The following is a 111,003-nucleotide window of genomic DNA, read 5'->3' on the forward strand; positions in this document are numbered from 1 at the left end:
CGGGGCGCTGGCACTCACGGTCCAGGAAGGCGGACCCGCAGACAAGGCCGGTATCAGGCCCGGTGACGTCCTCACCAGGCTCGACGGCGCCGAGCTCACATCCCCCGAGGACCTGCTCGCCGCACTGAGAAGCAAGAGTCCCGGCCAGACTGTCACCGTCGAATTCCGCAGAGGAACGACTCAACAGGAGGTCAAGGTTCCGCTGGCTGCACGCCCAGCCTCATGAGGTACACGCCCTGCCTTATTACGATGCGCCGCGGGCGACGCAGGATGACGAGGCCACCGAACCGCTCGAGGAGCTGAAAACCGGCTTCCTCGTCCACCACAAAAGCCAACTGGCCCGTGAAGAAGCGGTAAGAAGTACTGCACGGAATGTGAAGGCTGACGCACCGGGCCGGTGTGGCCCGGCCACCGGACGCACAGGCGTGACAGGTCCGTCCCGGAAGTCTTCCCCGCCTGCGCCCCTCAGTCCCCGTCCCGGGGACAGATTTTCACGGGCCCAACCCCTTGCGAGAGGTTAACCGGCGTGGTAAAAAATCTGTATCAGCGGTTATAGATTCCGCCCCGTAAACAGTGATCAAGGAGGTATGTGATGTTGATGATGAGCGATCCCTTCCGCCAGCTGGACCGGCTTGCCCAGCAGGTGTTCGGCACGGCCGCGCACCCGGCCGCCATGCCGTTGGATGCCTGGCGGGAGGACTCGGAGTTTGTGATCGCGGTCGACCTGCCCGGCGTGGATGTTGACTCGATCGACGTCGATGTCGAGCGGAACGTCCTGACCATGAAGGCTGAGCGGAAGAACACCGCCCCGGAAGGGGCCGAGCTGTTGGCCGCTGAGCGGCCACAGGGCGTCTTCAGCCGGCAACTGGTTCTCGGCGACGCGTTGGATGCCGACAACGTGAAGGCAGGGTACGACGGCGGGGTGCTGACCCTACGGATCCCGGTCGCTCCCAAGGCGCAGCCGCGGAAGATCGAGATCACCAGCGGCCAGGGCGCCCAGCAGCAGATCAGCGCTTAGCCGGCAGGGAGGGACACCGAACCCACGCTGCCTTAGGCAGTTGGCCTTCAGCGACGAAGGCCAATGCATCTTTCGCACAAGGGCAGCGCCAGTGGGCCAGGCGCCACTCCCAGACGCGGTCCCCGGTACCGGTGACCCGGGGACCGCGCCACACGAGACAACGAGGGGGCAAGACCCCCAGATCACAAGGAGGACGGGACCCACTGCAATGCCAGTCACACGCAATGTTGCCTGGGACAGGCGTTTGGAATCCTTCAAGGGCAGGGACACGACACAATACGTGCTCACGGCTGCCTCCTTGGCCAGCGCATGCGCTGCCTGCCGGGCGCCTCTTGAACCCGGTGAGCCGCTCTCACTTTTGGTCAACATCACGGAAAGCACCGCACCGGACGGAACGAGTTACGTCACCTTCACCGACTGCGTCTGCCACCGCCGCTGCAGCGGTCCCGGCCTGAGTGTCCAGCGGAGCCAGTGGGCGCCAAACGAGCTCACCCCCATGGCCGCCCGAATGGTCCTCAGCCAACAGTCCGGCGACGGCCCGGAACGATTGGTACCGACGCTGGTTTACACACTCGTCCCGGTCGTTGCTTTTCGGGAGAACGACGGCGACCTGACCTCCGCCCTCGTCTCGATCCTGCTCTTCCACGGCTTCCAGTTGGCCATGAGCCCGGATTACGGTGGCATCCTGGAAGACGCCGCCGAAACGTCAGCCAGCTGCACCTTCACGGTGACACCGCAGGGCCTGATCAATTTCAGCATCGGCGGCAGAACCCTATTTGGGGAACAGCTCCACCCAGATGAACCCGACGACGCCCTGTGGCTCGAAGCCGCCCGCGGCGGCCACGTCCTGGTCATCAGCGGGGACAACCTCAGCATCACAACCAATGGCCTCGACATCCGCCACGCCGCGGCCCAGGGAACACTCGTTATCGGCACGGTCCCCGTCCGCGCGTAGGCACGGCCCGGCGCCCGGCCCAGTGCATGCCGGACTGCAAGGACGCTAGTCCACGAGCGGAGGAGGGCCGAAGAGGAATTCGTTGGCGTGGGCCACGGCTTTGCGGAACGCATCATTCCGAAGCGCCACCAGGTGTTCAGTGTCATCCACGCCAGGCTCAAGGAAGCCGGTAAAGCCCGGGCGAAGCACCCAGATGTCCCCCGCTGGCGGCAGGTAGAACACACCGAAGGAACGGTGCTGGCTGTCGTCGTCGGACCAGATGGGCACCACAGCCAGGGCGGCACCCGTTGCGGGATTGATCCACTGTGCACGGGGCAGCGGCTCCTCATGGGTTTCGGGGTCCAGGAACGGAGCCGTGCCCTTGCCCCAACGCTGCTCGAACCGCTCATGGAAGGCCGGGATCAGGTGCGAGTCATAGCGGCGCCAGTCACTCATCGTTGTAGTTCTCCTCTGGGTCTGATTCAGGTTCGGTTAAGCCCACGGTCCGCTCTCCCACCTGACGGGAGTGACGCGCAGTGGGGGCTCCCGGTGCCGGACCACCCGGACCGGAATAGCCTGCGGACCGCCGTTGCGCCCTTTGGCGCCCTGCCGGGCGTCTTGGCCGTTCGCCTCCGGACGTTCCCGCGGCCGGTTGTGCTCGGCGGATGGAGCAGCGGGCCCGGCATGGAAGGCTTCCCGGTCGTAGGCGTGGCGGCGCTTGGGGTCACGGAGCACGGAGAAGGCCTGCATGATGAGCTCCAGCTCGGCGGGCGCGGCCCCTCCGCCGGCGGCAACATCCGGGTGGTGCCGGCGCATCAGCGCGCGATAGGCGCGCGCGATTTCCTGTGGCGAGGCGCCACGGGAAACGTGCAGGACCGCGTAGTAGTCCGGGACAGGTCTGTTCATCATGAAGCCCGTTGCTGCAGGATTGTGCTGGTAGTTGCCACTGCCGGTGGCAGCGGTCCGGGGCGGCCTCCGGCAGACGCCCGAAGGCGGGAATCCGGACACCGCCCCGTGAGGCGCATCGAACGGCTACGTCTCAATCTGGTGCTGTTGGCCTTTGCTTTCGATTTGGATCTTCCGCGCCTTAGCCTGTTCCGCCACGGGGATACGCAGTGTCAGCACGCCGACGTCGTAGCTGGCCTTGATGTTGTCGGCGTCCAGGGTGTCGCCCAGGATGAGCTGGCGGCTGAAGACGCCGCGTGGCCGCTCCGATACCACCAGCTCGACGTTGGGCTGGGTGGCGTCCCTGCGCTCTGCCCGGACGGTAAGGACGTTCCGTTCAACGTTCAGATCCACGTCGTCGGGTGAAATCCCGGGCAGGTCAAACGCCACGACAAATTCCCCGTCCTCCTGCCACGCGTCCATCGGCATGGCCGCCGGGCGGGCTGCTGTTCCGAAGACCTGCTGGGTGAGCCGGTCCAGCTCACGGAACGGGTCAGTACGGATAAGCATCATTTCCCACTCCCTTCAGCATCTTGGTTCCATGGCTACCCACCACCACGTATCTGTGACAGTGGATATAGATTTCTTATAGCACTGGTGACAAACTGGTGCAAGAGGAATATCCAATTCGATTGACGGGAAACTCATGGCAAACCAGCGCAGCAGCGGGCGGGGCCTGTACGCCATTTCGGTGGTGGCAGAACTCCTGGGGACTGGCCAGCAAAACATCCGGCTCTATGAGCGCCGCGGCCTGCTCACCCCGGAACGGACAGAGGGCGGCACCCGCCAGTACAGTGAATCCGACCTGGCGGTCCTCCGCCGGATTGGAGAACTCCTGGACGAAGGCCTAAACCTGGCCGGCGTGGCCAAGGTGCTGGAATTGGAAATGGACAACGCCCGACTGCGGCGCCAGCTGAAGCGCGCCCGCACCGCCCGGCCGGACGACGACAGCATGTAAGGCAGCCGCTACCCGTTCGTGCGCCTTAAGGCGGGCACCCAACTTCACCCCCGCGGCCCCCGGCCTCTTCCTCCTCCCTAGGACAGGCCTGCAATCCCCGGTTGCTTCCAGGACGGTTCCCGTCCGGGAATGTTCCGGCTGAGCAGATCCAGCAGGTCGCCCTGGTCCAGGCCGGTCGCCTCGCTAACCTCGGCAAGGGTGGCGTCCCCGGCCCGCAGCAGCGCCGCGGCGGATTCGCGCAGCGTCCGGTATGCCACGCTCAGGGTGGTTTCGGCGGTTGCTATGACCGCAGCCAATGCCTGAAGCCTTTCGAGTTCTGGGTTCATTTCATATCACCGCCCTTTCGTTGGGATCCCGCGCGGTCCAGGAGTCCGTCGGAATATGCCGGCGTGCACCCGGTGGGGCTCGAACCCACGACCCGAGGATTAAAAGTCCCCTGCTCTCCCGGCTGAGCTACGGGTGCCTGCTCCCTGCAGCATGCGTCCGCTTCTCTTTTCGTTCGCTTATCGTAGATCGATCTATATCAACCACCATAGGTTTTTTAGCACTGCTGAAACACGGGCGCAAGAGTCATCGCACTCGACCTGCCCGGCGTCGAGTTCTACTCCGTTGACCGTGGCATTGACAAGAACGTCCTAACCGTCCGAGGAGATTTACTTGTGATCCTCCGTTGAGCTCATACGCGACGGGCGCGGACTATCCAGCGATTTCACACTCCGCGCAGGCGAAACGCTGACCATGGTCCTGAACTGTTCAGGACGGTTGTGCTTCGGCACCGTCCTGACTCCTAGAAATTCCTCCCGGCGCTCCGGCGAAATTGTCATCGGAAAACCGTCAGGCGCGACGTCGGTGCTCAGCTCGGTGCGGGGAACTGTTCGGCAATGATGGATGTTGCTGGTATCCAGCGCAATTTTCAACGGCGTGGTGCCCTTGGCACCGGGCTCGTCCACCGGGCCTGTCTTCTTGCCCTGGTACCGCGGGAGCCGTCCAGAAGCTGCGAAATCGTAGTACCGATCAGTTCCACATGGCGGATCTCCTCGGTCCCCACACCCTGGAGAAGATCCTTGTAGGGCTTCGCCGCTGCGTCTCCACGGAAGTTCATGCCCTGGAAGAGGTGCTGCATCAGGGTGCGCATCTCATTCAGGTTCCAGAAATGCTCGATGCCAATCACACGCGGCTCTGATATATTAGTTTTGTCCTCTGATATATATTAGCCTTGTATAAGATGTGAGTCGTTTGAGGATCGATCGTCAACTCGATGAGGAGTGAAACAGTATGCAGCAACTCGCGCACCGGCTCGAACGCCTAGGCACCGAAACCGCCTTCAGCGTCGCCCAAGCAGCCGCCGCCTGGAAGGCGAAGGGGAACCTGGTCTACCCCTTCCATCTCGGCGATATCAACATCCCCACCGCCCCGAACATCGTCGAAGCGATGAACCGGGCGATCGCCGATGGCTACACGGGCTACTGCCCCGGCCCCGGCATCCCCCAACTGCGTGAAGCCCTAGCCGAAGACATTGGCTCCCGCCGCGGCATCCAGTTCTCCCCCGAAAACGTGGTCGTGATGACCGGCGGCAAGCCCGTCATCACGAAATTCCTGCAGGCGGTCATGAACCCCGGCCAGGAAGTGCTCTACCCCAACCCCGGCTTCCCGATCTATGAATCGCAGATCGAGTACCTTGGCGGCACCGCCGTGCCGTACCGCTATGTGCCCACGAGCACCGGCTTCGCGATCGACCTCGAGCAGATCCGTGCGTCGATCACCCCGAACACCGTCGCCATCATCTACAACGACCTGCAGAACCCGATCTCAGCCGAGTCGACTGCGGCCGAGCGTGAGGCCATCGCACAGCTCGCGATCGAACATGACCTGTGGGTACTCTCCGATGAGGCGTACTTCGAGACACGCTATGAGGGCGTCTCGAGCTCGATCACATCGATTCCAGGCATGGCCGAGCGTACCGTCATCCTCTACACGTTCAGCAAGAAGTTCGCCATGACCGGCTCGCGCCTTGGCTGCGCCGTCGCCCCGCGTGAGATTGCCCAGGTGCTCAGCACGCTCAACACCAACGATGAGTCCTGCACCACGCACTATGTGCAGTGGGCCGGCGTCGAAGCGCTCCGCGGACCCCAGGATTCCGTGCAGCAGATGCTTGACATCCTGCAGACGCGTCGGGACACCGCATGCGAGCTCGTGAATTCCATCCCCGGCATGCACGTCGCTGTGCCGCAGTCGACCTTCTACCTGTTCCCCGACGTCACGGAAGTCATGGAGCGCATGGGTTACACGGCTGTCGGCGACTTCGCCACTGACGCCCTGTACAAGACCGGCGTCTCCTTCTGCACCCGGGAGCACTTCGGCCGGCGGCTGCCCGGCGAGGAGCGGCAGTACATCCGGCTCGCCTACTCGGGCATCGAGGCGGCAGACATCCGCGAAGGCCTCGGACGTCTGCGTGAATGGATCGTGACGGCATGAGCCGGGTAGTCGTCACAGGGCGGGTACCTGACGCAGCGCTCGAAAAGCTTCGTGCCGAGCACGAGGTCGATGCCTGGACCGGTCAAGAGTCGATTAGCCGCGAGGAGCTCCTGCGCCGCGTAGCTGGGGCCGACGCCATCGTGAGCCTGCTCACCGAACGCATCGACGGCGAGTTGCTCGACGCCGCCGGCCCGCAGCTCAAGGTCGTCTCCAACGTAGCCGTCGGCTATGACAACATCGACGTGCCCGCCTGCACCGGACGGGGTATCGTCGCCACCAACACACCAGGGGTGCTCACCGAAGCGACCGCCGACATCGCGTTCGGTCTCATCCTCATGGCAACCCGCCGGCTCGGTGAGGGCGAACGGCTCATCCGCGCCGGCCAGCCGTGGAAGTGGGGCATGTTCTTCCTGCTCGGCAGCAGCCTGCAGGGCAAGACCCTCGGCGTCGTCGGCATGGGCGGCATCGGCCAGGCAACAGCCCGCCGGGCCAAGGCCTTCGGCATGGACATCGTCTACCAGTCGCGCAGCGAGATCGACCCCGCTATCGCCGCGGAGCTGGGCGCACGGCGGGTGGATCTCGACGAGCTGCTGACTGTTTCCGATGTCATTTCGCTGCACTGCCCATACGGACCCGCCACGCACCATCTGATCGGCGCCGAACAGCTCGCAGCGATGAAGAGCTCCACATACCTCGTCAACACCGCACGTGGACCCATCGTGGACGAGGCGGCCCTCGCCGCCGCGCTGCGCGAGGGGGTCATCGCGGGTGCCGGGCTGGACGTCTTCGAAAACGAGCCTCAAGTCCATCCCGAGTTGCTGGACCTGGAAAATGTGACACTCGTGCCGCACCTCGGCTCGGCCACCGTCGAGACGCGCACCGCCATGGCGGTCCTCGCCGCCGACAACACGCTCGCCGTACTCCGCGGCGAGCAGCCGCCCACCCCGATCTCTTAGCAACCGCAGGCACGACCTGCGCTAAAACGAGTACGAGCCCCATCCCGAAGGATGGGGCTCGTACTCGTTCTCCCCCGGGAACGGCCCGTCGATTTGGCTGACGGGCCGCTCGGGGGGTATCTACTTCGCCACGCGGGAAGACTACATGATGCCCGTGGGTACCAGAAGGGCCCATGTCAGCGCCGGCGCAACCAGCACCACGCCCCCGGCGTAGATCATCAACTGCTTGTAGACGCGCTGCCGGTCGTTCTCGCGGGCGTTGGCGACGACCAGGGCACCGTCGGTGGAGAAGGGCGAGACATCAACGACTGTGGCAGCGATGGCCAGTGCCGCGACGGTTCCGGAGGCGCTCAGCGAGGTGGTGGCCAGCAGCGGCCCGGCCAAGGGGATGAACGCGGTCAGCAAGGCTGTGGAGGAGGCGAAGGCCGACCCGACGCCGATCACGTAGCACAGGACGAGCGCGATCAGCAGAGGCGCACCGAGTGCCAGGGCTTGCTCGGCAAGGGTGTCGATGACGCCTACGTGCTGGAGAAGTGAGACATAGGTGATCATGCCGGCCACCAGCAGGACCGTGGACCAGGAGACGCCGCCGATAAACGTTTGGTGCTCCTTGATGTTGATCAGCGCCAGCAGCAGTCCGGCCGAGAGGGCAACAAAGCCGATCGGCATGTGGAAGCCCAGGGTGCACACCAGCATCACTGCGATCAGAACCAGCGTGAGGATCTGCTGGCCGTGAGGGCGTCCCGTGCTGGGGGTATCAAGGTCGGCATGCTGGACCCCTTCGCCGTCGCGCAGTTTGCCCAGGAGGGCGAACAGCACGACGGTCAGGGCCGAAAGGATGAGATTGAGGGCGAAGCTGGCGGCAAAGAGCCCGCTCTGGGAGATGGGGAAGCCATTTTTCAAGGCGATGTCATGTACCAGTACCCCGGCCACGGACAGCGGGGAGAAGCCGCCGGCGTGGGCCCCGTTGATGATGAACGCCCCCATGAGTACGGGGTGGATACGGGACTCGTAAGCGAACCCGATGGCCGCTGGCGCCAGCAGGGCGACGGCGGCGGGGGAAAAGGTGCCCAGTGAAGTCAGCGCGGCAGCCATGAGGAAAAACACCCAGGGCAGCAGCAGCGTCTTCCCCCTGACGAGGCGCACACAGGTCTGCACGATGATGTCGATGGTGCCGTTCCGCTGTGCCATGCTGAAGAAGTAGGTGACTCCAATGATCGTCAGAACGATGCTGGCCGGGAACTCCTCCAGGATCTCTTTGTCGGTCATGCCAAGCATGAAGTAGCCGACGCCGAACGATGCAACCAGCCCCATCACGCCGATGTTCAATGGCCATTTCGTAGCTACGACGAACATCACGACAAGTATGACGAGCGGGATGATCTGGATTGCGGTCATGGTGTGCTCCGAATCCGAGGCGGCCGCGGGGTTAAATATGGCACCCCCGAACACTAGGGCAATCAGACCCAGGATCGCGATACCAGCCAGCGATAGCAGCAGGATACGGCGGCGGTTGGGACGCTTGGAATGCTCGTCGCGGATTTGGCTCTCTGCCTCGGGAGCGGGTTGGTAAATGGTTTTAGTCATGATCATGGCTCCTCATTGAGTGGCTGATGCTAGTGAGGCTTCGACTACGCTGCCGAGAGCCTCCGGGAGGTGGATGATGGTGGTGGCGATCGTGCGGGCCGTGCGGTCGACGCCCACAAGCAGGTTCCCGTCGCGCTCCTCGGTCCATGTCTCGATTACCCCGGCGGGGGTGCGGAGCCGAAGCGTGGTTCCCAGCGTTGCGCCCGTGACTGTGTGCAGCACGGTGCCCGGTGTACGGGCGGCCAGGGTCAGGGCGATGCTGCCGGTGATGGCCAGGGCCGGGTGGGGCTTGCCCATGGAGAGCATCATGACGTTGGCATCGCAGCCCGCATCAGTCGCGCCGGGACCGGCCACGATCGCGAGCTTGGGGATTGCCCGGGCCGCTTCGGCCATTGTGGAGGCCAACCCCATCCGAACCGCTGCCTGCCGGCGGATCTGTTCCAGGGTTTCCAATTGCAACTCAACTCCGGGCCGCCAGCTGTCGTACCGGGCCGGGTCCAGGCCCAACTCCTCGGCACGGACCATCACAACTGGAGCTCCGGCGTCGACCATCGACACCCTCCAGCGGGTTCCCCCGGCGGTGATGGTGTCGGTAGCGGCGCCGGTGGGCAGCAGCGCACCTGTGGTCTTGCCGGCGGGATCCTGGAAGCCGAGCCCCACCGCGTAGCCGGGAAAGGGGACGCCGGGCATCTGCGCGTCCAAAACGGTGGGCAGGGCGCCTGCGGGCGTGGGTACGCGCTGGATGATGATTTGGTTGGTATTGGTATTGCGGGTGACAATCCGGGTCACGTCGCCGTGAGGGATGACCCACCCCTTTTCGATGGCGTAAAGGCCGACGACGGCGGAGCCGTTTCCGCAGTTGCTGCCCCAGTCAACGGCCGCCTCCTCGATGCCTACCTGGGCGAACGTGTACTCGACGTCAACATCGCCGTCGGCGGGCCGGTGCAGGATCACCGCCTTGCTGGTGGTCGAGGTCGCCCCACCGACGCCGTCAATCTGCCGTGGGTCCGGGCTGCCGAACAGCCGCGGCAGCAGCACGTCCAGGCTGACGCCGGCTTCGCTCAGATGCCCGGCCTCAAACACCCAGCACTTGCTCGTACCGCCACGCATCCAGTCAGCTTCGATCTTCATCGTTTTCCCGCTTCTCCTTGTGCCTCAACTTCGTTCAGGGCCTGAAACGAGATTGAGCCACATCACACTTTTAGACAATGTTGGGTTTCTCTATGGGGATGTAGAATTGCTTAAGTCACTGATACTGCGGCGCTACTGGCACCCCGCATCGTTCCTCATCGCGGAAAAACTGACCCAGTTTGTGGCGGGAACACACGCGCTCACAGGAAATGAACCGAACGTACAGAAGGGGGAGGCATTGCTTAACGACGAAAGCCAGGATTTATTCGACATTCGGCGGCTGGCACTATTGCTCGAGGTAGTGGAACAGGGATCGATCACAGCAGCAGCGGAGCTGATGATGTACACCCCGTCGGCCGTTTCCCAGCAACTGCGCAAGCTGGAACAGGAGGTCGGGCAGCCTCTGCTTAACCGCCGTTCCCGGGGGGTCGTGCCGACCGAGGCCGGCCAGGTGCTGGCCGGACACGCACGCAAGATTGTCTGGCAGATGCAGGCAGCCCGGTCCGACCTGGGTCAGATCGCCGGCCTCAAGCGCGGGTCCCTGACCGTGGGCACTTTCCCCACGCTTGCCGGGTCCTTCCTGCCCATCGCCATCCGGACGTTCAAGAAGCGCTACCCGGCCATCAGCCTCTCCCTGCGCAGTGCCCGGTTCGATGACCTCGTGGCAGACCTCCAGTCCGGAGTCACGGGTCTGTGCCTGCTTTGGGATTATCCATGGAATCGTTTCCATGACGATTCCATCCGGATAACGGAGGTCTTTCAGGAGAGCACCGTCATCCTGGTGGCCAAGGGTCACCCTCTCGCCGGCCAGGATGAGGTGAGGATGGAGGATCTGCGAAAGGAGTCGTGGATAGTCCGTGCGGAAGCCCACCCCGCAGTGGAGGTCCTGCAACGCTCAGCCCACTCCGCCGGGTTCGAGCCGACCATTGGCTTCCTGGCCAACGATTACCAAGAGGCGCAGGCCATGGTCAGCGTCGGGATGGGTGTGGCCATGGTGCCAAAGACTGCCGTGGCTCTCCAGCACCCGGACGTGAAGGTCCTGAGCTTGGGATCAGATGCTCCCCTACGGCGCGTGCTGCTCGCGCAGCGCGAGGACAAGGTCTATGCCCCGGCCGAAGTGGCCTTCCACTCCACCCTGCTGGAAATTGCCCGGGAACGTGCGGGCGACTATCTCTAGGCTGCACACAAGCACGGCGCTCCGACTCCTTTGCAGATCATGGCATGGAACGTCTCGCTTGTCTTTCTGCCCGTAAAGGCGATTCGCCTAGGCTGGCTCCATGAGTATCGAGTCTTTGACGGCCCAGTTGCGCGACTTTGCCCGGGACCGCGATTGGGAGCAGTTCCACACGCCCAAGAACCTGACCATGGCCCTGAGCGGCGAGGCAGGCGAGCTACTGTCTCTTTTCCAGTGGCTGCAGGACGCGCAGGTCGGTGAATGGCTCGACGACCCAGCCAACAGGACTGCGGTGGAGCATGAGATGGCCGATGTTTTCGGGTACCTCCTGCGGCTCGCTGACGTGCTGGACGTCGACCTCGAAACCTCACTCCGGGCCAAAATAGACGTCAACGCCAAGAAATATCCCGTCGAACTCGCCCGCGGCAACGCCCTGAAATACACGGTTCTGGCCGCAAGGCGTGCCGCGGAAAGCTAGGCACGAGGCCCTCGGCGAGAATGCCACCACGTGCTAGGATCCCCAGAATCCCCACACGACCGCATGCAAGTCGCAATCGCTCAGGAGGTTCGCGGTGCCGGACACCACTTGCCACATGTCGATCTCGCTGGACGGCTTCGTTGCCGGGCCGGACCAGAGCCGCGAGAACCCCCTGGGCGTGCGGGGGCTGGAGCTGCACGGCTGGCACATCGGCGACCCGCGAGCCAACGACGCCGACAAGGTTGCGAACGAGTGGCTCATGCGCCCGCGGGGAGCATATGTGATGGGTCGGAACATGTTCGGTCCGGTCCGCGGGGACTGGCATGAGGAATGGACCGGGTGGTGGGGCCCCGAACCGCCCTACCACGCGCCAGTGTTCGTGCTGACCCATCACGGACATGACCCGATCCAGATGGACGGCGGAACGACCTTCCACTTCGTCACCGAGGGCTTCGACGCGGCCTACTCTGCAGCACGCCAGGCCGCCGGAGACAACGGCGTGGACATCGCCGGTGGGGCCTCGACCGTCCGGCAGGCACTGATCGCAGGGGTGATCGACGAGCTCACCCTCGACATCGCACCGGTCCTGCTCGGCTCAGGCGAGCGCATCTTCGACGGGGTTGAGTCCTTCGGCTTCGAGCCCGCCGAAGTGCTTCACTCACCACTGGCCACGCACATCCGCTACCGCCGCGTCAGCTAACCCGGGGCAGGCGCTGGCTCTGGACAGTAACGCTCAGCATACTTAGCCGTGCAGGATCACCAAGTCCGCCGGCTTCCCGTCATTGACGGCCATGACCTGATCGGCATCATCAGCCAGGCAGACATTGCCAGGAACTACCCGGAGGACCGGATCAGGGAACTCGTAGAGCTTACTTCCTTCTACTGATCTGGAATGATCCGCCTGGCCCCGGCGTCAAGGGAGCGGTGCTAGCGGCTGAGCTGCCTAGCTGTGGTGGCTGCCCAGAGCTTGTCCGGGTTTCGGACCAGGTAAAGGCCGGTTACGTGGTCATTGTCGGACTCCACGAGGACTGCGAGGTCGACAATGTCTCCGCTGTAAATCAGGATGGCGGGCATCCCGTTCAGTGATGACGTCTCGACCCGCATGTCGGGTATGGGCTTCTTCGCGATACCGAGAAGGAAGCGGGCGATGTGGTCCGCACCGACGACCGGCCTGCGGGCAGCCGAAACCTTTCCGCCACCGTCCGACAGGAGCACGGCTCCGGGTGCAAGGACATCCATGAGCGACTGAAGGTCGCCGCCAAGAGTGGCTGCGATAAACCGGTCAGTGACCGCCTTCTGCCGCTGTGCATCAACGTCGAAGCGTGGTTGCCGCGCCTGCACGTGCGCCTTCGCCCTACTGGCCAGCTGGCGGACGGCCGCCGGCGACTTGCCCGTCGCCTCGGCAATCTCGGAGTACGGGAAATCGAAGACCTCGCGGAGGACGAAGACGGCCCGCTCATCCGGGGACAGGCTCTCGAGAACGACGAGCATGGCAAAGGACAGCGAATCAGCCAGCACGGCATCCTCGGCAACATCGGGGAGTGTCACCACAGGCTCCGGCAGCCAGGGGCCGATGTAGTTCTCCCGCCGCCGCTGGACGGATCGAAGGAAGTTCAGCGCCTGCCGGGTCACGGTTTTGGCCAGGTAGGCCCGCTGATTCCCGATTCCGTCGGTGTCCACTGCCGACCATCTCAGATAGCTTTCCTGGAGGACGTCTTCGGCGTCGGTGGCGGTTCCGGTGATTTCGTAGGCGATGGTGAACAGCAGGGAACGGTGCTCTTCGAAGACGGTTGCGGAGCCCACGGCCTTACCTGGCTTCCGCGGGCACTGCGATTTCGGCCGGCAGTGGGCCCTTCGGCCACGTGAACGAGCCGCTCCGGCGACGCTCACCCCTGATCCACGACAGCGTCATGCGGCATACCTGTTCTTTCACCAATCCGGCAACGCGACCCCGGACAACGAACGGCCGTGCCCGGTCATCGGCGGTGACGGTCTGGATGAGCCCGGACCTGCGGCCCAGGCTGATGCACCGGAACATGTATCCGGCCGATACCGGGGCCGGGAGCCGGTTCTGCAGCCGGGCGATGATGTTGTCCGCTGCGTGTGCGCCCAGCGGCAAGGCCGATGCGCAGCTCATGCGCAGGTGGCCGCCAACCGATTCCGGAATCCGTACGGCGTCGCCAGCCCCCAAGATGTCCGGGTGGTCCGGGCAGGACAATGCGTCGTCGACGATGAGCCTGCCCTCCGAGTCGGTTGGCAGCCCGCTGTCCCGCGCCAGGTTCGGCACGCGGAATCCGGCAGCCCAGACGGTGCAGTCGGAGGTCAGAGTGTCTCCGCTGGAGGTTGTCAGTGTCGAGTCAACGCAGCGTTGCACGTCGGTATTCTCCAGCATTTCAATGCCAAGCGCCGCAAGCCGGTTCCGCACCGCGTGCTGGCCCGAATCGGAAAGGTCGCTGCCGATGATCCCTCGGGAAATGAGGCGGACCCGCAGCTGCGGATACTGCTCGGCTATTTCCGCAGAGAGTTCGATCCCGGTCAGGCCGGCGCCGACAATGCTGACGGCAGCGCCCGCATCCAGCTGCGCAAGCCTCGCCCGCAACCGGCCCGCGGATTCTGCGTCGCCGAACCCATAGGCACCGGCCGGCACCTGGAGTGTTGCCTGGCCACTGCCGACGGCGTAGAGCAACACGTCGTAGCCAAGCGGGGCGCGGCCGCTGGAGAAGTGCACCTCGCGGTTGACCGGGTCGATCCGCGATGCGCTGTCCTCGATGAGTTCGGCCCGGCCGCTCAGGACCGATCGGAGCGGCACCGCCGCCGTGGCCCTGCTCCCGGCGGCAACCTCGTGCAGCCGGATTCGCTCAACGAAGTGGGCAACAGGGTTGACAACAGTGAGACTCAGGCCGTCCAACTGCCGGCTTCCAGCGAGCCTGTTTGCCGCCATGGCCCCGGCGTACCCGGCTCCAATAATGACGACGCGATGTGCGGACATTTTCAACTCCCATCAATAGATCCGGTGTTGAACATAGGACACCGCGGCGCTCCGGAATGTGACAGCAGGCTCTTCGCGTCATGAGCGAATCTTAGAAAGACCTGTTTATATTCACCATTTAGGGCGCGTTTTCTGCGTCACGGGCTTTTTCGGCCTCGTACGATCACAACCCATGCTTCACACCGAGGCGAATGATCCAATAGAGCAGTAGTGCGACAAATGCCGCGGGCAAGACGAACGTCGCCACGGCGATAACCGCAAGGATGTCCAAAAGCGTTTCCCCCTATGAGCTTTGAGGGAACAGCTTCTCACGGGGCTTGTATAAGGGGACATCTCCCTGCGGATCGATAGCCATTGTGTCGCCATCGCAGGCCGCTAAGAGAATGACTTGCCATTCACTGCACGGACCGTAGACTCAGCCCATGCCTGAACTTGGGGGAACCAGGACGGTCCGTTGTGGTGCGGCAATGACTCTTGCCCTGCTGCTCGTTCCCGTTGTTGCTGCCTGCACCTACGAGGGGGACGTCGATGCACAGCCGGCGCCGGCCGAGGCCAGCAGGCGGCCCTCGCCTTCCTTGCCCACGAAGGACCGTGAAATCCTAAGCACGGAGAGGAGCAACTACGCCAAACTGATCAAGCGACTTGCTGGCGCACCCGGATCGGTGCTCCTGGACGACTCCGGACCGGCTGACGGTCCGGGCGTCGGCTTCCAGAAAACCGCGGCAGTGAAGACTGCCGGTGCACACACTGTCACAGCATCCTGTGTCGGCACCGAAAGCGCCCAGATCATCCTCTACCAGGAGGCCGGACCTGGCTCCGAACTGTCACTGGAGCTCGACTGCTCCCAGGTCCTCTCACAGGCCGTCGACTTGCAAAAAGGGTACGTGGGAGCCCAGCTGACCCGGAGTGACCCGAGCGGTCCGTGGACAGGTGCAGTGGCCGGGATAAGGATCACCACCGAACGGGATTGACGATCCAGCAGCATGATGGCCGCCTGCTCAAATGCCAGCGAGTGTCAGCACTGGGCGGTGATTGTGAACGCGATTGTTGACCATGCCTGCCGGCCCCGCTTCTCTCTCGTTCCGCGGCTCATGATAGGCCCCGGCGATGCCGGGACAATGGAAGTGGGCATGACCAAAACATCGCCAGGATTCCTGCATCAAATGCATGATTCCACGGTGACGGTGTCACATCACCAACAGTCCTGAGTCGCCGGGCATCCGGATGGGTACTTGAAAACCAAATCATCAGCATGCTTATGTTGTTTATAGCCGAATGCGAACGGCTACCAACCAGAGGAGGAAACACCATGGGATTGGGCGACAAGATTGAGAATGCTGCAGAGAAGGCTGGCGGCAAGGGCAAGGAAGCGGCTGGAGCCGCCACGGGCGATGAGAGCCTGCGGACTGAAGGCCAGACCGACCAGGCCAAAGGCGATCTGAAGCAGGCTGGCGAGAAGGTCAAGGACGCTTTCAAGAAGGACTGATCAGGCCGACACGAAGGGCGCACTCAGCGAAAACGGGGTGCGCCCTTCGTTGCGCCCAACGGGGTATGGAGAGTGGCGCCGGCCTGACTCCGTCCGGCTCGTGAATATCCGTGCACCAACGGACAAATGCCCACGTCCCGCCGTCGTCAGAAGAACCACCAAATCCAGCGCATATTCTAAGAAGGCGCCGCACCACGATCCTGAAGGAGCCCCATGCCCGTCTCCACACGCCCGTTGCGCAAGCTTGGATTCCTCACCATCGGCCTGTTCGATCCCGCGAATCCCGCCCCCGGACACCAATCCACTTTGCAGATCATCGAACTTGGCGAGCAGCTCGGATTCGACAGTGCCTGGCTGCGGCACCGCCATCTGCAGTTCGGCATCTCCTCCCCCGTTGCTATGATGGCCGCCGCCAGCCAGCGCACCTCCCGGATTGAGCTGGGCACCGCCGTCACCCCGCTGGGCTGGGAAAACCCCTTGCGCCTGGCCGAGGACCTGGGCACCGTGGATCTGTTGGCCGGGGGACGAATCAATCCTGGACTGAGCGTGGGCGAACCGATGCATTACGACACAGTGAAGCACGAGCTGTACCCGGATTCCTCCGGGCTGGAGGACTTCAGCTACGGCCGTGCGGAACGCGTTGCACGCCTGATCGCAGGCGAACCGGTGCGGGACTTTTCCGGCAAGCAAGGTGTGGTCGAGGAATTCTCCAACCGCGTCGAGCCGCATTCTCCCGGGCTGCGTGGTCGCCTTTGGTATGGTGCGGCCAGCAGGAAGTCCGCCATCTGGGCCGGGGAAAGCGGCTTCAATCTGCTCTCCAGCAGCGTGGTCTTCCCCGAACCGAATCAGGCACCGGACTTTGCCCAGATTCAGCAATCGCAGATTCGCGCTTACCGTGAGGCCGCCGCAGCATCAGCACAAGCGCAGGGACCGGCCCGGGTGTCGCAGGGCCTGGTAGTGATCCCGACCGACTCGGCCTCGACACATCAGCGGGAGAAGTACCAGCGGTACGTTGATGAACGCACTCCCCGCACACGGGCGCCGCAGGGGCCAAAGGGCATGCTGTTCGCCCCGGATCTCATCGGTACCAGCGACGAACTCGCCGAGCAACTGTACGCGCATGCAGGATTCCAGGAGGTCGACGAGGTGGCATTCGCACTGCCCTTCAGCTTTGACCACGAGGATTACATCCAGATCCTCACCGACATCGCCGGCAAATTGGGTCCCGCACTGGGATGGACTCCGGCTGAGGTTGGGCAGGACCCGCAGTAATACCCATCCATAAGGTCACGGCATCTCCCATATCGGCGTTTGAAGCGTGCTCTTCCACTTTCGCGTAGCCCATTGGGCGGCGATAGAAAATCCCGTCGTTAGTTGATCTCCGCGCATGCGGTGCCGCCTGAGCGGTTACGACTTGGGTGTTCGGATCATGCTCCAGGGCCGGCCTTCCGGCCACGATGACGGTGGCGCGTTCCCATGGCCGGTCTTCTAGCAGGAAGGGAATTTCCTGTTCTTCCCACTCCCTGTGCAGGTCTGCTTCCTCCTGGCCATCTCGTTCCAGGAGGCGACAGCGGGCTTCAACGTTGTCGCATCGCACCCAGATCGAAGCGTCGACGACGTCGGAGAGCGCCCGGCGTGATGATCCACTCCCTTCCACCCACACCACGGAACGCCCGGCGGGTAGAGCTATGGCACCTGGACGTTCTCGGGCCACCCAACCCGGAGGACGGTAATGGACTGCTTCGCCTTGGAGCAGGGGTCCGAGGACACCGTCACGGAGTTCATCGGCCCAGTCAAAAAACGAAAGATGCCACGCTACATCGTCCGTGTGAACGACATCTGAGTCCGGCACTCGAGCCAGCAGACGATCGACCAGGGTGGTCTTGCCTGCCCCGCTCCTTCCATCCACCGCCACGATCCAGGGGCGGTTCGGACGTTGCCCTGCTGCCGGCAGTAACCGCCGCACCATGCCTTCCAGTGACTCGGCTTGCCAGGGTCCCGCATGGGGTTCGCCGACTTCCGGTTTCATATCCATAGTTACCTCGACTTCGATTATCGGTCCCGTCCAAAGCTGCCTGGTATGAAGTCTCGGGAGTTGCTGTGTTTGGCGCAAGCTCTTTTCGTGGCCAAGGCTAGGTGCCTGCAGCTCATGAACGATTCCGCTGGTCCTCCTCACGGTGACCGGCATTGGCACAGCCATCGGCCTGAACCTGCCATAACGCTGCGTACCCGACCCCGCTAATTGGATGGACTCCATGGTCAAGCTCACGGACGTCACACGAGCCGCTGGGGTCGGGTACGGAACAGCATCGCGGGCACTCAGCGGTAAAAGGACCGGTCGGCGGGGAGGCCCGCACCCGTGTCCTCGAAGCGGCCCGGGAACTGGGCTATACCGCTGACGCCACTGCCCGTGCCCTCCGGGAGCGCAAAAACCAGGAGCGTGGGCCTCATCGTTCCTGACATGACCAACGAGTTCTACACCGCCAGCGCCGAAGTCCTCCAGGACGTCCTCAGGACCGCAGGCCACCACTTGTTCGACGCCACCACAGGAAACCACCCCGGACGCGACCAGGGGGCATTTACAGAGATGGCCGCCAGACGCGTTGACGGCATCGTCCACGTACCCTCCGGGCCGCCGGCATGAGCAGCCGGCTCGTCATGGGCGTCCTCAGGACAGTACGGGAGGTTGGGATCAGCATTCCCGGCGACCTCGCCCTCGCCGGCTACGGCGACCCAGACTGGTTCGAAATATGGGGCCCCGGCATCACCACCTTCGCCCAGCCACTGGCCGATATGGGAGCGCAGGCAGCAGAAAAACTGCTTGAGCTTATCAGCGGCAACGATCTGCCACCCACCGCAGGCTCAACGGCAGGAGGCTTCTCCGTCGTCGAGCACTTGCTGGCACCAAAAGAGCTTGCAGCGCGGCTACACATGCACAGCCGCGAAGACGAGTTCACAGTGGTCATCAAGGGACACGCATTGGTTTCCTTCTAGGCGAGAAAGTCTTCCAGGCCGGTCCCGGCGAACTGGTCCGAAAACACAGGGACCAGTGGCATAGCTTCTGGAATGCCGGTGAGGAACCGGCACAGGTTCTGGAGGTCATGGCGGGATCAAACGTAAAGTACGGGCTGCAAATGGACTTCGAATCCCTGCCTCGGATAATTGAGCGATTCGGCCTTGCCCGCCCCACGGAAATGGACGGCGAAGCTCCGATGTAGCCATGAGACCCCCGTTGCCTGCCGTCGTCGGTCATTGCACATGGGTTCTTGATCAAACCTTTGGGGAAAGCCTGATCACTCTTGATGAACGAGAGGAAGACTGAGCAAAGAGCATTAAGCAGCGATACAACCTCAGCGATTTGAGGCCGGATGGGTGTCCGGCGGGAGCAAAGGGGACCAGCAATGACAGTCCAGACAGCGACCACCACCAGCCGTCACTTTGAAGGCGGTCCGGGGACACCATTCCAGTTCGTCGCCCTTCCTCAACACGACACCGACCCTCCGGCCGCCGCGCCCCAGGAAACGTCTGCTCCCCCACGACACGAGTACGACTTTCCCGACCTTTTCCCCATCTACCCCTTCCTCTGAAGCAGAGCAACCGCAACGGAGAGCCTGCGGCACACCTGACGCCCTACCCCTTCATCAGCAGCTGCGCACCTGGTAGGGCCCTAAGCGCGACAGGCCGACTTCGTTAGACGGCATCCCTATCACTCCGCCTTCGCTTATCGCCAGGTTATCGCCGCCCAGGACGAGCACCCTTCCAACACGCTGCTGCTTCCACCCAGGCTGCTGCATCAGGTACGGCAAGGTCGAACTGGTGGGTGAACATGGCGTCAGCCCCTACATGCAGGACCAGAAGGCCCTGCGGGGTCAGCCTGCAGAACGTTCCCGGGTCAACACGTTCGGCCTGTTCAAGAATGCTGTCCATGTCTGCTCGCGGCGCCAGCTGGAAGCCCCGTCTGAGCAGGACGCTGACGAGGAGCGAGGTGAATTCCTCGCCAAGGAAACCAAAAGCCAGGTTTGGGAGCAGGGTGAAAACGAGCGCGGGCACCGTCCAGGTTCGTCCGCTCTCTTGGCAGCGGACCCCGCAGTCAGCGGCAACCGACACCTGCAGCACGCCCTCGCCCTGCTGGCTGCCGCCTTCACGTAACCGGCGCTGTCCCCGCCCTTGAACAGTTCCAGCCGCTTGTCCCACGCGACATTGCTTGTGATCGGCATGGCGCAAGCCTAGGGAACCAAACCCGAGGGCTTAGTGGCTGCGCACTCCGCTGTCACTTTGCCGGCGGCTCCCGGACCCGAAATTTCCGCGGGCCCTAATGGCGGCAAGTCCTCCGGGTCATGGATAGCTCGCAGGTGCCGGAGGAGCGCCACTTCCGGGGAGACCGGGTTCTCGCGCACCTGCTCGAGCAGTGAGAGCCGCAAGTCAGGGTCCAGATTCTGGTCGGCAAGGATCTCGTCGAGGAGCCGCCCGAGCTGAAACCGAAGAAGACTGCCCCGGCCATCGGATTGAACCGCGGAGACCGACCCCTGTACCGCAATTCGCTCGTCTTGCCTGAATGGGTGAACCTGGCAGGCCGACCCCTTATGCAGGGCGCCGCCGGGCACCGCCGATGTGCAGTCCCTCATCATCGCTGTCATGCCGCAAGTGTCACAGCGGCTCATGGTGAATGGCTGAGGCAACCTTGGAAGCTGGGGGGTCGCTGAATGCATCAGGGGGATGGCGTGTGAACCGGATGGAAGGCGGTTCACCTTAGACTTCAGCGACGACGGCGGTGACCGAGAAGGGCGAATCGACGTCGTTCTATGCGGACCGTAAGGGATCAATTTCCCTTCATGGGGAACAGGCGATGAACACTCATGGCCCAGACCGCCGCCTTCAGAGCACGCGGGGTCAGGGCACGGGGCGGCGGTGGCGCTCGATAAGGGATTCGGCCAACTGCTGGGCCAGTTTCACTGCCTCCCGATCGCCTTCCATCGCGGAGATGATGGAGCCCTTCAGCAGGAGGTGCCATGCCCTGGCAAACAGCTCGCAGCGCTCCAGCCCGGCGTCTTCGGCCAAGGTCTGGACGTACCCCCGGATCCTGGCCAAATACTGGACGCTCGCGCGGCCCAAGGGATGGTCGGGACCCATTTCCATGAGGACCTTGATAAGCATGTTCGATTTGTAGCCGCCACTGCCGAGCCGGTCAGCGAAGACATCAAAGATGACCAACAGTTCTTCCTCGGGAGCAGCGCTGCGGCGCTTTGCCTCGGCCACGACATCGCCGAACCAAACCTGATCTCTTAGGGCCAGAACGGCAAGAACCAGGTCGTCTTTGGACGGGAAGTGCCGGTAGAACGTCGACTTAGCCACACCGGAAGACTCGATCAGTTCATTGACACCGACATCCCGGATACTGCGCCTGGAGAACAGATCATACGCAGTAGTGAGGATGCGTCTCATGATGTCAGCCGAGGCTGACGTGGGATGTCCCGGAAGTGAGTCGCCGGGACGGCGGTCCGCGGCCGTCACAGTCCGAAAGTTTCAGGATCGCAGGTCAAATCAGCCATCAGGCTCCCCCATTTTTGAAATTACTCTACTTGCTATTTCTGGCCCGCGTTGAAGTCGTAGGTCCACTCCTCCGACCGGTTCACCGATCGAGGCTGGCGACGGCTCCGGGTCTGCTTTTCCGAGTTTGAACAGAAACGCTGCAGCAGCCGGCGGCGGAAGTCGGTTCTGGTCCTTCGTCCGAGTCCATGCCAGTAAACCCGGCCGAGACCGCCTTCAGGGGAACGGGCCACCGCAGTGAGTGCCGGTCCCGACGCTGTTGGGGGGAGTACGCCGGGCCCGGCCATCCGGAGCGTCTGACTAGTGGCTAGCCAGCTCAGGATCCGTTTACTGTGCCCGAAGCACCCTATGAAAAAACGGGAATGCCCCTCAAGTGCGGGGTACTGGCGGGCGCACGTGACCAATTTGCCCTGCGTGACTTGCTTACCAGCGAATAGGACGTAGGCTGTGCCGAGCAGGCGGCAGGGGCGCGCGGCGCGGCGGCTTCGCAGCCGCCTATGACGGCGCTCCTGTGCCGGCGGCAATGCAATTCGACGGCTAGGGGGCCCAGCAAGCATGCAACCAGTTCAATTCGGCCCGGCGGCCGGCAATGTCTCCGTGGATGTCCTCAGTGAACGGCTCGTCCGGATCGCACTGAAACCGGGCGCCCGGATGACGGCGGCGGACGGGGCCTTCGCCCGCGAGAATCTGCTGGCCCTGACGGGCGGCAAGCCGTCCGTGGTGTTGCTTCAGATCACTGGAGTCGGCTCCATCAGCAGGGAGGCCATCAGCTTCTACAGTGAGTCCACTACTGTCCGGGCGTTCGCCGTCCTTGGTTCCACGCCGGTAGACAGGGTCATCGCCCACGGACTGCTTGGCCTCCCCCGACCCCACCAATGCCCGACCGAGTTCTTCACAGACACGCAGGACGCCATGCGCTGGTTATACGAGCAGGCCTCCGTGGAGGCGTAGCCCGTCCAGGTCAATCTCTCCCAGGCACGGCGCGGAGCTTCTTACGGGCAGACGCAGTGGTCCTTTCGGGGGCGGTGCTGGGCACCAGAATGCCCGACTCCCCCACGTGTACGGCACCGCGGTCGGCCTTGTCGCAGGGCCAATCGGACGCTATTTCCATGCCACGCCGCGCTCGTATCGCTGCCGGTGAGAGCACCTACAAGCCCCGTCACCTGAGCACGAAGAACGGGTGCGAGAGGCCACGGAACGCCATCCCGGCGTAAAAGTGACTTCGACTGACAAGTGGGATCCGCTGGGCGGATTCCCAACCAGGATGCCCGGTTCGAAGGTGATAAGACCTCGGGCCTAGCGTATGGCTTCCGTCCTTGGATTTGCGGGCATAACTGGGGCCGCCGGAGAATCGGTCGCTATTTCTCGGTGATCCTTGCAAGCAGCGCGTCGAGGCCGGACTGCACGGCGTCGTACGTACCTGCGGCTTCAAGGTCGCGCGCAAATTGCTCGTTGAGCCCTCCGGGCGTTGTGTGTGCCTGCGCCAGGGCCGCGAAGTCCGCGCCAGGCGAGTCGAGTTCGCCGGACAGGGCGGCGAAGGTGTCGGCGACGTAGCGGCGCGCCGCGGCTGTCGGGATGCCGGAACCGGAGAGCCAGTCTGCGATCGTTCCGAGGTAGCAAAAGTACGCCGCGACCGTGCCGGATGCCGCGGAGACCGATTCAAATGCCAGCTCGTCGGCGATCGCCATGCTCCCGCCAAGCCGGTCGAACAGCCCCGTTGCCGCCGGGGTGGCCGGGTACACCGGGGTCACGCTTCTCCGGGCCGCCACGGCGGTGAGCGGGATGGTTCGTGCGATATCCGTCGCGGGCGCGACCAGTCCGGCCAGCGGCGCGACGGGGAAGCCGGCTATCGCACTGACCACGGCCTGGTTGGCGCGGAACTGAAGCCCAGCCAGCACCTCTGCAGCGTGGTTGGGCAGCAGGCAGACGACCACCACGTCGCTGTCGTCCACGACCTGCTGGTTGCCTGTGGCTACCCGCACCGAAGGTAACCGCGCCGCGAGCTCAGTCGCACGCTCGGCATTCCTTGGGGAAAGCACGATCTCAGGCGGATCGGCCACCCCGTCGCAAAGCCCAGTGACGATAGCCGTCGCGATTGAGCCAACTCCAAGGACGCCGTAAGTGGTCACCGGACGACCCTACCTGACGACCGGCGCCTGCGGCACCGTCCGAATCTCAACCGCATCATGCCGGCGACAGCCTGCGAATCATTAACCGCACATGCGCTCCTGGAACACCTGGCCGGTTCGCTAAAGCATATTGGCGGCGCCCTCGGAGCAGACCTGGCATCCTCAACCTCGAGCTGCTCGTGCACGCATGGGACTTCGCCAGGGCCACCGGACAGGAGATCACCATCTCCGACGTCGTCACCGACTACGTCGAGGAGCTCGCCCAGCAGACCATCGCAAGAAGTACCTCGCTTCGGGACATCGCGTTAATAATCCGCAGCGCCATGTCTTCGACGCCGACGGTTTACTGCCTTTTTGTAAGCGGCGGCCCTGACGGTGAAAGGATTGAGCGACGCCAAGCCAAGAAGCTTCCAACTCGACCAACACGTGGCAGGATACAACCGATGATCACACGGGATCACGTGCTCGCCGCTGAGAGGCGAATCAGCACACATGTTCGACGCACGCCTTTGCTCCGCGGCGGCAGCTCCTCTGTTCCACTGTGGCTCAAGTGCGAATTCCTGCAACACACAGGCGTCTTCAAAGCCCGTGGAGCTTTCAACCGTCAGCTCGCCGCACTGGAGCGCGGAGAGCTCGACCCCGCCGTCGGCGTAGTCGCAGCGTCCGGCGGCAACGCCCGACTGGCGAACGCATACGCCGCAGCCGCACTTGGCGTCCCCGCTACCGTATTCGTGCCCGAAAACGCACCGCGCGTGAAGGTCGACCGTCTCCTCGCATACAACGCGACCGTCCGCCAGACCGGTGCCGAGTACAGCGAGGCCTACGAGGCAGCACAGGAGTACGTCGCCCAAAGCGGTGCACTCTTTTGCCACGCCTACGACCAGCCCGAAATCGCCGCCGGAGCCGGCACCATCGCGGAGGAAATCCTTCAGGACGAGCCCGGCATCGATACGATCGTCGTCGCCGTCGGCGGAGGTGGCCTGTATGCGGGGCTGGCTGCGGCGGCAGCCGGCAGGACGAAAATCGTCGCGGCAGAACCCTTCACGATCCCGACCCTGCACGCGGCGCTGGCGGCGGGCCGACCGGTCGACGTAACCGTTTCCGGCATCGCCGCGGATTCCCTGGGTGCGCGCCGCGTTGGCGACATCGCTTTCAGCATGGCCTCAAAGGAACCGCCCGTCTCCGTGCTGGTCAACGACGACGACATCATTGCCGCCCGGGCACGCCTGTGGAGCGATTACCGCATCCCGGCCGAGTACGGGGCTGCGACGGCTCTCGCTGCACTCACGTCCGGCGCCTACGTGCCTCAGAAAGACGAACGCGTGGCAGTAATCATCTGTGGGGCGAACACCGACCCCGCCACGCTAGGCGACCCGACCCCTGGGCAGCCCACCGCGAGGTCATGACGACGGAGCTGGACGTCTGTGGATCGTCGGCCATCCGTGGCCCGAAGAGATCGGGCCGGGCATCCTGGACAGGCGAGGTGCAACACACCGCAGGCCAACCATGCGGCATCGGCTTGCGCACTCTCATAAATCAGGCCCTCACCGTTTCAGCCGGCGTGCCACTGACGCCGTACCCGCTGCCTGAAGAAGGGGCTTACTAAGGGCCAGCAGGTGTTCTACGGTTGCGACTATGAGGCTGCACGTGACCTACCAAGGTGGAGACAGGGACGGTAAGTCTGAGCTCCGAGAATTATCGGAGTTCCCGATAGAACTTGCCGAAGGCAGGTACGAGTTGACGTTCCGGCACGCGAGCCAAGAACCCGACCCAACGGAGGCCGCAGCCAAATGGGTCTCGCAAGACCGACCGCCGAGCAATGACCGGCCGGCTGGCAAGCCGCCGATCGGTGAATCGTCGAAGTAGCCGCGGAGTTCGCATAGCTGGTTGAGGTTGCCGACGCCCGGAAGTGTTCAGCGGCTGGGGTGTGCGCACCTTGGCGAGCAACATGGGCGCCTACAACCAGGCGCCGGTTCCGAGCGGGCTGGATGGAAGTGCCGTACTACGGGCTAGCAGGTGCTTCGCTTGAGGGGCCACGACGCACGGGCGAGCGCAGGCGACGTCCTGCTATATCTTCGGGTCCATCCCAAGACGATCGGAGAACTCTGCAGCGTGTCAGGATTGGCCCGTTCGACGATTCTAACTCACCGGTGACGATTAGAAAGAGGCATCGACGCCATGGCCGATGTGTTGAACGCACTCATACTCTCCGGGCATATGACCTGCGAGCACGACAACGAGTTCCGCAGCTTTAGGGCCCACAACCAGTGGCTCACGACCATGCTTGAGGACACTGGCCGGTTCCGCGTCCGCGTCATCGAGGACCCGCGTGGGCTTGGGGCGAACGTTATCGACTGGTACGACGTCGTCATCATCGTGTTCGAGGGCCGGGACGGATACCACGAAAAAGCGGTCGGTTTCGGCGCTGAAACCGACGCGGCCTTGCTGAAGTTTGTTCACGACGAAGGGAAGGGCATCGTCTGGTTCCACGGCTCGGCCGTGCAGGAAGACGACTGGGGTTACCCCGAGGAGTACAACATCATGCGGGGTGCGAAGCTCAGCGTTCCCACCGGGCTGCGCCCACGTCCCTGGGGTGAGGCCCTGCTGCAGACCGCGCAGCCACGCCACCCCATCACGGAGGGCATCAGCGACACCTGGACTGTTACGGGTGACGACATCCTGACGGGCGTCCAGCTGTACGAAGGCGCGGAGGTGCTTCTCTCAGTGTTTGACGACTTGGAGTCGTACAGGAACGCACCCATGTGGCCGATGAGCCACTATCCGGTCGCCATTCCTGCGGAGGGCATCGAGGGCCTTCCCGGCATGAACACCCTGCAGCCTCCTGCGTGGATCAATAATTACGGCGAAGGTCGCAGCTTCACTATTACGATCGGGCACGACATCGACACCTTCCGGCGGATCGAGTTCATGCGGATGTTCCCCCGCGGGGTGGAGTGGGCTGCCAGGAGCAAAGTCACCTTGGAAGGACCCGACCGGCGCGGTGAGCGTCGTTTCCTGCCGTGGCCCTACTACAACCACGAGGCGTAGCGTGGAAAAGGTTCACCGCGTGGCTGGACCTGCCGGCGCTGCGCCGTAGAGGTCCCCGATGATGGCCTTGGCGATAGTCGACGCCGGGTCCCGTCCATCCGGTGACGGGGCAAGGTTGGTCCAGACCACCAAGGTCACATCGTTCTGCGGATCTCTGCCCATGAAGGTGTTGTAGCCGGGGAGTTCACCGGTGTGTCCGTAGAGCGGGCCGAACTGGGCCAGCGCCATGCCATACCGCGCGGCGTCTGGGCTGTCCGGGTCGATCGGCGCAAGGCTGTCCATGCGCTTCTTTTGAAGCTCCGGGTTGAGCAGTTTGCCGTCGGTGAGGCCCTCGGCCAAGGTCATGAGGTCGCCCGCCGTGGAGACGCCCTGCCCCGCGGCCCACGTCCAAGAGGGGTTGGCGTTTGTGTAGTCATTCGGTTTCAATGACCCGTCCTGTGCCTTGGCGATCAAGTCCGCCGGAAGCTTGGCGGTGGACAGGGTGAGGAGGTTGTCCATGTACATGTAACCGCGGGAGAAGGGTTTGGGCAGGTCCGAAGAGTCTGACGCCGGAAACGAGGTTTGTTTCAGGCCCAGGGGTTCCAGGATCCGATCCCGCACGATCTGCCCGAAGCCCTTGCCATCCAGTTTCTCGGCTATGAGCCCGAGCAGAACCGTGTTGGTGTTCGAATAGTGGAAGCCTTCGCCGGGGCCGAAATAAGCGGGCAGCGGCAGGGCGATGGCCACGAGTTGTTCAGGCGTCCAGACCCGATGCGGCGTGGTATCGAGGGCCTTGCTGAGCTCGTACGACTCCGAGTAGTTGTAGATTCCGCTACGCATGGTCAGGAGTTGCTCGATGGTGATGTTGTCGCCGTTCGGTACGTCAGAGCGGTACTTCGAAACGGGATCCTCAAGCTTGAGTTTGCCTTCCTGCACGAGCTGGAGGATGACGGTCCCCGTCCACGTCTTTGTGACGGAGCCGATGCGGATGTGGTCATCGAGTGAGACAGCTGTTGACCCGCCGGCGCTCGTTACGCCGTAGGTGAGGCTGACGTCGCCTTGGGTGGTGCGGAGCATCATGGCTGCTCCCGGAACGAGCAGCTCCTTGGCGAGAGTCCGGAATGTGTCCTGGACCTTGGCTTTGTCCAGTCCGCCCAGAGTCGCCGATCCTGTCTTTCCTCCTTCCGTCGTGCCGGTAGATGAAGCGGCCACCGATGGCGGTGCAGTGGAGGACGCCGGGGCCTGCGTTGGCGTGGACGTGCACCCGGAGATCGCCAATGCAGTTGCGGTTGCGATGCCGAGCCCAATGAGAAGGCGGGAGGGGACATGGCGATCGTGATTGTGCCTGGTACTGGTCACGGCTGACTCCCCGGCGACGCTGATAATTGCGCTCAACGTACCCCACCGGCGTCGCGGGATCTACCCCTTTCCCGGACCTGATGACATAAGGCAACAAACGATCACCACCTAACGCTCGGCCCCGCGCGGTCGTCGTGGCAATGGTGGCTGCCCGCCCAGAGCCCTACGTATAACTGCGTATTGGGATAAGTACACCCCTTTTATAGCCTTGGGGTAGCAGGCATAGGACCACGACAGAGGGTGGCCGCACTGGCCCTGCATTACGTTCAACTAGAGCTGACTCTCGCCGCCAAGAACGCTCCACTGCGTTCATCAGCACGACACCTATGAATGTCCCTTTCACATCGGGAAACAGCATTTGGAACAGCTCGCCAATCGGTGACAGCTACAGGCCCCACGAGGCACCCATCATGAAGACCGCAAAGCGCGTCCTCCTGGCAGTGGTTGCGGCATCAGGAAAAGCCGCAGCCCCCGCAGCACCGGCCCTCGATGGTCCCGGACCCGGAGGTCGCCGCCCCATCTAATACATCTACCTGCGAAGCGGGGTCCTGCCGTTCGTCAGGGACCTGCTCAGGGAGTGCGCGATGATCACTAAATCCCGAACCTCGTTGACTTCACTTCTCGCGGCGGCAACTCTAGGCGCCGGTGTTTTGTTCGGCGTAGGGGCCACCGGTGCCCCTCAGGCGCTTGCCGCGCCCACCGCGGTACCGCCCACAGACTCGTTCGAGTTCGCTGCTGTAGGTGACATGAACCCGGCAGGGAACACCTCCACCTCGTCGGCATCAGGCAAGAACGCTGCCAGCATCACCGCCAGCCTGAACGACGGGTCGCTGGACAACTTCATGGGTCTCGGTGACTTCCAGTACGAAAAGGGCACCTGTTCGGCTCTCGGGGCGTGGAATACCCTATGGGCTGGGGTGAAAGCCAAAGCGTTCTGGACGACCGGACCGAACCACGACGTACAACCCGGTGTCAACGATGACCTGGACAGGTACATGAATGGTGAATGTGTGTCCACGACGAAAAGCGCAACGAGCACCACTCTTGGCCGGTTCCAGGACGCCCTTGAATGGTATTCAATTGATCAGGGCAACTGGCACGTTGTGTTTGCTCCCACGGCTTCATGGCTGTACAACGCCGCAAGGGCACAGGCCATGACCGCGGAGATGGACGCCGACATGAAGGCGGCGAAAGCGGCCGGGAAGCATCTGGCTGCCGTTTACCACGATCCGTACTTCACATCGAACACATCGGTCCATACCCGCTACACTCAGGCCAAGCCGTGGATCGACATGTTCTGGGCGAACCGGGTCAAGGTACTCCTGTCAGGTTCACAGCACAATTATGAGCGGACCTGCCCCGTGAACAACGCGGACCAGTGCGTCCCGGACGGGATGCAGCAGTTCCAGGTGTCCACCGGCGGTGTCGGCTTGCGGACCTTCACCAGCAACCCTGCCTATGTGCAGAGGAAATTCAGCGACACATGGGGCCATCTGAGAATGAGCCTCAAGCCCGATGGCTCCTACACATGGGAATTCCGACCTGTCCATGGCGGGATGCAGACAGACAGCGGTTCAAGGGAGTCGGGTACCACCCCGCCCCCGGGTGATACGACGGCTCCGACGGTGACGGGTACGTCTCCGACTGCCGGTGCCACCCCTGCCAGGAGAGGGCGGGGCGGCTTTTTGGCTAGCGGGATTCTGCCGAACTAGTTCGGCCACCAGCCGATAGTTGCATGATTGGTCGACGTGGAGGACGTGGTGCTGTCCTGATCCTTGGGTGCTGCGTTTGCTGGAGCGGCAAATCCTGCTACAGCGAGAATGCCGGTCATCAGAAGCGTAGCGGCAAGCCTTTTCATCGCGATATTTCCCCCCGTTGTGGTGCTGCTGTGATACGTGTACACGTACGGGCGTCAGTATACGGCTCCCAGCTCAAGCCGTCATCGGGTAAATAAATCTCCGCAAGGTCCCGGCGAGAAGCTTGTACCCACGGAGGAGCCCGGCACAGCCCTCTGCAGGGCTCCTCGCATAAATCGGCGACCCGCAGAAACGTCGGCTTCGGACTGTAAAGGCGGGCGCTGCTCAGGTGTCCGTGGCGTAGAAGTCACGGAAAACCTGCGCGAATACGGGGCGCAGCTCTTTCGGATCTTCCCGCTCCCCGGCCTGCTCGGTGTAGCCTCTCACCGTCCTGCCGGCGTCCGACGTCGGGTGGCGGCGAAGGTTCTCTTCCCCGGCTGCGCATCCCATCAAGACTCCCCAACCGTTCTCTGGCAGCTCCGCCCATGATGCTGACTGCGGCCAGCTTCAGGTTCACGATACTGTCCGGGGCGTTCGACTATCTGGCTGGTCGTCGTCGCGATCGCCGTCCTGTACGCCAGCCTGATTCTCGGCAAAGGACCTGCTCAAAGGCGAGGATGTCGAGCCGGCGAAGGCCGCCATCACCACTAATCGCTGGCCATAGCCAGCGGCCGTGACAGACTGGTGCCATGCTGCTCGACGTGCTCGTGAGGACCTTGGAAGCCGTCGCGGGCACCCGCTCCCGGCTCGCCAAGGTCAACGAACTTGCAGACCTGCTGCTCCGGCTCGACCCCGCTGACATCCCGACGGCGGTCGGCCTGCTCACCGCTAAGCCCCGCCAGGGCCGCGTCGGGATCGGCTGGAGCAGTGTGAGGGCGGCCAAGGGCGAGTCCGCTCCTGAGCCGAATCTCACTATTGGCCACGTCGACGCTGCGTTGGACAGGCTGCAGGCAGCCACAGGCGCTGGCTCGACCGTGGAACGCGCCGCCGCCCTTCGGGCTCTGATGGCGGAAGCCACCGAACGAGAGCAGGCCTTCATCGCCGGTGTGCTGCTCGGAGAACTTCGTACCGGTGCACTCGAAGGCGTACTGACGGATGCGGTCGCCCGCGCCGCCGACCGGCCGGCCGAGGCCGTACGCCGCGCAGCGATGCTCTCCGGCGATCTCGGCGAGACCGCCCTGCTGGCGATCACGGGCACCGCGGCCCAGCTTGACGCTGTCGGCCTCGTCGTCGGGCGTCCCGTGCAGCCCATGCTCGCCGCAACCGCGGCCAGTGCTGGCGAGGCGCTGGAGGCGACGGGGGAAGCGTCGGTGGAGTATAAGCTCGACGGCGCACGCATCCAGGTTCACCGTTCCGGCGACGACGTGCGCATCTACACCCGCACCCTGGCCGAAGTGACCCACCGGCTGCCTGAGGTTGTGGAGGTGGTGCGCGGACTGCCCGTGCGCGACGTAATCCTCGACGGCGAGACTCTAGCCCTGGATGAGGACGGCGGGCCCCGGCCGTTCCAGGAGACCATGTCCCGGTTCGGGGCGAATGCGGCGAGCACCACGCTGCTGCATCCATGGTTTTTCGACGTGCTGCACATCGACGGGCGAGACCTCCTCGACGAGCCCCTGTCTACACGCATCGGCGTGCTCGATCGCATCGCCCCAGGGCACCGCATCCCGGGGAAAATTACTGCGGATGCGGCTGTTGCCGAGAGAGTGTCGCACGATGCGCTGGCCGCGGGCCATGAGGGTGTGGTCGTGAAGGCGGTCGGCTCGACCTACGCCGCCGGGCGGAGGGGTTCGAACTGGATCAAGGTGAAGCCGGTGCTCACCTACGACCTGGTGGTGCTCGCCTGCGAATGGGGGTCAGGACGGCGCACCGGGCTGCTGTCGAACCTGCACCTCGGAGCCCTAGACCCTGTTGGTGAGTTCGGCGAACCCGGAGGCTACGTGATGGTGGGCAAGACTTTCAAGGGCCTCACCGATGCGCTGCTGCAATGGCAGACCGAAAGGTTCCAGGAGTTGGAGGTGCGGCGTACGGCGGGTACGGTGTGGACCGAGCCGGTCACAGTGGTCGAGATCGCCATCGACGGCGTCCAACACTCTCCCCGCTATCCGGGTGGAATCGCCCTTCGGTTCGCACGCGTCAAGCGCTACCGCGACGACAAGACGGCCGCCGAGGCCGACACCATCCAGACGCTGCGCGCTCTGCTCCATACCCCACGGGGCAGAAAGGTATCGCCCGCGCCAGCGGAACCAGGTTCGGGAAGCGACGCCCCACTCCCGTGAAGAGTGCGCCGGCCATCACCAGGACCCCGACGATCATGTATGGGCGCCGCATATCAAACCGGGAACGGGAGCGGTCAGATAGGCGCCCGAAGTGCGAGTCCCCAGGAAGGCGCCGATCGCGCCGTAGCCCAGGACGTTTCCCCCGATGGTCGTGAGCGCAGTGTCTGTTTGTGCGATTGAGCTGGCCTTGATGGCCATGCCGATCATGATTGGCGCGAACAAAGCCACGAATAGCCCGAGCTACCGATGGCCAGGCCGGCGATGAACAGCGGGCCTTTGGAGGCGGCCGGGCTTGGTCTTCTGCGGAGACCGTAGCAGTGGGAGTGGACATCGTTGTCTCCAGTGTTATGGGGGTCATTGCCCGGGCAGTTGTTTCTAGCTAACACATCCGACCTGCGCAGCTAATCAAGCTCACCAGAGCAGAACCCCATCCGGGAATCGAGAATTCGCACACGAGTTCGGCCGACTTGGCGTCCGTACCCGACGCGGAGCAACACACATCACCTTTGATGGCAGCCTGGGCAGAACGAAGCGGTGCAAAGCTTAAGACTGGCCTGCGCGAGAACACAGCTGCGAACGACCGCCGCCCTAGGCACGCGCGGCTCATCCTCCGAGAGAAGACTAATTCACCATCAATTGGAGCTTGGAGACAAGAAACTCTTCCGCCTCGGCTGGGAGGTTTGCCCCAAGAATCACGTAGAGGGCTCGTGCTTTGTCGCCTGAGGAGATGAAGGCTTTCACTTGGATGACGTCAGAGTCCATCGTCGGCGGCCAGGCGATAACGAGTTGTCCGTTCTCGAAATCCAACTTGCCAGATACAGCCCACGCATCATTTGGTTGGAGCGAGAGCGGTCCCGGGTTATCCCAGCGAAAAACCCCGTAATGCTTGTCGCCACCAACTTCAGTCGTGTAGTGAAGTTTTCCCTTTGTGCCGGTCAAGTCGCCAGAATCCTTGGTCAGGCACCCTGCCAAATGCCAAGATCCTATTTGTGCGGGCGGCAAAACGTTGTGCCCGGGACCGGGATCGTCGACCCAACTGCCGCGCTTGTGCGCTTCCTTCGTCAGCTCGAATGAGTGCTCTGTCAGGTTGGCTATACGGATTGCCACTGTATGGTCGGTGCCAATCGCGTCATAAACAGCTTTCAACGATCTTTCGACCTCCTGTGCGGCGGAACCAACCCTCCTTGCAGTTTCTCCGACCGCAGAAGCGACGTCACCGACGTACTCGATTGCCTGAACGATAGCCATTGAGTTCCTAACGATGAGCTCGGGAAGAACCTGTTCTACGAATATGTGGGGCCGACAGACGGTCCGGGAGCGAGCCTTGCGGGCCATTGTCGCGTGTTTCCAAGTACGGGTTTTCTAATATTGAACCGCGCTCAATCGCCGGTCAAGGCACGCCAGGCGTGGACTCCGGCGGCCAGACCGGAAAGCAAAATCTCTTGGCGGTTCCCTAATGCTTTGCCGCACGGTGCGGGCAAAGCGGTGCCCCGCCTCCACCTGGGAGCGGGGCTTCGCTGTACCCGTCTCGTTTACCCGGTCTTGTCGGTCGTCACGTCTGGTGTCACCACTGGTGGGCTACGTCGATCACGAGCTTTGATCCGTTGCCGGGGCCGGCAAGGGTGTAGACCTTGAAGGGTAGCCGGGCGCGGACGCCGAGGCCCAGGGTGGTGTGACCCTCGAAGCTGCCCGCCCAGGCGACCTGCCTGAACGTCTTGTACTTAGAAACGTTGGTCACCTCGGAGCGGTTTGCAGGCACGAAGGTGGCCTTGCCCGTGGCGCTGTCATAGCTGGGCGAGTGGGCCGTGACCTGCAGGAATGCACCGCCCCTCAGCTTGATGGGCAGTCCGGACCCGTCCTGAACGACCTTTGAGACATAGCGGACGTTGTAGCCGGCCGCCTTTCCCTTGATGTCAATCACCAGGCGGTCGAAGCAGGCGTGCTGTCCGGAGCGAACATTGGTGACCGATGCGGCGCTCATGGTCTGGTTGGACTTGCCCAGCGAGCTCCAGACCAAGCCGCAGTAGGAAGTGGTTGCGGTGGCGGGCCCCGGAACCAGCAGGCCCAGCCCGAGAGCCATGATGATGGCAGTCAGCCAGGCGCTTAGTTTTTTCATGTTGGGTACCCCTTTCGGGTGCGAGTGATTTGGATGACTCCAGCGTAGGAGCACCAAAAGCCCGAGACGAGGGATGTTTCCGGTTCTTCGTGCAACCGTTAGACCGCCGGGAAACCGGTCACAAGACCGTGATTCCGGAGCGCTTTTCGGGGGGGTCGAGAGACGTTCGTAGCCCTTTCTCTACATGGCTGTTACTGCCGGTAACGGCCGATACGCGCCGGTAGGCAAAGGTGGGCCACGGCGGGTCCGCACATCGGCACTCGAGGTCCCTATCCGTTTCAGCGCTGTTAGCCTCCGAAGTGCCACGCATCGAGCACAACACGGCCGCGCGGAGATTCCAGCGTCGCGGTCAGCGGTGCGTTCTGCACAGTGTCGATCGGGCTCGTGTCAACGGCCGGAAGCTTCAGCACGTCGACCGCATGGGTCGGAACGCCGCGCAGCACCAGGGCCTGCAGCGCCACATCGGTGTGCGGCATGTGGGCACACGGATGGTGCCCTTCCCATTCGATCAAGCTGGGCAGCGCGCCTGCGCATTCTGTGCAGCCGTCGTCGCGGACTGTTATTCGCCACTTCAACACTCCGTGAGGCGTTTCCCGCTGCGCTGCAAGCAACTCGCCAGGGTTGAGGGCGAAGTTGGCAAGGTCCAGACGCAGCATCTCGATCTTGCCCGTGCGCGCCACTGCGTGCACCAAGCGAGGTGATTCGCGGACAGCCTCGCGCACCTCGGGGCGGTCGATCCCGAACCAGCGCGGCCTCCCTGGCGCCGGCGCGTCAGGATCGATCGCGATGACCTCGAGGTAGCAGTCGGGGAAACTCTCGCTGCTGATGGCAAGTACTCGGTTGTGAGTACCCATCAACGGGTGCCTGCCGCCACCGGAGGGCTGAACGCCGAACGTCGCCACGCACCAGGCCGAGCCCTGTTCCAGCGAATCGGCGGCGATGACCAGGTGATCGATGACGGCGTTCACAGCTCAACCGTACCGCTCGGGGTGTTCTGCAGATCGGCCCGGTGTCCCTGCCGGCGACTCGCCAACAGCGCCCGGTACTCCTAAAGCTGTCCCCGAGGGGCCAGTAACTGTAGGTACCTGGCTCTGATTGGTCTGGAGGAAGCCCAGAGCTCCTGGCTCTGCCATTGCCGGCAACGGCAGGTAAGCGCACGATGAGTGCATGCGAACACAAATCACTCCCAGCACATATTTTTGGAGGTGAGATGGACGCGGACAATGGCGCCCGGGCAGGGCCGCCGAGCGGAGACGCCCGATATTTCCCGTTGCCGGTGCATCAGTCATGGGCTGACGTGGTCTTCCTTCATTGGAAGGTTCCCGTAGCAGTGGCGCAGCCTTACATGCCCCCGGGTGTCGAACCTGACGTGTATGCCGGCATGACGTGGGTCGGGCTGATCGGTTTCCGGGTAACAGGCACTTGGCTGGGGCCGCGCCTGTGTTTTCCCTATGCCGGGACATTCACCGAGGTCAATGTCCGGCTGTACTCCCGTGACGCTGCGGGGCGGCACGGCGTGGTGTTCCTGTCGTTGGACGCCGACCGGCTCGCGTTCGTGCTGGCCGCCCGTGCCGCCGGAGTGCCGTATGTGTGGTCCCGCTGCCGCCCCACGTCGATGCGCGGCACCTCCCGGGGATACGGATACGAAGTGGAACGGTTCCGCGGGCAGGGGAATTCCTCGTTTGGCGCCTCTCCGGAAATGGACCACCCGGCGCTGGACGGATTGTCACTCTGGCTTACAGCCCGCTTCGGGCTCCATGCCCGCATGGGGCGGCGGGTCTTTTACCTGCCCATTGCTCACCGGCCCTGGCCGCTGTATTGCGCTACGGCCACCGCATTGGACGACGCGCTGGTCTGCGCCGCCGGGATCACGGTCCACGGGCCGCCCGACTCCGTGCTGTACTCCCCCGGTGTTCGGACGCAGTTCGGCCAGCCCCAGCAAGTTCGGGGCTGATTCCGGGACCTGATAACCGCGACCGGCGCCCGGAATTGGAGGGCGCGCAGTCGCATGCGAGCAGCGGCGCTCCCAAGCACTTAGCAGATCTGGCCCCGGATGCGGGCACAATCGCGGGACCGGATCGCCGGCCGCCCGGTTGGGCTATCCCCCCACGGGCACCTGCCTCACGGGTCACCAGGCCGGCCGACTGCAGGGCGGCGCGCAGTCTTTCCGAGAGCTCCCCGAGGGATCCCCCTATTCCGGCTCATCGGCGTCGTCCCATAGCTCCGCGAGCCCGAACTCATCTCCTGCCACCCGTTCAACCGCATTCCCGAAAGGCAAGAAGCCCCATGCGCCCATCTGTCCGCCCTTTCGGTTGCCGAATAGCTGTTGCTGAGCTTGATACGACAGGACGTTAGGCGCCGGAGGAACACGATGGCCGACGGCTAAACCACCACGTCGTCGTTCTCCGAAGGGCAGGCGACCGGCCACAGAGCCAGCTAGGCATCACCTGTGTCGGCCGACATGTCTGCACCGAATTCTCCAGACGTTCGTGCTCGGACGATTTACTTGCCGCAACACCGGACCGGCGGCGCCTAGCTCCGCGGCAGCATTGACCATACCGACACCCCCCTGGTGCTAGCCTCGGCCGGCTAGGACGGTGATCGCCTCTTCGAGCATTGTGCCGGCCTCGCTCCGGAACGCCGGCGGCTGCTTTTCAAGCTTCATCAGTGGCGGATAAAATGTTCCCTGCGGACGGTATGCAGAATCCGTCAAAGGCGTCCCAACGGACCAGGCCAGCGGGTAATCACGCGCTTCCACTGTGGTGAAGGCTGGACCCGGGATTCGTTGGTCCTTACTCCCAATGGCGGGAGAAATGGGGCTGCGGTGTCGTGTCGAGCCGCCCATTGCGAAAACTTCACCACCCTGCCGGTAATACCGTTTCCCACGGCTGGAGACCTTGAAGAGTCTCTTGATCATGTCTGCGACCGAACTGGCTGCAGGGGTGGGGGCATCAGTTGTTGCGGTGTTCGCCGGTATCCTAAGCCGCGATATCGGCGCCCCGCACGTGGTCGAGCCCCGCCAACCCGCGGTTCGCCAAAGCAATCCACAGCAGTCCAGAAGGGCTTAGCCCGTCATGCGGTGGCAGCAGGCCGGTCACGTGGCCCCGCGCACCGCCATGAACGATCGCATACGTGACAAGTACGCTCTAACAGCAAGGATGCGTGATGGGCAGCGCAGTGGTTCCCAATGGCACGCCGCATGATCATGACGGCAGTCCAGATCAGGAAGATCCAGCGGATAACCTCGCTTACGACGGCACTGTTGACTACCGCTTGGCAGAAGACTCCGACGCGACGCAGGCCATATTCTACGCCCAGGCCTCCAGTGGCTACGGCGAGGAAGCCGTCCCCAGCGAGGAAGCTGAATACGTTCAGGGCTCCAGTGGCCACAGCGAGGAAGCCGGCCACCCCGAGGGACGTGGCGCTGGCAGCTACGGTGCTGCTTTCCTGACGGGTGGCTCCGGCGCCGTAACCAGACAAGTCGTTATCGCGCGCCAAGAGGATCGGTTCGGTGGCATCAAGATCGGGTCGGCTTTCTTCGGTTGGTTGTCAGCGGTAGGCATTGCAGTTCTGCTGACCGCCTTCGCCACAGCGGGCGTCGCGGCCGGGCTGCTGACAGGCTGGGACGGAAACGTCATATCCGGTTCACCATCTTCACAGGCGATGGGAATGACCACAATCGTCCTCTTGTTGATCGTTTTCATTTCCTTCTATTCGGGCGGCTACGTGGCAGGGCGGATGGCGCGCTTCAACGGCGTCGGTCAAGGCCTGATGGTGTGGCTATGGGCAGTGCTCATGGCTGGAGTAGTGACCGCTGTGAGCATGATCATCGGCAGGAGTGTGAAAGTCGCCCCCGCTGGCAGCGGTTTTCCTGGCATTGCTTTCTTCGAGGGGCAGGTCAGCATCAGCGATCTCATCGCAGTCATAGTCGCGGCGGCCGTAGCCCTTATAGCAGCGGTTTTGGGTGGCACCGCTGGCATGCTTTACCACCGGCGCGTAGATCGTGTTGGTTTTTCTCCACCGGCGGAGGAAGAGTACCAGGCCTGAATATGGTTTCGTCCCGACATCCCCCAACGCCGATCTGCCCGGAACGGAGGTCGCCGCGGATAAGCACGAGCAGATCCTCTAATGCCCGGGAGGGACTCCTGGACACACCACAAGCTGCCTACGTTGGTTAGGTTTCAAACGCCCTCCAATCCAACGGCGCACGGGACGGCTTAGCGAGCGGAGGTCCATCCCGCACTGTGGTCCGCGCTAGCGGCAGCAGCCACTTATCAAGCGCCGGCCACGTCCCCGCGCTGCCACGGATTGGGCAGCAAACCGGTACCTGCTTGGGATGGGACTCCAGTGGATCAGGCAACCATCATCGGATATACCTTCGGCTACATGGCGACAATCGTCGTCGTCTTGATACTGCTTCTTCCTGTGCTTATCGCCCTTGGGCTGCTCCTGCTCTCCGTCGGCGCACTGCAATGCGTACTCCTCTTCCTGAAAGCAAGTGCGCGGGCCTTGTACCGGGGCGCAGCGTCGGTCGGCAGGGACGTGCGCCGACGCAGCAAGACGCTTCTGGACAGATTCCACCGTGGCGGGGGCGGGCGCCTCGCACCGCACTGAACTGTTGGCGACAGATGGCTTAGGCCGCATTGCTAGGCGGAGACGAAATGAGCGCAGCACTCGTGGGGTCGCCGGCTGAAGAACCCGGATTCACGGAATCCCCTTCAACTTGGGCTCGTCATGAAAGAGGCGGCACGTTCCCTGCGGAGTTGCCGTCTTCAGGCCTTGCCCGGCGGGGCGATGATCCTGAGGGCCACCACCGCTTTCGCGGTCCTACGGCCATTCGAGGCAGTCCGGTGCTTCTAGGCATGCAGCCAGGCACTGTGGCAGAGTGCGGCCCCCGAGGACCTTGCCCTGCCGGCGACCGTTTTTCACATTCCCTGAGCCAGAGCCCCCGGCTGAGAGGAGGTAGCGCAAGTGGGGTAGGTCAAGCCACAAATGGCGCGTTTAGGGTTTGCTGTTCCGGGATACGCCGGATGAGCAGGGCTTCGAAGTCCACCAGTTTCCGGGTCCCGCTGCCGGCGTCCAGGATCCAGAACATTCCCATGGACGGAATTGTTTGGAGCACTTTCCCGCGGTTGTAACGTCGTCCCTCATGCCAGGCTTCAATCACATCCCCCACGGTGAGATCCTCCAGATCCCGCACGATGCCTTCCGTTTGTTCTTCCGTCATGACCCCTCCTTCGTTCCCAGCCAGCAGGGCGGACCCCCGTCTATTCAGGCTATGGGCCGCAGGTTGCACCGGCGTTTCCGGGGAATGACGTCTACCGTACGATTAGGGCGGCCTGAATGCGGACTCATAGGCCACCATGCAAGGACCTGCCGATAGAGCATCTTGAAAGTTGGATGCCCAGCGCCGGAAACCCCAGCCGCGTGATGGTTAGCGGAGGGGAGCAATAGGCCGCCGCAGGGTGTCACCGACGCGATGGAAAAGTCCGGTGGGACTCGAATGCCCGTCTTCCGGGGCACTGCGGAAGCCGAGCGCAATCTGTTCATTGCGGGCGAAAGCGGCGTAAAGCTCGCCGGTCCTCGCCATTCATGGCCGACCACACTGTCATCTCCCGCGCGCATCCAGAGGATCATTCCAGCCCATTTCATAAGACTGCTTAGTATTTTTGGAGTTGTCTCACTACACTTTGTGTATGGAACCGTTGGTGTCAATCGCGCTGGTATTCGTGATGGCGTTGCTTTGGCTCGCTGTCACGGTGTTGCTGTTGTCCAGGATCAACAGGGAGGAGCGGCGCGCATTGAAGCAGCAGAGGAAAGCTTGGCGTATGAAAGGGCGCCAGAGTCCGGGGAACCACGTGCCGAAGCGCTCGGTTCAAGCCCGGAAGCGTGGACTCCGGGTCGCCAGGCGCTCCTCAAAGCCCAAGCCGCCCGCCCGTCCAGCGGCCGGCTGACGCGACCCTGACAGCGGTGGTCATTGGTTGATGGATCCGTGTTTGGCCCGCTGCTGATGCTCCGCCACCGTCGCCGCCGTAACCCTGTTACGGTTCTCGACCGCCGATCCCCGACGGCCGTGGGATGGCGTGCTCCCGTTCCAGGAGGGATGTTCACTTCGGTCTTCGCCGCCCGATTTGTCACCGTGCGGGCTCTCGCCACCCGGTGCGGACTCAACGCGGTCCTATGGCCGACTTATATGCATGATCCGGGTTGGCACCGGCATAGTTAAGCTCCTGGGCTTGCGCTTATGGGCACAGTCACCGCATGGACGCAGTACGGAAACGAACAGAGGTTTGACTTGGCAGGGAATGCAACCTTCCGGCACAGCAACACCGCGCTGCTTTCGGTAAGCAGTGTCGAAGCTCCGAGGATCGTGAGCTCCACGGAATTCGACCGCAGGTTGGCTTCAACCCTGCAGCGGCTGAAGTTCCCGCCGCGGCTGCTTGAGCGCGTTGCCGGGGTGACGCACCGCCGCTGGTGGGCGGCCGGGACGGCCTTTGACGATGCCGCCGCGGAAGCGGGCGCGAAAGCCCTGGCCGAAGCCGGCGTCGAAGCGTCCGAAATCGGCCTGCTGATCAATACTTCGGTCACGCGGCGCAACCTCGAACCGTCCGTAGCGGTAAAAATCCACCACGGACTCGGCCTGCCGTCGTCGGCCATCAATTTCGACCTGGCCAACGCCTGCCTGGGGTTCGTGAACGGCCTGACCCTGGCGGCCAACATGATCGACTCAGGCCAGATCAAGTACGCAATGATCGTCAATGCCGAGGATGCCCAGGCAACGCAGGAAGCCACGCTGGCCCGTCTCCAGCGGCCCGAGACCACGCGCGAGGACTTCAACCGCGAGTTCGCCACACTCACCCTGGGCTCCGGAGCTGCTGCCGCCGTTCTGGGCCAGGCAGACCAGCACCCCGGTGCGCACCGGGTCGTCGGCGGTGTGATGCGTGCCGGCACCGAACACCACGAGCTGTGCGTGGGCGGCATTGACGGCATGGCCACCGACACGAAAGGCCTGCTCGACGGTGGCCTGCAGCTAGTCGTCGAGGCCTGGCAGGAAGCCCGGCCGGAGTGGGATTGGACTGCCATGGACCGTTACGTCACCCACCAGGTAAGCAATGCGTACACGCAGGCAATCATCGATGCCATCGACCTGGACCCTGCCAAGGTACCCATCACGTTCCCGCACTGGGGTAATGTAGGCCCCGCCTCCCTCCCCATGACCCTCGCCGCCGAAGCGCAATCCCTGGAATCGGGGGACCGGGTCCTCTGCATGGGCGTCGGATCCGGGCTGAACACCGCCATGATGGAAATCGTTTGGTAACCCCCGACTGGCCCGGCGTGGATCCCGCATGGTCGCGCGAAATCGATGTGGTGTCCACGTCCAACGCCGATGCGCCGGGCACAGTGCGGCGCTGGCACCTATTGGACAACGGCGCCGAGCTCGCCCGCCTCGGCCTGGAACCCGCCGGGACCCTGCTGTGCGTGCACGGCAACCCCACATGGTCATACCTGTGGCGGACGCTGCTCGAGGCCGGGTCGGATCCGGCCCATCCCTGGCGCGTTATCGCGGTGGACCAGCTGGACATGGGCTTCTCGGAGCGCACCGGCACCTTCCGGCGGCTGGCCGACCGGATCAGCGACCTGGGCGATCTGACGGATGCACTGGGCATGGACGGACCCGTGGTGACGGTGGGCCACGACTGGGGCGGAGCGATCAGCCTGGGCTGGGCCCTGGCGCACCCGCAGCAACTCACCGGAGTAGTGCTCACCAACACCGCCGTCCATCAACCCTCCGATTCGGAAATCCCGCCCGCCCTGCGGCTTGCCCTGCACCCCGCAGTGCACCGGTGGGGTACGACGACGTCGGACGCCTTCCTGCGGGTGACGCACTCGCTGGCTCACCCGCCGCTGCCCGCCGACATCCGCAAGGCGTACATGGCCCCTTATCCTGGAGCCGACCGGAGGGCCGGGGTGGGGAACTTTGTGGCGGACATTCCCGTGGACGCGTCTCACCCGAGCTTTCCGGCGCTTCGCGGCGTGGCGGAAGGGCTGCGCGGGTTAAAGGTTCCGGCGCTGATGCTCTGGGGCCCGCGGGATCCGATCTTTTCTGACCGATACCTCAAGGACCTCACCAGCCGGCTTCCGCATGCCGACGTGCACCGCTTCGAAGGCGCCGGCCATCTCGTGGCGGAGGACCGGGACATCGCCGCACCGGTCTTCCAGTGGCTCGCCGCCAACCTGGGTGCCAGAAGCGAAACCCTGGAAGCGGAAGCCGCAGCTGGTAGCCAGGCGCTGAAGAATGCGGCCGAGCCGGAGCCGCTGGCCTTCCGGCCGTTGTGGGACCTGCTCGACGAGCAGGCGGCCGGACCTGCGGGAGGAAATACGGCCGTCGCTGAAATGGCACCGGACGGCACGGTGGCCCGCTCTCTCAGCTGGCAGCAGCTGGACAAGAACATCCTGGACCTCGCCGCCGGGCTGCGGGACGCCGGAGTGGGAAGCGGCAGCAGGGTAAGCCTGATGGTTCCGCCCGGGGTGGACCTGACCGTTGCCCTTTACGCCTGCCTGCGGCTGGGAGCCGTGGTGGTGGTGGCCGACGCCGGACTGGGAACCAAGGGCCTCAGCCGCGCCGTGAAAGGGGCTACCCCCGATTTCCTCATCTGCATTGACAGGGCGCTGGCGGCTGCCTCGGTGCTCGGCTGGCCCGGACGGCGGATCAGCGTGCGGGACCTCCCGGCCGCCCGCCGTCGGCTGCTGGGAGTGGAGACGTCCCTTGCCGCACTGGCCCGTTCCGGTGCGGCCCGCGGTTCTCAGTCGACGGACAGCGTGGATCCGGATGCCCCAGCCGCCGTACTCTTCACCTCCGGCTCCACCGGTCCTGCCAAGGGCGTGCTCTATACACACCGGCAGCTGGCCGCGATGCGGGATACAGTGGCCGAAACCTTCGGGATCCGTTCCGGTGCTCGACTCGTGGCGGGCTTCGCCCCGTTCGCCTTGCTGGGGCCGGCGCTCGGAGGCGTTTCGGTGACGCCGGCCATGGACGTTACTGCGCCCCGCACCTTGACGGCCCGCGCGCTGGCGGATGCCGCCGCGGCCATAGACGCTGCCGTCGTCTTTGCCTCGCCGGCGGCGTTGCGCAACGTCCTTGCCACCCGGGATGCCGTGAGTGCGGCGGGGCACAAAGCCCTGGAAAGTGTCGAGTTGGTTCTGTCTGCCGGCGCGCCCGTCCCGGAACCGCTCCTGGCAGAGGTGCAGCGGCTGCTGCCCCGGGCCTCGCTGCATACCCCCTACGGGATGACCGAGGCGCTGCCGGTCACCGACATCAGCCTCGAACAAATCCGGGCCGCCGACGCCGAAACGGCTGCCGGCACCGTGGCGGGATCAGGCAATGGCGTGTGCGTGGGCAGGCCCGTGCATGGCGCCCGCGTGGCCGTCGTCCCACTGGCCGCCGACGGCACCGCACCGGGGCGGCATCCCGTGACGGAGGCCGGAGTGACCGGCGAGATTCTGGTCAGTGCCGCGCACGTCAAGAAAGCCTACGACAGGCTCTGGTTGACCCAGCGGGAGAGCACCAGTCTGCCCGGATGGCACCGCACCGGCGACGTGGGGCACTTCGACGCCGCCGGCCGGCTCTGGGTGGAAGGACGTCTCGCCCATGTCGTGACGGCGCCCGGGGCCGTGGTGACGCCCGTGGGCGCCGAGCAGGCCATCGAACGCCTGGAGTGCGTCCGGTTGGCCGCCATCGTCGGGGTCGGACCGGCTGGTACGCAAGCCGTGGTCGCCGTCGTCGAAACCGTACCTCCCGCCCGCAAAGCCGGCCCTGCTGCGCCACAACTCGCCCGGCGTGTCCGCGGGGCGGCCCTGGATGCTGGCGTCCATGTTTCCGCTGTACTCACAGTCCGCGCACAGCCCACCGACATCCGGCACAACGCCAAGATCGACAGGACCCGACTGTCCCGCTGGGCTTCCCGGGTCCTGGCCGGCGGCCGCCCGGGAGAGCCATGAGGGTCCTCGTCACCGGCGCAAGCGGGCTGCTCGGGCGGGAAGTGGCCCGGCTCCTGGTCCTCCAGGGCCATGCCGTGACCACGTTCCAACGCCGTCCCTCAGGAGTCGACGGCGCAGTGGACTTCTGCGGATCCGTCACGGACGATGCAGCGCTCCGGGGAGCAGTCGAGGGGTCAGACGGAATCATCCACCTGGCCGCGAAAGTTTCTTTCACTGGCCGTGCCGTGGAGTTCGACGAGGTGAACGTCGAAGGGACCCGCCGCCTGCTCCATGCCGCCCGTGAGGCAGGGGTACGGGACGTGGTGTTCGTCTCCTCCCCGTCCGTGGCCAACTCCGGCGCCGCCATCGTCGGGTTGGGCGCGGAGCCGGCTGACCCGCAGCATGCGCACGGCCATTACTCCCGCACCAAGGCCGAGGCGGAATTGCTGGCGCTGGCAGCGGACGCTCCGGAATCCCGGGTCGCCGCGGTGCGCCCCCACATCGTCTGGGGCCCGGGTGACACCCAACTGGTGGAACGGGTCCTGGCACGCGCCAGCCGCAGCCGCCTGCCGCTGCTCGGCGCCGGCGCGGCCCTGATCGACACCACCTACGTGGACAACGCCGCCTCGGCCATCGTCGCCGCCCTGCACCGCATGGAACATATCCGCGGCAGCGCCCTGGTCGTGAGCAACGGCGAGCCCCGCCCCGTCGGCGAGCTGCTGGCAGGCATATGCGCTGCAGGGGGCGTCCCGGCGCCGTCGTGGACCGTCCCGGGTGGGGTGGCGCGGACAGCGGGAGCGGTGGTGGAAAAGCTTTGGACCTGGGCAGGGCGGAAAGAGGAGCCGCCGATGACCAGGTTCCTTGCTGAGCAGCTCTCCACCGCCCACTGGTTCGACCAGCGCCGGACCCGTGAACTCCTCAACTGGACGCCCGCTGTCTCGCTCGATGACGGACTGGCGAGGCTGGCCGAGCACTATAGTTCCCAGTCGAGTTCTGGCCGCGCCCGGGAGCGAGGCGCTGACGGGCTTCCTCGTCTTTGATCTTCCCACCAGATATCTATATCAACCATCATAGATTTGAAAGCATGCCGGGCGGCAGACGCAAGAGCTTTTCGGCTTTCCCCTGAGGTGGCGTGCTGGTCCGGCTGCGGCCGCGTAGCGCCTCTCGTCCAGGGCGACTGTGTGGATAACCAGAGCCCCGTAGAGGTCATCCAGAACCACGCGGTCACCTGGCATGTCGCCCTCAAGAACCGGCGGACAGTCCCGAGCGCGGCTGATGAACCATTCCGGACGGCTGGCAAGCATCCAGGTCCTGCCTTCCCCCGCCTGGATGCGGACGGCACACTCGACATACTCCGCTGCTTTGCTCAACCGCCCCTCCTCCGGGTGTGCGGTACCTGTGGCCGGACGCGCCGCCGGCCATAGTCCATTGGTCAAACTTGGAAGACGGGCATGGGACGTTCGGGGAGCGGGACCCGCCGGCGCTACCCACATTCGCCGCCGATGATGTCTGATCCCGCAGGCAGTTCCAGGCCAGCCCGCCAGGACGGAGCCCGAGTAATTACCGGTAAGAGCGGCTATCCGGCTTGGTGCCCAGAATTGGCTTACCGACAGTTGCGGCAGCAACGCCGGGGACCAACCGGAAGCATTCACTGCCTGTCATGGCTGGACGGGCGGTGAGTCTGGAGCGGTTGGGAAGGGCTCGACCTGCACGGGTTGGGCTTGCGCCGCTGTATCTTTTTGACGTTCCGCCGCCGGCCCGGCTCCACGCAGTACCCGCCATAGAGAGAACCCGGCTGACAGGGCAGCGAGCCCGGCGCCCGCGACCAACCAAGGCTTTCCGAGCAGCTTGCTGTGCCGCGGTTCTTCAGCCACCGGCAGTTCTGCCTCGGGAATGAAGCGTGCGATGCGCTCATGGAGTCGGGGGGTCACTGTTTCCACTCCCCCGGCGAGTTCGTCTGCGAGGGCTCTCAAGGAGGCCTGAAGACGGGGAGATGCCGCGTCTATACCTGCGTCAATTCGCTCCAGGGCTCGGCGCAGGGCAGCCTCGACACCGGGTGTCGCCCATTCCCTTCCCTTGGCGAGGCGGGCGATGAGGTTTTCCTGGAAATGACGGGCCTGAACCGTCCGGTCAACTTTTTCGGGCAAATGCATGGCAGCCTCCCACGGGTCAATAAGTGTGCAGATCAGCCTAGGCTCTGACCAAAGGGAAGAACAGCCTTTAATACCCTCGGGGCCGGACCCGCATGCAGGACAGGTCCCTTTGTCTAGGGATGCCGGACTGCGGTCAGTCCCGGGTGAAGGCCAGGATTCCGGCGGCCGTTTTCGCGGCGGCCCCGTGCTGGACGATGTGGGGCTGGCCGGGTATTTCCAGGAAGCGGCCGCGCGGGGCGAGGGCGGTCAGCTTGTGGCACCAGGACCGCTGAGCGACCGGATCGCGGGAGCCCCTGGCGACAAGGACGGGCTGGGTCACTTTGGCGAGCCGCGCTTCCAGGTCGTAGGACATCATGACGGGCAGCTCGGTCAGGTACCAGCGCAGTCCCGAACGCACGTAGTCGGTGAACACGATGGCATTGCCTGACGGGCTTTCCATGAGTGAGTCCAGGCCGAGCGCCAGGGACTGGCGAAGGACGTTTCGGCGGGCAGAGTCGACAACCGGGCCGATGAGCACGACGTGCGAGACGAGGTCCGGCCGCGTTATGGCGAGTTCGGTGGCGAACTGGCTGCCCATGGAATGGCCGACGACAATTACCGGCCCGGCGTCCAGGGCCTCCAGTGTGTCCGCGACGACCGCGGCATAGCCGGCGATGGAGATTTGCCGGTCCGGTGTGGCGGCGGTCCCGAAGCCGGGCAGGTCGATGGAGTGGGTGTCCCCGTGCCCGGCGAGCAGAACCTGGAGCCTGCGGTAGTAGCGGTGGGACATGCCGATCCCGTGCAGCAGCACGAAAACCGGGCTTGCCGAGACGGTCCGTGGACCGGCCATCGAGTAAACGTGCGCGCTCAGGGTTCCGGCCGCAATAACCCGGGCCGTGACTTCCTGCGTTTCCGCCGCGGGGCTCACGTTCGTGTCTCCGGCGCTCTGCCCGAGGGGATCCACGACTATCCCAGGATCGGCAGGGCGGCCGGGGCGCACTCGACCCTCACGCGTGTATTCGCGTTCACGGATTTCACTTCGCCGTCGAGCTGATAGGGCAACGGCTTCAGCGTCGTGAACGCGTAGCTGTCCACGCTGGGCTGGTCGCCCAAGCCCTGGGTCGTGGCGCGGAGGGCGGTCAGGAGCACCCGCCACTTAGCCTTGTGGGGAAAGGTGACCACTTCGAATTTCCCGTCCGAGAGCTTGTCATCGGCTTCGCTGAGGGTGGCATACTTGGCCATTTCAGCGATGTTGGCGAAGACGAGGCTGTCGAATTTGCGGCGCTTTCCGTCCGTCTGGCGGATTGCGAACGGTTTGAACTTCGAGAAAGTCCGCACCACAGTGAACATTTCCTTGAAGGCGCCTTTGCTGCCCTTTTCCAGGTCGATCGCCACCACGGGGGTGAGACCGAACCCGATGTAGGAGTGCGCGTACTCGGCCGGCACTTCACTTCCTTGGCCCGTGTGGATCCGCAACAGATCAATGTGCCGCACGTGGCCTAACGCGATGGCTTCGTCCACTGGCTTGGTGGCTGTGGTGCGGCGGTGGTCGTTGGCGTTGCCCGCCGCCATGACTGCACATACCGCCGTAGGATTGTTGGCCTGCATCACACCGTTGACGACTTCGTTGTATCCACCGTCTCCGCTGACCGAAACAATCAGCACATGTTCAGCCGCGGCGGCCGCGTCACGCGCCAGCTCCACGGCATGTCCGGCATGCTCTGTTGGCTGGAGCGTGATGGCCGGTGAGTAGGTGAGAAGGCCGGTCAGCTTGTCCCGGAGTTCTTCGGCCAATTTCGCGGCGTCCCCCGTGCTGTTGGGATTAAAAATGATGACGATTGACTCGAAAGTTCGTGCTGAATTCATGGTGTTCTCGGTTTCTTAGGTGGGACGTCCAGCTGCTGTCTGCTGGTGAGGCTACTTCTTCCGCCGCCTGTCCGGGCGCTCGGTGGTGCTGGGGGAACAGGTGGGGCGGGCGGGGAACGTGGTGCCGGACTGGAGCCGGTCACGGGGTTTGGCTTACCGGGCCAGTGCGTTTTTTTGCCGGGAGTTGATGGTTGACATCTGTCCGCAGTTCGAGCAGGTGATGCGGTAGGACCTGGACGTGGTGAAGACGGGTATGAAGAACAGTGTGAATTTGGTGGCACGTTCTTCGAGGTGATGATGTACGAATTGCCCGCAATACTGGCAGCTTGCCGTCCGTCCGGTTAGCGGGCGCAGGACGGTCTTGAGTCCAAATAGTAGAAGCATGGGGTGATGCCTTTCAGCAGGGGGTGCGGTCAGGGTAAGGAGGGGTTGTTGTCCGGGGCCAGGCTGGCTGAGAGGCCGGAGAGCAGGATGTCCAGGCCCTGGTCCAGCTCGGCCGCCCCGTCGTACTCGGCCAGAACCGGGGCCAGCGCGCGGAGCCGGGGAAACTCCCGCGCGGGAAGACGGTGCAGCCCAAGACGGAGCAGCGCCTCGTTCTCTTCCGGATCGACGATGAACTCCTGCAGCTCATTGAGGATATGCCCGTACAGGAACCCGTAATAGGCCCGGTACACATGGAGCGCATCGCCGGGTCCGAATCCGGCGTCAATCAGCAAGGACAGGATCTGCTCCAGCGGACGCAGCGTCCCGAGCGGACGCAAGCCCAACGGCGTGGAGAGCGGGCGCGTCACCAGCAGCGGCACGACATTGGGGTGCCGGAGCGCCAGGAGCCGCAAGTCATGTGCTATCCGCCGCAACTGCCCCTGCCAGTCCCGATCCTCGCCGATGATCGCCAGTTCGTCCAGGACAAGCTCGGTCACCCCGTCCAGCAGCGCGGCCCGGTTAGCAGCATACCGGTACAGGCTCATTGGATCCCGGCCGAGTTCCTGCCCAAGCCGTCGCATTGTCAGAGCGTCCAGCCCCTCGGCGTCCACCAGCTTCAGCGCAGCGGTGAGCACCACGTCCCGGCTCAGGCGCTTCTTCTTGCCAGATGTCGTGGCTGCCAACGGATTCGTGGCGGTGAACATGGGCGCTCCTCCTTGGGGGCGGTCAAGCGGGCGCCCGGAAGGTCAGCCTGCTTGCTTATTCTGTAGTCTACGCGTAAAGTCTACATCGTAGAGGATTTGTTATCACCGGTTTCAGCAGAGGGACCCTGGTTGCATGGCCGTTCCGGCCGCTCACACCACCCAGGAGAACCGATGTCATCACACACGCAGTCCACCCATGCTGAACCCACCACGCGGAACGCCAACGACATTAAGATTTCCGCCAGGACCCTTGAATTCGCCGTCTACGTGGCGGCGGTCCTTGCCACAATCATCACGTCGGCTGTCGTTGGCGATAACGCCAGTGAAAACGGCGTTGATGTCTTCAACGCCAGCGACGCCATGCAGTACATCGTCTGGCTCACCGTCGGCCTGATGATCGCCCGCGGACTGGCCAAGGCTGGCAACCGCAGTCACACCCACTCCTAAACGAGAGACCGGGCGGCGCTGAGCTGCCCGGCCCTGGAGGATTCTGGCGCAGCCGCCGCACGGCGGCAGCGCCAGAATCTTCGGCTCTACCCCGCCCGGCCGAGATCCGCGACAACTGCGGCACACCGGGCCCCGCTTCGACGCTCCCGTGCCGGGCTTCGAAGCGTAAGCCGCTGCAGCCTCACGGCGGCACCAAGGCACCCAGCGGAAAAGAGCCTCCCATGGCACATTCGCAATTCGCCCAGTTCCTCCAGGAAGCCACCACCGCCGACGACCAATCGGACGCCACACTTGGTCGCGACTGCCTCTACGGGCTCTATACCAGCTGGTGCTTCCTCCACCAGCAGACCCCCAGGCCCGAAAGCACCTTCTGGGCGGCCATGAAGAAAAAACACATCCACCCTGGAAAAAACGGACTGCGCATGACAGGCCCGGCCGCCGCGGACTACATCATGGCCAGCTACCCCGGGCTGGTATGACCGGAGTGGACACAGCCTCCAGCACATACCTGCCACGGGATGCCCACCAGCCCCGGGGAAACCGGCCCTGGTGCGAGGCCTGCGACACCGACCGGCACCTCCTCGTCGACTCCATCACCGTCATGGACCCCCGGCAGGAAACCCTCGCCGCCGCCGTCAACTGCACCAGATGCGGCAGCTCCTACGTCCTGTCCACCACCCCAGTGTTTGTCGCTGTGATTCTGGCCCGGTCGGCCACGGCCGACGACGTCATGCATTTGGGCACGGACTACATCCACTGTGGAGAGCCGATGAACCCGGCGGACCCAGAAACAACCGCGGCCCGCAAACCGATCACTACGGGACCTATGGCCGCAGACTTCCTCGGAGCCTACCTTCGAACCCGGGTGCTGCAGTGCCGGTGCGGCTTCCAAATGGAAATCCCCCACTAGCCCCACGCCGCCCCTCTGCGTACCCAAGGCCCAGCCAAGACTTGCTCCGGCCCCCATGCTCCCCAGGAGAAAAGGACCAACCATGACTACTGACACCACCCCCGCCACCAGCAGCTCCCCCGCCATTGGTCCTCCCGAACCGCAAAGCATTTACCAACTCGACCTCACACCCGCGGGGCTCGCCGACGCGCCAGCACACCAAGAAGACCTCGAGAGCCTCGTCTACCCCGGCAACAGCTGACCCGCCCAACCATCGGCCCGGACTTGATCGCGGCGTCCACGCGCTCCAGCTCGGGTCGGCCTTGGGGAAGTCATGCATCCCCAGTTCCATGGGACCGCCCACATTCGGGGACGGACTGGGTGTACTTGCCGTACCCGGACACCGTGCCCATCAGCCACACCTCCGCCACGTACGCCGCGCCCTGACCCGCCCTGGAAGATCATGGACAGCGGCGAGAACGACTGCCACAGGGAGGTGAGGGACTCGGCCACGTTCTCCGCCGCTTCCCGCCAGACTGAGGCGCGGACCCATGATCCCGGTCAGGAGCCGGTCAATCTCGGACGGTGAGGACGATTTCGAGGTCGTTCGTCAGATTCCCGATTCAAGCTTGAAGTTCAGCACGTCGCCGGCCTCCAAGATCGACCTGTGGTGCCCGCTCCTAGTTCCCACCTAACTCCTGACTCCCCGGGTTCGGGGTCTCCCGATGCCGGCCGTCTCCCGTTCTCTCGGATATGACTGCCCGCCAAGCTGCTGGGCGGGAGTGCCGCTAACGCGCCAGTTCGGGTTGCGGTGAAAGGAGTCCGGTGCACGACATTGACTGAGTGCTGCTGCGTCCGAGGCGGCTTGTGTCGCGGATACGTTAGAACGTTCCTGCGTCGATCACAAAACGGTACCGGACATCGCTGGCGATCACCCGGTCGAAGGCCTCGTTGATTTTGCTGGCCGGGATGACTTCGATCTCTGCTCCGAGGCCGCGAGCCGCGCAGAAGTTCAGCATTTCCTGCGTCTGCCGGATACCACCCATCTTGGACCCGGCCAGGTTCCGCCGGAAAGAAACAAGCGACCACGCCCGCTGCGTCAGCGGCTTGGAAGGAAGACCCACGAGGACCAAGGTGCCGTCCAACGCAAGCAGCGAAAGGTACTGGTCGACGTCGATGTCGGCTGAGACCGTGTTGATGATCAGATCGAAGCGACCCGCCAGGGCTTCGAAGGTGGCGTGATCAGACGTGGCAAAGTACGCTGCGGCCCCCAGGCGGAGCGCGTCCTCTTGTTTCTTGAGTGACTGGCTGAGTACCGTGACTTCAGCCCCCATGGCAATCGCGATCTTGACGCCAATGTGGCCCAGCCCGCCCATGCCGATGATCGCCACACGTTTCCCGGGCCCGGCATTCCAGTTCCGCAGCGGCGAGTACATAGTGATGCCGGCGCACAGCAGAGGGGCGGCCGCTTCAAGCGAAAGGCCGTCAGGAATCCGTAGCACGTAGTTCTCATCCACCACGATCGTGGTGCTGTAGCCGCCGGCAGTCGGCACACCGTCCCGGCCCACCGAGTTGTAGGTACTGACGGATCCCTCGAGACAGTGCTGTTCCTCGCCCGCACGGCAGTTGACGCAGTCGCGGCAGGAGTCCACAAAGCAGCCCACGCCCACACGGTCCCCAACGGCATAGCGGGTCACCTTGGCTCCGACCGCCTCAACGACACCGGCGATCTCGTGGCCAACGACCACCGGGTAGTTCACGCTCGCCCAATCGCCACGCGCCGCGTGAATATCGGAGTGGCAGATCCCGGTGAATTTGATGGCGATTTGCACCTCGAACTCGCCGGGCTCGCGGCGTTCAACTGTGCCGGGTTCCAAGGGGGCCTTGGGCGAAGTCGCGACGTAGGCTTTGGCAAGCGTGGGCATGGTGCCTCCTTAAGGGCTTGTAGGGACGGGCGCCGTGCGGGCTTGAGGGTTTGCCAGGTGCTCGGGGCGGAGGATCCCCTCGAGTTCATCGGCCGTGAGCAGCCCACGTTCCAGGACGAGGGACATGACGCTGCGACCCGTTGAGAGCGCCTGCCGGGCTACGGAGGTGGCCGCGTCGTAGCCGATGAGCGGGTTGAGGATGGTGACGACGCCGATGCTCGCTTCGACCTGGGAGCGGAGGTATTCCTTGTTGGCCGTGATCCCGTCGATGCAGTGGTCCGCCAGAGTCCTGCATGCCGCGGTGAGGGTGGTGAGGCTGGCGAACACGGAGCGGGCAATGATCGGCTCAAACGCATTTAGCTGCAGCTGCCCGGCTTCAGCGGCCACGGTGACGGTCAGGTCGTTGCCGATGACCTCGAATGCCACCTGATTCACCACTTCAGGAATGACCGGATTAACTTTCCCGGGCATGATGCTCGAGCCCGCCTGCCGCGGGGGAAGGTTGATCTCAGCGAGGCCTGCCCCGGGCCCGGAGGAAAGCAGCCGCAGGTCATTACAGATCTTCGACAGCTTCACCGCGACCCGTTTGAGCACCCCGGAGAACAGCACGAAAACGCCACAGTCCTGGGTTGCTTCGACGAGGTTGCCGGCAGTCACCAGCGGCAATCCCGTGATGCCCCGCAGGTGGGCGCAGGCTTTGGCGGCGTACCGCGGATGGGAATTAATGCCCGTACCGATCGCGGTCGCACCAAGGTTGATCTCGTGCAGGTGAACCAAGGCCTCGCGAACCCGCCGCTCGTCCTCGTCAACCATCACCGCGTACGTGCCGAACTCCTGGCCAAGGGTCATCGGCACGGCGTCCTGCAACTGCGTCCTGCCGACCTTCACCACATCATCAAACTCCAGTGCCTTGCGTGCGAATGCTTTGCGGAGATGCGCCATTGCCGTTAACAGCTCGGCGGCTCCCTGAATCGTGGCGATCTTGATCGCCGTCGGATAGACATCATTGGTTGACTGCCCCATGTTCACGTCCCCATTGGGATGGATCACGGAATATTCGCCCTTGGCGAGGCCCAGATGTTCCAACGCACGGTTCGCGATGACCTCGTTGGCGTTCATGTTTGTTGAGGTGCCGGCTCCGCCCTGGATGACATCAACCACAAACTGGTCGAGCAGACGGCCCTGTTCTATGTCCAGGCACGCCAGCACGATGGCCTCCTTTTTGGCCTCGTCAACAAGCCCCAGGTCGAAGTTGGCCAGCACGGCCGCATGCTTTACCTGGGCCAGCGCGCTGACGAGCCCAGGACAGGCAGAAATTGCTGTCCCGGAAATCGGGAAATTTTCTACGGCCCGCAAGGTATGGATACCCCAGTAGGCCCCGCCCGGGATCTCCCGGGTGCCCATGAAGTCGGTTTCCGTCCTGCTTCCTGTGGCTTCCAAAAGGGACGCTTGCTCTGTCATTTGCTCAATCCTTGTGCGATTGCTCTGTAAGGGGCCCTTTTCGGAGTCCTAACGGCATTTACGGAGCAATCGATGGTTTACTTGGCTGGCGAGGGCTCAGGAGTCGGGACGAATCCGAGGGCCTTATCGACGACGTTTTCGAGTGGCTGGCCTCTGCGGTACCGTTTCAGGTTGTCCACGAACAGCCTGCCGAGGTCGTCGAGATAGTCTTCACTCTCCCCGCTCATGTGGGGTGTGATGATGACGTTCTCTATGCTCCACAGGCTGTGCCCCTCCGGCAGCGGCTCGGGATGCACGACGTCAAGCGCGGCGCCGGCGATGGCTCCCGACGCCAGTGCTTCGGTCAGTGCGCCGGTATTGACGAGTTCCCCGCGGCCAATATTGATCAGATGCGCTGAGGGCTTCATGGCCGCCAGGACATCCGCGCTGACCAATCCCCTGGTGTCGCTTGTCAGGGGCGCGGCGAGAACCAGGTAGTCGTAGCCGCGGACTGCCCCGGCAAGGTCGGCCGAGGAGTGGATCCGGCCGAAGTCGGAATCCCCGGGCCGGCTGGCCCGGCCGGCGCCGTCGACGTCCATGCCGACGGCGCGGAAGAGCCGCGCGATCTCCCGGCCGATGGATCCGGTTCCCACGACCAGGGCGCTCTGGCCGTGGATCTTGCGGGTAACCCGGTGCTGCCAGCGCTGTTGCTGCTGCAGCCTGAATGACCCCTGCGCATCCTTGGCCATGTCCAGCACGAAACCGAGCGCGAACTCCGCGATCGCCCGGCTCAGCACGCCGCGGGAATTGGTGTAGACGATATCGCTCGCGACCAGTTCGTCAAACATCAGCTGGCTGACTCCCGCCGCCGTGACGTGGACCCACCGCAGGGACGAGGCAGCGCCCCAGTTCTCACGCAAGGCCGGCGAGAACGAGTGCCACTGATACAGCACGTCTGCCCCGTCCAAAGCGTCCGCGAGACCCTCGGCCTTGGTTAGTCGAACCTCCGCGAGCTCCTCGACCTCCGCAAGGCGGGGCGGCAAAGTCTCACGGTAGAGGGCCGCGACGACGGGACGCTCGCGCGCCGGGGCCGTCACCGCGCCGACGTCGCGGCTGTTCCGCCCGCGAAGTTGCCGGCAAGGGCATCGATGGCGGACAGCACTGCGGCCGTGAACTCCGACGTCGACGAGGTTCCGCCGACGTCCCGGGTCCCGTGGCCGTCCCGAAGGGCGGACTCGAACCCGGCCTGCAGGTGGGCGGCGGCCACGGGGTGGCCGAGGTGCTCCAGCATCATCGCCCCCGACCAGATCTGCCCCACCGGGTTCGCGAGGCCCTTCCCGGCGATATCGGGGGCCGAACCATGGACCGGCTCGAACAGGGACGGGAAGTCCCCCTCGGGGTTCAGGTTCGCGCTGGGCGCGAGGCCGATGGAACCTGTCACAGAGCTGCCCAGGTCCGAGAGAATGTCACCGAACAGGTTTGAAGCGACGATGACGTCGAAGGTCCAGGGCTTCAGGACGAGGTGCGCGGCGAGTGCATCCACCAGTTCGCTGGTGAGGGTGACATCGGGGTATTCGCGGACCGTTTCGGCAACCACCTCGTCCCAAAAGGGCATGGTGTGCACGATGCCGTTGCTCTTGGTGGCCGAGGTCAGTTGCCCGCGCCTGGATGCGGCCAGCCGGGCCGCATAGTGCGCTGCCCGCAACACGCCCAGACGCGTGAAGACGGTGGTCTGCATGGCGCTTTCCTCAGGCTGCCCGCGGTACATCCGCCCGCCCACCTCCGAGTACTCGCCTTCGTTGTTTTCCCGGACGATGAGGAGATCAATTGGGTTCTTCGCCGCGAGGGGCGAGGTGACGCCGTCGAGCGTTTTGACCGGGCGGAGGTTGATGTACTGCTGGAACTCCCGGCGGATCGGGATCAGCAGTCCCCACAGCGATTCGGCATCGGGCACCTCAGGGGACCCCACCGCGCCCAGGAAAATGGCGTGGTGTTTGGCCAGCTGGTCCAGCCCGTCAACGGCCATCATCCGGCCATGCCGGGCATAGTAGTCGGATCCCCAGTCGAAGTACGTGAACTCCAGATTCAGGGAATGAACTTCCGCGATGCGCTCAAGGCAGGCGACAGCCGCGGGGACAACTTCGTTGCCGATGCCGTCGCCGGGAATAACAGCGATCTTGTGGGTACTCATGACTTTTTCCGTTCCGGCACGCCGCCCGGCAGCTGCTGCCAGCGGGCGCCTGTTCCTCCAAGGTTGACGATGGTGCTTTTAGGCTCCGTCATCTCATGGACCGCATACCTGACGCCTTCCCGCCCCACGCCGGATTTCTTGAAGCCGCCGAAAGGCATGGAGTCTATGCGGACGTCGCTGGTCTCATTGATCACCACCGCGCCCACCTGCAGCTGTTCCGCGATGGCCAGGGCACGGTCAATGGACTGAGTGAAAACACCGGCCTGAAGGCCGTAATCGGAGCTGTTGGCGGCATGGACAGCATCTGAAATGCTGATGAAGGGCATGAGGCTGACGACCGGACCGAACACTTCCTCGCGGATCACCCGGCACCCGGCCGGCACATCGGTCAGGACCGTTGGCTCGTAGAACGCATTCCGACGCTTCCCCCCGGCCTTGATGCGGGCCCCGGCAGCCTTAGCCTCTTCGACCCATTCCTCGACCCGCCGGGCCTCCGCCTCGGAAATGAGCGGACCAACGTCGGTGCTGCGGTCAAGCTTCGGACCTGTCTTGAGCGCCCTTGTGCCGCTGGTTACCCGCTCCAGGACTTCCTCGAACAGCGAGATATGCACGTAGACGCGCTGAACGGAGAGGCAGTTCTGCCCCGCCACACCAAAGGCCCCGGCCACGATGGCATCCGCGGCCTGGACCGCATCCGCATCGGAGCAGACAATCGTTGCGTTGTTCCCACCCAGCTCCGAGAGGATCTTCTTGGACCCTGCGGTCGCCGCGATGCGTTCGGCCGTCTGCGGACCTCCGGTGAAGGAAATCAGGTCGATCTGGTCATCGCCCACCAGCGCCTCGGAAACTCCGGGCCCGGAAATGATCGTGGCGATGCGTCCCGTCGGGACGCCCGCTTCCAGCAGCAACTGGACAAAGGCCAGGCCGGTCAGCGGGGTGCGGCCGGAAGGCTTAAGGACGACGCCGTTGCCTCCTATCAGGGCCGGGCCCAGCTTATGTGCCACGAGGTTCAGCGGATCGTTGAAAGGGGTGATGGCTGCGATGATTCCCACTGGCTTCCGGGTGTACCAGCCGATCTTTCCGGCACCGGCCATGCTGTCCTCGAACCCCAGGGTCTCCCCCGTAAGTTCTCCGGAAGCGGCAGCTGAAAGCCGCAGGGTCTCAATGCAGCGGCGTACCTCACGCTCCGCCTCGGTGATGGTTTTGCTGCTCTCCGCGGCGATGATCCTGGCGAAGCGCCCCGCCTGATGGGCGAGAAGCTGCGCTGCGGTCTCCAACGCCTGTCTGCGGGAGCGAAGGGGCCAGTCTGCACCCTGAAGGTGACTGTGGATGTGTGCGACTGCCCGGCGGACGTCCTCGGGCGAAGAGGCGCAGACCCGGCCGAGCAGGATGCCGTCTTCAGGGTCACGTATTTCCAGGGTCATGTCAGCGGTTTGCCATTGGCCTTCGAAGAAGGCACCGCCGGGAAGGTTAGCGATTTCTGCCCGTCCGTACCCTGTTTCCGGGCGCGCTTCAGCCAGGGTTTTCGATGCCGTCATATGATCCCTTGCCTACTTGACCCGGTCGATGATTTTGGCCGCTGCGCCGATGAAAGGCAGGAACCACGGCGGGCCGAAGTGGCCCGGTACGGGCGGGTTTTTCAGGTCCTCCCATACGTTGGCACTCTTGTCGCCCGCCATGTAGTGGGCCATCCTCTTGCCCATGTGGGCGGCCATCTGTACCCCGTGTCCGCTGTAGCAGAGGGAGTAGAAGAGTCCGTCGTGGACACCCGCGTGGACCATCTGGTCCATGGAGAGATCCACCAGTCCGCCCCAGATGTAGTTCACCTTCGCGTTGGAAAGGTAGGGGAAAAGTTCGAGCATTGCCTTGCGCAGGATCTCGGCACTCTTCACGTCCGAGTCCGGGCTGGACAGCGCAAAGCGGGCGCGCCCGCCGAATAGCAGCCGGTTGTCCGGGGTGATCCGGAAGTAGTAGGTCAGCATCTTGCTGTCCGAGGCCTGCCGCCTGTTCGGCAGGATCCGGTTGACCACGTCCTCAGGAAGCGGCTCCGTGCAGATGATGAAGCTGCCCACCGGGATTACCCTGCGCTGCAGCCAGGGCGTTATCCCTCCGGTATAGCCGCTCGTGGCCACGAGGACCTGCTTGGCCCTGGTGATGCCGCGTGTGGTGTGCACATCGTGCACGGTGCCTGAGACCTTCTTCAGCTCGGTGACCGCTGCGTTCTCGCAGATATCCGCCCCGGTTGCCGCGGCCACCTTAGCCAGTCCATGTACGAACTTCCCGACATGCAGACCGGCACCCATAGGATCCATCATGGCGCCCTGGTAGAAGTCCGTTCCGATTTCGCTGTGGATCTCGGCCTTGGGGATGACCGTGACGTGGTGATCAACCAGGTTGGCCAGAAGCTCCTGCGACTTCAGGAAGCCGTCGTAGTGGGACTTGTGGAAGGCCAGCGAGAGCTTACCGAAGCGTTTGTAGTCGCAGTCGATGCCATTATCGTGTACCAGCTTCTCGATGGTGTCGATGGCATCGTTGTACTCCCGGAACATCTCCACGGCACGGGTGGCCCCGTAGCGCTTGACTGCCGTGCTGAAGCTAATGGCCAACCCGGTTGTTGCCATTCCCCCGTTCCGGCCGGATGCGCCCCACCCCACAGTGTGGCGTTCGAATACGGCAACACTGGCGCCTTGTTTGGCAAATTCCAGGGCTGCGGAGAGTCCGGTGAAGCCGGCGCCGATGATGGCGACATCAACGTTCTCCGGGACCGGGGTGCGCCGGTAATCTCCGGAGGGCTCGGCAGTGTCCAGCCAATAGGGAACAAGTTTCATGGTTGACCTTTCGCCTCGTCGTCGGTTTAGAGACCGAGGTGCTTGTTGATCTCGTCCAGGGATTTAACAGTGGTGAGGTCGTAGCCCGGGCCGATGGGGTCATAGCCACGGTCCAGCACCCAGAGGTTCCGGAAGCCCATGTCGTGCATCGGATGCATGTCGTACCGCGTGTGCGAGGAGATGTGCAGGAAGTCCTCCGGCCTGGCGTTCAAAGTGTCCAGCAAGTACTCGAACGCCTGGTAGCGCGGTTTGTAGGCCTGGGCCTGCTCAGCGGTGTACACGGCGTGGAAGTCAGCGCCGAGCTTGGGAATGCTGATGTCCAGGAAGCTGTCGTCTGCGTTGGACAGAGCCACCAGCTTGTAGTTGTCGCCCATGAGCTTCAGCGGAGCCGGCACGTCCTCGTGGGCAACCCAGCCGCGCACAGCCTCAGCGAACGCTGCGCCGGCGCCTTCGGTCGGCCCAATGCCCCAGCGCTTGCACACCCGGTCAAAGGAATCCTGAAGGATCTGCTCGTAAGGCTTGTAGTCGCCAAGGACCTCGTCGAACCGGTACCCGCGGAACTGCTTCTTGAACGTAGGCCACTGCTCTTCAGAGATGCGGCCACCAAGCAGGCGTCGCGTGGTGGGATCAATATCGAAGTTGATCAGGGTGCCGTAGACATCAAAAGAGATGTACTTTGGCCGGGAGTTCGTAGTCGCCATGATTCGTCCGTTCACTAGAAATTCTATGCGAGGGCCGGGCGGCTGGCCATCCGGTGTCCGTTGGCCGAGCTGCCGGTTTCTTCCAGGCTGGAACACTCTTCAGCCTGCTGCTCTCGACTGTAGGGGCCGAAATTGTAAATTGTCAACAGTTTCTATTGAGATTGCTTCTCAACAGGACAGGGGCGAAATCAGCAGCTTTTATTTATCGTCAATTGTTGACAATCTGCGATCAAGCGAGTTCCATTGCTGGTGGATGCGGAACGAGATCCGGATCACAAACCGCATGAAGCAACAAGCATTGCCACCTTCGCCTCTTCCAGCAGCATGGCAAGACGAGCGAAGGTCCTGGAAAGACTGCACCCGTTTCAGCAGACCAAGTTCAGCTGAAACCATTCGAAGGGAAGCACCATGAAGACCATCAGCAAAATCCAGACGGCGGCCGCGGGCCTTGCCATCCTGTTGTCAGTGAGCGCCTGTGGCGGCACTGCTGCCAGCGATACTGCGCCGGACAGCTCCAAGACCTCGAACACCTCGGACATCTCCGAGGGCATCAAGCCTGACGAGGCCGCGGTCAAGCTTTTGCCGCAGTCCTACAAGGACAAGGGCGAGCTCACGGTCGCGATGGACCTGCACTACCCGCCGACGACGTTCCTCGCGGACGATAACCAGACCCCGATCGGCCTGAACCCGGACATCGCCCGGCTCCTTGCGAAGAAGCTTGACCTGAAGCTGAAGTTCGTGGACACGAAGTTCGACACGATCGTCCCGGGCCTGGACGGTGGCCGCTTCGACTTCACCGCTACGACCATGTCCAAGACCGAAGAGCGGCTCAAGGTCCTGGACATGATCGACTACTTCAAGGCCGGCAACTCCGTGGCCGCAGCCGCCGGGAACCCGCTGAACCTCACCGTTGAGACCCTGTGCGGGAAGAACATCGCCGTCACCCAGGGCTCGACGGGCCAGCTCAAGCGCCTCCCGGCCCTGAGCGAGCAGACCTGCACCTCTAAGGGACAGCCGGCGATCAACGCCGTCACGCTGCCCAACGTCCAGGAGGCCCTGACACAGCTGCACTCCAAGCGGATCGACGGCGTCCTCTACGACGCGACCTCCCTCGCGTGGGCCCAAAAGCAGCAGCCGGGCTCCTTCACCATCCTCGGCCAGGTCAACGTCGGCAATAGCGACCTGACCGCCGTCGGCCTGAAGAAGGGCTCGCCGCTGACCCCGGCCCTGCAGGCCGCCGTGCAGTCCGTCCTCAAGAGCCCGGAGTACAAGAAGTCCCTCGAGAACTGGGGCCTGGAGTCCGGAGCCATCACCGACGCCAAGCTGAACTAGCGGGAGCCCCTTCATGGTCACAGCTATTGATAAAGGAAGCAGATCAACGATGGCTAGCACTGATGCAGCCCTGAAGCCACGTCTTCGGCTTCGGACTCCGTCCGAGTACGCCGGATGGGTCCTCAGCATCCTCGTCGGCATCGGGATCCTCGTCTCCGTCCTGACCAACCCCAACTTCAAATGGGACGTGGTCGGAAAGTACTTCTTCGCCGAGTCGATCCTGCGCGGGCTGATGCTCACGATCTTCCTGACACTGGCCAGCATGGCCCTGGGTACCCTGCTGGGTCTGTTCCTGGCGGTCATGCGCTCCTCCCACGTGAAGCCGGTTTCCATCGCAGCCGGGCTTTACATCACCCTGTTCCGCGGCACCCCGGTGCTGGTCCAGCTGATCTTCTGGTTCAACATCTCCGCGCTGTACCCGAACCTGTCCATCGGCATCCCGTTCACGAACATCAGCACGGCCGTGGACACGAATGCGATCATGGGCCCGATCACCGCAGCCCTGGTCGGGCTGACCCTGAACCAGGCCGCCTACATGGCCGAGATCATCCGCGGCGGGTTCTCCGCGGTCGGCAAGGGCCAGATCGAAGCCGCAGACTCCCTGGGCATGAGCGCGGGGATGAAAATGCGCAAGGTCATCATTCCCCAGGCGATGCCCTCGATCATCCCGGCCACCGGTAACCAGTTCATCGGTATGTTCAAGGAAACCTCTTTGGTCAGCGTGCTCGGCGTTGCGGAGCTGCTCCAAAGCGCGCAGCTCATCTACGCCCGCACCTACGAGACCATCCCCCTGCTGCTGGTCGCCAGCCTCTGGTACCTGGTGATGACCCTGCTACTGAGCTTCCCGCAGTCCAAGCTCGAACAGAAATATGCCCGTTCAACCTCCAGGCTTCCCCGAAAGGCCAAAAAGGTTGCCCTGACCGCACCGGAAGGTATTGCCCGATGAGTACCGACGGCACCATTCACGCCCGTAAAATCCGCAAGTCCTTTGGATCCAAAACAGTCCTCAAAGACATCGACCTGGACATCGCCAGCGGAGAGATCTGCTGCATCATCGGTCCCAGTGGTTCCGGCAAGTCCACCGTCCTGCGCTGCATCAATGGCCTGGAAACCGTTGACACCGGCGTCCTGAAGGTCAACGGCGAAGACTTCGGCTACTACGAGACGGACACCGCCTACCACGCCCTGCGTCCGAAGAAGCTCGCTGAACAGCGCACCCGGGTGGGCATGGTCTTCCAGCAGTTCAACCTCTTCCCCAACATGACCGCCAAGGAAAACATCATGTCCGGCCCGGTCCTGGTCAAGGGCGCGGACAAGAAGGAGTCGGCCAAACGAGCAGAGGAACTGCTGGCCAGCGTCGGCCTGGCCGGGTTCGGGGACTACTATCCCGCCCAGCTCTCCGGCGGCCAGCAGCAGCGCGTCGCGATCGCCAGGTCCCTGGCCATGGACCCCGAGATCATGCTCTTCGACGAACCCACCTCCGCCCTGGACCCCGAAAAAGTCGGCGAAGTCCTCATGGTCATGCAGGACCTGGCCAAGAAAGGCATGACCATGGTCGTCGTCACCCATGAAATGGGCTTCGCCCGCGAAGTCGCCGACTCCCTGATCTTCATGGACGACGGCTGCGTCGTCGAACGCGGCGATGCCCGCGAAGTCCTCCGAAACCCCAAGGAAGCCCGCACCAAGTCCTTCCTGGACAAGGTGATCTAGATGACCGACGGCAAGCTCGCAGTCATCGGTCTGGGCAGCATCGGATCCATGGCCCTATGGCAGGCCTCCCGCCTGACCCAGGACGTCACCGGATTCGAAGCCGCCGCGCCTGCACACGGCCGCAGCGCCGTCGGCGGGGACACCCGGCTCTTCCGCATGATCTACCGCGGCACCCCCGACTACTACCCCATTCTGGAACGCTCCCGCAGCCTCTGGGCCGAACTCGAAGCTGAAACCGGACAGGACATCCTGACCCGCTGCGGCGGACTCTCCATCGGCACCAAAGACGGCGCCTACCTCACAGCCCTGCTCGAAACCACCAGGACCAACGGGGCCGAGCACGTCATCCTCAGCCGCGAGGAAATGGCCGAACGCTACCCGCAGCACAACCTCCGTGACGACGACGTCGCCGTCTACGACCCCAACGCCGGCGCCCTGCGCACCGACCGAGCCGTCACCGCCGCCATCACCGCCGCCCAGGCCAACGGGGCCACCATCCACACCAACACACCCATCGACAGCATCACCGAAACCCACGACGGCGTGGTCATCACCTCCGGCGAGGAGTCCTGGACCTTCGAAAACGTCATCATCTCCTCCGGCGGCTGGTCCCAACGGCTCATGCCGGACTACCTGAAGGCAGCAACCCAAACAAAACGGATCTTCCTGACCTGGTTCGTCGCCAACGACGCAGCCGAATTTACGCCGGACAAATTCCCAGTTTTCAGCCGAATTTATGACGACCGGTCCATGTATGGCGCACCCGCCGTGGACGGGGTCACCGTCAAAGCCACCTTGGACGGCCGGGGCGCAGCAACGCCCAACGCGGACGCAGTGCCAAGGGAACTCACCCCGGCAGAAATCACCGAGACCACCGAAACCGTCACCGAGTTCTTCCCCGGCCTCTACCCAACCATCGTCCGCTCCGACGCCTTCCCGGACCTTTACACCCGAGACGGGCATCCGCTGCTTGGCCGGCTGGACGAAGGCAGCAGGATCTACTGCGCCACCGGCTTCTCCGGCGCCGGTTTCAAAAACGCCACCGGCTTCGGCGAGATCGCTGCTCACGAGGCCCTGGGCAAACAAACCATCGGGGGCCTGGATTTCGTCCGGCCCCAACGTTTCAGCGACTGACTATCCCCTCCGTGAACAAAAGGTGATCCTTCCCATATCGCCGATTGTTGACAATCTACATCTCCTGAGAAAGTATGAAGCCATGGCAACTCTTAGCCCCATCCTCAAGCAGGCCACCCCGGTCATCGTTGACTGCGCAGCCGGCTCCTGGATTCACGCCACCGACGGCAAAAAGTATCTCGACTTCACCACCGGCATCGGTGTCACCAGCACGGGCCACTGCCACCCAGACGTCGTCGCTGCAGCCCGCGAGCAGGTGGGCAAGATTGTCCATGCCCAATACACCACCGTGATGCACAAGCCCCTGCTTGAGCTCACAGAAAAGTTGGGAGAATTCCTGCCCACGGGTCTGGACAGCGTCTTCTACGCCACCTCGGGCTCCGAAGCCGTGGAGGCTTCAGTGCGCCTGGCCCGGATGGCAACCGGCCGGCCGAACATCATTTCCTTCCAGGGAGGCTTCCATGGGCGTACTGTCGGAGCAGCCTCCCTCACCACTGCAGGAACGAAATTCCGGTCAGGGTTCTCCCCGCTGATGGGCGGCGTGCATATCGCACCCTTCCCGCACGCCTACAGGTACGGCTGGGATGAAGAAACAGCGGTTGCCTTCGCCCTGAAGGAACTGGACCACCTCCTGGTCAGCATCAGCAGCCCCAGCGATACGGCAGGCTTCATCATCGAGCCCGTCCTCGGTGATGGCGGCTACATTCCCACCCCGGTTGCCTTCCTGCAGGGCTTGCGGGAGCGTGCTGACCGGCACGGCATCGTCCTCATCGTGGACGAAGTCCAGGCCGGCGTGGGCCGCACCGGCAAGTTCTGGGGACACGACTGGGCGGGCATCACCCCGGACGTTGTCATCACCGCCAAAGGCCTCGCCAGCGGATACCCCATTTCCGCGATTGCCGCCTCGACGGAGCTCATGGGCAAAGCATGGCCTGGCTCCCAGGGCGGCACCTACGGCGGAAACGCCGTCGCCGCCGCAGCCGGGGTTGCCACCTTGGGCGTCATTGAGCGCGAGAATCTGGTGTCGAATGCACTGGTCCGCGGCGAGGAGCTTCGCTCCGGACTTGAAGGCCTCCAGGCTCAATTTACGGCCATCGGAGATGTTCGGGGCCGTGGCCTGATGCAGTCTGTCGAATTCACCGCAGCGGATGGAACTCCGGATGCCGCCACCGCACTGGGTGTCCAGCAGGCGGCAGTCAAGGAGGAGCTCCTGCTCCTCACATGCGGCCCTTACGGCAATGTCATCCGGATCATTCCGGCCCTCAACGTCAGCAGCGACGAGATCCAGAGCGGTCTCGCCAGGTTCACCCAGGCCCTGAAAGCGGCCACCTCCTAGTCCTTCCTCCGATTCTTGAAAGCGTTGATATGAGCACATCATTCGAACCCTCAGGCCTGCACAAGGACCTGTTTATCGACGGCGCCTGGCAGCAGGCCGCCAGCGGCGCCACGTTCCCGGTGGAAAATCCGGCAACCCATGAGGTCATTGCCCGGGTGGCCGACGGCGGGCCCGACGAGGCCCGTGCAGCCATTGAGGCCGCCGGCCGGGCCCAGGCAGCGTGGGCGAAGTCCACGCCCCGGGAACGGGCCGACATCCTGCGCCGGGCCTTTGAACTGGTCATCGCCAACACGGATCGGCTGGCCGCGATCATGACCGCCGAGATGGGCAAGCCCCTGGCCGAGGCAAAGGGCGAAGTGGCCTACGGCGCCGAAATGCTCCGCTGGTTCTCGGAAGAAGCCGTCCGCATCGGCGGAGACAGCGCCACCTCCAATGACGGGAACACCCGGATCATGATCACCAAGGAACCCGTTGGTCCCTGCGTGCTGGTCACCCCGTGGAACTTCCCGCTGGCCATGGGCACCCGCAAGATCGCCCCCGCCGTGGCCGCCGGCTGCACCATGGTCTTCAAGCCCGCCGAACTGACCCCGCTGACCTCCCTTGCCCTCGTGGATATCTTCAAGCAGGCAGGCCTTCCTGACGGTGTGCTGAACGTCGTCACCACCTCCAGCGCCTCCAGCGTCGTGGGAACCTGGATGAGCAGCGGCCTCGCCCGCAAGGTCAGCTTCACCGGGTCCACCGAGGTGGGCAAGATTCTGTTGCGCCAGGCGGCGGACAACGTCATGCGCTCGTCGATGGAACTGGGCGGCAATGCCCCCTTCATCGTCCTGGCCGACGCGGACATCGAAAAGGCCGTCGACGGCGCCCTGAAGGCCAAGATGCGGAACATGGGCGAGGCCTGCACCGCCGCGAACCGTTTCTTCGTCCACCGTTCCGTCGTTGAGGAGTTCGGTGAGAAGTTCGCCAAGCGGATCTCCGAGCTGAAGGTAGGCAACGGCGCCCTGGCCGGAACCGACGTCGGACCCCTGATCGAACAGAAGGGCCTGGACAAAGTCGAAAGCCTCGTCAAGGACGCAGTCAACAAGGGTGCGCGGATCCTCACCGGCGGAACGCGTCCGGAAGGCCCGGGATACTTCTTCACCCCCACCGTCCTGACCGACGTGACCATGGATGCCGAGCTAATGAGCACCGAGATCTTCGGTCCGGTCGCGGCGATTACGGCCTTCGACAGCGAGGATGAAGTCCTCCGGCTGGCCAACGACACCGAATGGGGTCTGGTCGGCTACGTCTTTACTGAGAACATGGACAAGGCCCTGCGCTTCTCCGCAGAACTGGAAGTAGGCATGGTCGGGCTGAACACCGGCCTGGTCTCCAATCCTGCAGCACCGTTCGGAGGTGTCAAGCAGTCCGGGCTGGGACGCGAAGGCGGCAAGGTCGGAATCGAGGAATTTCTTGAGACCAAGTACAACGCAATAGCGCTCTAGAGGCCAGTAAGTCGAAGAATGAAATGAGGGGGATGTCAATGGCGGCACCAGAGGGCCTGTTCGTATTGGAGGGAAGGCCCACGGCACAGCTGATTGCAGATCAGCTGCGGGAACAAATCGTCCAGGGAACCTTCCGTCCCGGACAGCAGATCAACGAATCCCTCCTGGCCAGCCAGCTTCAAACGTCCCGGGGACCACTTCGGGAAGCGTTGCAGCGTCTGTGCCAGGAAGGCATCCTGGTCAGCCACCGCAACCGCGGAGTGTTCGTCCTTGAGCTTTCGACGGCGGACATCAAGGAGATCTACGCCGTCCGCGAGTCCGTGGAACTAGCCGCTGCGAATACACTGCTCGGCGCCGGGCAGGAGGAAGTCAGCGACACCTGCGAGGTGCTGAAGGGAATCACCGGGGACATGGCGAAGCAGGTCGCGGTCTCAGACTGGCAGGCCATCGCCCGGTTGGACATGGAGTTCCACACCGCCTTCGTTGCCGGTGCCGGCAACACACGCCTGATCAGGATCTACAAGACCCTGGCAGCGGAGTCGAGAATGTGTATTCTCAACCTGGAAGTCGCCTATCCTCGAGTCGATGTTCTGGTGCAGGAACACCAGAGCATCCTGGACCTGCTGGCAGCAGGGGACCGAAACGGACTCCAGCAGGCGATCAGAGGGCATATGCAAAAGGGTGTGGAGGACCTCACCGCATCCAGACAGGACATCGATACCACCGTTTAGAAAGTCGCTCGAAGCGCGATACCAACGAAGAGGTGGCCCGCGGTCCCCAGGACCGGGCCACCTCTTCGTTTTCGTGCAAGAGCGCTGAGAGAGAGCTGCTCGCCGGCGCGGAGGGATAGGCGGAGACATAGGTTTGGAAATTTCCTGTAAATTGTCGATGATCTGCGATTTGGATGGTTGCATTATTAGGTAGGAGGCGGCGGGAAACAGATGGAGCACAAGGCCGGCACCGCCGTTTCAAGAGGAAGCAGCGATGAGGATCACAACCAGGGTCCAGAGGGTAATTGCAGCGTCGGCTGTTGTGTTGGTACTGACCGCTTGCGGCTCTGGTGCCAACAGTGATTCGGAAGCCGACGGTTCCAAGACCTCGAACACTGCCGATATTTCCGAGGGTGTCCAGCCCGATGAGGCCGCGGTGAAGCTTTTGCCGCAGTCCTACAAGGACAAAGGCGAATTGACGGTGGCGATGGACCTGCACTACCCGCCCACCACGTTCCTCGCCGACGATAACAGCACGCCTATCGGCCTGAACCCGGACATCGCCCGGCTCGTGGCCAAGAAACTGGGCCTGAAGCTCAAGTTCGAGAACACCTCGTTCGACACCATCATTCCCGGTATTGACGGCGGCCGGTACGACTTTACTGTCACTACCATGTCCTCCACCGCCGAACGGCTGAAGGTGCTGGACATGATCGACTACTTCAACGGCGGCCTGTCCGTTGCCGTGAGCGCCGGCAATCCTTTGAGTATCAGCAATGACGACATGTGCGGCAGGAACATCGCGGTCACCAAGGGATCCAACGCCCAGTTGAAGCATCTTCCGAACATCTCGGAGTGGACCTGCACCTCCAAAGGCAAGCCGGCCATTAACGCTGTAACGCTCCCCAACGTCCAGGAAGCCCTCACGCAGCTGGCGTCCAAGCGGGTTGACGGCATCTTGTACGACACCGCTTCGCTGGTCTGGGCGGAAAAGCAACAGCCGGACACATTTACGATTCTGTCTCCGCAGGTAAATACCCGCTCGGATCACGTTGCTGCCATTGGCCTGCAGAAGGGGTCACCGCTGACTCCCGCACTGCAGAAGGCAACACAGTCCGTTCTGGACAGCCCCGAATACAAGAAATCACTCGGCAACTGGGGCCTGGAATCAGGCGCCATCACCGAAGCGAAGCTTAACTGAGGACCCGCCGTGCTGAAATTCATCAGTCGAGGAAGGCGGCCAGCAGCGGGGGCGATCAACCCTGCCCTCAAGCCAAGGCTGCGGCGCAAAAGTGTCTTTGAGTACGTCGCGTGGGTGGTCTGCATCCTGCTTGGTGTGGGCATTCTGATCTCGGTTTTGACTAATCCCAACTTCAAATGGCATGTGGTCGCCAGATACTTCACGCATGAAACGATCATCCGCGGCCTGATGCTGACCGCTTTCCTGACCCTGGCAAGCATGGCGCTCGGCACCCTGCTGGGCCTGGTGCTCGCTATCATGAGGTCCTCCAGCATTAAGCCGGTCGCCGCCACCGCGGGCGTGTACATCACGCTCTTCCGTGGCACCCCGGTCCTGGTGCAACTGATTTTTTGGTTTAACATCGCTGCCCTGTACCCCAACCTGACCATCGGAATACCCTTCACGGACATCAGCACCGCCATCGATGTCAATGCCCTGATGGCACCCATCACCGCAGCCCTCGTGGGCCTCACACTCAATGAAGCCGCCTACATGGCCGAAATCATCCGCGGCGGATTCTCCGCCGTCGGAAAGGGCCAGATCGAGGCCGCCGACTCGCTGGGGATGAGCCGGGCAATCAAGATGCGGAAGGTCATCATCCCGCAGGCCATGCCCTCGATCATCCCGGCGACCGGAAACCAGGTCATCGGCATGTTCAAGGAAACCTCCCTGGTCAGCGTCCTCGGTGTTGCGGAGCTGCTCCAGAGCGCGCAGCTCATCTACGCCCGCACCTACGAGACCGTCCCCCTGCTCATCGTGGCCAGCCTTTGGTACCTAGTGATGACCCTTCTCCTGAGCTACCCGCAGTCCAAGCTTGAGCAAAAATACTCCCGCGGAATCTCCACGCTACCCAGGAGGGCGAGAAGAGCGCCCCTGACAGAACAGGAGGGCATTGCCCGATGAGTGCCGACGGCACCATTTATGCCCGCGGAATCCGTAAGTCCTTCGGGCCCAAGACAGTCCTGCAGAATATCGACCTGGACATTGCCAGCGGTGAAGTCTGCTGCATTATTGGCCCCAGCGGCTCCGGCAAGTCAACGCTGCTGCGCTGCATCAACGGTCTGGAGACCGTCGACGCGGGAGTCCTGAAGGTCAACGGCGAAGACCTGGGGTACTACGAAACCGACACCGCGTACCACGCCCTGCCCCCGAAGGAACTAGCGCGCCAGCGCACCAGAATTGGCATGGTCTTCCAGCAGTTCAACCTCTTCCCCAACATGACCGCGCAGGAGAATGTCATGGCCGGCCCCGTCCTGGTCAAGGGCGGCGAAAGGAAGCAGGCGGCCACTCGGGCCGGTGAGCTGCTGGCCAGCGTCGGCCTCTCTGGTTTCGGCGAGCACTACCCGGCCCAGCTATCGGGCGGGCAGCAGCAGCGCGTCGCCATCGCCCGGTCCCTGGCGATGGACCCGGAGATCATGCTCTTCGATGAGCCCACGTCCGCACTGGATCCTGAAAAAGTCGGTGAGGTTCTCGCCGTCATGAAGGATCTGGCCAGCAAGGGGATGACCATGATTGTGGTTACCCACGAAATGGGCTTCGCCCGCGAAGTCGCAGACTCCCTGATTTTCATGGCCGACGGCTGCATCATCGAACGCGGCGACGCCAGGGAAACTCTCCGAAACCCCAAGGAAGCCCGCACCCAATCCTTTCTGGAAAAGGTGCTCTAGCAATGACTGAACTTCCTGCACCGTTTGGTACAGGTAATATGCCGAAGAGTGAGATGAGGAATGACATGGCGGCAACCGAAGGACTATTTGTCCTGGAAGGAAGGCCCACGGCCCAGTTGATTGCCGATCAGCTGCGGGAACAAATCGTTCAGGGGATCTTCCGTCCGGGTGAGCAGATCAATGAATCTGCCATGGCCAGCCGGCTACGTACGTCCAGGGGGCCGCTCCGGGAAGCATTACAGCGCCTGTGCCAGGAAGGCATCCTGGTCAACCACCGCAACCGCGGGGTGTTCGTCCTGGAGCTTACAACTGAGGACATTAAGGAGATCTACGCCGTCCGCGAGGCCGTGGAGTCGGCCGCAGCCAATACATTGCTGGACGGCAGGGAGGAACAGGTCACGGATACTTGCGACGTGCTGCAGGGAATCATCAGTGACATGGCGAAGCAGGTTGCTGTTTCCGACTGGCAGGCTATTGCACGGCTGGACATGCAGTTCCATACCTCCTTCGTTGCAGGGACACGAAACTCCCGCCTGATCCGCGTCTACGAAACGCTGGCCGCCGAATCCCGGATGTGTATTCTCAGCTTGGAAGTCTCCTATCCGCGGGTCGATGCCCTCGTGCAGGAGCACCAGAACATCCTGGATCTCCTGAAAGCACGGGACAGAAGGGGTCTCCAGAACGCCATCAAACGGCACATGCAAAAGGCCGTAGAGGATCTCACCTCAACGAAGTAGCTGGCACGCACACCGAGCACGTCTTCTGGGCAGGGGCGGGGCCCCGGGCGGCTGCTGCTGCCCGGGGGCCCTGCCGCTTGAGGATCACTCGGCCGTGGCCGGAAGGTCCTTAACCACCCACATCTTGCGCAGCGTCTCGTGGATAGTCCAGCTGCCCTCCCAGCCGGCGGGAGTCACGAACAGGGAACCCGGGCCGATATCGAAGCTGGTGCCATCCGGTGCGGTGATGGTGGCGGTGCCGCTCAGAATCTGGCAGATCTCGTCGTAGCCGGGTCGCGCGCTCTTGAACGTTCCCGGAGTTACCTCCCAAATGCCTGTCCTGAAGTCGTCCCTGGCCCAAAGGCGCAGGGACACCTCTGTCTGCCCTTCGGTGATCGAGGTTTCCTTGGACTTGTGCTCCCCCGGGTCGACTGTTAGCGCATTGCTCATGACGGTGGCCTTGACCATTAGATGCTCCTTCTTGGGCTGTACTGCCCTGTCCGTACGTGCCTGCCATCCTTGGAAGGCACGGGTTTCATCCTACCAATTGTCAACAATCGACGATAGGCTCGAGGTGAAAGTTACCCCCGGAGGCCGCCCCGGATGGTCTTGCGTCCTCCCGCCAGGGCTGCTGAGGGCGAAGTTCCCGGCCTCTGAGGCACTCACAGAAAGGCACATAAAATTGCGAAAGAGCCGTCGTGTATCCATGTGGACGTCCCTTCAACGCGGAGACGTCATCACTCTTTGCCGGCAGGGCGTCGAATGCTACAAGGGTTCGATTGATGAGCGGACTGAGGATGGTCGGACGATTTGGGTTACAGACCAGATCGGAGACCGTCGCCTGTTCCATGTCGAGGACGATTACGACCTGCTGGTTTCGGGCAATGTCTACTCCTACTACGCAATTTGTGGGCATACGTCGGTTCGGAAGCCTCTGCCGAACACCGGGACTAGGGGCGGCGCTGTGCTCAGTCTGATCTTGCTCGTCACAGCAGGGCTCCTAACCAGTTCAAGCGGAGTCTCGCAACTGCCGCGGCCAGCAACACGTGAATGCCGTCGGAGGAAGTTTGAAGCCAACGTCCCAGTGCAGATCTCCGCCGGAATCTTTGCCTGGGGTGCCGTGCTCCGGGTGGTTAATCTTCAACTGGGCGCGTTCCAATGACCGACCCGACACCCGGTATTCCCTTTGCTGCGGTCCGGGGCAACAGCCCCCAGCGGTTGCCGGTCGGCGCCACCTCACCGACAGCGGCGTTGGTGGTCTTCCACGACCCTCTATCGGGTTCGCTGCCCGACGGTCAAGCCGCTGAGCTCCCACCGCCCCCTCAAGCTTCTCATCGTTCGTCCCCATCCAATCGCTTGGAACCAAAACGCTTAAAGAAAAGCAGGCGGGCCACGCGGACAGATGCGGTTGAAGCTGTTGCGCGCGAACTTCAGTTCTTGGCGCAGCGCCCCGGAAAGCTGAGGCGTCCTGTCTTCAGGTGCACTGGCCTCCGGGAGCAAGCAGGAGTACCGTCGGTGGCAGAATTGGCGACGGCGGCCGCCTGCAGCACAACCCCAAGGCGCCGTGGCGTCGGTTTCGTGAAGGGGCCAGGATGGCTGGATGGAATGCGGACACGGCTGCCGGACCTGTGGGCGCAGGCACGATCACCTTGGTGGAGGGCACGTCCTTCTGCATCTCCCTGCCTAACGGGGACATTCATCCTGAGTATCCGCACGGAGTATTCTTCCAGGACACGCGCATCCTTTCCCGCTGGAGCCTGACCGTTGATGGCCAGTCACTGGAGCCGCTGGCGGCAGAGACGAAGGAACCGTACCGCGCACTGTTTGCCGGCCGTGTCACCCGTTCCGATGGGTATGCCGACAGCCCACTGATCGTGGAGCGGCTGCGCGAGGTGGGTGCAGGCATCCAGGAGCAGGTGACTATTCGCAACTACTCCCCGGATCCGGCCGAATGCACCATTTCCGTCCGGGCCGAGGCGGACTTCGCGGACCTTTTCGAGGTCAAGGAGGCGCGGATCCAGGGGCGGTGGGAAGAAACTCGGGAAGTGGACGCTGACACTCTGACCATCCGCGCTGTCTGGCAGGATGTCCGGAAGGGGCTTCTGGTCCAGGCTCCTGGAGCCGAAGTCAGCCAGGACGCCCTGACGTACCGCGTGTCGCTCGCGCCGCACAGCCAGTGGAGCACAATGCTGACTGCGTTGCCCAGCGCCGAGGCAGCGAGCCCTCCCCCGCCGTCGTTCGTCCATACTGACGGCGAGAAACTGTCCCCCCGCGACCGCCGCCGGCAGGAGTGGGTGGCCAAAATCCCCAAGCTCCACATGGCCAACCACTCCATAGAACGGACCCTACGGCGCAGCTACGACGACCTGGGGGCGCTCCGCATCGAGGACCCCAATTACCCGGAGCGGATTGTGGTGGCAGCCGGCGCGCCGTGGTTCATGACACTCTTCGGCCGCGATTCGCTCTGGGCATCGGAAATGGCAATGCCGGTGGACCCTTCCCTGGCGCTGGGCACGCTGCAAACGCTGGCCGACCGCCAGGGCAGCGTGGTGGACCAGATGAGCGAGGAGGAGCCGGGCAAGATCCTGCACGAGGTCAGGCTCGATGTCTCCAGCGGCCTGGCACTTGGCGGCAAGTCCGTCTACTACGGCAGCATCGATGCCACACCGCTTTTCGTGACAGTGCTTGGATCGGTCAGCCGTTGGGGCTTCGGCAAGGAAACCATCGCCGCGTTGCTGCCACACGCGGACCGGGCGTTGGACTGGATCCGCGACTACGGCGACAGGGACGGTGACGGGTTCGTCGAATATGAGCGCCTTAATCCGCGGGGGCTGATTAACCAGGGCTGGAAGGACTCCTGGGACGGGATCAACTTCGCCAACGGCCGCCTGGCTGAGCCCCCGATCGCGCTCTGCGAAGTGCAGGCGTACGTCTACGACGCCTACATGGCCCGGGCTTGGATTGCATACGACGCCGGCGACACGGCCTTGGGCGATGAACTCGCCGACCGCGCAAAGCAGCTGAAGAAGCGGTTCAACGAGCAGTTTTGGATCCCTGAGCGCGGTCATTACGCCATTGCTCTCGACGGCAAAAAGCGGCAGGTCGACGCGTGCGCGTCCAACATGGGCCACTGCCTGTGGGTAGGCCTCGTGGATGAGGATAAGGCGCCGCAGGTGGCTGAACACCTTATGTCCCCGGAGATGTTCAGCGGCTGGGGAGTAAGGACCCTGGCCAGCGACATGGGAGCCTACAACCCTGCGAGCTACCACAACGGCTCTGTATGGCCGCACGACAATGCCGTCATCGCCGCAGGCCTGATGCGCTATGGATTTGTGGCGGAAGCACAGCGCATCTCCACGGCGCTTTTGGAGGCCGCAGAATATTCGGACGGCCGGTTGCCGGAACTGTTTTGCGGCTTCAGCCGGGACCAGTTCGCCGAGCCCGTCCCCTACCCGACGGCGTGTTCGCCACAAGCTTGGGCAGCCACAACGCCGATCCAGCTTGTGACGACGTTGATGCGGTATGACACGCATGTTTCCCGTGGCGGCTTTTGGATGGATCCCGTCCTCCCAGAGTCCTACGGCGACCTGCATATCACCAACGCACCCATGGCTGGCGGCCGGATCACGATCGACATCGCCAATTCCGTACCCACGGTCCAAGGGCTGCCCGAGGGAATGATGTTTCACAAGGGGCACCGGCCATGGCTGACCGAACTCGTGAAAGAAGCAGAGGAGCACCGCAAAGGCTAGCCGGGGGGATCGTCAATTTTCGGCGCTGTTTAGGCTGGCAGACGGTGCAGCAGCATGTGTCAGAGCGATTATTGCGTCTCTTGGGGAGCAGTCGGCCTTCCCCTGAGCGGGCCGAACGCTTAGGCCAATTGTTGACAATTTACAAACTGCTGCGCCATGATTGTCTTCGGCTACGGAAGTGAGGGGCCACGAGATGACCGCCGAGAGCGTACTTGTGCTGGAGGGAAGGCCCACTGCGCAGTTGATCGCAGGTCATCTGCGGGAACTAATCATTCAGGGTATCTTCCGCCCTGGGCAGCAGATCAACGAATCCGTGCTGGCCGTTCAGCTGCGGACGTCGCGGGGGCCGCTCCGTGAGGCGCTCCAAAGACTCTGCCAAGAAGGGCTCCTTGTCAGTCGGCGCAACCGAGGGGTCTTTGTCCCCGAGCTTTCGGCGGATGACGTCCAAGAGATTTACTTCGCTCGAGAGGCTATTGAGCTGGCTGCTGCGCAATCGCTTTTGGACGGTAGCGATGCGCAAATAAAGAAGACTTGCCGCGTTCTCCACGGAATCGTTAAGGACTTGGCTAAGCACGTCGCTGCGTCAGACTGGCAATCCATTGCCCGCACAGACCTAGAATTCCATAAAGCCTTTGTTGCGGGCGCCGAGAACAATCGCCTGGACAAGATTTACGAGACCCTGGCGGCTGAATCAATAATGTGCATCTTGAACCTGGAGGTCTCTTACCCCCGCGCGAATGTCTTGGTCCACGAACATCAGAACATAGCGGACCTCCTGAAAGCCCGCGACAAAGAGGGGCTCATGGGCGCGATCCGGGAGCATATGGAGCGCCCCGAAGGCCCTTACGCTTAGACCGCCCGTCCAGTATTGCGCCCCAAAGGGTGCGCATCGGGGTTTATCGAACTCGAGCAACGCCAGCTCGAGGACCGCGTACTTGACCGGGTCTTCATGGAAGGCCTCCGGCAGGGACACTGCTAGGTCATAACCCATGAGCTGTTGCGGTTCGCGCGGTGGGGACACGGTCGTTGCGCACAGGATGCACCGGCTGACACGAAACCTGGATGACTTGCGTGCTCTCGTGCAGGTGGGTTTCCTGGGTCAGGTTCCCATTCCCAGGTGTGCTCCGCCTGCCACATCGAGGGATACGCCGGTGATGTAGCGGTTGTTCGGGTCGGCGAGGAAAAGGATGGCGCGGGCGACTTCGTCTGGTTCGGCGAACCGGCGCATAGGAAGTTGCGCGGCGCGCTTGGCCCGGTTGGCGGCTGCGTCCGGTCCTGAACCTTTTGCGAATTGTGCCCACATGGGGGTGTTTACTGGGCCGGGCGCGATGGCGTTGACCGAGATGCCGTTGGGGCCGAGCAGCTCGGCAAAGGACCACATGATGTGAAGTACCGCGAGTTTGCTTGCGTTGTAGGGCAAGTAGTTGAGGCGGGCTTCTTTGGCCGCAACGGAGGAGAGGATCACGATGGCACCTGGCGTTCCGGTCCCAATCATTGATTGTGCGGTTTCCCGGACCATGGAGAACGTGCCGGAGCCGTTGATCCGCATGATGGAGTCGAATTCTTCGGTGGTTGTTTTCATGATGTCCGGCGTGGTGCCCAGGATTCCAGCTGCGTGGACGAGGGCGTCGATGCGCCCGTACCTGGTTGTGATGTCACGGACGACTGTGGCGCATTGTTCTTCGGAGGTGATGTCGAGCGGGAAGAAGCCGGCCAGTTCCTGGCCCTCTTTCGGGGCGCGGTCTGCACCTATGACGAGGGCCCCTTCGGCTGTGAGTGCGTCGACGACTGCATCACCGATTCCGCCGCTGGATCCGGTTACCAGAACGACTTGGTCAATAAGGCTCATCTGACAACTCCGCTCGTCCGCCGCTGCCCTGCGGTTGGCTGGTGGGCTGCTCGTTTCATCTTTCTAGGTCCTTACTTGAGGTGGTTTGCAGGGTGTGCCATCGCTTCGCGGCGCGGCTGCTTCAGTGGGCGTCGCTCCGTGCCCTGACCTGCTGCTGCGCTGTTGAAGCTGGGTTGTCTGTCAGCCCCGGTCCAGCGTGGAGCGCATACCCGTGCTGATTAGCTGTTGTTCGCGCTGGTGGCGTGGCTTGCCCATTGCCGGCCCGGTTGTTCTTCTGCGGGCAGTCCGGAAGCAGCGAGGATCCGGTCGAGCAGGCGCTGGGTATGAACAGCTTCGCGGCCGGAGGTCAGTGGCTGCGCCCGGTCAGCGACCCGGTCCAGGAAGTGGTGGACGGCGGCGGAGAATCCGAGTGTGTCGGTCGCTGTTGCCCAGCCGAAGGCCTCGGCGCTGAGCTCGCGTGACGTGGTGACTCCCCTGACCGTGATCGACACTGTTTCGGGTGCGCGGACCTCCACGGTATTGCCGTCGCCGTAGGCGTCGAGTTTCTCGTTCCAGGCACCTGCTGTTCGGGCTGCCATGAGCACCCCTGTGTTGCCGGTGTCGAAGCGGATCATGGCTGCAACGCCGTCTTCTTCCCAGGGGTCATCACCGGCTGCGTGTGCGGCCACGTCCACGGGTTCGCCGCCGCAGTACCAGCGGAGCAGGTCGACCATGTGGATGGCGTTCTCGAACGTTGCGCGGTATTCCGATCCGGGGCGGTTCTTTTGCGCGACGCAGAAGGTAGCGCCTTTCGTGCCGAACAGCTCACGGCCGGCGGTGTAGACGGGCGCGTAGCGGCGGTTGAAGTCGACCATCAGGATGCGGCCGCGCTCGTCGGCGAGGTCCGCCAAACGCTCGGCTTCTTCCGTGGCCGGTGCCAGGGGCTTTTCGCAGAACACGTCGACGTCGTTGTTAAGGCACAGCTGGACGGCGTGGGCGTGTTCGGAGCGGGGTGTGAGGACGAAGACTGCGTCCAGGTCCTGTGCGTCCAGCATGTCCTCGACCGACTTGTATGCGGAGCCGAAGCCCCAGCGCCGGACCAGGTTGCCCGGGTCTTCGCGGCGGGAGACCAGGGCTGCCAGCTCGACATCATCGCGCTGGACGAGTGTGGGCAGTTGGGCGATGGTGGCGATGTTGCCTGCGCCGATGACGCCGACGCGGAGGCGCTGGCCGTTCATCGGGCGGTCTCCATTTCTGCGAGAGTAGTAAGCATTCCGCGCAGTGCGGCCGCGGATTCCCGGAATCCGTCCTCGGGGGTGGGGAGGTCCTGCGGGTGCCAGCGGTACTCGTACTCGATGCTCAGCAGGTCATCGTAGCCGTGGCGCAGCAGGGCCGCGAGGATCTGGGGCCAGGGAAGGACGCCGGTGCCGATCACCCGTGACCGTACGGCACGCTCGGACGCGTTAACGCGGGCTGTTTCCGTGGCGCGGAAGGCCGCCGAGGGGTCGGTGAAGACGAGGTCCTTCACGTGGACGTGGCCGAGCAGGTCGCCCTGGACGGCAAAGGCTTCCTCGAACGTCTCGTCGTGGGTGAAGGTGAGGTTGGCCTGGTCGTAGAGAACACGAACGGCCGGGTGGGCAACCTCCCGGACGAGCGCGGCAGTTTCTGCCGCGGTCTGCGTCATAGTGCCGAAGTGGTTTTCCACGCACAGCCGCACGCCGGCCTGTTCCGCTTCGGGGGCCAAGGTTTGCAGGGCCTCCAGCAGTTTCGCCCATCGCCGGTCATGATCGGCGTCACCGGGATGCCAGGACCCCGCGTACACACGCACCCGGTCGGCGCCGAGCAGATGCGCGGTCTCAATCGCGCCACGGAATTCGTCGACTCCCCCGCGCCACTCACTCTCGTCCAGGGCATTGATGGCTGTGGTGTAGGGCGTGAGGCCGATAATGGGCAACCCTTCACCCTCCGCCGCCTTCAGTGCCTCCAGGGCAGCGCGCCGGTCCCCCTGCGGCAGACCTGAGGTGTAGCCGTCCTGGTAGATGACTTCGGCGGCGTCGAGTCCCGCGGCCCGAAAAAGCTTCAGTGCCTGGGGGACCGTATGGTCCGGAGTGCCTAGTGTGTGACCTGCAAGCCTCATTGTTGATTGTCCTTCCTGAAAGTGTCTTGTGTGGCTGTCCACTCCGGTGGACCGACGAGCCGGGGTGGGGATGCGACGCGGGAGCGGTCGACGATTTCCATCAGCAGCCCCCACGGGGTTATGAAGTAGGTCCAGCGGTTGCCGGCAACGCGGGGACTGTCGCCGCCGACTTCCTTTCGCGCCCCGAGCACCCGGACTCCCGGGGTTTCCTGCAGCACCGCGATCGCTTCGTCGACGTCGTCCACAACGAAGCACAGGTGGTGCCCGCCCGCGTCGCAGTGCCGAGGCGGGGTTTCCCGCCGCTCAGCGCTGCTCCATTCGAACAGCTCGATGTTCAGGTTCGGTGGCAGGCGGAGCATGGCGAGGGTCAGCCGGGCATCGGCAGGGACGTCGAAGTTCGTGGGCATGAATTCTTCGTCGGGTCCGCGGTCGGAGCGGTACAGCTCCTCGGCGCCGAGCACCTCGACGAAGAACCTGATGGCCTCCTCGAGGTTCGGAACTGTCAGGCCGACGTGGTCGGTGTGCCGCAGCCCGGGCAGCCGCCGCAGGGTTCCTTCGTTGGCGCCGTTCATTTGCGAGGTCCTGAGGTGGAGGCGCGCACCAGAAGTTCAGGTTCCAGAACAATGTGGTCCACCGAGCCGTTCAGGTTTTGCTTTTCTGCCAGTTCGATGGCGATGTTTCCCATGTCTGCGATCGGCTGGCGCACGGTGGTCAGTGCCGGGTTGAACCGGGCCCCCAGGGCCAGCCCGTCAAAGCCCATGACCGATACGTCATCCGGTACCCGGATGCCGCTTTGGCCCAGGGCCGAGATCACCGCGAAGGCGACCATATCGTTGGCGGCGATAATCGCCGTCGGTGGATTCTCCATCTCCAGGTAGTGTTGTGCCGCGCGCGCCCCTGCGTCCGGATCGGAGCCGCTGTCGAGTACAAGGGGCGTGCTGTTGCCTTCAGCTGACAGCTCCAGGTAGGCGTCCATCCGGTCCTGGGCGGTGTGGGTGCCGGCGATACCGGAAACGTAGCCGATCGAGGTGTGCCCCAAGGAACGCAGGTGTTCCAGGGCCAGCATGATTCCGCGGCGGCTGTCGACGGTGACCGTAGGAACGGAGGCGTCGCCTTCCACACGGTCGATCACCACCACCTTGTGGCCGAAATCGAAGCTTTTCAGGGCCTCGGTGTCGACTTTCGTGGAGGGCGCGACGATGCCAAAGGGCGCGTACATGGCCTGCATCGCGGTGAAATACCCGTCCGTTTTGGCGGGGTTTCCGTTCGTGACGCACAGCAGCAGCTGGTAGCCGCGCTCATCGGCGGCCTGGGTCATGGTCTTGGCGAGTTCTGCAAAGAACGGGTTGGTGATGTCAGGGACGATCAGGGGGACGAAGGTGCTGGTCTTTCGCCGCAGAGCCTGGGCGAGCGGGCTCATGGTGTAGCCGAGCCCTTCGGCGACGCGGAGGATGTGCTCGCGGGTTTCGCTTTTCACCGCTTCCGGTCGGGAGAATGCCCGGGAAACCGTTGAGCGGTGGACACCGGCCGCCTTCGCGACAACGTCAATACTAAGATCGGCCATCTTCTTTTCCTCCGTGCTGGTCGTCATATGCCTGCCAAATCGGCCGCATCACATCTTCGAGCTGGGCCAGTGTCGGCAGCCCCCGGAATCCATCTTCCAGCGTCTGCGCGACACGGCGTACGAACGGATCATAAAGAGGGTCACTGTCCACATCGATCACGGCGGACTCCATGATCCCGTCCAACGCGGTGAACGTGGCAGAACCGTCCGAGTTGACGGAGGCGAATCCCGCCCCGCCCGCCGAGGTGTAGCTGCAGTACCGCTTCAACGGCGAACCCGGGAAGGCGTACCCCACCTCCACGATGGCTTCACGCCCGCTCGGGGTGGTGATGATGAGGCTGGCATGGTCCTCAACAGCCCCGCCGTGCAGGGCCGATGAGAGCCGCGAGTCGACACTCACCGCTGACTCGCCAGCGGCCTGCAGGAACAGGTCGACGAAATGCGGTCCCAGGTTGGCCAGGCACCCTCCCCCTGCGGTGGCAGGGTCCAGCATCCAGGGATTGCCGTTAGCCAGGTAACGCGAGGGCGGTCCGGCGATGAAGGAGATCCTCTGGTACGTCGGCCGACCGGCCTTGGCCAGCCACCGGTCGGTGGGGCCGCCCCGCTGAATGAGCGGAACCGTCGCGGGCACCCCGGCCGCGTCCGCAGCCTTCCGCACCTGGACAAGTTCTGCCAGGGACGTTCCCAGCGGCTTCTCCACCACGAAGGGAATGCCACGCTCGATCAGGGCCAGGCACTTTTCCGCCATTCCATCGTGCGGGCCGAAGACATAGGCCAGCGCCACGTCCGGCAGATCGAGCAGGCTACGCCAGTCCGCCTCCACGGGAGCGCCCCACTCCTTCGCCAGTCCCTGAACGAGCGACACGTCCTCGTCACTGACCCCGACGACCTGGTGGTCTTCGCCGATTGCCCGGGCGTACAGCGGAACGTGCCAGTGTGAAGCACCAAGAATGATCGTGCGCGTTTTGCTCACCCTGCCAGCTCCTTTGCTAAGTCTGAGATCTTGTGGCCCGCTCTTTATGAGATCGGTTGCTGAGATCGGTTGCAATAACACTATGGATGGTGGGAGAGTTTGTCAACGACACCTCAACAGCGGCCCAGGGGCGACCCGGAACACGGGATACTGCCTGGGCCAGAAGAAAGGCCAGCAATGCATAAGAAACTCCGCACCCTGAAGACCATTGACCAGTCCGGGGCCGTCCTGATCGTGCGTCTGGAAAGCGCAGCGCTTGCAGAACAGGTGGCCGAAGCGGCAATCGCCGGAGGTTTTCGGGCTCTTGAAATCACACTCTCGATCCCGGGTGCCGTGGACGTGATCCGCCAACTCTCTGCCAAGCACGGGCCCAACGGAGTCGCGATCGGAGCCGGAACGGTTCTGGACGAGCATTCAGCCTACGAGTGCATCCGGGCCGGCGCTGACTTCCTGGTCAGCCCCCAACTGAACCCGGCGATGATCCGAACAGCCAACCGGTACCAGGTACCGACCATCAGCGGCGCATACACGCCGACGGAACTTGTTGAGTCCGCCGAAGCCGGCGCTGACATCCTCAAGCTCTTCCCCACCGAAGCCGGCGGCATTCCCTACGCGAAGTCGGTCCTCGCCCCGCTGGCACACCTGCCGATCATGCCCGCCGGCGGCGTCACTCCCAGGAACGTCGCCGAATGGTTCGCTGCCGGCGTCGCCTGCGTCGGCGTCGGCAGCGCCGTGACAAAAGCATGGCAACCCGACGGCGACTTCTCCCGCGTCACCGAGGCCGCCAGGGAATTTCTCTCAGCAGTGGCAGAGGCCCGCCAATGACAGCCCCCACAGTCTTCATTGTCATCGGTCCTGCCGGATCCGGAAAGACAACCATTGCCCAACAAACAGCAAAGGAGCACAGTGCCGCATACCTGGACAAGGACCGGATATGTGGCCGCCTTGTCGAGTTCGCACTGGAGGCAACGGGACATGACCCCACCGACCGGGAGTCCAACACCTTCTACCGTGAAAATCTGCTGCCCCTGGAGTACCAGACACTCATGGATGTCGCAGGAGCGAACTTGCGGCTGGGACGATCGGTTGTACTCGACGCACCTTTCGGCGCGTACTTCGCCGTACCGGACTACCTGGCGCGCGCCGCAGAAGAATTCGATTGGCCCCCCTCCGAGACCACGGTGGTGCGGGTACAGGTCTCCCAAGACGTTCTCCGGGAACGACTTACGCGAAGGGGCCTTGAAAGAGACAGATGGAAACTTGCTCATTGGAACGAGTACTGGGCAGCGCACGGCAGCCTGGACTGCGCCTGGTCCGGCGTCCAATTCCTAGATCTCAACAACGAAAAGCCCCTGCCCCTTGAGGGATAACGGCTCAGGGCACGTTCCACGCGTTCCTGCCCGGCCGCAGACCTCCCCCCCGGGCCCGACACGGTTCAATTAATCGGTAAGCTCCCGATGGCGTCACGCACCTTGGCCCCTGAGGGTCGGCGCGGGTCATCGCATTTACGTCAACCCGACCCGGAGCATCTCCTCTTCGAGAGAGTGGCCTTCGCCGCCAAGCATCAGAGGCTGCCCTGACACAGAACGCCCGGGCGGGCCACCCGGGCACTGCCACCGTCCCCGCCCAGCCGGTCCGCGCTGGGCTCGGGCAAGGGCGTCAGCGGCTCCTCCTAGCAGCCACCGGCGCAAGATCGGGACTTCCGTCTGCGCAACGAAAAAATTCATTGACACACCCGGCGACCCTACGTATCGTTGCTTGCAACCGATCTCAGCAACCGATCTCAGAGGCGTGATCACTGCAACCGATCTCATAACAGCAAAGCAGCCGCATCGGCCCCCGGGAGCCCAGCGATAGCTTCGGGCGAGTCACAGGCGGGCACGACCGGCCCACCACGTCGCTGCGGTTGTCCCGAAAATTCCAATACCCCTCCCCAGCAAACGTGAAAATATGGAGAGTTCAATGAAGACCTCAAAAGAAGCCTTCGGCAGCCCCGACCGATCGGAGCTTCCTGAAGTGTCCGAGCGCCCTCACCGCAACATCAACATGGTGGCAGGCACCATCGGCCACTTCGTCGAATGGTATGACTGGTACATCTACGGGCTGCTGGCAGCGGTCTTCTCGTCACAGATTTTCCCCAGCGAGTCCCCGTTCGCATCCCTTGTCGCAGCACTGCTCACCTACGCGGTCGGGTTTGTTGTACGCCCACTGAGCGGCATCATCATCTCGCCACTGGCCGACCGCTTCGGCCGGCGGCTTATCCTGACCCTCTCCATCTCCGGCATGGCCCTCGGTGCTCTGATCATCGGCCTCACCCCGCCTTTTGCGGCAATCGGCTACGCGGCACCGGTTCTCTTTCTGATTGCACGCATCCTCCAAGGAATCTCGGCCGGCACTGAGCAGCAGAGCGCCATCGCGTTCATGGTCGAACACGCTCCCGCGAACCGGAGGGGCCTGTTCGGCTCGTTCTCCAACATGGCAAGCGGCCTCGCGACCCTCGCAGCGACCGGCGGCGCGGCGATGGTGACATCATCCTTTGCTCCAGACGACCTCGCCGCCTGGGGTTGGCGCATCCCCTTCCTCGTGGGCGGCGTCCTCGGCGTCGTCGGTCTCATCCTGCGGGCCCGCGCAGACGAGACCCCTGAATTTGAGGCAAGTACCCTCGTCGATCAAAAGTCCGCCTGGGCACGCCTGAAGGACCTGCTCCGCGAACACCCGAAGGCTCTGCTGCAGGCAGCGGCGCTCTCTGCCCCGGCAGTGGCCTACTACACCTGGGCCACCTTCCTCCCCACCTACGCCAAGCTGACCACCGGCCGGGACCTGTCCTCCACTCTGGCCGGGAGTGTCATCGGGTTGGCCCTGCTCGTCGTCATCGTACCGGTCTGCGGCGCTCTCTCGGACCGACTCGGCCGCCGCAAGATCTTCCCCATCATCGGCGCCATCGGCATGATCGTGCTCTTCTACCCCTTGCTCCTGCTGCTGAACCAGCCAGGCTTCGGCGTGTACGTTCTGGTGTCGGCATCCGGATGGGTGGTTCTCGGTATCTGGCAATCCGTTTACCCGACCATCCAGGCCGAGCTGTTTCCGGCCTCAGTCCGGGTGTCCGGCATCGGATTCGCACACCAGATCGTCATCGCCGTCTTCGGTGGCACCGCACCACTTATCGCCGCCGCATTCGTCGGCGCCGGACAACCCATGTACGTCGCGGTCTACATGATCGCCATCGTCGCCCTCAGTCTCATCGTCTACTTCACGCTCCCGGAGACCGGAAGCCGTGGTGGGCGCGCCACCGTGGCTCCGGCCGACCCCGAGGTACTCGAGGGCGAGCACCTGCTCTCCGAGACTGCACACGGCGGCGTAATTCAAGCGAAGGGTTCCAGGTCCTAGGCGTCCTTCTCCTGCTCCCGTGACCATGTAACGCCCCCGCACTTCGGAGATCGCCCTCGACCGAGACCCGGTCGAGGGCGACCCCATGTCCGGCCAAGGCCACCAACGGGCTGATTAACGACAAACACAAGTGAGCCCCGGACACCTTCAAAGTTCACGCATCTGGTGCATCCCAAGAAGATGTCGAGACAGGTTGGGCCAAGAGAGGCCATGCCAGGCGTGGCCTTTCGGACGTCTGCAGGCAAGTCGCCGCACCACAGCCTGACTGGTTCCCATCCGCCAAGGGTGCTTCGCCGTCTCACCCGTTCCATCATGCGGTCATTCAACAGGCTGGTAGTGAACAGTCATGAAAGACCAGCCAGCAGTGACCCATTTCGGGACATCGCGGCATAGTTCAGGGCAACCAGGAACAGCTATCGACGGCAAACCCTCGATCCACGGAAGAAGGCAGCGAACATCATGGGCTACAACGTAGGGCAAGTCGCATCCCCGTCGGGCAGTACCGGAGAGCCTGAAGGCGTCCGGCGACACCGATCTCCTTGGGCGCAAGTCATGCCGCCCTCCCCCAGACCCACCATGAAGAAGTGAACAGCCGACCAAAAACCCGAACAGGGGGAAACGAGTGAACACCCAGCGAAGCAACAACAAAACCCACATCCAAATTTTTCACAGGGTCATGTTGGCAGAGCCATGAACGTCCATGAACTGGTAACGAACGACAAACCGTCGATCCAGGTAGGCAAGGAGGCAACCGGCTTACAGCCCGCTTCGGGCTCCATGCCCGCGTGGGGCGGCGGGTCTTTTACCTGCCCATTGCTCACCGGCCTTGGCCGCTGTATTGCGCTGCGCCCACCGCATTGGACGATGCGCTGGTCTGCGACGCCGGGATCACGGTCCACTGCCCGCCCGACTCCGTGCTGTACTCCCCCGGTGTTCGAACGCAGATCGGCCAGCCCAGCAGGTTCGGGGCTGATTCAGCGGCGCCCCCAAGCACTTAGCAGATCCGGCCCCGGATGCGGGGCACAGTCGCGTGACCGGATCGCCAACTCCTGTGCCGCGCACGACGGATGGGGCGAGCGGCGGACCAGGGCCGCTGTCATGTATCAAGTCCAAATACGTGATTCGGAAGCGCTGCCCGCTGCATCGCGGGTTGCTCGCTCGAATCTAAGGCTGCCTTCGGCTCTGTCCCGGTCTGTTGGTTGTGCAGCCGCTCAAGCAAAATTAGATAGACACCAATGGCAGAACCAAGGAGCGGGCATGGAAAAGCAACTGCGCATCGGCCTATCCGCGTTGGCCCTGGCTGTGACCCTTAGCGGCTGCGGCGGCAACCCCGGGTCTACGAGTCCCACCACGGGTATTCCGCCGGCGTCGGCGACCGCTCCGGCTCCGGGTGTCTCCACTAGTGCCGCAGCGGACGTTGCACTCAAGACCGCCACTTCCGCGGCCGGTCCGATCGTCGTGGACAAGGACGGCAGGAGCATTTATTTCTTTACCAAGGATGTCAAGGATTCACAGGCAAGCGCCTGCAAGGACGCCTGTGCGACCGCATGGCCCGCGGTCACGACAAGCTCCGATGCGCCTGCAGTGGAAGGCGTCAGCGGCACTATCGGCACCATCAGCACGGCCAGCGGTTCAAAACAGATCACGATCAACGGCATGCCGGTCTACTACTATGCCAAGGACAAGAAGGCCGGGGACATATTGGGCCAGGGCGTCAACAACGCCTGGTACCTGGTCAGCCCGTCCGGTCAAATGTTGAAGTAAGTTTGTCCCCCGAAGAGAGCCGGCCGCCGGCGACAGTCCTCCACGTGCCCTGACGCCGCGCGCCCCGCAATTTCACACTCTGTACCGCAGCAGCCTGACGCCAGAACGGGCCCGCCCAGAGAACAACGCACCCGTCGCGTTGCGCGGCCAGGCCATACCCCGCAATTGCGACCGCTCCTCGGGTCTGCCCCATGGCGCCAAAACGTGTGCAGTGCAAGCGACTACTCGGCCGCCGAGATGCCTTGCTTCCCAAAGGAGATGAGACTGTCCCAGCGGCTGAACATTGCGCACTACTCCATCGGTCCCCGATGGCACGAGCTCAACCACGCTGCCGGGCTCAACTGCGAAGAGGCGGGGCTGAACCGCAGACCGTGCTAGATGCCTGCTCTGAGACGGCGCCGGGGTATTTGTCGTGCAAAGCCGAAGACCGGGTCTCGTAGTCACTGACATGGCCAGTGAGGTCGGCGGGACCAGTGAATACGTCCTCATGTGCATGGCATCCCCATACCGGGACCACCCCGATTACCAAGAAGGCTGGAGAATAGAGCCCTGAGAGAGATTACGCGTGCCACCGATTGCCCATCCACCCGCTCGGGTGTCAGTTTGTCCCTGCGGCCTGTTGCATACCCCCTGCGTTGCCTTGGCGGGACTGCGCTTTCGCCTTGGGATGGTAGCGCCAGACAGGAATGTTAGTGACCATGGAAACGCGGCGGGGTCAGCTTTGAGGTACCAGGTTCGCTGGTGGTGACGCCACAACGCGAGCGTAAGGCTAGGCCTTTAGCTGAAGCTCCGGGCAAATCACTCTGTTGGATTCCAGCCAGAACAGCAACAGATCCGTGTCCTTGGCTTTTGGCTCCAGTTTTTTCGCTCCTTCCAGGAATTTCGTTGAATCAGCATTTGAGTCCATATACATGCAGGAAAGCAGTCCGAGCCGAGCGACCCGGTCATCCGGCAGTTTCCCTGAGCCGCCCTTGCCGAGCACTCCAAGCCGGTCCGAGTTGGCGAATCCTTCCAGTTTGTCTCCCCATTTATCAAAGGCGTCCGTAACTCCCTGATCGCAGGCATTCTCGGATAGGTCAGAGCACCTGTACTTCTTGCCGTTGATTTGAATGGTCTTCGGACCAGAGTTCGGCTGGGTCGCTACGGGAGAGTCGGTAGGCGTTCCTGTGTCGGTTTCCGTACTGCTCGGGGACTCTGTTCCCGTGGCCGCTGCTGACCCTGCCGGGGTGGACGTTCCCGTAGCGGTGGATGTTTCCGTAGGGGTGCTGGTACCGGACGCCGTGGCTGCATCCGAGACCGGTGTTGTGGGCACGAGCCCTGGCTCGGTCTGCGTCTGGGTGGGAGTTACCGCCACCGTTTGGGTGATAGTGGTCGCGGGAGCGGAGGGATCCCCGCCAGCGCAGGCTGAGAAGACAGGAATAAGGCAAAGCCCGATAAACAGGGGTGATCGTTTTTTCTGCATGGGGGATCATTCCGATGATTGCTTCAGCCCATTGGGCGAGCGGCTAAATTGAGCAGCAGAACCGCAATGCGGTTCCGTGATGAGACGACAAGCTAAAAAGCACACTGAACAGGATTTCAGGCAGCCGACACCTCCTCGTACCAGCAACCTCATGACCCTCACAGGACCTTCCCAGCCAGCGCCGGAAATAGCCCGGTGAGCAATCAAAGTACGCCTGGGCACCAGAGGTGTCAAGAACAGACGCCCGCCTCCTAACGAGGCGTCATGAGATAGACCACGAGAAGTGATTGGTACCCGGCCATAGCTAACTATAAAAATCGTAAAGGCCGTCCATTATCTGACAATCTTCCTGTTTATTGACAGTAAGTTGACAAACTATAGAACGTTCATATGTCTCCTATGAATGCCGGGCAAAAGATGTTTCATCCACCTCAGTCCTACCTTGCACGGTCTCCCAAGCCGCCGGGTTGCGCTTAGTCGGCTGGGAGCGGAGGAGATCCGTAATCGTCTGCGGCTACCGCCCGGGACATGATTCAGGGTACGGTGCCTTTGCGGTCTGCACCCGGGTCATCCGGGGTATGTACAGACCCGGGCAGCGTGGGATAGATTCGATGCTTGGTCCCTGCATGCCAGCATCTTCCAGGTAAGGGGGCTCTTCCCGCGGCTGGTGTCCCGCGGGGAGGTAACGCCGCTGTAGCCGCATGGCGGCACCCACACACACCCTGAGGAAAGAGCCTGCCATGGCCACCTCGCATTTCCGGCAGTTCCTGCAGGACGCCACGTCCCCCGCCCCTGACACGGACATACCGTTGGGACCGGACTGCCTCTACGGGCTGTACACGAGCTGGTGCCTGCTTCACGGTGTAGCACCTAAATCCGGGCAGTTTTTCCGGGTGGGTATACGCCTGTGCCGCATCAGCGTCCACAACGGCAGGCTCAGGATGATGGGCCGGGCTGCGGCAGACTACATCCTGGCCAGCTACCCCCACCCGGCCTGATCATGTCGCTCGGATTTCCCGGCTTCCGCCCCGGCGGCGCCGGCCGGCCGCCCCGCGTGCAGCCGGTGATGTGCGAGCACTGCGGCACGCACCACCACCTCACTATCAGGTCCATGACCGATCTTCCGCAGTACCCGGCCGGCGTCGTCCTGGTGGCCTACACCTGCAGCCGGTGCGGGCGGTTCGGAGAACATCCGGCCCGGACCGCTGACGTGTCCATGGTTCTGGCCAGCACGGAGCCCTCCGGTGACGTGCTGATGTTCGGTGGCCACTACATGCACTGCGGACAGCCGATGGGAACGGCAGGTTCGGAGCTCCGCCGGGTCTCCGCGCCCCTGTCCACCGAAGGCACAGGCGATGACGGCTTGGACGTATACCTCTCCACCAGGGTCCTCAGATGCGTCTGCGGCTTCCAGCTGGAACTCCCCGAGTAGGGGTCGGACCCGCACACGGCGTTCCAGCCCTGGAGTGATTCCCAGAACTTAGCAATCAAGAAGGAACGACGAGATGGCTATCGATTACGACTCCCCACGACAGGCACCCGAAGACGATGTGACCGGGACGCCTGAGCACGTCGGCCTGGACAAAACCGCTGCCCGCGGGGCGGCCATCGACGCAGACGAAAGCGACATCGCCGAAAGCTTCGAACTGCCCGGGGCAGATCTGTCCAAAGAGGAATTGCTCATCCCCATCGTCCCACTCCAGCCCGACGAATTCGCCTGCACGTCGTGCTTCCTCGTTCACCATCGCAGCCAGTTGGCGAGCGAAAAGAACGGCAAGAAATACTGCACCGAATGTGGAAGCTAACCGCCCCACTTAGAGGACTTCACACAGCCCGCAGCCCGGGCCAGCGGCTGGCCCAAGGGAACCAAAGCCGTGGAACCCACACGACCAGCCATCATGGAAGCGGACTCGGTTACGACCTGCGCCTGGGGTCCGGGTCGTCTGGTCGCGGTTCCGGCTCCGGTAAAGGGCCGGGGGCCGGAGCAGGAAGTGGTTCCGGCTCCGGCGGTGTCGGGTCCGGAGATCCAGGATCCGGCGAGCCAGGCCCGGCAGGCTCTGGGGATGTAGGAAACGGCTCCGGTTCTGGCAGCGGTGGGATGGTCACAGCTTCCCCCTTTTCTGATACGAACGAACGCTCATCTGCTTCTGGGCGTCGGACGATCGGTTCAGTAGAAGGAGATGAGCTCGACGAGCTCCCCGACCCTGTCCTCGGGGTAGTTTCGTGCGATGTCTGCCTGGCTGAGGATGCCTATCAGGTCGTGGCCGTCAATGACCGGCAGCCTGCGCACCTGGTGCTCCCCCATGGTCCTGATCGCGTCTTCTATGGAGTCGTCGGCACCTATGGTCACCGGTTTGCCCTGGCCGTAATCCCCGGCCTTGGAGGTGCGGGGGTCTCCTCCTTCAGCGAAGCATTTGATGACGATGTCACGGTCGGTGATCATGCCCTTGAGGCGATTGTCCTCTCCGCATATTGGCAGGGCACCGACGTCCAGCTCCTTCATTTTCCGGGCCGCGGCTTCCAGCGTGTCGTTCTCGCCGATGCATTCAACGCCGCCGGTCATGATTTCACGTGCAGTTGTCATCGCATTCTCCTCAAGACGATCCGAAGGGGATTCCAGCGTCAGGGGCCGCCGTCTTGTCAGCCCGGCAACCACCAACCCCTGAACGGTAAGTCCGCCGCCTGACTGTGTCCAGACCTTGTTTCCACTTAAGCGGGATGAGAACCGCAGCCTCTGAGCGGGACGTTGGACCCTGCAGCCGACGCCTGTGGCGCCGTCCCTCGTTGAAGAGGGCGGCTGTGACGGTCTCCCATACAAACGCCTATGTATCACTCCGTGGTTAAGCAGTTTCTGTAGTGCCTAGATCCGCCCCGTTTCCTGGCATTTGTGAGTCCGGCTCTCGGGAGGAGTACGCCCGAGCAAGTCCCATAAAACTACCCACTTTGTTGCGGAAAAGCGTGGGTTTTCATGCCTATACGAGCATCGCCGTCGGCTGGGCCGCCGCTGTCGCTCTCCCCGACCACCACTGATCCCGATGCGGCCTCCCGCCGGATCGAAGAACTGCCCCACACAGGAGCCGAAGGGCTCAGCATCAAAATAGCAACGAGCGTGCGCCCCGGGAGCCCGCTCCTGGTTGAAGCTCAAACACAGGGAAATCGTAGACGTCATCTGCGGCGCAGTGATCGAGGGTGAACTGCGGCCCGCAGCCTGGCAGAGCCCTTTCACGAACCCTGCAATTACATCTTTCTCAAATGGGTAACGTTTGCCGGCGTGGGACCTCGTAGCCAGCGTTTTCAGGTCCCGGACGGCTCTTTTTCTGGCCTGCACGGGATCGCGCATGCGGTAGTAGTCAGCGCCGGATCGCGTAGATCTCCCCATTGGTGCGCATGTTCCATGACGCCGTGAAAATGACGCTGAGCCAGCAGCCTACGGCTCATCCCCCCTTTGGCCATGACTCCCCACATCGGCCTGTCACCACTGCACGAGACAGAACGGATGCCCCGCCGGGTCCAAATACACGCGGAACGCATCAGTGCCCCGGGCGAGTGGCGTGGCTCCAATCTCAAGAACCTGCCGCTCTGCCTCGTCGAGGTCCTTCACACGTACGTCGAGGTGCGCCTGCTGTGGAACGTCCTGCCCAGGCCATTGCGGCGGCCGGTAGCCCTCCACTTGTTGGAACGCCAGCGCAGGTCGATCCTCGGCATCACCGATCGTGATCCAGCCAGAATCATCCTGAACGCGGATCATGCCCAGTAATTGCTGGTAAAAAGTCGCCAGCGGATCCGGATCCGCGCAGTCGAAGACAGTGGTATGCCAGGAACCAATCATGGCCCCAATTATGGTGCTCTTGCATTCACTCGCACCATGGCAGGATGAGCGATTTCAACTCCTGAAAACGGATTATCGACGGATAATCCAATAACCGGCGTGGTTATGGTTAGGCGACATCGGCGACATAGTTAGGAGAATCGCCGGTTGTCATCCAGCCTGCGCTGTCGCGCCCAGAATGGACGGGTGCCGTCGAAGCGATTACTGGGTCAGTGAGACTTCCCGTATCCCAAGGGTTACGAGATGGTGAGCAGTGGAGCTTCCCATTGTCCGAATTAGAGCGTTCCGTTCCGAGGTCGCGGACCGGTTTCGGTACGGCCTATTTCTCTGGTGCTTTCCACCGTAGGCTATGGGCATCCATCGCACACAGGAGGCACCCATGCGCACGGCAGAACATCTGGCTGAAACCGAGCACGTCCACCGTCTTTCTGAAAACCTCGCGTCCCAATTGGCCAAGGGAAGGGAATGGGCCACCCCGGGGGTGCAGGCCGCACTACAAAAAGCGGTTGCCGGGCTGGATACCGGCATTGAAAGCGCCTCACCGCGCATTCAAACGCTTTTGCGGCGGCTGGCTGACGAGCTTGCCGGCGGTGTCGAGACACTCACTCCTCAAGTCCAGGAACGTATACGCAGGATGGGGACAAAAGCCGCTGCCGATGTGACGGCTCCCGTTCCGGCTGTGCACCGGGCTTCGCGGACGCTGTGGTGGATCGGCGGACTGCTGCTAATGGTCGCTGCCGGCCTAGGCGTGCGGCGCTCCCTTAAGACATCTGATGGAGGGACAGAATCGTCGCTGACTGCCCAGGATACCGGCACCGTGAATCCCGAGGCTGACGCAGACCTGACCGCCGGACAGATATAGGAGCACACCCTGGAGAGGCAGCACGAAGGCGTCACCCCAGGAAAGTGGCAACAGCCAGCGATGACGGACGCGCAACTTCTTAGGATTCTCAGTGATCCCAGGGGGCCGGAAGAGGCCACGGCCAGCATGTCGGATGACGATTTAGCCGGACTCCTGGACGCCCTTTATCGGAACCTGGATACTCACGCGCCAGAACCGTCCGTCATCCTTTGGTACGAAATAGGAGTCGAAGAGAGCAATCACAGGGCCCGCTGAAGCTGCGCCGCGCAAGGCCAAGGGCCCGCGCCAGTACCGGCGCTTGGAGCACAGTTTGGTTAACGGCGCCTGTCGTTGGTTCGCTCGGTGTCGAAGTTTTCCATGCGGACTTCCTCGTTGACGGTGACGTTCACGGCCATCCTAGGTTTGCTCCGATCCCGCCGCCCGGGTAATTCAGAGGATCGGGGTTGGCGTCGGCAGGGGAGTGCGTGCCGGGCCCTGCGGCCTGGCCCGGAGGGCGGCGCCTCGGGCCAGATATAGAGAGTCTTTCGCGGGCGCCTTGGAGAAACCCGGCGAATATTATGAAAGGATACCCTTACCCCAGAAAACGGCACTCCTCCAGGCGGGGGCTCGTCCAGGCCCCACCAGAATAGGGTGGGAATCCTCACTGCTGTTGACTTGTCCACAGGGTATTCACCATGAAGTGGTGGGAGAGTACGGCTGGCAGGACAGGCGAAGGGAGGTGATTCCCGTGGAAGTCGGGATGCCCGGCAGCGCCGCCGGTGCGGACGGTGGAACCGCCGGCACTCGGGTGCAGGCGGAAGGGCCGGAACTGATGGTCCTTCCCGAACTCCTCTCAACGGCTGACCACGGGCACCCTCTCGCCACTTCCTCTGCCGAACCAGTCCTCTGGTCCCAGCCTGGCAAGGCCGGACCGGGCAGGCTTCTCCAATTCCAGCTCAACGGCCTGATCGGCCGAATCCTGGCCCAGCCCAACCTAGAGCCTGACCTGCGTCTGGCCCTGCTCCGGCATCTGGCCGAGAACCCGGGGCGCCCGGAGCAGGCTTTGCTCGCTCACCTCCGCGACGTTCACGATCCGGAGGACCTGCCACCGTACAGGGGCGGCAAGAAGCCTTCGAGGCAGCCGTCCGGTTCATAGTCTGGCCCTTTCCGGTTGAACTGCCTCCGGGCACGCCCAACAGACGACGGCGGCTCGGGGAACCTTCTCTGGGGCGCTTTTCAGCCGTTCAGGTGGGCGCTGTTGGTTAGCCGTGGGCGGTCAGGGGTCCTACAGGTCAGCGCCTGTTCACTGCCTCGGTGAGTTGCCTGGGCCGGAAGGGTTTGATCAGGAGGCCGAGGCTCCGGAGGTCAGGCCGGCCATTTCATCGTCGGCCTCGGCCCGGGCGGTGACCAACAGCATCGGCGCTTAGGACCGTGACCGGATATAGCGGGCGACGTCCAGACCGTCCAGGTCCGGCAAGTTCAGATCCCCGGTTACCAGGACCGGGTGGTGTTCCCAGGCCGCAACCACCCCGTGGACGCCATTACGGCATGAACCTCGAAGCTAATGCGTGTCAGGATCAGCGTGAGCAGGTCCCGGATGTCCCGGTCATCCTCGATGACCAGTCAAAGCCCGCGTGAAACAACAAATGCCCCCGGCCTGTAGTACTGCAGATCAGTGTAGGGCGATCACCTCAAGCCCGATAGCAGAGCAGCACAAAACCGGTTCAGTCCGGACGGGCGTAGCCTAAAATCAGGCCGGCGGCGGACGAGCCCGACCGTTTCCCCCAATGCACGGGGCTCACCCCAGCCCGTCGCCGGTCCCGACCCTTTTACGCCGACCAGGCAGCCGGGCAGGCCGAAGCTCCGTCCGGCAGTACCTGAGGAGTCACCTCAGAGCTATCGCACGCGGACGTTCTGCGCGACAGGGCCCTTGGCTCCTTGCCCGACCTCGTACTGGACTTTCTGGTTTTCCTCCAGGGAGCGGTATCCGTTGCCGGCGATCCCTGTGTAGTGGGCGAAGAGATCCCCGGACCCGTCGTCCGGGGAGATGAAACCGAAACCCTTTTCAGTGTTGAACCACTTGACCGTGCCTGTTGCCATGCCTGATCCCCCTTCTGCTCCTGCGCCGGGCCCACGGCCTGCGCAGCGGACACCGTCGTCCGCATGCCACAACCTACGGCCACCACCACCGGGAGGGCAAGGGGGTTCAACGCCTGAGCTAGGCATCCGGGCCCAGGTGAAGTGCCCAGTCCGGCCCAGTCCGAGGCCGGTACAGCCGAATCCGAAGCGCAGGGTGTGGAGACTGTCCACACCCTCTTTTGTGAGCATTTTTGAGCCCCAACCCATCCGAGTGTGACGATCCTTGCGCGGCGATGGGAATCCTTCTCCACGACCAGCCGCCGTGCCAGGCCAACTGCGGCGAGACGACGTTCCCGGCTCAGCCGGAATCCGGGTCACGAAATGGGCCGCGCAGTGATGTGCGGAGCAAACCGAGGACCGGCATTCATTGAACGTCCTAGCGTTGCGACCTCCCTTCGACCATCTCATGGCCGTAGACAGGAGAAGAGAGCATGACCAGAACTTCGCTCTATGAGCCGGGACCTCCATAAGGCCCGCGCCTTCCAGCACGATGGAATCTGGGTCATCGGCGTTCAAAGCACGGGACTAGAAGTAGCGGCGAGAACTCCCGGTCGGGCACCTTCAACATCGCTGCGGAGTACTCCCCGGCCTGACACATCGCGGGAGGCCGGTTCGAGGTACCGTCCGCCTCGCCGGCCGCCCGCCTGAGCCCGATGTCCTCAGTCCACGAGCGCGGTGGCCTCGACCTCCACAAGCACGTCCTCCTCGAACAGGGCCTCGACGCCGATGAGCGACGTGGGCGGCATCGGGAGCTCGAGGCCGATCTCGTCCGCGACGGCTTCCACGCCGGCCATGAAGTCGCCGATCCGCTCGGCCCGCCACTGCGTGACGTAAAACGTTAGCCGCAGCACGTCCGCAAATGTCGCGCCCGCGCCGGACAGGCCTGTGGCTGTGTTCCGCAGGGCATGCGCGACCTGCCCCGCCAGATCGCCCGGCGCGACGGGAGCGCCGTCGGCCTGGCGCGCGACCTGCCCGCTGATGTGTACGTGCCGCGCACCCGTACCGACGGTGACGTGGTGATACGGGACGGGCTGAAGCATGCCCTCAGGGGTAAAGCGCTGGACCGTCATATCGAAACTCCTCTTCTTGTCCTATGTGTATCGCCAAGGTACTTATGCCTAGGTATCATCAAGGTACTTAGGCGCCAGAGGACACTTCAACGAGACCAGGTTTCACCATGGATACCCCCACCGAGCTCCGCATCGCCACAGCGCACCGTGACCTCCTCGACCAGGTGCTCGACAAGTGGTCGCTCAGCGTCCTGAACGAGCTGTGCGAACGGCCTTCCCGCTTCAACGAGCTCCGCCGCGCCGTCCCGGAGGTCACGCAGAAATCGCTCACCGGGACGCTCCGGCGGCTGGAACGCAACGGCATCGTCGAACGCGAGGTGACCTCGACGCGTCCGGTCGCCGTCACCTACCGAATTACCCCGCTCGGCAAGACGCTCCGCCGCCCGGTTGACGTGCTGCTGGAGTGGGCAGAGCAGAACATGCCGCACATCGAGGCGGCACGCGACCGCTTCGACGAGGAGCTCGACCGCGTCTGATGCTGCCCGGAGAGATTCCACCTAGAACCACACCTCCTAAGTCAACAATCACTGGCGCGGAAACTGCCAGACTGGATCAGGGACTACGGGGACAGGGACGGCGACGGGTTGGTCGAGTATGAGCGCCTCAACGACCAAGGGCTGATCAACCAGGGCTGAAAGGATTCATGGGACGGCATCAACTTCGCCGACGGCAAGAAACGGCAGATCGACGCGTGCGCCTCCAACATGGGGCACTGCCTCGTATACGGCCTGGTGGATGAGGACAAAGCCTCACCGGTGGCCAAAAGGCTGATGTCCCCCGAGATGTTCAGCGGCTGGGGCGTGCGCACCCTCGCCAGCGACATGGGCGCGTACAACCCCGCCAGCTATCACAACGGTTCCGTCTGGCCCCACGACAACGCCATCATCGCGGCTGGTCTATTGCGCTACGGCTTCGTGGCCGAGGCTCAGCGGATTTGCATAGGGATACTGGAGGCAGCCGAGTACTCCGAGGGCCGCCCCCGGAGCTGTTCTGCGGATTCAGCCGAGATCAGCTCCCCGCCCGGTTATTATCCGACTGCGTGCTCACCCAGGCCTGGGCAGCGACCACACTCATCCAGCTGATAAGCCTCCCAATTCAGGTGGCAGTCGGAACTACACCTCAACCTGGCGTCGGGCATCGGTCACGCTGAAGGGCGGGGCTTGCGGACATCTGCGGGAAAGTCGTCTAAAAAAGGCGCTGCACCCCACCCTGACGTATGGGTCCTCATCCGTTTGGCACCTCAGCCGCCAAGCGTGATTCGACGTCCCACCCTTCCATCATGCAGTCATTCAACAGGCTGGCAATGAACAAATATGAAAGACCAGCCAGGCAGCAGATACCTTGTTTCGGATATCGCAGTAAAAATCCACAACGCGTCATGCAGTCGACGACGTCGGCACACATGAGCAACTATCGGCTGAGAAGATCCGGACCTGGGAAACCAATGGCAGTGAGCATCAGGGGCTATCGGCCAGGATCAGACGGCCAATGAGGGTCCGGGACCTGTCGAGGCAAGCAAAAGGCCTCGACAATTCCAACCGCCCGGAGCACCATGAAACCTGTATTTACAGTGTCAGGCCGATCGGACTCTGACCGGGCCTGCGTCGGCTATGAATCAGGACTCCGCATGCTCGCAGAACCACCAGTTTCCGATTCGGCGGACCGAAAGAGCGTTGTCATCGCCCCGTCCGGGGAGGGTCCCGGTTCCAACGTCTTCTCGCTCGCTGGGCTGGGCTACCGGAGAACAGAAGAGTCCCGAGAGGCGCCGCCGTTCGGGCACCGCTCCAGCGCCGAACCCCACCGCCGAAATCATTCGCGGAGGTCCCTGCGGGAACCCCGCCCAGAGTAGAAGGCATACACGTCGCATGTCTCCCCGACCGATTACCCAGCCGACAACGTGCCTGGTGCGCGGCCTCATCGCATCCATAGCGGCGCTGGTCCTGCCACTGTCCCTGAGCAGCTTCGCCGTGGCCGACGTTGAGCAATCATCCCCCGAGAGCTGGACCGCGGCAGCCAGTTTGGAGTCACCCGACCAGACCATCCAGGGCAAGCCCTTCAGCCCGCCTGCCGCAACCGCCCCCTTACCGAAGCCATCGGCTGACCCACCATCGTTAACCGCGGTCCCATCGCCGACGTCGTCAGCAACGCCCGCAGTGCGCGCCCGGACCAAGGCCACTGCGAAGACGCCGGCGGCTCCGGAGGCCACTCCCGCTCCCGCTCCAGCTGAATCACTCATTCAGGCCGCACCACCCTACGGTGCTCTCCGGAAACAGCTCAACGCCATCATCAGCACCTACCCCCAGTACCAGCTCGGCGTCGCCGTGATCGACATGTCGGACGGCGTCATCCACACCTACGGCGTCCAGGGAAAGTTCGTAGCTGCCAGCACAGGGAAGATCCTGGCGGCGGCCGCGTACTACCACTACGCCGAACGGGGCCTCCTGTCCCTCACGGCACCGATGGGCGGCCATACAGCGGCCTACCAGATCCACCAAATGATCCAGCAGAGCAACAACCAATCCTGGGCAATGATTCTTGGCGCCATCGGCAACCAAAGGATCCACGATTACGCCGCCGCCCTCGGGATTACCTATTACAGAACCCTCAACGAGCTGTCCCCCGCGGAGACTGCCACACTGCTCTACCTGCTGTACACGGGGCGCCTGATCAGCACGGGCCACGCGAACCAGTTGCTCTCCTACATGCAACACACGAACTACGAGACCCTCATCCCAGCGGCCGTTCCACCCACCATCACAGTGTTCCACAAGTATGGGCTGCTAAATGGGTACCTGCACGACGCCAGCATCCTGGTCCAGGGCGGCCGCGCCTACGCCTTCGTGGTGTACACCCTGGGCAGGAGCACGGCGGACATCCCGGCGCGAACCGGGGTCATCCACGAACTCACCCACGCAGTTGTGGAGAAGCTGTTCTAACACCAGCCGATCCCGGCGCTTCTGCGGGGGCTCTGGCAGGACCACGCATTCACGTACCATGCCCCGAGGAAACTGTCCGATTTTCGGTGGATGCACGGTTGGCATGTAGTTGATTCTTCCGTCAAAGCTGATGGCGAAGGCGTTCAGGGCCAACTTCCATCGTGTGGCCCATCGTGCCCTGTTTTTGCCTGTGAGGTCCAGTGCCCGGGTGGCGAGTAGAGGCATTTCAGGGCCGCCTGCTCGGAGGGGAAATGGCCCCGTGCCCTGACCGCGCGCCGGTAGCGGGCGTTGACGGATTCGATGGCGTTGGTGCTGCAGATGACCCGACGAATTTCGACGTCGTAGTCCAGGAACGGTACGAACTCGTTCCAGCCGTTCTCCCACAGCCGCGTGATCGGCGGGTACTGCCGGCCCCATTTGCCCGAGAACTCCACGAAGCGCTCCTTCGCTGCGGCCGGGTGAAGTCTCCGGGCCGAGGTCTGGACGAGACTGTGCCATATCGAGTCTTGGTCTGCTCGGCGGAGACTTCAGGGACGCACGGGGTGAAGGTCGCCGATCTGTCAACCGCCTCGTATCTGGCGTAAACGCAACTCAACCCGGGCAGAAGGCAACCGCGCCACGCTACTCCCCTGAGATCTGCCAACACCCCGGACTGGCACAATGAATGCCCGGAATACCGCTGCCGGGTGGGCTCGCGACCCCCCGGTTCGCGTCTTGCTAGGATCAAAACAAGGATGCCGGCTTGCTGCGGGCGGCGAATGAGTAATTGTCCGGGGACCAGGCCGAATAGTTGAGTTGAGGTTCATTTATGGTCCTTCAGGATCGTGCGAAGGCCACCCGTGAGGCGATAGTCATCGGGGCGGCAGCGGTTTTTCAGGAGCACGGCTACGGCGGGGCCAGTCTGAGCCAGGTTTCCAAGGCGGCCAGGGTGACTAAAGGGTCGCTCTACTTTCACTTCCAGTCCAAGGAGGATCTGGCCAGGGCGGTCATCGAGGAGCAGCACCGGATCGTCGTGGCAGAGAGCGCATCCCTCCTCGCCGAGGACCGACCGGCCCTGAAAACAATGATCCTCATGTGCCGCGTGTTCGGGCTCAAGCTAGTGCATGAGCCTGTTGTTAGGGCCGGCATTCGTCTCACGCTGGAGGCAACCGCATTTGGCCAGCCGGTGCAAGGACCCTACAAGGACTGGATCGCCGTCATGGAGCAGCTCACTGACCGGGCCAAGAGAGAAAAGCAGGTACGGTCCTCCGTCGGATCCGAGGCATTTGCCAGATACCTTGTTGCGTCGTTTACCGGGGTTCAGATGGTCTCCGGCGTCCTGACCGGTCGCGCTGATGTCATGCAACGGATTGAGGAGATGTGGGCCCTCTTGCTGCCCGGGATCATGCATGAAGATTTTCACGAGGACCCGCAGGCCCTCTCCGGTCTGGTGGCCGTTGAAGGCCCTGGACCACGGTAGGTCAGGCTTCGTCGGCAGAATGACAGGCGCGCGCGATCTCTTGGCGCGTTTCCCTGACTCGGAAACGCTCCTATAACCGCAGACCCAAACGTTCACGGCCCGCGCAGCGCTAAACCGGACGACCGCCTTGTTTTGTTTACACTGGTCATTTATTCTTGTCTCGGATCTGTTGAAAGCTCCGCTGGAAAAGACGAAGCTGTGTCGGCGTGCATGTTGGGGGGCGTCGGCACAGCTTGAGTTTCAACTCGGGACGCGGTGACGCACCTCCACCCGCGACAGTATTCAACAACTGGGCCACGACCCGCGGATCGTTCTCGGATAAACGACAGTGGCCGCCAGCCACGGTCGACTGTGCCTGGAGCCAGGCACCGTCGGCGGAGTCATGGAGGTCGAGCTGCACTGAGTAAAACTGCCGCCCTGGTCCTTCCCGTGGCGGTAGAGTCGGCCCCTTCATCGAGCCAGTGGAGCAGGAGCTGGCCGCGTCGGCGGGAAGCTTACATCCGCGCGAATTTGGCCTTCACCATCAGGTAGAGCCCGTAACAGATCAGACCGGCGCCCACGGCGGTCAGCATGTAAACCCCGTACGGCTGCTCGCGCAGCGCTCTCAGCCCGCCATCCAAACCGGTGGACTCCCTAGGGTTGGCGTTAACGGTGGAAATGATGAACAGCAACCCCACCAGAAAGAGGGCGACGCCCTCGGTTACATAGCCGACCACCCCCAGCCCCGTCACGACGGACCGGGCGGTGCCCGAGGGTGGCAGCTGCAGCTCCTTCTTGAAGGATCCTTTGACTCCGAGGACCACGAAGACAAGGCCGGCGATCGCGATCGCGGCCCCGATGGCGATCAGCAGGACCGCACCCCCGGGCGCTTTAATGATGGACACGGTGAAATCGCTGGTGGTCTTTCCGCTGTTCTTGCTGTTTCCGCTGGCGGAGGCAGCGAACGTCAGGGCGATGACTGCGAACACCACTGCTTTGCCGGCTGCGGAAAGCTTCTTTCCGACCTTCTTCCTGGCCTCCAGCTGACCGTAATCGAACACGGCGTTACTGGTTTGCCAGAGAGCCAGAGCAACGCAGGCGGCGAATCCCGCCCACAGCAGCAGCAGACCCTGCGGCTGGGAGGCGAGTTGAGCGACGGCACCGGCCTGATCCGCCGGTCCCGCCTTTCCCACCGTCCCTAAAGCCAACTGAATGGCGACGAACCCGATCAGCAGGTGCAACAAGCCGCTGACGGCAAACCCTGCCCTCGCGGCAATCACGAGAGCCCTCGAGTTCGATGCATCCTCGACCGCGTTCGCGGCGTCCTTCAGCTCTCTCTTCATTTCCGATCCTTAGCGCAAGCGCAAACGCAGATACGGTGGTGCGTAACGCCTATTTTGTCACGGGACTACACCCCCAGACAGGTTTGGTCGGAACCAGCGAAGGCAGCATCCGCGGGAGCCTGTTCTGTCAGGAAGCCGTGCGCCGCGCCCTCCGCACCATATGGAATCACGGCGACGCCGCAATGCCGGCACCGACCAGCGTCCGGGAAACGACCGAAATTCGGCGGACGCTGGCGTACCGGCGGCAGTGCCTTACGACACAGCAGGGCGTCCAGGGTGCCGGCGCTGAAGTGAGCGTGTCAGATCAGCTGTTTCCGGGATCGACGAGACTGTGTTCGTTCTCGTCCTGCGCAGGAGCATCCTTGAGTCCCAGGGGCGAAAGATCCATGTCCCCCACTGGGGCGCCAGGTTCGCTCCCCTCAGCGTCCTCGTCCGCAGCCCCACTTTCCGGTGCCTCTCCCTTATTCATTGCCGGTGATTCGGACGCTCCATTTGTGTCAGCGCCGGGACTTACAGACTTGCCAACGGTTTCTTCCTCACCGGCAGCTGTATCGGGGGCTTCTGCGGCGGGGATGGGATTCTCTGTCATGAAGTGTCCTCATCTTTCCGGTGTAGTAATAATTTGGTCGGGTGTTGCTGACGATGGCGGTGTGACGTGGGCGGTCTCGCACGTCCCCGAGGGCACGGACTGGAGCGGTCCGGCGCACACCCTGCAAGATACCCGTGCGCTGCGGCGACCACTACCGCGATGACAAGATACGCCACCCGACCAGACTCGCCCTACGTTCGCCCATTCCGGTGCCTGCCAATTCCCCGTATCATCACTGTTCTTCCGTCGTGGGGTGGACAAACAAATTACAGCAGCGCCAAGGCATCCGAGGAGCCCAAGGCACCTTCCCATTCTAGTCTTTGGAGGGCCGGGCGTGATCCGATTTTCTCGGGCATCGCCGGGTCAGAATGACGGTGTATACACATCCGGGGCCAATCCGCCCCGCATGTCCTGGGCATGCTCGCCGCGGCACTTGACCCGGCCCCCTCCAGCCGTTCTGTGGGCGCGCAGATCCGTCTCGATCCGGTCCTCGGTGCCAGCCCACAAGCGAGTCTTCATGCTTTATGGACGGTGCGAAGCGAAATCCGTCCCTGATACACGCCGAGGCAGGGGACCCTCGAAGCGCGCGCCCGGTGTTGTGGTCAGTAAACGTTGCCGTTGGTTCGCAAGTCCCGCCAGACGTTCTCAAAAAATTCGTCGTCTTCCGGGATCGGTCGGCGGGGCCGCCAGTGGAACGCGACTTTGGAGGGCAGAGACTCTGCGTCAAGCAGCTCGTCGAGTGGATCAATCGGTTCAAGGAAGAAGACCTCAACGAAATAGGCGCCCGCGGCCTCGGCATCAGCCGGAAAGCAAAGCAGTCCGAGCAGGCAGCAGTGGTTCATCCGTAGCACCAGCCCAGACTGAGCATTCAGGGAAATTCAGGGCGTCCATGGACCGAAAACGGGGTGTTGTCGTTACAAGACATCACTTCTGTCGTTTCTCAGTCTCACTTACAACTGATGTCCCCTACGGATCGATCCACGAGCGGGACCAGGCACACCTTGCCGCATAGGTGTCGGACCGGAGGGACCGGTCAGGAAAGCTTGCACGCGCTTAAGAAGAGAGCTATCGATGGAATTGGCAACCTCGCACGAAATTGGTCTCACGTCATGGTGGCACAGCCATAAACGTCCATGAACTGGTAGCGAAAAACAACCCGTCCATCCAGGAAGGCAAGGAGGCCAGCGTCCACACCCCCGGTCAGCAATGAAACCCGGCATCTTCCAAACGACGAAAGGTCAAATATCGGCGCTCACTATGGAAGTAGGAGCGCATGCAATGATCCCGGCAGCAAGGCATGGCTGAAATGCCGGACTCAGACACACGTTGCGCGCCCCCAGGTTATGTCAGAGGACGACGGCGGGAGATACCGCCGTCGTCCTCTGTCCGGTTGTTGTTCTTATTGCTCGGATGCCGGATCCGTACCGGCCGCTGACACAAGCGGTCCCAGCATCAGACTTCCAGGGGTGAACTCCTCACCGCATTCCGCACACGACACCACCGCTTTCAGGTCGGCCCCGCAACTGTGCCGGTAGGAGGCACGGGGTGTCTCGTCGCGCATCCATGTACTGCTCCACGCTGCGAGTGAAATGAGGATGGGTGCGACTTCGGCCCCGGAAGTTGTGAGGTGGTATTCGTAGCGCGGGGGGCGCTGGGAGTACTGGACGCGCTCGATCACGCCGCGGCTTTCGAGTGTGCGCAGCCGGCCCGTCAGGATGTCGCGGGACGCGCCGGTATTGCGGGCGATCTGGTCGAACCGGTGAACGCCTAACGACATTTCGCGAAGCGCCAGCAGCGCCCACCGTTCCCCGAGCACGTCGAGCCCCGCCGCTATGAAACACGCCCTGGGCGCATCAACTGCCTTGCCGGTTGGCCGATCCATGTTCACCTGCTTTCGGTCCATTCCTCAAGTATACAAGTCAGTTGGAAAACCCAACGCACTCGGCTATTCTGATGCTCAGAGGTCACGACAACCGCGTCGCCGCCTTATGAGATCAGGAGAATCCATGCCACTGCTATCTGGCGCCGTCGTCCTCGTTACCGGCGCAAATGGAGGCCTGGGCCGCGAGCTCGTGGAACAGGCCCTCGCCCGGGGTGCTGCGAAGGTGTACGCGACGGCCCGCCGCCCGCAAGAGTGGAACGACTCCCGGATCATCCCCCTCGCTCTCGATGTCACCAACCCTGACTCGATCCGGGCCGCCGTTACCCAGGCCCAGGACGTCACCGTTCTGATCAACAACGCCGGCATGAGCGTCGAATCGGACACCTTCCTGGCACTCCCCGACGAGAAGATCCGTGAGGTCATGGAAACCAACTTCTTCGGACCGGTCGCCCTGACCAGGGCATTCGCCCCGGTGCTCGCCGCCAGCGGGACATCAGCAGTCCTCAACATCCACTCCGTGCTCAGCTGGATCGCACTCACCGGCGCCTACAGTGCATCAAAGGCCGGGCTGTGGTCGGCGACCAACTCCTTCCGCGTGGAACTGGCCCCCCAAGGCACGCAGGTCACGGGTGTTCACGTCGGCTACATGGACACAGCCATGGCCAAGGGCGTGAATGCCCCGAAGACCTCCCCCGAGGAAGTCGCGCGGAAGTCGTTCGATGGGCTCGAACAGGGCAATTACGAGGTCATCGTGGACGACATCAGCGCCGGAGTGAAGCGCGGCCTGTCTGGCTCGATCTCGGATCTGTACCCTGTACTGGCAGCCAACACCCCGGTATGACCGCGACAAACCCTGAAGACCTGCAGAGCTCTGAGGAGGAAACCCCGGTGTCAACCAACACCTCGGCGCAACGCTCGGAAACCTTCACCTGGATTGATCCGGCAATCGCGCTCGAACAACTGCCACGGCTGTCGGGTCTGGACTACTTTTCCGCCCTCCGCGACGGCAGCATTGCGCCGCCGCCGATCGCTTCCCTCATGAATTTCGATCTCGTCGATGCGAGGTACGGACACGTCGAGTTCCAATGCTGGCCGGGAGAAGCGCACTACAACCCCCTCGGAATGGTGCACGGCGGCCTGGCCTGCACGCTCCTCGACACGGTGCTCGGCTGCGCAGCACACAGTACCTTGGAAGCAGGGATCGGCTACACCTCTATCGACCTGGCGGTGAAGTACCTGCGACCCATCACGCTTCAGAAGGGTGCTCTGCGCGCAGAGGGGTCAGTCGTAAAAACCGGCCCGCGGGTGATCTTCACCGAAGGACGCCTCAGCACCGCCGACGGACAACTCCTCGCCACCGCCACGAGCACGCTTCTCATCTTCCCCCATCAACCGGAAGCTCTGACAACATGACTGATACCGGCACCGCGCTGCCGTGACGCCTGCCGCTCAGGATCGCGCCTTGCCCCCGCCACCCCTTCGGGAATGCCCGCGTTAGCCGCTCCGGCATGCCCTTGGGGCTTGCCCGCCATGGCGGCGGCTGGTCCGCCGCGAGGAGCTCTCTCTGGTCCCCGATGTGGCCGGAGGAAATCCTCTACGGGGTAGCGTGCCGGACGGCGAAAGGATCATGGGCACGTCCCGTCTGGGCACCCGTTTCCAGGGAACACGCTTGCTGGCGAGCACCTTCCCGAGGGACACGTCACCGGACCGCCAATCTCGACGGCGTCTCGAACAGCCCATCTGCTCAGGAAGTTGGTCGCCGTCCTTCGATAGGTTGGTTCGGTAAGGCCGGACAGGGGTAACCGACTCATTGGAGAAGACGTGAAAGCGATTGTGTACGAAGAGACAGGTTTGTCCTCGGTGCTGAAGCTTCAGGACAAGCCGCTGGCCGACCCCGGCCCGGGTGAGGTCCGGGTGCGCGTGGTCGTCTCCGGGGTGAACCCCACCGATTGGAAGTCCCGGGCAGGCGGAGGAGGAAGCACCCCGCTCGAAGAACCAAAAGTCCCCAACCAGGACGGCGCCGGCGTGATCGACGAAGTCGGCTCCGGAGTGACAGGACTCAGCATCGGAGACCGCGTCTGGCTCTGGGACGTCGCCTGGGGCAGCAATGGGGGCACCGCACAGGAGTACGCGGTAATGCCGGCGGCCAAAGCAGTGGCGCTGCCGGACGCCGAATCCTTCGACACCGGCGCATCCATCGGCATCCCCGCCCTGACCGCGCACCGGGCACTGACCTCGAACGAGGACGGCCCTGCCAGGCTCTCCCCCGGAGCCCTGGCGGGACGCACGGTACTGGTCACCGGCGGCGCAGGCGCAGTGGGACACGCTGCCATTCAACTGGCAAACTGGGCGGGAGCAACCGTCATTACCACCGTCAGCGGAGACCGGAAAGCCGAACTTGCACGCCTCGCCGGAGCCCACACAGTCATCAACTACCGCACCGACGACGTCGTGACCGCCGTCCGCCAGGCAGCCCCCGGCGGAGTCGACACCATCGTCGACGTCAACGCCCCAGCCAACATCGACTCCGACGTACAGGTGCTCAAACCAAGCGGAACCATAGCCATCTACGCGGCCAACCCCGGAGAATCAGTAACCGTTCCCATCCGTGAAAGCATGACCAAGAACGTCCGCTACCAGTTCATCCTCACCTACACCGTCACCGAGGAACAGAAACAGCACGCCGTGGCCGCGGTCTCCGAAGCACTGCAGGCCGGCGCGCTGCGCGTCGGCGAAGAACACGGCCTGCCGCTGACCCGCTTCCCGCTCGAAGCGACAGCCGCGGCACATGACGCCGTGGAGCAGGGCACCATCGGGAAAGTACTCATCGACGTCACACCATCAACCTGACCTATGGCCTCCCGACCCGCCACGGTCCAACCAGAACGAACGGCACTTCAACCGACGCCGGCGCTGTACACCAGTCACCCTGCGGCCTGCCTGGGCCAAATCGCCCGCCCCGCAGTTGGCGGAATCCATCGTTATGGGCATTGGGAACTGCGTTCCATCTCGTGCGGTAAGGAATAAGAACCGGTTTGCTCAAAAACCAGGAAGCCTGTCAGCTAATGCCGACAGGCTTCCTGGGAGTCTACTACCCGACCGGCAAGCGTACCCACAACCGAGTTGATGGGCCGATGGCGGGTCATGGCGCATTACCCCATTTCAGCCTGGCCAGCCCTCTGCCGACGTACGGGTATTTTCTGCTGCTTTCTTATGCAACCGGAACGTCTAACGGCAAGTCCGCCGCGGCCCTAAGGACACCGGTGGAGATGATCTGCCCGTCCTTGATGACGGTACGCGCTTTGCTTTCGTCCCAGAGGATCGAGGGTTCATGGAAGGGATTCCCGTCTAGCACCACCAAGTCCGCGCAGGACCCGCGGGTGATGCGTCCAAGGTCACCGCGGCGAAGCAGGGCGGCGTTGGTTGATGTTGCCGACCGGAGTGCGCCGTACACGCCAAGCGCTTCACACTGCAGGCGGAGTCCGGCCAGTTGCTCATCTTCAAGTTCACCCATGAGGTCTGTTCCGAACCCAATCCGGACCCCGGCATCTCGGGCCAGTGCCACGGCATTCTTTCCCGCCGCTAGCACTTCCCGGTTCTTGGCTGCTCCCACTTTGGTGAGGCCAACTTCCTCTCCGCGTCGTTCCATGGCCTCATAGGTCACCAAGGTGGGGACTAGATAGACGTCCTTTTCAGCCATTAGCTGGGCGGTTTCGGCATCCAGCAGATTGCCGTGTTCGATGCAGCGAACCCCGTTAAGTACTGAATGGCGAATGGCCTCGGGCGAATATGCGTGAGCCGTGGCGTAGCTGCCCCTGCGGGAAGCCTCCTCCGTTACTACGCGGATTTCCTCCGCGCTGTACTGCGGAACCCGAATCGGGTCGACCGGTGAAACGACCCCTCCGGAAGTCATTATCTTTATGGCGGAGGCGCCTGTGCGGAATCGGTGACGCACGGCCCGCAGCAGATCCTCGGCGCCGTCCACCACTTCGCACATGTGCCCGCCATGGAAGCATCCTCCGTCGTTCGCGGCCCGGATGTCGCCGTGGCCGCCTGTCTGGCTTAGCGCGGGGCCGGTGAAGAAGTAGCGTGGACCGGGGTACAGGCCTTCCTCGAGGGCGTTGGCAAGGCCAATGTCACCACCGGCTACGTCACGAACCGCGGTGAACCCGCGGAGCAGTGCAGCCGCGAGGCGCCTTGCCCCGGCAAGTGCGGAGTAGCTCAGTGGCCCCGTTTCGTTTCTGGCGGACGTCAGGCTGAGGGCGTAGGCATGAAAATGGGCATCGATGAGTCCTGGAATCACGGTTCGGCCGCCGGCGTCAAGGACGACCCCGGTCTCTTCCACCTCCCGACCTGTGGCGGTGATCCGGCCATCCTGGATGCTGATAGAGCCCTCAATCAGGTCAGGAGAATCACCGTCGAAGATTAGGGCGTTCCGTATTGTCAGGCTTTCTGGAGTGGTCACGTGCGGTTCCTTCGTACTGCCCCCGCGGGCGGGCCCCCCAATTGGTGCCCGCCCGCGGAGGAACTAGTCGGCGGTGGTAAGGGCTTCTTCGAGCAGATGGACGGACCGCCGTGCGACGTCCACGGCTGCGTCCACCGAACTCTGGTCGTAGCTGCCCTCAGGTGCGAGGAAGTTCATGGATCCGATTGTCTGGCCGTTGCTCACGACCGGAACGTTGACGATGGCCCCGCAGTCCAGTGACTCGATGGTTGCCGAATCAAAGAAGAATGCGCGGACCGCTTCCTTATCCGCCCCCAGGAACGGCTGCTGTCCATTGAGCACCTGCTTCAGCCACACCGGGTTCGTGTCCCCGGTGAGGGTCTTCTTTCCGCCCACTGGATAGACATCGGGATGGGTGGTGTAGACGCGGGCCATACTGGCGCCATAATCGGCAATGACGGAGGCGGTAAAGAGCGTGACACCGACGGCTTCCTGGGCGTGGGCGTACGCGTCGTCGAAGGATTCAAATTGGGAACTCATGGAGTCCTTTCTTTTCTTGATGGGAACCCATCCGATGGCGGTGCTTAGTAGCCGTAGTGCGTCCTGGCGAAGTCCTCGGTGATGAAACCGTTGACGATGTCGTATGTGATGTCCTCGCGGGAGCGCTTGGAGACCTCTCCGAAGCCGCCGCCTCCTCCCACGGCGAGGCGGACGACATCGCCGGCCTTGACCTTGTGGGCGTTCGCCTTTAACGTGCGGACCTCGTCAGCGCGGCCGGGGTTGATCACAACTTCGGGGCCCTGGGCGTCTGATCCGCCGAAGAGCCCCCAGGCGGGGGTCTTTGACCGTTCGAACCAGAGCCCGACGACGCAGTCGGCCAGGAATTCGTATTCGCGCACCACGCCGTTGCCGCCGCGGTACTGCCCGGGGCCGCCTGAGTTGGGGCGGATGGAGTACTCGTTGATCCGGAACGGGTAGCGGGTCTCCAGCATCTCGATGGGCAGGTCCTTGAGTGAGCCGTTGACGTTGTTGATCATGGCTGATTCACCATCCGTGCCCTGCCAGGCACCCCAGCCGCCCAGGGTTGCTTCCATGGTGACGAAGTTCCGGCCGAAGCGGGTGTCGAAACCGGCGGCGGTGATGATCATTGAGTCACCGTGGCTGGCGCTGGCGACGCGTTCGGGCATGGCCGGGGCCATTGCCTTGGAGACGAGGTCGATCAGCAGCCCAAGGTGGGAGAAGTACCACTGGCACGGGGCCGGCGTCACGGCGCCGAGCACTGAGCCGGACCGTACCTGAGTGGTCATTGGCCGGAATGAACCGCCGTTGGAGTTGGACTCCGGGCTGATGAGGAGCTTGTAGCCAACGCGCAGTGCCGAGACGGCCTGGGCGGCACCACAGTTGACCGGTCCCATGGTCTGGTCCGCCGATCCGGTGACATCGAAGTCAACCGTGTCGCCGGCTACGGTGATCCTTAGCTTGATCGCAATAGGAGTGTCCAGATTGATACCGTCGTTGTCCAGGAACCCCTCGGCTTCGTAGACCCCGTCCGGGATGTTGCGTACGGTCGCGCGCTCGATTTCCTCAGTTTGGCGGAAGATCTCATCACGGGCGGCGTCCAGCTGCTCCATCCCGTACCTGCCAACGAGCTCCTTCATCCGGGTGGTCCCCATCCGGATGGCTGCGATCATCGCGTGCATGTCACCAATGGTCTGGTAGGGGAAGCGCACGTTGGTCCGGATCAGGTCCACAACAGAAGTCTCGACGCCAGCTTCGACCAGCTTGACCGGCCCCATCCTGAAGCCCTCTTGAAAAATGTCCGTCGAGTCCATCGAGCCGCCGACATCTTTGGACCCCATGTCCATCCAGTGTGCACGGGTGGCCGCGAATCCGACCACCGCGCCGTCGTCGAAGATGGGAGCAAAAATAGTCACATCGTTCAGGTGGGTGCCGCCGAGGTAAGAGTCGTTGAGGATCCAAATGTCTCCTTCCTGCCAGACCCCCCGGCCGTACATCTCCTCCACCGCGATGGAACAAGTTTCCAGGTTGCCGAGGAACAGCGGCAGGCCGGCGGACTGTCCGAGCACGCGGTGCTCAGTGTCTAGGAGAGCCACGACGCAGTCCCCGCCCTCGTAGAGGATCGGTGAGTAAGCGGAACGGATCAGCGTGGCGTTCATGTCATCCGCGGCACTGGTGAGCGCGTTGCGGATGATTTCCACGGTGACGGGATCCAGGGTTTTAACTGCTGCAATTGTCATTTTTGGTACCTCAGTTTCCTTCAACATCTTCAGAGCGGATGACCAGGGAGCCGATCTCGTCGACCGTGACGTTGAATCCGGGGGGAACCACTGTGGTGGCGGTCTGCTCCACGATGATGGCGGGTCCTTC

General features: G+C 63.2%; 108 protein-coding genes, 1 tRNA gene and 7 pseudogenes (1 of these 116 only partly in view). 66 read left to right on the forward strand and 50 right to left on the reverse strand.

Annotation, left to right across the window (positions count from 1 at the left end; genetic code table 11):
* From AC5RWD_RS07940 to AC5RWD_RS07950, 3 genes are all read left to right on the forward strand, one after another.
* A partial coding sequence (locus tag AC5RWD_RS07940) for a PDZ domain-containing protein (protein ID WP_494019496.1) occupies positions 1-226 on the forward strand: 226 nt, incomplete at its 5' end.
* Between the two features lie 366 nt (positions 227-592).
* The gene (locus tag AC5RWD_RS07945; RefSeq protein WP_494019497.1) at positions 593-1,018 is read left to right on the forward strand and encodes an Hsp20/alpha crystallin family protein; all 426 of its coding nucleotides are present in this window, start codon (positions 593-595) and stop codon (positions 1,016-1,018) included.
* Between the two features lie 208 nt (positions 1,019-1,226).
* Positions 1,227-1,973, forward strand: a complete 747-nt coding sequence (locus tag AC5RWD_RS07950) for a hypothetical protein (protein WP_494019498.1) — start codon at positions 1,227-1,229, stop codon at positions 1,971-1,973.
* A gap of 45 nt (positions 1,974-2,018) precedes the next feature.
* Here AC5RWD_RS07950 and AC5RWD_RS07955 read toward each other — a convergent pair whose 3' ends face one another.
* The 3 genes from AC5RWD_RS07955 to AC5RWD_RS07965 all read right to left on the reverse strand — a co-directional run bounded on the left by AC5RWD_RS07955 (position 2,019) and on the right by AC5RWD_RS07965 (position 3,407).
* Positions 2,019-2,408 carry a hypothetical protein gene (locus AC5RWD_RS07955; protein WP_494019499.1) on the reverse strand — a complete coding sequence of 130 codons (390 nt, stop codon included), beginning with the start codon at positions 2,406-2,408 and terminating at the stop codon, positions 2,019-2,021.
* Positions 2,409-2,444: 36 nt separating this feature from the next.
* Positions 2,445-2,861 (reverse strand): J domain-containing protein, encoded by a 417-nt coding sequence (locus tag AC5RWD_RS07960; RefSeq protein ID WP_494019500.1) that lies wholly within the window; start codon positions 2,859-2,861, stop codon positions 2,445-2,447.
* A gap of 123 nt (positions 2,862-2,984) precedes the next feature.
* Entirely contained in the window at positions 2,985-3,407 is a 423-nt protein-coding gene (locus AC5RWD_RS07965; RefSeq protein ID WP_494019647.1) for an Hsp20/alpha crystallin family protein, read from the reverse strand.
* 136 nt (positions 3,408-3,543) lie between these two features.
* Between AC5RWD_RS07965 and AC5RWD_RS07970 the strand changes: the two genes are divergently transcribed.
* Positions 3,544-3,855: a MerR family transcriptional regulator gene (locus AC5RWD_RS07970; protein WP_494019501.1), complete on the forward strand. Its 312-nt coding sequence runs from the start codon at positions 3,544-3,546 to the stop codon at positions 3,853-3,855.
* Between the two features lie 77 nt (positions 3,856-3,932).
* Here AC5RWD_RS07970 and AC5RWD_RS07975 read toward each other — a convergent pair whose 3' ends face one another.
* From AC5RWD_RS07975 to AC5RWD_RS07985, 3 genes and pseudogenes are all read right to left on the reverse strand, one after another.
* Positions 3,933-4,181 (reverse strand): hypothetical protein, encoded by a 249-nt coding sequence (locus AC5RWD_RS07975; protein ID WP_494019502.1) that lies wholly within the window; start codon positions 4,179-4,181, stop codon positions 3,933-3,935.
* A 64-nt stretch (positions 4,182-4,245) separates the two neighbouring features.
* Positions 4,246-4,318: transfer RNA gene (locus AC5RWD_RS07980), tRNA-Lys, on the reverse strand.
* Between the two features lie 376 nt (positions 4,319-4,694).
* A pseudogene (locus tag AC5RWD_RS07985) lies at positions 4,695-4,993 on the reverse strand (manganese catalase family protein); the annotation flags it as partial.
* Between the two features lie 137 nt (positions 4,994-5,130).
* Between AC5RWD_RS07985 and AC5RWD_RS07990 the strand changes: the two are divergent.
* Together AC5RWD_RS07990 and AC5RWD_RS07995 are read left to right on the forward strand one after the other, a co-directional pair.
* Positions 5,131-6,330 carry a pyridoxal phosphate-dependent aminotransferase gene (locus AC5RWD_RS07990; protein WP_494019503.1) on the forward strand — a complete coding sequence of 400 codons (1,200 nt, stop codon included), beginning with the start codon at positions 5,131-5,133 and terminating at the stop codon, positions 6,328-6,330.
* Positions 6,327-7,286: a 2-hydroxyacid dehydrogenase gene (locus AC5RWD_RS07995; protein WP_494019504.1), complete on the forward strand. Its 960-nt coding sequence runs from the start codon at positions 6,327-6,329 to the stop codon at positions 7,284-7,286. The genes AC5RWD_RS07990 and AC5RWD_RS07995 overlap by 4 nt, the downstream gene beginning before the upstream one ends.
* 141 nt (positions 7,287-7,427) lie before the next feature.
* Here the strand turns inward: AC5RWD_RS07995 and AC5RWD_RS08000 are convergent, their stop codons facing one another.
* Entirely contained in the window at positions 7,428-8,873 is a 1,446-nt protein-coding gene (locus AC5RWD_RS08000) for an SLC13 family permease (protein WP_494019505.1), read from the reverse strand.
* A 12-nt stretch (positions 8,874-8,885) separates the two neighbouring features.
* A complete protein-coding gene (locus tag AC5RWD_RS08005; RefSeq protein ID WP_494019506.1) occupies positions 8,886-10,004 on the reverse strand; it encodes a PrpF domain-containing protein in 1,119 nt (372 codons plus the stop codon).
* Positions 10,005-10,242: 238 nt separating this feature from the next.
* Between AC5RWD_RS08005 and AC5RWD_RS08010 the strand changes: the two genes are divergently transcribed.
* The 4 genes and pseudogenes from AC5RWD_RS08010 to AC5RWD_RS08025 form a co-directional block, all read left to right on the forward strand.
* Positions 10,243-11,181, forward strand: coding sequence for a LysR family transcriptional regulator (locus AC5RWD_RS08010; protein ID WP_494019648.1), 939 nt, complete (start codon positions 10,243-10,245; stop codon positions 11,179-11,181).
* A 100-nt stretch (positions 11,182-11,281) separates the two neighbouring features.
* The gene (locus AC5RWD_RS08015; protein ID WP_494019507.1) at positions 11,282-11,656 is read left to right on the forward strand and encodes a nucleotide pyrophosphohydrolase; all 375 of its coding nucleotides are present in this window, start codon (positions 11,282-11,284) and stop codon (positions 11,654-11,656) included.
* Positions 11,657-11,771: 115 nt separating this feature from the next.
* Positions 11,772-12,356: a dihydrofolate reductase family protein gene (locus AC5RWD_RS08020; RefSeq protein WP_494019508.1), complete on the forward strand. Its 585-nt coding sequence runs from the start codon at positions 11,772-11,774 to the stop codon at positions 12,354-12,356.
* A gap of 54 nt (positions 12,357-12,410) precedes the next feature.
* A pseudogene (locus AC5RWD_RS08025) lies at positions 12,411-12,542 on the forward strand (CBS domain-containing protein); the annotation flags it as partial.
* A gap of 41 nt (positions 12,543-12,583) precedes the next feature.
* Here AC5RWD_RS08025 and AC5RWD_RS08030 read toward each other — a convergent pair.
* Positions 12,584-13,459, reverse strand: coding sequence for an RNA polymerase sigma-70 factor (locus AC5RWD_RS08030; protein WP_494019509.1), 876 nt, complete (start codon positions 13,457-13,459; stop codon positions 12,584-12,586).
* Positions 13,460-13,463: 4 nt separating this feature from the next.
* Positions 13,464-14,645 (reverse strand): NAD(P)/FAD-dependent oxidoreductase, encoded by a 1,182-nt coding sequence (locus tag AC5RWD_RS08035; RefSeq protein ID WP_494019510.1) that lies wholly within the window; start codon positions 14,643-14,645, stop codon positions 13,464-13,466.
* A 422-nt stretch (positions 14,646-15,067) separates the two neighbouring features.
* Here AC5RWD_RS08035 and AC5RWD_RS08040 point away from each other — a divergent pair, with 422 nt between their 5' ends.
* The 3 genes from AC5RWD_RS08040 (at position 15,068) to AC5RWD_RS08050 (ending at position 17,403) form a co-directional block, all read left to right on the forward strand.
* Positions 15,068-15,616, forward strand: a complete 549-nt coding sequence (locus AC5RWD_RS08040) for a hypothetical protein (protein ID WP_494019511.1) — start codon at positions 15,068-15,070, stop codon at positions 15,614-15,616.
* A 338-nt stretch (positions 15,617-15,954) separates the two neighbouring features.
* Positions 15,955-16,131: a CsbD family protein gene (locus AC5RWD_RS08045; protein ID WP_493956243.1), complete on the forward strand. Its 177-nt coding sequence runs from the start codon at positions 15,955-15,957 to the stop codon at positions 16,129-16,131.
* A 213-nt stretch (positions 16,132-16,344) separates the two neighbouring features.
* On the forward strand, positions 16,345-17,403 hold the full coding sequence (locus AC5RWD_RS08050; RefSeq protein ID WP_494019512.1) for an LLM class flavin-dependent oxidoreductase: 1,059 nt from the start codon (positions 16,345-16,347) through the stop codon (positions 17,401-17,403).
* Between the two features lie 1,047 nt (positions 17,404-18,450).
* Here the strand turns inward: AC5RWD_RS08050 and AC5RWD_RS08055 are convergent.
* Positions 18,451-18,582: a hypothetical protein gene (locus AC5RWD_RS08055; RefSeq protein ID WP_494019513.1), complete on the reverse strand. Its 132-nt coding sequence runs from the start codon at positions 18,580-18,582 to the stop codon at positions 18,451-18,453.
* A gap of 10 nt (positions 18,583-18,592) precedes the next feature.
* On the opposite strand from AC5RWD_RS08055, the gene AC5RWD_RS08060 reads away from it, so the two are divergent.
* From AC5RWD_RS08060 to AC5RWD_RS08075, 4 genes are all read left to right on the forward strand, one after another.
* Positions 18,593-18,775, forward strand: coding sequence for a hypothetical protein (locus AC5RWD_RS08060; protein WP_494019514.1), 183 nt, complete (start codon positions 18,593-18,595; stop codon positions 18,773-18,775).
* On the forward strand, positions 18,772-19,125 hold the full coding sequence (locus AC5RWD_RS08065; RefSeq protein WP_494019515.1) for a substrate-binding domain-containing protein: 354 nt from the start codon (positions 18,772-18,774) through the stop codon (positions 19,123-19,125). Before AC5RWD_RS08060 ends, AC5RWD_RS08065 begins: the two co-directional genes overlap by 4 nt.
* 407 nt (positions 19,126-19,532) lie before the next feature.
* Entirely contained in the window at positions 19,533-19,718 is a 186-nt protein-coding gene (locus tag AC5RWD_RS08070) for a hypothetical protein (RefSeq protein ID WP_494019516.1), read from the forward strand.
* A 229-nt stretch (positions 19,719-19,947) separates the two neighbouring features.
* Positions 19,948-20,280: a hypothetical protein gene (locus AC5RWD_RS08075; protein WP_494019517.1), complete on the forward strand. Its 333-nt coding sequence runs from the start codon at positions 19,948-19,950 to the stop codon at positions 20,278-20,280.
* 741 nt (positions 20,281-21,021) lie between these two features.
* Here the strand turns inward: AC5RWD_RS08075 and AC5RWD_RS08080 are convergent.
* Complete coding sequence (locus tag AC5RWD_RS08080) at positions 21,022-21,573, reverse strand: TetR/AcrR family transcriptional regulator (RefSeq protein WP_494019518.1); 552 nt, start codon at positions 21,571-21,573, stop codon at positions 21,022-21,024.
* 660 nt (positions 21,574-22,233) lie between these two features.
* Between AC5RWD_RS08080 and AC5RWD_RS08085 the strand changes: the two genes are divergently transcribed.
* Positions 22,234-22,629, forward strand: a complete 396-nt coding sequence (locus AC5RWD_RS08085) for a DUF7793 family protein (protein ID WP_494019519.1) — start codon at positions 22,234-22,236, stop codon at positions 22,627-22,629.
* Between the two features lie 407 nt (positions 22,630-23,036).
* On the opposite strand, the gene AC5RWD_RS08090 is transcribed toward AC5RWD_RS08085, so the two are convergent.
* Positions 23,037-23,807: an NAD(P)-binding domain-containing protein gene (locus tag AC5RWD_RS08090; RefSeq protein ID WP_494019520.1), complete on the reverse strand. Its 771-nt coding sequence runs from the start codon at positions 23,805-23,807 to the stop codon at positions 23,037-23,039.
* A gap of 443 nt (positions 23,808-24,250) precedes the next feature.
* Here AC5RWD_RS08090 and AC5RWD_RS08095 point away from each other — a divergent pair, with 443 nt between their 5' ends.
* Both AC5RWD_RS08095 and AC5RWD_RS08100 read left to right on the forward strand, forming a co-directional pair.
* Entirely contained in the window at positions 24,251-25,213 is a 963-nt protein-coding gene (locus AC5RWD_RS08095; protein ID WP_494019521.1) for a threonine/serine dehydratase, read from the forward strand.
* Positions 25,214-25,985: 772 nt separating this feature from the next.
* Positions 25,986-26,855: a ThuA domain-containing protein gene (locus tag AC5RWD_RS08100; RefSeq protein WP_494019522.1), complete on the forward strand. Its 870-nt coding sequence runs from the start codon at positions 25,986-25,988 to the stop codon at positions 26,853-26,855.
* A gap of 12 nt (positions 26,856-26,867) precedes the next feature.
* Here AC5RWD_RS08100 and AC5RWD_RS08105 read toward each other — a convergent pair whose 3' ends face one another.
* The gene (locus tag AC5RWD_RS08105; protein WP_494019523.1) at positions 26,868-28,193 is read right to left on the reverse strand and encodes a serine hydrolase domain-containing protein; all 1,326 of its coding nucleotides are present in this window, start codon (positions 28,191-28,193) and stop codon (positions 26,868-26,870) included.
* A gap of 584 nt (positions 28,194-28,777) precedes the next feature.
* On the opposite strand from AC5RWD_RS08105, the gene AC5RWD_RS08110 reads away from it, so the two are divergent.
* Positions 28,778-29,905: a metallophosphoesterase family protein gene (locus tag AC5RWD_RS08110; RefSeq protein ID WP_494019524.1), complete on the forward strand. Its 1,128-nt coding sequence runs from the start codon at positions 28,778-28,780 to the stop codon at positions 29,903-29,905.
* Positions 29,906-30,274: 369 nt separating this feature from the next.
* On the opposite strand, the pseudogene AC5RWD_RS08115 reads toward AC5RWD_RS08110, so the two are convergent.
* A pseudogene (locus AC5RWD_RS08115) lies at positions 30,275-30,472 on the reverse strand (DUF5956 family protein); the annotation flags it as partial.
* 206 nt (positions 30,473-30,678) lie between these two features.
* Here AC5RWD_RS08115 and AC5RWD_RS08120 point away from each other — a divergent pair.
* A complete protein-coding gene (locus tag AC5RWD_RS08120; RefSeq protein WP_494019525.1) occupies positions 30,679-32,268 on the forward strand; it encodes an ATP-dependent DNA ligase in 1,590 nt (529 codons plus the stop codon).
* Positions 32,269-32,889: 621 nt separating this feature from the next.
* On the opposite strand, the gene AC5RWD_RS08125 is transcribed toward AC5RWD_RS08120, so the two are convergent.
* From AC5RWD_RS08125 to AC5RWD_RS08135, 3 genes are all read right to left on the reverse strand, one after another.
* Positions 32,890-33,516: a hypothetical protein gene (locus AC5RWD_RS08125; RefSeq protein WP_494019526.1), complete on the reverse strand. Its 627-nt coding sequence runs from the start codon at positions 33,514-33,516 to the stop codon at positions 32,890-32,892.
* A 316-nt stretch (positions 33,517-33,832) separates the two neighbouring features.
* The gene (locus tag AC5RWD_RS08130) at positions 33,833-34,384 is read right to left on the reverse strand and encodes an AMIN-like domain-containing (lipo)protein (protein ID WP_494019527.1); all 552 of its coding nucleotides are present in this window, start codon (positions 34,382-34,384) and stop codon (positions 33,833-33,835) included.
* A 287-nt stretch (positions 34,385-34,671) separates the two neighbouring features.
* The gene (locus AC5RWD_RS08135; protein WP_494019528.1) at positions 34,672-35,352 is read right to left on the reverse strand and encodes a VOC family protein; all 681 of its coding nucleotides are present in this window, start codon (positions 35,350-35,352) and stop codon (positions 34,672-34,674) included.
* A 242-nt stretch (positions 35,353-35,594) separates the two neighbouring features.
* Here AC5RWD_RS08135 and AC5RWD_RS08140 point away from each other — a divergent pair, with 242 nt between their 5' ends.
* The 3 genes from AC5RWD_RS08140 (at position 35,595) to AC5RWD_RS08150 (ending at position 38,998) form a co-directional block, all read left to right on the forward strand.
* Entirely contained in the window at positions 35,595-36,338 is a 744-nt protein-coding gene (locus tag AC5RWD_RS08140) for a YqjF family protein (protein ID WP_494019529.1), read from the forward strand.
* Between the two features lie 1,211 nt (positions 36,339-37,549).
* Entirely contained in the window at positions 37,550-38,431 is an 882-nt protein-coding gene (locus tag AC5RWD_RS08145; RefSeq protein ID WP_494019530.1) for a hypothetical protein, read from the forward strand.
* A gap of 300 nt (positions 38,432-38,731) precedes the next feature.
* Positions 38,732-38,998 (forward strand): hypothetical protein, encoded by a 267-nt coding sequence (locus tag AC5RWD_RS08150; protein WP_494019531.1) that lies wholly within the window; start codon positions 38,732-38,734, stop codon positions 38,996-38,998.
* Between the two features lie 367 nt (positions 38,999-39,365).
* Here AC5RWD_RS08150 and AC5RWD_RS08155 read toward each other — a convergent pair whose 3' ends face one another.
* Positions 39,366-39,611: a hypothetical protein gene (locus AC5RWD_RS08155; protein ID WP_494019532.1), complete on the reverse strand. Its 246-nt coding sequence runs from the start codon at positions 39,609-39,611 to the stop codon at positions 39,366-39,368.
* Positions 39,612-40,679: 1,068 nt separating this feature from the next.
* Between AC5RWD_RS08155 and AC5RWD_RS08160 the strand changes: the two genes are divergently transcribed.
* The 3 genes from AC5RWD_RS08160 to AC5RWD_RS08170 are packed head-to-tail and all read left to right on the forward strand — an operon-like array spanning position 40,680 to position 45,402.
* The gene (locus AC5RWD_RS08160) at positions 40,680-41,702 is read left to right on the forward strand and encodes a 3-oxoacyl-ACP synthase III (RefSeq protein WP_494019533.1); all 1,023 of its coding nucleotides are present in this window, start codon (positions 40,680-40,682) and stop codon (positions 41,700-41,702) included.
* Entirely contained in the window at positions 41,696-44,383 is a 2,688-nt protein-coding gene (locus AC5RWD_RS08165; protein ID WP_494019534.1) for an alpha/beta fold hydrolase, read from the forward strand. The genes AC5RWD_RS08160 and AC5RWD_RS08165 overlap by 7 nt, the downstream gene beginning before the upstream one ends.
* Positions 44,380-45,402, forward strand: coding sequence for an NAD-dependent epimerase/dehydratase family protein (locus AC5RWD_RS08170; RefSeq protein WP_494019535.1), 1,023 nt, complete (start codon positions 44,380-44,382; stop codon positions 45,400-45,402). Before AC5RWD_RS08165 ends, AC5RWD_RS08170 begins: the two co-directional genes overlap by 4 nt.
* A gap of 1,246 nt (positions 45,403-46,648) precedes the next feature.
* On the opposite strand, the gene AC5RWD_RS08175 is transcribed toward AC5RWD_RS08170, so the two are convergent.
* The 4 genes from AC5RWD_RS08175 to AC5RWD_RS08190 form a co-directional block, all read right to left on the reverse strand.
* Positions 46,649-47,458 carry an alpha/beta fold hydrolase gene (locus AC5RWD_RS08175; RefSeq protein ID WP_494019536.1) on the reverse strand — a complete coding sequence of 270 codons (810 nt, stop codon included), beginning with the start codon at positions 47,456-47,458 and terminating at the stop codon, positions 46,649-46,651.
* A 2-nt stretch (positions 47,459-47,460) separates the two neighbouring features.
* Complete coding sequence (locus AC5RWD_RS08180; protein WP_494019537.1) at positions 47,461-48,360, reverse strand: diacylglycerol/lipid kinase family protein; 900 nt, start codon at positions 48,358-48,360, stop codon at positions 47,461-47,463.
* 153 nt (positions 48,361-48,513) lie between these two features.
* A complete protein-coding gene (locus tag AC5RWD_RS08185; protein ID WP_494019538.1) occupies positions 48,514-48,744 on the reverse strand; it encodes a zinc-ribbon domain-containing protein in 231 nt (76 codons plus the stop codon).
* A gap of 29 nt (positions 48,745-48,773) precedes the next feature.
* A complete protein-coding gene (locus AC5RWD_RS08190; RefSeq protein WP_494019539.1) occupies positions 48,774-49,487 on the reverse strand; it encodes a TetR/AcrR family transcriptional regulator C-terminal domain-containing protein in 714 nt (237 codons plus the stop codon).
* A gap of 171 nt (positions 49,488-49,658) precedes the next feature.
* Here AC5RWD_RS08190 and AC5RWD_RS08195 point away from each other — a divergent pair, with 171 nt between their 5' ends.
* The 4 genes from AC5RWD_RS08195 to AC5RWD_RS08210 all read left to right on the forward strand — a co-directional run bounded on the left by AC5RWD_RS08195 (position 49,659) and on the right by AC5RWD_RS08210 (position 51,085).
* Entirely contained in the window at positions 49,659-49,934 is a 276-nt protein-coding gene (locus tag AC5RWD_RS08195; RefSeq protein WP_494019540.1) for a hypothetical protein, read from the forward strand.
* A gap of 221 nt (positions 49,935-50,155) precedes the next feature.
* Positions 50,156-50,413 carry a hypothetical protein gene (locus tag AC5RWD_RS08200; RefSeq protein ID WP_494019541.1) on the forward strand — a complete coding sequence of 86 codons (258 nt, stop codon included), beginning with the start codon at positions 50,156-50,158 and terminating at the stop codon, positions 50,411-50,413.
* Positions 50,410-50,844, forward strand: a complete 435-nt coding sequence (locus AC5RWD_RS08205; RefSeq protein ID WP_494019542.1) for a hypothetical protein — start codon at positions 50,410-50,412, stop codon at positions 50,842-50,844. Before AC5RWD_RS08200 ends, AC5RWD_RS08205 begins: the two co-directional genes overlap by 4 nt.
* Positions 50,845-50,926: 82 nt before the next feature.
* Positions 50,927-51,085, forward strand: coding sequence for a hypothetical protein (locus tag AC5RWD_RS08210; protein WP_494019543.1), 159 nt, complete (start codon positions 50,927-50,929; stop codon positions 51,083-51,085).
* 619 nt (positions 51,086-51,704) lie between these two features.
* Here the strand turns inward: AC5RWD_RS08210 and AC5RWD_RS08215 are convergent.
* From AC5RWD_RS08215 to AC5RWD_RS08245, 7 genes are all read right to left on the reverse strand, one after another.
* Complete coding sequence (locus tag AC5RWD_RS08215; RefSeq protein ID WP_494019544.1) at positions 51,705-52,748, reverse strand: NAD(P)-dependent alcohol dehydrogenase; 1,044 nt, start codon at positions 52,746-52,748, stop codon at positions 51,705-51,707.
* A gap of 9 nt (positions 52,749-52,757) precedes the next feature.
* Entirely contained in the window at positions 52,758-54,209 is a 1,452-nt protein-coding gene (gene aspA / locus AC5RWD_RS08220) for an aspartate ammonia-lyase (RefSeq protein ID WP_494019545.1), read from the reverse strand.
* A 77-nt stretch (positions 54,210-54,286) separates the two neighbouring features.
* Positions 54,287-55,285 carry a D-2-hydroxyacid dehydrogenase gene (locus tag AC5RWD_RS08225; protein WP_494019546.1) on the reverse strand — a complete coding sequence of 333 codons (999 nt, stop codon included), beginning with the start codon at positions 55,283-55,285 and terminating at the stop codon, positions 54,287-54,289.
* On the reverse strand, positions 55,282-56,379 hold the full coding sequence (locus AC5RWD_RS08230) for a tartrate dehydrogenase (RefSeq protein WP_494019547.1): 1,098 nt from the start codon (positions 56,377-56,379) through the stop codon (positions 55,282-55,284). The genes AC5RWD_RS08225 and AC5RWD_RS08230 overlap by 4 nt, the downstream gene beginning before the upstream one ends.
* Positions 56,376-57,917, reverse strand: a complete 1,542-nt coding sequence (locus AC5RWD_RS08235) for an aldehyde dehydrogenase family protein (RefSeq protein WP_494019548.1) — start codon at positions 57,915-57,917, stop codon at positions 56,376-56,378. Before AC5RWD_RS08235 ends, AC5RWD_RS08230 begins: the two co-directional genes overlap by 4 nt.
* A gap of 12 nt (positions 57,918-57,929) precedes the next feature.
* The gene (locus AC5RWD_RS08240) at positions 57,930-59,207 is read right to left on the reverse strand and encodes an NAD(P)/FAD-dependent oxidoreductase (RefSeq protein WP_494019549.1); all 1,278 of its coding nucleotides are present in this window, start codon (positions 59,205-59,207) and stop codon (positions 57,930-57,932) included.
* A gap of 26 nt (positions 59,208-59,233) precedes the next feature.
* On the reverse strand, positions 59,234-59,908 hold the full coding sequence (locus AC5RWD_RS08245; RefSeq protein WP_494019550.1) for a haloacid dehalogenase type II: 675 nt from the start codon (positions 59,906-59,908) through the stop codon (positions 59,234-59,236).
* A 408-nt stretch (positions 59,909-60,316) separates the two neighbouring features.
* Here AC5RWD_RS08245 and AC5RWD_RS08250 point away from each other — a divergent pair, with 408 nt between their 5' ends.
* The 11 genes from AC5RWD_RS08250 to AC5RWD_RS08300 all read left to right on the forward strand — a co-directional run bounded on the left by AC5RWD_RS08250 (position 60,317) and on the right by AC5RWD_RS08300 (position 71,258).
* The gene (locus tag AC5RWD_RS08250) at positions 60,317-61,240 is read left to right on the forward strand and encodes a transporter substrate-binding domain-containing protein (protein WP_494019551.1); all 924 of its coding nucleotides are present in this window, start codon (positions 60,317-60,319) and stop codon (positions 61,238-61,240) included.
* A gap of 49 nt (positions 61,241-61,289) precedes the next feature.
* Complete coding sequence (locus AC5RWD_RS08255) at positions 61,290-62,186, forward strand: amino acid ABC transporter permease (protein WP_494019552.1); 897 nt, start codon at positions 61,290-61,292, stop codon at positions 62,184-62,186.
* Positions 62,183-62,950 (forward strand): amino acid ABC transporter ATP-binding protein, encoded by a 768-nt coding sequence (locus tag AC5RWD_RS08260; RefSeq protein WP_494019553.1) that lies wholly within the window; start codon positions 62,183-62,185, stop codon positions 62,948-62,950. Before AC5RWD_RS08255 ends, AC5RWD_RS08260 begins: the two co-directional genes overlap by 4 nt.
* Positions 62,951-64,084 (forward strand): N-methyl-L-tryptophan oxidase, encoded by a 1,134-nt coding sequence (gene solA, locus AC5RWD_RS08265; protein WP_494019554.1) that lies wholly within the window; start codon positions 62,951-62,953, stop codon positions 64,082-64,084.
* An 82-nt stretch (positions 64,085-64,166) separates the two neighbouring features.
* A complete protein-coding gene (locus AC5RWD_RS08270) occupies positions 64,167-65,420 on the forward strand; it encodes an aspartate aminotransferase family protein (protein WP_494019555.1) in 1,254 nt (417 codons plus the stop codon).
* Between the two features lie 29 nt (positions 65,421-65,449).
* Positions 65,450-66,904 (forward strand): NAD-dependent succinate-semialdehyde dehydrogenase, encoded by a 1,455-nt coding sequence (locus tag AC5RWD_RS08275; protein WP_494019556.1) that lies wholly within the window; start codon positions 65,450-65,452, stop codon positions 66,902-66,904.
* A 38-nt stretch (positions 66,905-66,942) separates the two neighbouring features.
* Positions 66,943-67,635, forward strand: coding sequence for a GntR family transcriptional regulator (locus AC5RWD_RS08280; RefSeq protein ID WP_494019557.1), 693 nt, complete (start codon positions 66,943-66,945; stop codon positions 67,633-67,635).
* Positions 67,636-67,888: 253 nt separating this feature from the next.
* On the forward strand, positions 67,889-68,815 hold the full coding sequence (locus AC5RWD_RS08285) for an ABC transporter substrate-binding protein (protein WP_494019558.1): 927 nt from the start codon (positions 67,889-67,891) through the stop codon (positions 68,813-68,815).
* A gap of 9 nt (positions 68,816-68,824) precedes the next feature.
* Complete coding sequence (locus AC5RWD_RS08290) at positions 68,825-69,757, forward strand: amino acid ABC transporter permease (RefSeq protein WP_494019559.1); 933 nt, start codon at positions 68,825-68,827, stop codon at positions 69,755-69,757.
* Entirely contained in the window at positions 69,754-70,521 is a 768-nt protein-coding gene (locus AC5RWD_RS08295) for an amino acid ABC transporter ATP-binding protein (RefSeq protein ID WP_494019560.1), read from the forward strand. Before AC5RWD_RS08290 ends, AC5RWD_RS08295 begins: the two co-directional genes overlap by 4 nt.
* 65 nt (positions 70,522-70,586) lie before the next feature.
* Positions 70,587-71,258: a GntR family transcriptional regulator gene (locus AC5RWD_RS08300; RefSeq protein ID WP_494019561.1), complete on the forward strand. Its 672-nt coding sequence runs from the start codon at positions 70,587-70,589 to the stop codon at positions 71,256-71,258.
* An 84-nt stretch (positions 71,259-71,342) separates the two neighbouring features.
* Here the strand turns inward: AC5RWD_RS08300 and AC5RWD_RS08305 are convergent, their stop codons facing one another.
* Positions 71,343-71,705 (reverse strand): cupin domain-containing protein, encoded by a 363-nt coding sequence (locus AC5RWD_RS08305; protein ID WP_494019562.1) that lies wholly within the window; start codon positions 71,703-71,705, stop codon positions 71,343-71,345.
* 1,124 nt (positions 71,706-72,829) lie between these two features.
* On the opposite strand from AC5RWD_RS08305, the gene AC5RWD_RS08310 reads away from it, so the two are divergent.
* The 3 genes and pseudogenes from AC5RWD_RS08310 to AC5RWD_RS08320 all read left to right on the forward strand — a co-directional run.
* Entirely contained in the window at positions 72,830-74,989 is a 2,160-nt protein-coding gene (locus tag AC5RWD_RS08310) for an amylo-alpha-1,6-glucosidase (RefSeq protein ID WP_494019563.1), read from the forward strand.
* A 193-nt stretch (positions 74,990-75,182) separates the two neighbouring features.
* Entirely contained in the window at positions 75,183-75,842 is a 660-nt protein-coding gene (locus tag AC5RWD_RS08315) for a GntR family transcriptional regulator (protein WP_494019564.1), read from the forward strand.
* 15 nt (positions 75,843-75,857) lie between these two features.
* Positions 75,858-76,074: pseudogene (locus tag AC5RWD_RS08320) on the forward strand (recombinase family protein); the annotation flags it as partial.
* A 14-nt stretch (positions 76,075-76,088) separates the two neighbouring features.
* On the opposite strand, the gene AC5RWD_RS08325 reads toward AC5RWD_RS08320, so the two are convergent.
* The 6 genes from AC5RWD_RS08325 to AC5RWD_RS08350 form a co-directional block, all read right to left on the reverse strand.
* Positions 76,089-76,838 (reverse strand): SDR family NAD(P)-dependent oxidoreductase, encoded by a 750-nt coding sequence (locus AC5RWD_RS08325; protein ID WP_494019565.1) that lies wholly within the window; start codon positions 76,836-76,838, stop codon positions 76,089-76,091.
* Positions 76,839-77,056: 218 nt separating this feature from the next.
* Positions 77,057-78,055 (reverse strand): Gfo/Idh/MocA family protein, encoded by a 999-nt coding sequence (locus AC5RWD_RS08330; RefSeq protein ID WP_494019566.1) that lies wholly within the window; start codon positions 78,053-78,055, stop codon positions 77,057-77,059.
* Positions 78,052-78,954: a sugar phosphate isomerase/epimerase family protein gene (locus AC5RWD_RS08335; RefSeq protein WP_494019567.1), complete on the reverse strand. Its 903-nt coding sequence runs from the start codon at positions 78,952-78,954 to the stop codon at positions 78,052-78,054. Before AC5RWD_RS08335 ends, AC5RWD_RS08330 begins: the two co-directional genes overlap by 4 nt.
* Positions 78,951-79,526 carry a VOC family protein gene (locus AC5RWD_RS08340; RefSeq protein ID WP_494019568.1) on the reverse strand — a complete coding sequence of 192 codons (576 nt, stop codon included), beginning with the start codon at positions 79,524-79,526 and terminating at the stop codon, positions 78,951-78,953. The genes AC5RWD_RS08335 and AC5RWD_RS08340 overlap by 4 nt, the downstream gene beginning before the upstream one ends.
* Positions 79,523-80,518 carry a LacI family DNA-binding transcriptional regulator gene (locus AC5RWD_RS08345; protein ID WP_494019569.1) on the reverse strand — a complete coding sequence of 332 codons (996 nt, stop codon included), beginning with the start codon at positions 80,516-80,518 and terminating at the stop codon, positions 79,523-79,525. Before AC5RWD_RS08345 ends, AC5RWD_RS08340 begins: the two co-directional genes overlap by 4 nt.
* Entirely contained in the window at positions 80,505-81,491 is a 987-nt protein-coding gene (locus AC5RWD_RS08350) for a Gfo/Idh/MocA family protein (RefSeq protein WP_494019570.1), read from the reverse strand. Before AC5RWD_RS08350 ends, AC5RWD_RS08345 begins: the two co-directional genes overlap by 14 nt.
* Positions 81,492-81,668: 177 nt before the next feature.
* Here AC5RWD_RS08350 and AC5RWD_RS08355 point away from each other — a divergent pair, with 177 nt between their 5' ends.
* From AC5RWD_RS08355 to AC5RWD_RS08380, 6 genes and pseudogenes are all read left to right on the forward strand, one after another.
* Positions 81,669-82,316: a bifunctional 4-hydroxy-2-oxoglutarate aldolase/2-dehydro-3-deoxy-phosphogluconate aldolase gene (locus AC5RWD_RS08355; RefSeq protein ID WP_494019571.1), complete on the forward strand. Its 648-nt coding sequence runs from the start codon at positions 81,669-81,671 to the stop codon at positions 82,314-82,316.
* Positions 82,313-82,861 (forward strand): P-loop nucleotide/nucleoside kinase family protein, encoded by a 549-nt coding sequence (locus tag AC5RWD_RS08360; protein WP_494019572.1) that lies wholly within the window; start codon positions 82,313-82,315, stop codon positions 82,859-82,861. The genes AC5RWD_RS08355 and AC5RWD_RS08360 overlap by 4 nt, the downstream gene beginning before the upstream one ends.
* Before the next feature lie 592 nt (positions 82,862-83,453).
* Positions 83,454-84,878 carry an MFS transporter gene (locus AC5RWD_RS08365; RefSeq protein WP_494019573.1) on the forward strand — a complete coding sequence of 475 codons (1,425 nt, stop codon included), beginning with the start codon at positions 83,454-83,456 and terminating at the stop codon, positions 84,876-84,878.
* A gap of 761 nt (positions 84,879-85,639) precedes the next feature.
* A pseudogene (locus tag AC5RWD_RS08370) lies at positions 85,640-85,876 on the forward strand (DUF2071 domain-containing protein); the annotation flags it as partial.
* A 259-nt stretch (positions 85,877-86,135) separates the two neighbouring features.
* Entirely contained in the window at positions 86,136-86,642 is a 507-nt protein-coding gene (locus AC5RWD_RS08375; RefSeq protein WP_494019574.1) for a COG4315 family predicted lipoprotein, read from the forward strand.
* A 448-nt stretch (positions 86,643-87,090) separates the two neighbouring features.
* Positions 87,091-87,195 carry a DUF6221 family protein gene (locus AC5RWD_RS08380; RefSeq protein WP_494019575.1) on the forward strand — a complete coding sequence of 35 codons (105 nt, stop codon included), beginning with the start codon at positions 87,091-87,093 and terminating at the stop codon, positions 87,193-87,195.
* Between the two features lie 216 nt (positions 87,196-87,411).
* Here AC5RWD_RS08380 and AC5RWD_RS08385 read toward each other — a convergent pair whose 3' ends face one another.
* A complete protein-coding gene (locus AC5RWD_RS08385; protein WP_494019576.1) occupies positions 87,412-88,104 on the reverse strand; it encodes a hypothetical protein in 693 nt (230 codons plus the stop codon).
* A 740-nt stretch (positions 88,105-88,844) separates the two neighbouring features.
* On the opposite strand from AC5RWD_RS08385, the gene AC5RWD_RS08390 reads away from it, so the two are divergent.
* The 4 genes from AC5RWD_RS08390 (at position 88,845) to AC5RWD_RS08405 (ending at position 90,173) form a co-directional block, all read left to right on the forward strand.
* On the forward strand, positions 88,845-89,102 hold the full coding sequence (locus tag AC5RWD_RS08390; protein WP_494019577.1) for a hypothetical protein: 258 nt from the start codon (positions 88,845-88,847) through the stop codon (positions 89,100-89,102).
* A 2-nt stretch (positions 89,103-89,104) separates the two neighbouring features.
* On the forward strand, positions 89,105-89,536 hold the full coding sequence (locus AC5RWD_RS08395) for a hypothetical protein (RefSeq protein WP_494019578.1): 432 nt from the start codon (positions 89,105-89,107) through the stop codon (positions 89,534-89,536).
* A 73-nt stretch (positions 89,537-89,609) separates the two neighbouring features.
* A complete protein-coding gene (locus tag AC5RWD_RS08400; protein ID WP_494019579.1) occupies positions 89,610-89,909 on the forward strand; it encodes a DUF4193 domain-containing protein in 300 nt (99 codons plus the stop codon).
* Positions 89,910-89,978: 69 nt separating this feature from the next.
* Positions 89,979-90,173: a hypothetical protein gene (locus AC5RWD_RS08405; RefSeq protein ID WP_494019580.1), complete on the forward strand. Its 195-nt coding sequence runs from the start codon at positions 89,979-89,981 to the stop codon at positions 90,171-90,173.
* Positions 90,174-90,271: 98 nt separating this feature from the next.
* Here AC5RWD_RS08405 and AC5RWD_RS08410 read toward each other — a convergent pair whose 3' ends face one another.
* Entirely contained in the window at positions 90,272-90,688 is a 417-nt protein-coding gene (locus tag AC5RWD_RS08410; RefSeq protein WP_494019581.1) for a CBS domain-containing protein, read from the reverse strand.
* Positions 90,689-91,576: 888 nt separating this feature from the next.
* Positions 91,577-91,933 (reverse strand): VOC family protein, encoded by a 357-nt coding sequence (locus AC5RWD_RS08415; protein ID WP_494019582.1) that lies wholly within the window; start codon positions 91,931-91,933, stop codon positions 91,577-91,579.
* 379 nt (positions 91,934-92,312) lie between these two features.
* Between AC5RWD_RS08415 and AC5RWD_RS08420 the strand changes: the two genes are divergently transcribed.
* Both AC5RWD_RS08420 and AC5RWD_RS08425 read left to right on the forward strand, forming a co-directional pair.
* Positions 92,313-92,795, forward strand: coding sequence for a hypothetical protein (locus AC5RWD_RS08420; protein ID WP_494019583.1), 483 nt, complete (start codon positions 92,313-92,315; stop codon positions 92,793-92,795).
* Positions 92,796-93,522: 727 nt separating this feature from the next.
* On the forward strand, positions 93,523-93,930 hold the full coding sequence (locus AC5RWD_RS08425; protein ID WP_494019584.1) for a hypothetical protein: 408 nt from the start codon (positions 93,523-93,525) through the stop codon (positions 93,928-93,930).
* Between the two features lie 740 nt (positions 93,931-94,670).
* On the opposite strand, the gene AC5RWD_RS08430 is transcribed toward AC5RWD_RS08425, so the two are convergent.
* Together AC5RWD_RS08430 and AC5RWD_RS08435 are read right to left on the reverse strand one after the other, a co-directional pair.
* Positions 94,671-94,874 carry a cold-shock protein gene (locus AC5RWD_RS08430; RefSeq protein WP_494019585.1) on the reverse strand — a complete coding sequence of 68 codons (204 nt, stop codon included), beginning with the start codon at positions 94,872-94,874 and terminating at the stop codon, positions 94,671-94,673.
* 698 nt (positions 94,875-95,572) lie between these two features.
* A complete protein-coding gene (locus AC5RWD_RS08435; protein ID WP_494019586.1) occupies positions 95,573-95,983 on the reverse strand; it encodes a RidA family protein in 411 nt (136 codons plus the stop codon).
* A 107-nt stretch (positions 95,984-96,090) separates the two neighbouring features.
* On the opposite strand from AC5RWD_RS08435, the gene AC5RWD_RS08440 reads away from it, so the two are divergent.
* The 3 genes and pseudogenes from AC5RWD_RS08440 to AC5RWD_RS08450 all read left to right on the forward strand — a co-directional run bounded on the left by AC5RWD_RS08440 (position 96,091) and on the right by AC5RWD_RS08450 (position 98,919).
* Positions 96,091-96,459 (forward strand): winged helix-turn-helix transcriptional regulator, encoded by a 369-nt coding sequence (locus AC5RWD_RS08440; protein WP_494019587.1) that lies wholly within the window; start codon positions 96,091-96,093, stop codon positions 96,457-96,459.
* Between the two features lie 69 nt (positions 96,460-96,528).
* Positions 96,529-97,070: pseudogene (locus AC5RWD_RS08445) on the forward strand (amylo-alpha-1,6-glucosidase); the annotation flags it as partial.
* Between the two features lie 778 nt (positions 97,071-97,848).
* Positions 97,849-98,919 carry a serine hydrolase gene (locus tag AC5RWD_RS08450; protein WP_494019588.1) on the forward strand — a complete coding sequence of 357 codons (1,071 nt, stop codon included), beginning with the start codon at positions 97,849-97,851 and terminating at the stop codon, positions 98,917-98,919.
* Positions 98,920-99,033: 114 nt separating this feature from the next.
* Here the strand turns inward: AC5RWD_RS08450 and AC5RWD_RS08455 are convergent.
* Positions 99,034-99,341: pseudogene (locus AC5RWD_RS08455) on the reverse strand (transposase); the annotation flags it as partial.
* Positions 99,342-99,727: 386 nt separating this feature from the next.
* Here AC5RWD_RS08455 and AC5RWD_RS08460 point away from each other — a divergent pair.
* A complete protein-coding gene (locus AC5RWD_RS08460; RefSeq protein WP_494019589.1) occupies positions 99,728-100,378 on the forward strand; it encodes a ScbR family autoregulator-binding transcription factor in 651 nt (216 codons plus the stop codon).
* A 494-nt stretch (positions 100,379-100,872) separates the two neighbouring features.
* On the opposite strand, the gene AC5RWD_RS08465 is transcribed toward AC5RWD_RS08460, so the two are convergent.
* Together AC5RWD_RS08465 and AC5RWD_RS08470 are read right to left on the reverse strand one after the other, a co-directional pair.
* The gene (locus AC5RWD_RS08465) at positions 100,873-101,700 is read right to left on the reverse strand and encodes a DUF1206 domain-containing protein (protein WP_494019590.1); all 828 of its coding nucleotides are present in this window, start codon (positions 101,698-101,700) and stop codon (positions 100,873-100,875) included.
* A gap of 304 nt (positions 101,701-102,004) precedes the next feature.
* The gene (locus AC5RWD_RS08470) at positions 102,005-102,289 is read right to left on the reverse strand and encodes a hypothetical protein (protein WP_494019591.1); all 285 of its coding nucleotides are present in this window, start codon (positions 102,287-102,289) and stop codon (positions 102,005-102,007) included.
* A gap of 689 nt (positions 102,290-102,978) precedes the next feature.
* Between AC5RWD_RS08470 and AC5RWD_RS08475 the strand changes: the two genes are divergently transcribed.
* On the forward strand, positions 102,979-103,137 hold the full coding sequence (locus tag AC5RWD_RS08475; RefSeq protein ID WP_494019592.1) for a hypothetical protein: 159 nt from the start codon (positions 102,979-102,981) through the stop codon (positions 103,135-103,137).
* Positions 103,138-103,688: 551 nt separating this feature from the next.
* On the opposite strand, the gene AC5RWD_RS08480 is transcribed toward AC5RWD_RS08475, so the two are convergent.
* A complete protein-coding gene (locus AC5RWD_RS08480; protein WP_494019593.1) occupies positions 103,689-104,171 on the reverse strand; it encodes a winged helix-turn-helix transcriptional regulator in 483 nt (160 codons plus the stop codon).
* A 124-nt stretch (positions 104,172-104,295) separates the two neighbouring features.
* Between AC5RWD_RS08480 and AC5RWD_RS08485 the strand changes: the two genes are divergently transcribed.
* From AC5RWD_RS08485 to AC5RWD_RS08495, 3 genes are all read left to right on the forward strand, one after another.
* Positions 104,296-105,012 (forward strand): SDR family oxidoreductase, encoded by a 717-nt coding sequence (locus AC5RWD_RS08485; protein ID WP_494019594.1) that lies wholly within the window; start codon positions 104,296-104,298, stop codon positions 105,010-105,012.
* A 47-nt stretch (positions 105,013-105,059) separates the two neighbouring features.
* Positions 105,060-105,584, forward strand: coding sequence for a PaaI family thioesterase (locus tag AC5RWD_RS08490; RefSeq protein WP_494019595.1), 525 nt, complete (start codon positions 105,060-105,062; stop codon positions 105,582-105,584).
* A 408-nt stretch (positions 105,585-105,992) separates the two neighbouring features.
* A complete protein-coding gene (locus AC5RWD_RS08495; RefSeq protein ID WP_494019596.1) occupies positions 105,993-107,021 on the forward strand; it encodes an NADPH:quinone reductase in 1,029 nt (342 codons plus the stop codon).
* A 361-nt stretch (positions 107,022-107,382) separates the two neighbouring features.
* Here the strand turns inward: AC5RWD_RS08495 and AC5RWD_RS08500 are convergent, their stop codons facing one another.
* The 4 genes from AC5RWD_RS08500 to AC5RWD_RS08515 all read right to left on the reverse strand — a co-directional run.
* Positions 107,383-108,636, reverse strand: coding sequence for a metal-dependent hydrolase family protein (locus AC5RWD_RS08500; protein ID WP_494019597.1), 1,254 nt, complete (start codon positions 108,634-108,636; stop codon positions 107,383-107,385).
* A gap of 63 nt (positions 108,637-108,699) precedes the next feature.
* Positions 108,700-109,155 carry a GAF domain-containing protein gene (locus tag AC5RWD_RS08505; RefSeq protein WP_494019598.1) on the reverse strand — a complete coding sequence of 152 codons (456 nt, stop codon included), beginning with the start codon at positions 109,153-109,155 and terminating at the stop codon, positions 108,700-108,702.
* Positions 109,156-109,199: 44 nt separating this feature from the next.
* Positions 109,200-110,873 carry a hydantoinase B/oxoprolinase family protein gene (locus AC5RWD_RS08510; protein WP_494019599.1) on the reverse strand — a complete coding sequence of 558 codons (1,674 nt, stop codon included), beginning with the start codon at positions 110,871-110,873 and terminating at the stop codon, positions 109,200-109,202.
* 10 nt (positions 110,874-110,883) lie between these two features.
* Positions 110,884-111,003 carry the 3' end of a hydantoinase/oxoprolinase family protein gene (locus AC5RWD_RS08515; protein WP_494019600.1) on the reverse strand. The gene runs 1,932 nt beyond the window's last position, so the window shows 120 of its 2,052 coding nt (coding positions 1,933-2,052); its start codon lies off the right edge, out of view; it ends in the stop codon at positions 110,884-110,886.

It is taken from the genome of Arthrobacter sp. CMU6, from assembly GCF_059090205.1.

What these genes read in the sequence shown, in the direction of transcription:
- AC5RWD_RS07945 (WP_494019497.1), top strand. Translation starts at nt 593, where the DNA reads ATGTTGATGATGAGCGATCCCTTCCGCCAGCTGGACCGGCTTGCCCAG.
- AC5RWD_RS07950 (WP_494019498.1), top strand. Translation starts at nt 1,227, where the DNA reads ATGCCAGTCACACGCAATGTTGCCTGGGACAGGCGTTTGGAATCCTTC.
- AC5RWD_RS07955 (WP_494019499.1), bottom strand. Translation starts at nt 2,408, where the DNA reads ATGAGTGACTGGCGCCGCTATGACTCGCACCTGATCCCGGCCTTCCAT.
- AC5RWD_RS07960 (WP_494019500.1), bottom strand. Translation starts at nt 2,861, where the DNA reads ATGATGAACAGACCTGTCCCGGACTACTACGCGGTCCTGCACGTTTCC.
- AC5RWD_RS07965 (WP_494019647.1), bottom strand. Translation starts at nt 3,407, where the DNA reads ATGCTTATCCGTACTGACCCGTTCCGTGAGCTGGACCGGCTCACCCAG.
- AC5RWD_RS07970 (WP_494019501.1), top strand. Translation starts at nt 3,544, where the DNA reads ATGGCAAACCAGCGCAGCAGCGGGCGGGGCCTGTACGCCATTTCGGTG.
- AC5RWD_RS07975 (WP_494019502.1), bottom strand. Translation starts at nt 4,181, where the DNA reads ATGAACCCAGAACTCGAAAGGCTTCAGGCATTGGCTGCGGTCATAGCA.
- AC5RWD_RS07990 (WP_494019503.1), top strand. Translation starts at nt 5,131, where the DNA reads ATGCAGCAACTCGCGCACCGGCTCGAACGCCTAGGCACCGAAACCGCC.
- AC5RWD_RS07995 (WP_494019504.1), top strand. Translation starts at nt 6,327, where the DNA reads ATGAGCCGGGTAGTCGTCACAGGGCGGGTACCTGACGCAGCGCTCGAA.
- AC5RWD_RS08000 (WP_494019505.1), bottom strand. Translation starts at nt 8,873, where the DNA reads ATGACTAAAACCATTTACCAACCCGCTCCCGAGGCAGAGAGCCAAATC.
- AC5RWD_RS08005 (WP_494019506.1), bottom strand. Translation starts at nt 10,004, where the DNA reads ATGAAGATCGAAGCTGACTGGATGCGTGGCGGTACGAGCAAGTGCTGG.
- AC5RWD_RS08015 (WP_494019507.1), top strand. Translation starts at nt 11,282, where the DNA reads ATGAGTATCGAGTCTTTGACGGCCCAGTTGCGCGACTTTGCCCGGGAC.
- AC5RWD_RS08020 (WP_494019508.1), top strand. Translation starts at nt 11,772, where the DNA reads ATGTCGATCTCGCTGGACGGCTTCGTTGCCGGGCCGGACCAGAGCCGC.
- AC5RWD_RS08035 (WP_494019510.1), bottom strand. Translation starts at nt 14,645, where the DNA reads ATGTCCGCACATCGCGTCGTCATTATTGGAGCCGGGTACGCCGGGGCC.
- AC5RWD_RS08040 (WP_494019511.1), top strand. Translation starts at nt 15,068, where the DNA reads ATGCCTGAACTTGGGGGAACCAGGACGGTCCGTTGTGGTGCGGCAATG.
- AC5RWD_RS08045 (WP_493956243.1), top strand. Translation starts at nt 15,955, where the DNA reads ATGGGATTGGGCGACAAGATTGAGAATGCTGCAGAGAAGGCTGGCGGC.
- AC5RWD_RS08050 (WP_494019512.1), top strand. Translation starts at nt 16,345, where the DNA reads ATGCCCGTCTCCACACGCCCGTTGCGCAAGCTTGGATTCCTCACCATC.
- AC5RWD_RS08055 (WP_494019513.1), bottom strand. Translation starts at nt 18,582, where the DNA reads ATGAGGCCCACGCTCCTGGTTTTTGCGCTCCCGGAGGGCACGGGCAGT.
- AC5RWD_RS08060 (WP_494019514.1), top strand. Translation starts at nt 18,593, where the DNA reads ATGACCAACGAGTTCTACACCGCCAGCGCCGAAGTCCTCCAGGACGTC.
- AC5RWD_RS08065 (WP_494019515.1), top strand. Translation starts at nt 18,772, where the DNA reads ATGAGCAGCCGGCTCGTCATGGGCGTCCTCAGGACAGTACGGGAGGTT.
- AC5RWD_RS08070 (WP_494019516.1), top strand. Translation starts at nt 19,533, where the DNA reads ATGACAGTCCAGACAGCGACCACCACCAGCCGTCACTTTGAAGGCGGT.
- AC5RWD_RS08080 (WP_494019518.1), bottom strand. Translation starts at nt 21,573, where the DNA reads ATGAGACGCATCCTCACTACTGCGTATGATCTGTTCTCCAGGCGCAGT.
- AC5RWD_RS08085 (WP_494019519.1), top strand. Translation starts at nt 22,234, where the DNA reads ATGCAACCAGTTCAATTCGGCCCGGCGGCCGGCAATGTCTCCGTGGAT.
- AC5RWD_RS08095 (WP_494019521.1), top strand. Translation starts at nt 24,251, where the DNA reads ATGATCACACGGGATCACGTGCTCGCCGCTGAGAGGCGAATCAGCACA.
- AC5RWD_RS08100 (WP_494019522.1), top strand. Translation starts at nt 25,986, where the DNA reads ATGGCCGATGTGTTGAACGCACTCATACTCTCCGGGCATATGACCTGC.
- AC5RWD_RS08110 (WP_494019524.1), top strand. Translation starts at nt 28,778, where the DNA reads ATGATCACTAAATCCCGAACCTCGTTGACTTCACTTCTCGCGGCGGCA.
- AC5RWD_RS08120 (WP_494019525.1), top strand. Translation starts at nt 30,679, where the DNA reads ATGCTGCTCGACGTGCTCGTGAGGACCTTGGAAGCCGTCGCGGGCACC.
- AC5RWD_RS08125 (WP_494019526.1), bottom strand. Translation starts at nt 33,516, where the DNA reads ATGGCTATCGTTCAGGCAATCGAGTACGTCGGTGACGTCGCTTCTGCG.
- AC5RWD_RS08130 (WP_494019527.1), bottom strand. Translation starts at nt 34,384, where the DNA reads ATGAAAAAACTAAGCGCCTGGCTGACTGCCATCATCATGGCTCTCGGG.
- AC5RWD_RS08140 (WP_494019529.1), top strand. Translation starts at nt 35,595, where the DNA reads ATGGACGCGGACAATGGCGCCCGGGCAGGGCCGCCGAGCGGAGACGCC.
- AC5RWD_RS08145 (WP_494019530.1), top strand. Translation starts at nt 37,550, where the DNA reads ATGGGCAGCGCAGTGGTTCCCAATGGCACGCCGCATGATCATGACGGC.
- AC5RWD_RS08155 (WP_494019532.1), bottom strand. Translation starts at nt 39,611, where the DNA reads ATGACGGAAGAACAAACGGAAGGCATCGTGCGGGATCTGGAGGATCTC.
- AC5RWD_RS08170 (WP_494019535.1), top strand. Translation starts at nt 44,380, where the DNA reads ATGAGGGTCCTCGTCACCGGCGCAAGCGGGCTGCTCGGGCGGGAAGTG.
- AC5RWD_RS08180 (WP_494019537.1), bottom strand. Translation starts at nt 48,360, where the DNA reads ATGAATTCAGCACGAACTTTCGAGTCAATCGTCATCATTTTTAATCCC.
- AC5RWD_RS08185 (WP_494019538.1), bottom strand. Translation starts at nt 48,744, where the DNA reads ATGCTTCTACTATTTGGACTCAAGACCGTCCTGCGCCCGCTAACCGGA.
- AC5RWD_RS08190 (WP_494019539.1), bottom strand. Translation starts at nt 49,487, where the DNA reads ATGTTCACCGCCACGAATCCGTTGGCAGCCACGACATCTGGCAAGAAG.
- AC5RWD_RS08195 (WP_494019540.1), top strand. Translation starts at nt 49,659, where the DNA reads ATGTCATCACACACGCAGTCCACCCATGCTGAACCCACCACGCGGAAC.
- AC5RWD_RS08200 (WP_494019541.1), top strand. Translation starts at nt 50,156, where the DNA reads ATGGCACATTCGCAATTCGCCCAGTTCCTCCAGGAAGCCACCACCGCC.
- AC5RWD_RS08205 (WP_494019542.1), top strand. Translation starts at nt 50,410, where the DNA reads ATGACCGGAGTGGACACAGCCTCCAGCACATACCTGCCACGGGATGCC.
- AC5RWD_RS08210 (WP_494019543.1), top strand. Translation starts at nt 50,927, where the DNA reads ATGACTACTGACACCACCCCCGCCACCAGCAGCTCCCCCGCCATTGGT.
- AC5RWD_RS08215 (WP_494019544.1), bottom strand. Translation starts at nt 52,748, where the DNA reads ATGCCCACGCTTGCCAAAGCCTACGTCGCGACTTCGCCCAAGGCCCCC.
- aspA (WP_494019545.1), bottom strand. Translation starts at nt 54,209, where the DNA reads ATGACAGAGCAAGCGTCCCTTTTGGAAGCCACAGGAAGCAGGACGGAA.
- AC5RWD_RS08230 (WP_494019547.1), bottom strand. Translation starts at nt 56,379, where the DNA reads ATGAGTACCCACAAGATCGCTGTTATTCCCGGCGACGGCATCGGCAAC.
- AC5RWD_RS08235 (WP_494019548.1), bottom strand. Translation starts at nt 57,917, where the DNA reads ATGACGGCATCGAAAACCCTGGCTGAAGCGCGCCCGGAAACAGGGTAC.
- AC5RWD_RS08240 (WP_494019549.1), bottom strand. Translation starts at nt 59,207, where the DNA reads ATGAAACTTGTTCCCTATTGGCTGGACACTGCCGAGCCCTCCGGAGAT.
- AC5RWD_RS08245 (WP_494019550.1), bottom strand. Translation starts at nt 59,908, where the DNA reads ATGGCGACTACGAACTCCCGGCCAAAGTACATCTCTTTTGATGTCTAC.
- AC5RWD_RS08250 (WP_494019551.1), top strand. Translation starts at nt 60,317, where the DNA reads ATGAAGACCATCAGCAAAATCCAGACGGCGGCCGCGGGCCTTGCCATC.
- AC5RWD_RS08255 (WP_494019552.1), top strand. Translation starts at nt 61,290, where the DNA reads ATGGCTAGCACTGATGCAGCCCTGAAGCCACGTCTTCGGCTTCGGACT.
- AC5RWD_RS08260 (WP_494019553.1), top strand. Translation starts at nt 62,183, where the DNA reads ATGAGTACCGACGGCACCATTCACGCCCGTAAAATCCGCAAGTCCTTT.
- solA (WP_494019554.1), top strand. Translation starts at nt 62,951, where the DNA reads ATGACCGACGGCAAGCTCGCAGTCATCGGTCTGGGCAGCATCGGATCC.
- AC5RWD_RS08270 (WP_494019555.1), top strand. Translation starts at nt 64,167, where the DNA reads ATGGCAACTCTTAGCCCCATCCTCAAGCAGGCCACCCCGGTCATCGTT.
- AC5RWD_RS08275 (WP_494019556.1), top strand. Translation starts at nt 65,450, where the DNA reads ATGAGCACATCATTCGAACCCTCAGGCCTGCACAAGGACCTGTTTATC.
- AC5RWD_RS08280 (WP_494019557.1), top strand. Translation starts at nt 66,943, where the DNA reads ATGGCGGCACCAGAGGGCCTGTTCGTATTGGAGGGAAGGCCCACGGCA.
- AC5RWD_RS08285 (WP_494019558.1), top strand. Translation starts at nt 67,889, where the DNA reads ATGAGGATCACAACCAGGGTCCAGAGGGTAATTGCAGCGTCGGCTGTT.
- AC5RWD_RS08295 (WP_494019560.1), top strand. Translation starts at nt 69,754, where the DNA reads ATGAGTGCCGACGGCACCATTTATGCCCGCGGAATCCGTAAGTCCTTC.
- AC5RWD_RS08300 (WP_494019561.1), top strand. Translation starts at nt 70,587, where the DNA reads ATGGCGGCAACCGAAGGACTATTTGTCCTGGAAGGAAGGCCCACGGCC.
- AC5RWD_RS08305 (WP_494019562.1), bottom strand. Translation starts at nt 71,705, where the DNA reads ATGGTCAAGGCCACCGTCATGAGCAATGCGCTAACAGTCGACCCGGGG.
- AC5RWD_RS08310 (WP_494019563.1), top strand. Translation starts at nt 72,830, where the DNA reads ATGGCTGGATGGAATGCGGACACGGCTGCCGGACCTGTGGGCGCAGGC.
- AC5RWD_RS08315 (WP_494019564.1), top strand. Translation starts at nt 75,183, where the DNA reads ATGACCGCCGAGAGCGTACTTGTGCTGGAGGGAAGGCCCACTGCGCAG.
- AC5RWD_RS08325 (WP_494019565.1), bottom strand. Translation starts at nt 76,838, where the DNA reads ATGAGCCTTATTGACCAAGTCGTTCTGGTAACCGGATCCAGCGGCGGA.
- AC5RWD_RS08330 (WP_494019566.1), bottom strand. Translation starts at nt 78,055, where the DNA reads ATGAACGGCCAGCGCCTCCGCGTCGGCGTCATCGGCGCAGGCAACATC.
- AC5RWD_RS08335 (WP_494019567.1), bottom strand. Translation starts at nt 78,954, where the DNA reads ATGAGGCTTGCAGGTCACACACTAGGCACTCCGGACCATACGGTCCCC.
- AC5RWD_RS08340 (WP_494019568.1), bottom strand. Translation starts at nt 79,526, where the DNA reads ATGAACGGCGCCAACGAAGGAACCCTGCGGCGGCTGCCCGGGCTGCGG.
- AC5RWD_RS08345 (WP_494019569.1), bottom strand. Translation starts at nt 80,518, where the DNA reads ATGGCCGATCTTAGTATTGACGTTGTCGCGAAGGCGGCCGGTGTCCAC.
- AC5RWD_RS08355 (WP_494019571.1), top strand. Translation starts at nt 81,669, where the DNA reads ATGCATAAGAAACTCCGCACCCTGAAGACCATTGACCAGTCCGGGGCC.
- AC5RWD_RS08360 (WP_494019572.1), top strand. Translation starts at nt 82,313, where the DNA reads ATGACAGCCCCCACAGTCTTCATTGTCATCGGTCCTGCCGGATCCGGA.
- AC5RWD_RS08365 (WP_494019573.1), top strand. Translation starts at nt 83,454, where the DNA reads ATGAAGACCTCAAAAGAAGCCTTCGGCAGCCCCGACCGATCGGAGCTT.
- AC5RWD_RS08375 (WP_494019574.1), top strand. Translation starts at nt 86,136, where the DNA reads ATGGAAAAGCAACTGCGCATCGGCCTATCCGCGTTGGCCCTGGCTGTG.
- AC5RWD_RS08380 (WP_494019575.1), top strand. Translation starts at nt 87,091, where the DNA reads ATGGCCAGTGAGGTCGGCGGGACCAGTGAATACGTCCTCATGTGCATG.
- AC5RWD_RS08385 (WP_494019576.1), bottom strand. Translation starts at nt 88,104, where the DNA reads ATGCAGAAAAAACGATCACCCCTGTTTATCGGGCTTTGCCTTATTCCT.
- AC5RWD_RS08390 (WP_494019577.1), top strand. Translation starts at nt 88,845, where the DNA reads ATGGCCACCTCGCATTTCCGGCAGTTCCTGCAGGACGCCACGTCCCCC.
- AC5RWD_RS08395 (WP_494019578.1), top strand. Translation starts at nt 89,105, where the DNA reads ATGTCGCTCGGATTTCCCGGCTTCCGCCCCGGCGGCGCCGGCCGGCCG.
- AC5RWD_RS08400 (WP_494019579.1), top strand. Translation starts at nt 89,610, where the DNA reads ATGGCTATCGATTACGACTCCCCACGACAGGCACCCGAAGACGATGTG.
- AC5RWD_RS08410 (WP_494019581.1), bottom strand. Translation starts at nt 90,688, where the DNA reads ATGACAACTGCACGTGAAATCATGACCGGCGGCGTTGAATGCATCGGC.
- AC5RWD_RS08415 (WP_494019582.1), bottom strand. Translation starts at nt 91,933, where the DNA reads ATGATTGGTTCCTGGCATACCACTGTCTTCGACTGCGCGGATCCGGAT.
- AC5RWD_RS08420 (WP_494019583.1), top strand. Translation starts at nt 92,313, where the DNA reads ATGCGCACGGCAGAACATCTGGCTGAAACCGAGCACGTCCACCGTCTT.
- AC5RWD_RS08430 (WP_494019585.1), bottom strand. Translation starts at nt 94,874, where the DNA reads ATGGCAACAGGCACGGTCAAGTGGTTCAACACTGAAAAGGGTTTCGGT.
- AC5RWD_RS08435 (WP_494019586.1), bottom strand. Translation starts at nt 95,983, where the DNA reads ATGACGGTCCAGCGCTTTACCCCTGAGGGCATGCTTCAGCCCGTCCCG.
- AC5RWD_RS08440 (WP_494019587.1), top strand. Translation starts at nt 96,091, where the DNA reads ATGGATACCCCCACCGAGCTCCGCATCGCCACAGCGCACCGTGACCTC.
- AC5RWD_RS08450 (WP_494019588.1), top strand. Translation starts at nt 97,849, where the DNA reads ATGTCTCCCCGACCGATTACCCAGCCGACAACGTGCCTGGTGCGCGGC.
- AC5RWD_RS08460 (WP_494019589.1), top strand. Translation starts at nt 99,728, where the DNA reads ATGGTCCTTCAGGATCGTGCGAAGGCCACCCGTGAGGCGATAGTCATC.
- AC5RWD_RS08465 (WP_494019590.1), bottom strand. Translation starts at nt 101,700, where the DNA reads ATGAAGAGAGAGCTGAAGGACGCCGCGAACGCGGTCGAGGATGCATCG.
- AC5RWD_RS08470 (WP_494019591.1), bottom strand. Translation starts at nt 102,289, where the DNA reads ATGACAGAGAATCCCATCCCCGCCGCAGAAGCCCCCGATACAGCTGCC.
- AC5RWD_RS08480 (WP_494019593.1), bottom strand. Translation starts at nt 104,171, where the DNA reads ATGGATCGGCCAACCGGCAAGGCAGTTGATGCGCCCAGGGCGTGTTTC.
- AC5RWD_RS08485 (WP_494019594.1), top strand. Translation starts at nt 104,296, where the DNA reads ATGCCACTGCTATCTGGCGCCGTCGTCCTCGTTACCGGCGCAAATGGA.
- AC5RWD_RS08505 (WP_494019598.1), bottom strand. Translation starts at nt 109,155, where the DNA reads ATGAGTTCCCAATTTGAATCCTTCGACGACGCGTACGCCCACGCCCAG.
- AC5RWD_RS08510 (WP_494019599.1), bottom strand. Translation starts at nt 110,873, where the DNA reads ATGACAATTGCAGCAGTTAAAACCCTGGATCCCGTCACCGTGGAAATC.